Raw genomic sequence first — 115,343 nt, forward strand, 5'->3', positions numbered from 1 at the left:
ACTCCGGCGCGGGCCTCAACATCGTAGCGCACGACATGAACGGCGACCGCAAACCCGATATCGTTATCGCCAATAAGAACGGCGTTTTCCTGTTCGAGAACAAGGTGAAGAAGTAGGGGTACTCACTCCACAACCCACCATCCGTAACTCTCCGGCTCAATCTCCACCGTCAGCTCAACCTCATAATTCCGGTTTAGCTTATGTATTTTTGCCTTGCCTTCGCCCTGCCGAATGGTCGCCGTTTCGCGCAGGCCGGTGTAGTACAAGGGTAGCTTGATGGTGCGGGTGATTTTTGTTTTTAACGGGTTGAACAGCATGACAAGTCCTTTCTCTTTACCCGTGGGGCTCACATGCATGAATCCGTCCCAGTCGCGACCGTCGGCCCGGCGTAGGTGAATCAGGTCGGCGTTGAGGATGGGGCGGTATTTTTTGTACCAGCTAATCACCTCCGTTACGGTCTGTTTGGTGGCGTCAGTATCGTAGAGACGCGGGCCACGGTAGCAGGCCTGCACACCCGCGCCGTAATACTGCATCATCAGCTGTTTGTAGTCGGTCAGGTGTTCGCTGAGGGGTTCCAGCACGGCTTCCGGGCCACCGCCCTGGTATTTGGTGAGGGGCACAAATCCCCAGCCCATCGCGGGCGTTTTCTCCCAGGTTCCGTCGAAGATGTTCTGCCGGTTCAGGATTTTCTGCTGCTCGCGGGAGAGCGAAAAGTTGACCTCCCGATAACCTAGCCCAATTTTGTTGCTGCCGTCCATGAAATACCAGTCGGGGGCGTTGATGTACACCCCTTTCTCGTTCAGGAATCGGTAAAACCCTTTCTGCATCTCCATTTGCACCCACTGCGAATCGTCCAGCCCTTTGTGGCCGGGGTGTTTGGTCGAGGCACACACATCGCCGGGGTAGGGGCCGTCGTGTTCGAGCAGGTCGAAACCAGTTTCGGTGATGAACTTCTTCAGGCTGTTCAGGTAATTGATGCCCCATTTACTCGCCAGACAGGGCGCGTTTCCGAAGAAAGCCCCTTTGTCGGGGAGACCGGTTTTTGGGTCGATCACGTCGTTCTCATCGTCGATCCGCCGACTGCTGAACAGTGAGTAGCCGCCCAGCAAAATGCCCTTCGCGTGGGCATAATCGGCCAGTTCTTTGAATTTTTTGATGTTCGCGTCGCTGGCGTCTTCCATGTTCAGGCCACTGCCGAAACTGAGAATCACCATCTCGTAGCCCGTTTCGACGCACTGATCGATGGCCCGCTTAACAATGACCGGGTCGGTGCTGACGAGGTGCATGAAAATGGGGTTCTGCGTTGTCCAGGGCGTGACAGTCTTGTAGAACTGCCGACGTGCCAGCCCGTTTCTCTCCCGATCGTAACTATCCAGCAGCAGTTCGAACGTGCGGATGGAGGTGTACGTCTGTCCCGGTTCGGCTTCAACGCCAACGCCGAGACCCGGATATACTTCCAGCACGCAGGGCGTTTCGTAGTTGTAATTAACCTGTGAGGTGTACAGCGAATCCGTTTTCCAGTGCGTCGCCTGATCAGAGAGGTCGTACCGCATAGCGTTGTTGAAGGCGAAGTTATTCTCGATGTAGATTCGCTGCGGCTTCTTCATCTGCTCGGGCTTACCCACCACGGCCGATTCTTCTTCCGGAGTTGCCAGAATTTCATTGACGACCTGGTTGATATGAAGCCCTTTCTGCGATTTATTCGAGATGGTTACCCACTTGCTGAGGGCAGGCAGTCCATCGTAAAGCGCGTAGTGAACCGCAACGTCGATGCCCAGCAAACCAGGCTGTTTCGAGGCAAAGTGCAGGGTAAGTTCCTGGCCGGTGGGTTGCTTTCGGTTGAGTGTCCAGGTGCGGGATTGCCAGTTGATATACGGTTGTATCGGAGAAACGGTGAAGGATGTATACTGAAAATCGGCCGGATTGGCGGTGAAGCCATCGAGCCATTCTTCACGCAGGTAAGCCCGCTCTCTCTGGCCATACAGCCCGCCAACGGCATAGGTTTTCCCGTTCAGCGTCACCCGCGCTTCGGGGCCTACTGCCCGGATGAACTGTTCATTGGTGGATAAATTCTGAAAATCGACTGTTGCCAGATTGGGGCTGATCCGAAACCGACGGCTAATAAGGCCATTGGCTAACACTAAATCTCTGCCGCCGTTGGTCTGAAAAACCCCAGCCTTCTGCGTAACGGGTGTAATGAGCCAGTCCGTTTTGACAGGCGTGGGCTTGTAGATGGGTAAGGTGTTGATTTGGGCAAAGCCACTTTGGGCCATAAGCCAGCAGCCTACGAGCCAAATTTTGCTATTCATTCTCTTCTGGTTTAGGATGTTAAGCGCGAAGCCGCTAATGAAAGCCCTAAATAAGAAGAATAAATTGGAAGAATGTTAGTAGAGTAGATTTTGTCTGGGCCAAGCTATAGCTTGGCCTTGAACTTAAGTATCAAATGTATAAGACCAAGCTGGAACTTGGCCCAGACAACGCATCAAAATATGCAAGCCTCTAACAGGACATCAGTTAACGCAATCGGTAACAAAAAAGGCCGACCCATTTAGATCGGCCTCGCTGGCTAAGCATGTTGGCCTTTATGCTTACCCTCTCGTATTTCCTCGATCATTTTGCGGTTGAAAGCCGGAATGTCGTCGGGTTTGCGGCTCGTGACCAGGCCCTGATCGGTTACTACCTCTTCGTCGACCCAGTTAGCACCGGCGTTGATAAGATCCGTTTTAATCGATGGATAAGAAGTTAGTTTACGTCCGTTCACCACACCCGCTTCAATGAGCATGATTGGCGCGTGACAGATAGCGGCTACCGGCTTCTGCGATTCAAAGAAATGCTTAACAAACTGCACCGCTTTGGGTTCTGTGCGGAGTTTATCCGGGTTCAATACGCCACCGGGCAATAACAGTGCGTCATACTGGTTTGGGTCGGCAGCGGCCAGCGGTAGGTCGACCGGGAAGCTGTCGCCCCATTCGGTTTCGTCCCAGCCTTTTACCTCGCCCCCGTTCGGCGCAATCAGGTGCGTGGTAGCCCCAGCCTCCTGTAAGGCTTTGCGGGGTTCGGTCATTTCGACCTGTTCAAAGCCATCGGTTAGCAGAATCGCCACCTTCTTTCCCTGCAATCGTTGCTGCGTTTCCATAATACGTTGAGAATTTAGTTCTGCTTTTATCAACTCATGAACTAAGAAGAAGGTTATCCAATTATTTCCTGAAAAGGATTACCAAATGAGTAATTTATGTCGATGTAGTTATTTGTTAATAGTCAAACCACAAATTCCGCTATCGGCTGGCATAACTCACTAAACACACCTTAACAACCTGTTTTTGGTTACGTTTGTATTATGGATTCTAAATCATGCGAGAAGGCAACCGGTGCAATTGCCGATAAATACCGGCTCTCGATTTTACTGGAACTGGCGCAGCGCGAAAGCATGACGCCTTCTGATATTCAGGAATTGACCGGCCTCTCCCAACCCTGCGTTTCACACCACGTTAGACTGTTGACGGAGAGCGAGTTAGTGATCGCTGCCAAAGAAGGAAGAAACGTTTATCTACGCCTGAACAAAAATACGACACGGCAATTGTCGGACTTCCTGTCTAAACTGACATAAAATTTTCTTAAAAACATTTAAACTTTTAAATATTTGGTTTGGTTTTCTGTCCGTATATGAAAATCAAACCCGTAGATATACGGACCCTACCAATGGCACAAAAACTTTTTTCGGCGGCTACGCTGGGTAACCTGACGCTTCAGAATCAGATTGTTATGGCTCCCATGACCCGGAACCGCGCCACAACTGATCATGCTGTAACCGACATCATGACCACTTATTATGAACAACGGGCATCGGCCGGTCTAATCATAACGGAGGGTATTGCGCCCTCACCTAATGGCAATGGCTACGCCCGTGTTCCGGGGCTTTACACAAAAGAGCAGATAGCAGGCTGGAAAAACGTTACCGATGCGGTTCATGCCAAAGGAGGTAAAATCTTCGCCCAATTGATGCACAGCGGGCGTATTGGCCACCCCGTCAACATGCACGAGAATGGCGAAGTTATCGCACCGTCGGCCATTGCTGCGGCCGGGCAGATCTACACCGATACAGACGGTATGCTCGACCACCCAACGCCACGCGCATTGACTACGGAAGAAGTGAAACAGACGGTTCAGGAGTTTGTACAGGCCGCCAAAAACGCCATTGAAGCCGGTTTCGACGGGGTGGAAATTCACGGCGCAAACGGCTATCTGGTCGAGCAGTTTTTGCGGTCAACATCGAACCAGCGTACCGACGAATACGGCGGCTCTGCGGAAAATAATGCCCGCTTTGCGCTGGAAATTGCCGAGCAGATTTCGGCCGCTATCGGGAAAGAGAAGACGGGGATTCGCCTGTCGCCTTATGGTGTATTCAACGATATGCCCTACTCACCGGATGATGACAAGATTTACCATTACGTAGCCCAAAAGCTGTCGGATTACGTCGTGTACGTTCATTTGGTCGATCACGAGTCGATGGGCGCACCGGCGGTCGATCCGGCCATTGTAGAGGCTATCCGGAAAAATTATACGGGTGCGCTGATTCTGAGCGGAGGCTATGATGCCGAGCGGGCAGAAGCGGCTCTGACGAGCGGAAAAGCGGATTTGATCGCTATCGGTCGGCCGTTTATTGCCAATCCCGATCTGGTGGAGCGTCTGAAAACGGGTGCGGAATTAAACCAACCCGACTTCTCGACCTTCTACACCCCCGGCGAAAAAGGCTACACCGATTACCCAGTGCTGGAAGAAGCAAGGGCGTAAGTGATATGAGGAGTTAGGAGTTAGAAGCGAGGAGTTAGGAGGGCTTACGCATGTTGTCCTGCCGGATGGCTCCTCACTCCTCGCTACTAACTCCTCGCTCCTCATACCAAAACTGCCTTCAATATCTGCTCTAAAATAATCCGTCCGTCGGTATTGCCGAGAACGGGGTCGGCGGCTCGTTCGGGGTGGGGCATCATGCCGAAAACGTTCTTGTTCTTGTTGGCTACGCCCGCAATATTTTCAAGGCTTCCATTGGCATTAGACGCTTCGGTAACGATACCGTTTTCGTCGCAATACCGGAATAGCACCTGGTTGTTATCGTTCAACGACTTCAAGGTATCGGCGTCGGCAAAATACCGGCCATCACCGTGCGCAATGGGTATTTTATACGCAGGCTTTTCCAGACCCGCCGTCAGCAGAGCGTCGATCGACTCGGGTTTCAGATAAATGTTCTTGCAAACGTATTTCTGACTGCTGTTCTGCAGCAGAACGCCCGGTACCAGTCGGGCTTCGGCCAGAATCTGGAAACCGTTGCAGATACCCATCAGGTAGCCGCCCCGGTTGGCGTGGGCAATCACCTCGTTCATGATCGGCGAAAAACGCGCTATGGCACCCGTCCGGAGATAGTCGCCATAGGAGAAACCGCCCGGCAGAATAATGAAATCGCAGCCTTGCAGATCATGATCTTTATGCCAGAGTTTTACGACTTCCTGGTCCATCAGTTCCAGTGCATCGACTGCGTCCTGATCGCAGTTGGAACCGGGAAAAACAACAACGCCAAATTTCATAGCGGGAGAATTGCTAAATCGAAGTAATACACAAAGATAGCAGTTCAGCCGCTACTTCGGGCAATCAATTTTTGGGAAATGGAGCATAGGGAGAGCACTTACTACACCTATTTCACTCACTTTACTTACTACACCCACCCCTCCTCCCTTTACGCCCTTTCCCCTATCTTTACAGGATGCAATTGCTCTTTCATCGGGTCGATCTTCGCCTGAACCATACCTTTACCATTGCGCACGACAGCCGCGACGTACAGCCAACCCTTCTAGTCGAGTTACGGGACGGTGTGTACAGCGGCTTTGGCGAAGCTACCGCAACCCGTTATTACGGCATCACGATTGATGGTATGGTGGCCGCTCTCGAATCCCTTCGGCACACCATCGAAAGCTACACGCTGACTAATCCCGAAACGTTCTGGGCCGATATGCAGCCGCATCTGGCGCAAAATCCGTTTGCCCTTTGTGCGCTCGATCAGGCCGCGTGGGACTTGTGGGGCAAGCAGCAGCAACAACCGCTCTATAAGCTCTGGAACCTGGACCCGGCCAACGCACCCCTGACCGATTATACCATTGGCCTCGACACACCCGAGCGGATGGTCGAAAAAATGCAGGAACGCCCGTGGCCATTGTATAAAATCAAGTTAGGTCGGCCAGACAAAGATATAACCCTCGTTACGACCCTCCGTGAGCATACCGATGCTGTGTTTCGGGTAGATGCCAATTGCGGATGGACGGCGGCTGATGCGATAAAAAAATCGCGGGTATTGAAGGAACTGGGCGTCGAATTTATCGAACAGCCGCTACCCGCCGATGACTGGGCCGGTGCAAAGCTTGTTTATGAGCAAAGTGCCTTACCCATCATTGCCGATGAAAGCTGCATAGTCGAAAGTGATGTTGACCATTGCGCGGGGTATTTCCACGGCGTCAATATCAAGCTGACCAAGTGCGGTGGCCTAACCCCCGCCCGGCGCATGATCAGCCGCGCCCGCGAACTGGGCCTGCGCGTCATGGTTGGCTGCATGACCGAATCGAGCGTGGGGATTTCGGCCATTGCGCAACTGCTTCCGTTACTCGATTATGCCGATCTGGATGGGGCCATGCTCATCGGAAATGACCCTGCTACGGGTGTTACGTTCGACAATGGTCACGTTGTCTATGCCACCGAAAATGGAACCGGGGTGAACCTGCTGGTGAGCGAATGAACGAGCGAATCCACATCGACCACCTGCCGAACCGGACCATCGCCCATAACGGTACGGATTACCTTTTCTTTAGCGGCACCGCCTACCTGGGGATGCCCCAGCACCCCGGCTTTCAACAACTGGTGGCCCAAAGCATGAGCCGCTACGGGACGGTTTTCGGTAGTTCCCGAAATGGGAATCTGCGGCTCGGCGTTTACGAAGAGGCCGAAGCCAAACTGGCGACGCGAACTGGTGCCGGGGCAGCGTTGACGCTCTCGTCGGGTATGATGGCCGGGCAGGTTATTGTTAACTGGCTTCGCAAAGAGCAGACTACGTTCATATATGCGCCCGGTGCGCACCCGGCCCTTTGGGACTCGCCGGTGGTTTCATTGCCGCAGCTCTCGTTTGCCAACTGGACGGCCCAACTTACCACCCAGCTACAGGCGCTCGACGCCGGACCGGTGGCTATTCTGATGAACTCGCTCGACGCGGTCTGCTCGGATTATTACGATTTTGCCTGGCTAAACGACCTCCCCGATGATAGACACATTACCTTGGTCGTCGACGATTCGCACGGGATCGGGGTGCTCAACAACGGGCGGGGTATCTGGCCGCAACTCTCTTTGTCGGAGAACCGCCGAAACGGACCGATTCGGGTACTGGTTACGGCATCGCTGGCGAAAGCAATGGGCTTACCCGGCGGGGCTGTTTTCTCGGATTCGGACACGATAGCCAGTTTGCGCGAAACGGCCTTTTTCGGTGCCTGTTCGCCCATGGCTCCGGCTTGTCTGGATGCTTATCTGCGTGCCGATGCGCTGTACGCCGAACGGCAGGAGCAACTTCAACGGAACATTCGTCTGGCCGAAGAGCACTTACTCCCTTCCGGCCTGTTCCGCCACGCTACGGGCTACCCGGTGTTCTATACCGAACACGACGAACTATACGCCCGGTTACTCGCCCATAACATACTTATTTACTCCTTTGCGTACCCGACCGCTGCCGACCGGGCCAACACGCGCATCGTGATCAGTGCGTTTCATGAACCGGCAGATATTGAGCAGGTTGCCCGGCGGTTGATATAGCTATTTCAGGCTGGACAGGAAGTTCAGACTGGGCACCATCTGCTCCATCGAACGCGATGACTCGTCTTCGATGAAAAAGTGCTTCACGCCCGATTTTTTGGCCTGTTTCATGATCGCGGCAATACCGACGTCGCCTTGCCCGAGGGTCACGTTCGATTCCACATCCGAGTGGCCGGTGTTGCTGTCCGGGGTGCCGGGTTTGCGGTCTTTCAGGTGCATGAGCACAAACCGCTTCGGGTATTTTTGCAGGAGCGCTACAGGATCATAGCCGGGGGCTTTTACCCAGAATACATCCATTTCAAAAGAAACAGATTTTGGATCAAGGTTTTCGGCCAGGTAGTCGAAGAACGTACCGTCCTTGTAGGTTTGAAATTCGTAGCCGTGGTTGTGGTAACAGAACGTAATCCCGTTTTCGGCCAGCAGCTTTCCCGCGGTGTTGAACACGTCGATGGCCCGGTCGGCTTCGTAAAGCGTCAGAACATCGGTAGCATGGGGAATCCAGGTGCAGACTACGTATTTAGCCCCCAGTGCTTTGGCTTCGGCCAGCACCTTCGGTACGTTATTATCCAGGTCCTCGAAGCTCGCTCCGGTACTAATGGCTTTTATACCGTTCTGATCCAGCAATTTGCGGAAATCCGGTAAACTCAGCCCATAGGTCCCGGCAATTTCGGCTTCCCGAAAGCCCATTTCTTTCACTTTAGCCATCGTTCCCGGCACATCTTTCGCAAACTGAGTCCGGAAACTGTACAACTGTAGACCTACTGGAGCTGGTTTCTGCGCCAGTGAAAGCAGATTGCAAAGCAGCAGACCGGCAAGTAGCAATGTAGATTTTGTGTTCATGGAGTGAAGGTTTGTTAAGGGCGTAAACATCGAACAATAAACTATTTACCCGTTTGGGTGGTAAACGTACTTTCAAAAATCTTGTCGGCGTTGCCCGTTTCGAAGCCTTCGCGCCTGTGCTGTCGGGTAATCTGATCGGCGGGGAGGTGCTGAAACTCGGGCAAAATACGCCGTTCGGCAAATTCAACGTACGAACCCGCAATGCGGAACGTATCGGCAGGCGAACCAGCGACCCCGGCAAACTCAGCGTCGATCATCTGCGCCACGGTAGACGCCTGCCGTAAGCCGCCATCCGGACTTACTTTTATGGTGCCGCCCGCCGAGTTGAGCCGTAAGCCGTTGCTCTCCAGAAAGGCTACAAACTCGTCGATGGTGTTGTAGCCCGGCTTCAGGTTATGGACGCTGATGGTAAAATGATTCAGGTAATAGCGGTTGTAGATCACCCAGGCGGCATATTCGCTTTCGGCCAGCAGGGTCTGGTAGTCGGCCAGGGTGGGCGTTTGCCAGAGGGGCTGGTGCAGAAAGCGGTCAACGGCTTCGGCATCGTCCAGATCCAGCGAATCGACGGGGTCGCTCGTGACCGTATCTGTGTAGTTGTGAATGATGCGCTGCGCTTTGTCCGATAGCTCGTGCACGCGCAGTTCACTCACGAAAATGCGGGGGTAATGAGGGGCCGGAGGGCTATACCAGTAAGCCGTTAGTTTCTTACCGATAAAATTGAACTCGTCCCGGCGTTCGTAGCCGTAATGCGCGAAAATCTTCCCGAACGAAGCCAGCCCCATATTCGGCACGCCCATCGTCCGAAAGGCAATATGGTCGTTCTCGATCTCTTCTGCCGACTGGATAATGCCCGTAGCGATCATGGCGTCAATAACTTTATGCACATCGGGAACGCGCTCGCTGTATCGGCTCATGAGGCCGTCCAGCACGGCGTCGAGGGTTTGGGTAGTTGGTGAAGTAGTCATGGTTGTTGGCGCAAACAGGCTCCGGCTGTTTGATTGATAGACAAATTTAACTTCTGTCATAACAAACAGCCGGAGCCTGTTTGGGCCTTAATTGTCAATTTTCACGCCACTGGCTTCGTGCCAGAATCACCTCTTTACCCGATTCGGTTTGAACGATTCGGTGTAATAGCATGTCGGCCGTTTCGGTAGCGGTTTGAACGTCCAGCCAATCGTGCCAATGGCTTTCGGTCCTGTAAACTAAATCAATTTCGGCAATTTCCCGCGTTTGCAGGGTATCGGTGTTTATGGATTCGATCAGCCACTGCACATACGCCACATTGTTGACATGTTGATTCTGGTCGATGCTCAGCCACCCCACCTCAACCGGCCTGGTTTCTGACGGAATAAACGGTACTATCTGGAAGTCAGGCTTGAGCGGGAGCGTGGGTAATGGGTCAACATTGGTGGGCGGACTCAGTTGGCGTATGAAGTCGGGGAGGGGCACCATACTTCGTTTTTCTATGCTGAACACCAGCCAGATGCTGCCTGCATCGGCCAGCAACGTACCGTCTTCGGCCAGCACCCGAAAGTCGCGGTGAATGAAGTATTTCTCTACCGTAGTGGGGTAGGTCATCAACTGAATCGTATCGCCGTAGCGCGGGTATTGGTGCATACGCAGGCAAAAGCGCATTAGCATCCAGCCAAAGCCCTTTTGGCCCAAATCGGCAATGCCAATGCCGTAGTCAATCGCGTTGCGGTTGGCCGATTCCTGCATCAGGTTCATCAGAGCCGGTAGGCTCATCCGCCCGGAGGCATCGCACTCGTAGCCCCGTAGTGTAAAGGTATCTGTTTGAATAAACGCCATGCTGCAAAGAACGACAGAACGCGGATTGGTAGGATTAAACGGAGGCAAATATTAGCATGTAATTGGCTCGGCTGTAGGAACAATACCGGGCCTTTCGTTTAGACTTAGTTTTTTTTGTATTGTACCGGACCGCATCCTGCTGTCCAGCCGTCAGGCTAATTCTTTCAACAATATTGCATGCCATTTTAGCCTGACGGCTGGACAGCAGGATGCGGTCCGGTACATTAATCAATAAACCTAGTTTACAGGGTCTTCAGGAAAAATAAAAATACCGGCTTTTCTGCTTTCTTTTGCCGGTAGTCGGCCAACTTAATCAATCAAATTGCTGATAACGAACACATTTCTTCTATGACGATCTGGTATATCATGGATTTGGTTGGCACGGGTGTCTTTGCGATTTCGGGGGCTTTATCGGCACTCAGCAAAAAGATGTACCACGACCTGTTTGGCCTCTTTTTTATCGGGTTCGTTACGGCCGTGGGCGGTGGTACCCTGCGCGATATCATCATCGGAGCCCATCCGCTGGCCTGGATACGCGATCCCAATTACCTGATCGTCATCCTGAGCAGCGTTCTGTTGGCTATCCTCTGCCGGAAGTGGTGGCTGGGGGCTTTGCAGCGGCCCCTGCTTGTTTTTGATACCCTGGGCATAGGGATTTACACCATACTGGGTATGCAGAAAGCGCTGGCCCTGGGCGTTAACGATTGGGCTTCTATTTTGCTGGGTATTATTTCGGCCTTGTTTGGGGGCGTCATTCGGGATACGCTGGTCAACGATCTCCCCCTTATTTTCAGTAAGCAACTGTACGCTACACCCTGTCTGGCGGGTGCCCTTCTCTATCTGTTTGGCCGGTCGCTCCCAATCGACCCAAACGTAACCTTTATTGCATCAGTCACCCTGATCACGCTGTTTCGGCTCGTGGCCATCCGTAAAAACTGGGCGTTGCCACAGATTCGATAGCGATAAAGCAACGTATTGTTGTCTTTTCTTTTCCCTTTTACAGGCTGATAAATAGCCCAAATGCTTGTTTTTGACTACTAGATGATCAACTTTTTGGTTGATTTCGTCCGGCGAAATGGTGATTTCAGACAGGAAAAGCTTGAAAAGATTGTTTTTGTGTGGACTTGAATTTTAATTCGTATTTATGGTAGATATGGTTACATATTGCTTTGCCAAAAATAGTGCCTATCCCTATAGCTAACATCCACACTCGCTTATGACACTGTCAGTTGAAAGTTTCAGTCAAGGTCTGGTTGATCTAACTCCCGGCGAATGGAAAGTACTCTTTTGGGTAGCCGATGACTTAACGACGACTGAGATTGCCGAAAAACTAACCCTAACGCCAAAAAGTGTTGAGAACTACCGCACACGTATTGGGCGTAAACTGAATATACAAGGGCATCACAAACTGGCCCAGTTTGCGCGGAAGTACGCTGGCGACCTGCGTGAATGGCATGATGAGTTGTTACGGGCGTTACCCCCCCCCTAAAAACAAAATAAAGTTACATAGAGGTAACGATTGATTTGACGTGAAACTATTAATCAACTGATTGTGAGAAATTTTCTCCAAAATTGAGGGGTTTTCCCTCTTTCGCCGTGTATACCAGCCGAATACCTTTGACACAGAAAAAGCCCCACGACAGTTTGGCGACCGGACGCGGGGCTTTGAAGAAGTTCAATGTTTCACCACTAAACGCAGTAAAGTTAATGAAAAATCTACGCTTGTACTTTTTATCGAAAAGAAAGCCTTTTAGTATTGTCGAAAGAGTAAGCGCCTTCCTCTTTGTATTGATAGCTTTATCCTGTGGAAGAACTAATACTGGCGATATAGCTCCAGATTCTCTTCTTACTGCAAAGCAGTATTCTTTAGTAATGTCTAAGGCACTATATAGTTCAATGCAATTGAGCAACTATAACCTTAAATCTACAAAAGCAGATTTCATATCTACTGTTAGTAAAGATGAAAACGATGTTATCCGTAATACGGCAAGTTCTCTTTCAAATAATGAACGATTTAACAACCTTTTTAATAGCCAGCCATTAGCAAACGCTAGAAGTTCAGCTAGCGATATTGGTAGTCTTAACCTAGATAATATTAAAACGGAACTCAACTCTCCTATTATTTCTGATAATGTTCGTAAAAAGATTATTCAGTTTGGGGGAAACTTAACAAGTCTTAAGACCAAACTAAACCAGAATAGCAGTACAGATCCAAACACGGTCAAATTCGAAGTTGGTCAACTAGTGTCTAATTTTGAAGACGATATAACAAAGGACGCTTCTTTATCATTAGATGAAAAAACAAAGATTTTCTCATTTACTATTCCACTTCATGATAATTTGGAAAATGTTAAACAGCTACTCACAGGCGTAAATAGTGGTGGACGTTTGGCGGCAAGCGCCCGTAGATGCTGGCTTTGTAATATAGTAAATGTCTTTGTTACAGTGGTTGTAGCCGTTGTAGTAGTCGCCGTAGCAGTTATAGTCATCGTTGCTGCTGCTGAGATACTAATTTCAGGTGATATAACGACATCTACATCTATTGCAGCAGGTGCTTTCGGTGCTGCAGTTGGTGCAATCCTAGGTGTTGTTTATGTGTTTACTCAAGATACTTGCTTACATATAGTCGATTACGGACAGACTGTTTATCCTGGTACATTGGTTGGATTCTCCGTTGCCCAGTGCTGACTAGCAGATTTTGAAGAGTGGCGTAATCGGGTTTATCACGCTACTCTTCACATCTGATATTATTAATCAAATCTATCTTTTATGAAAACTGGGCTTCTATTAACCTTAATAATTCTCTTTTTGTCTGATTTAGTGTATAGTCAGGAAAAAGATATCCCGAAAGACATGATCAAATCAAAAGTGGTTGTCAAAATGACGTTCGTACCATTTTTATTTGAAACTGTAGTCAGCGGATATTTTGACATAAACCAGCAAAAATTATCATTTACCCCATCGCCCTGTAGCGAAATCGATAAGAAATATTCATCCGTTTTCCCTTGTAATAATCACTTAATAAACAAAATAGATTTGAATTTTAGTGACATTGCTAAAATTAGCCGCCGTAGCTATTTATTTATTGTACCCAATAGAATTTTTATTAAAAAAGTAACAGGGGAGACATACTTATTCATAACTTCTAAAAGGAGGCATATTATTAATGCATATAAAAAATATAGACTGGAAAATTCGTCTATTGATCCGAAATAGCTAAGGTTTCTGAATATTGTGCCGACGTTATTCTCAAAATTATGCGAACGGCAGCTTTGTTTTTGCTCTTGGGGGCCTGTTTAATTGGATGTTGTGATCCTCAGAAAATGTCTGCTCCTTTTGCCTTTACTATACTGCATAAGAGCCAGACGGGAGTGAGTTGCCAAAAAGATAAAATGAGTGTTGTGTTTGCTGGTGATGTAAATCACAAACAGCTTTCCTGAAAATACAGCTTGAACAGGGAGGGCGTATCCAAAAAAATATTCATAAAGACTCTCTACGTTTCTTTATAACTTCATCGCTAAGTGAGCCTTTGTGGTCTTTTAACACATCACGCGGTTTTCGGAATGAGAAATTATTCATCGTTAGCCGTTTGGATTCTGGCTTTTTGGTCGGGTCTTCCAGGAAGGTGACAATGACCTTCGTCTCATTCTCAAACGGAACTTTGTCGTGCAGGTAAACTTGGCCATTTTGATAGATACCCTCAACCGCGACTAGCATAGGCTTTAGTTTTTATCAACTATACAACAAAACTCCCCCGTCGCGTTTGACCGCAGCGGGGGAGCTTTTGTTGGTGATGATTAACGACTACTGGGCCGTCGAGGTCGGCGTTGCGTTGTCTTTGGTACCGTAGCGCTTGCGGAACTTGTCCACACGACCGGCGGTATCGAGCAGTACGTTCTTGCCCGTGTAGAACGGGTGCGACTGCGAGCTAACTTCAATTTTAACGAGCGGATAGGTCTGTCCTTCGTACTCGATTGTATCTCTTGTTTGAACCGTAGAGCGGGTCAGAAATTTGTAGTCGCTCGACAGGTCGTGGAATACCACTTCGCGGTAGTCCGGGTGAATGCCCTTTTTCATGATTAATCTCAGTTTCTTGTCATCTTCTCGGTTTCCGACCGAAAAGGATTGCAAAGGTACGGGGTTTGCGCCGAATAGCCAAGTCTTTTTTGGCTTCTTTTACGCGTTGATTATGAACGTTCTAAATCAGTACCGTTGCATAATATTGACTTGATGAAGGCTTGCCGGGACAGGATTTTTATTTTTAACTTTAGAAAATTGATTTGCCTTTCTCTACGGTTCGTCTGGTCTCTTGAGCCCGGTTGCACCGATCAATAAATTCGATCTTTTTTATTTTTAGACTAGCGCTTCGGTGGGTTATTGGTAAGTCCTTAACACTGACGACTTAACAAATCCTTAATGTATTGGGTGGAATTGCACCTTTCAACGATTCGTAAAAATCGCCGAACCTTACCGGTTGCTTTTCCGTCTATTTCGAAAGAACTTTAATGCTTCGTCCTGGGAACAGATTTAGGTTAAGCAATATTTCTGCCAATTAAGTTACCTGGCAAATTCAGTACCTTTGGAGAGCTTGAAAACAGGCCGTCTGAGACTTTAATTTTATCATTTTTTCATACATTAACACTAACCCAAACGCTCATGTTTGTAGTCAAACGCGATGGACGCCGGGAGTCGGTTAAATTCGACAAAATCACGGCCCGGATCGAAAAACTGTGCTATGGTCTCGATCCCGCTTATGTACAACCGGTAGAGGTGGCTGTGAAAGTCGTTAGTGGTCTTTACGATGGCGTTAAAACCACCGAACTCGACAATCTGGCTGCCGAAACAGCCGCGTCGATGACCACCAAACACCCGGACTATGCTATTCTGGCGGCTCGGATCGCCATTTCGAACCTGCATAAGGAAACGAACAAGTCGTTCTCCGGCACCATCAAGAAACTGTATCAGTACGAAGACCCGAAAACCGGCGAAAATGCATCCCTGATCTCTAAAGAGGTGTATGACGTGGTTCGCCAGCATGCCGCCCTGCTGGATTCGACCATCATTTACGATCGGGATTATGGCTACGATTACTTTGGCTACAAAACACTTGAAAAATCGTACCTGCTGAAACTCGACGGCCGCATTGCCGAACGGCCACAGCACATGCTGATGCGGGTAGCGGTTGGGATTCACCAGGAAGATATCGACTCGGCCATCGAGACGTACAACCTGCTTTCTGAGAAGTGGTTTACTCACGCCACACCCACGCTGTTCAACGCCGGTACGCCGAAACCACAAATGTCGAGCTGCTTCCTGCTGACGATGAAGGATGACTCCATCGATGGTATTTATGACACGCTGAAACAAACCGCCAAAATCTCCCAATCGGCGGGTGGTATTGGCTTGAGCATTCATAATGTTCGGGCTACGGGTACCTACATTAAAGGCACCAACGGAACCTCCAACGGGATTGTACCCATGCTGCGCGTGTTTAATGACACTGCCCGCTACGTCGATCAGGGCGGTGGCAAGCGCAAAGGCTCGTTCGCGATTTATCTGGAGCCCTGGCACGCCGATATTTTCGACTTCCTGGACTTGAAAAAGAACTCGGGTAAAGAAGAAGGCCGCGCCCGCGACCTGTTCTACGCCCTCTGGACGCCCGATCTGTTCATGAAACGCGTAGAAGATGACGACGTCTGGTCGTTGTTCTGCCCGCACGAGTGCCCTGGCATGGCTGATTGCTACGGCGATGAGTTCGAAGAACTGTACACGCGTTACGAGCGCGAAGGTCGTGCGCGGAAAACGATCAAGGCGCAGGAATTGTGGTTCAAAATTCTGGAATCGCAAACCGAAACCGGCACGCCGTACATGCTGTACAAAGATGCCGCCAACAAAAAATCGAACCAGAAAAACCTGGGCACCATCAAGTCGAGTAACCTCTGTACCGAAATCATTGAGTACACGGCCCCCGACGAAATTGCCGTTTGTAATCTGGCGTCCATTGCCCTGCCGAAGTTCATCACACGCGGTACGGATGGCATTATGCGCTTCGATCACCAGAAGTTGTATGAAGTGACCAAAACGGCCACCCGCAACCTCAACAAAATCATCGACATTAATTATTACCCGGTTGAAGAAGCCCGTCGGAGCAACATGCGCCACCGGCCAATTGGTATCGGGGTGCAGGGGCTAGCCGATGCGTTCATTATGCTGCGGATGCCGTTTGAGTCGGATGAAGCGCGTCGCCTGAACGAAGATATCTTCGAAACGATCTATTTTGGTGCCATGACTTCGTCGATGGAGCAGGCCAAAGAATCCGGTCCGTATGAAACCTGGAAAGGTTCGCCCATCTCGCAGGGTATCTTCCAGTTCGATATGTGGGGGGTGAAGCCGAAGTCGAATCGCTGGGATTGGGAAAGCCTGCGCAAAGACGTCGTTGAACACGGTGTTCGTAACTCGCTGCTACTGGCACCGATGCCAACGGCCTCGACCTCGCAGATTCTGGGCAACAACGAATGTTTTGAGCCGTACACGAGCAACATCTACACCCGCCGGGTACTGTCGGGCGAGTTTGTGGTGGTGAACAAGCATCTGCTCAAAGACCTCGTGAAACTGGGCCTTTGGAACGATGCCATGAAGAACAACTTGATTTTGGCCAACGGCTCGATCCAGGCGATTCCGAACATTCCGCAGAACATCAAAGACCTCTACAAAACGGTTTGGGAGATCAAGCAGAAGCACATCATCGACATGGCTGCCGACCGCGGTGCCTACATTTGCCAGTCGCAGTCGCTGAACATTCACATTCAGGACTCGAACTTCGGGAAGCTGACATCCATGCACTTCTACGCCTGGAAAGCGGGTCTGAAAACGGGTATGTACTACCTGCGTACGAAAGCCGCTTCCGACGCCGTGAAGTTCACCGTCGTTCAGCCACAGGCCGAGCCCCAACTGGAGCCCGTCATGGCCGAATCTGTAACGACCGTCGAGCGTCCGTTAGATTACGTACAATACGCCAAAGACCACGCGCAGAACGCGACGCCACAACCCGTACCAATGGTAACGGACCTCGAACAGCAGTATGCCGCCATGACCTGCTCGCTGGATGATCCGGAAGGTTGTGAAATGTGCGGAAGCTAGTGGTTTCCAGATTTAAGATTCAAATTTTACGCTCCCGGCTGTGGTAACAGGGCCGGGAGTTGTGTTTTACTGGCGTTTACGGAAGTATGTCAGTGTGGGCCTTATCCTGCTTTTCGCGGATATAAGTAAAACCAAGCTACGGCCACTCAGCCGACCGGGACGGTCGGTGTACAGTTAAGACCAGAATAAAATACGGGCTATCATTACTTCGCAATTGTTGTCACCATGCCATCCGCCGATAATTTGCGGATGCAGTCATTTCCTCCGTCGATGATATAGATGTTCTGCTTACTGTCCATGGCGATGTCGCAGCCCAGCGGGAAATTGAATAAGGCCGTCAGCGCTTTTCCATCTTTGTAGCCTTCTTGTGCCCGGCCACCCATGTTTACGTTATTCGGCTGAATGATGCTGTTCCCCGCTATAGTCGCCACCTTGTTCTCAGCAATTTTAATGATCCGGTGCAAGCGTCCGTCGGCGAAAATCACATCGCCCTTACTGTTGATGAGAATATCCTGCGGGGCCATCAATTCAGCCTTGCTGACATCGCCCTGTACATAAACGGGGTGAAATTCACGCTTTCCGCACAGTCCGGCGAGTGTCGTTACCGTTCCGTTAACAGCCAGCTTTTTGATGCACCGCCCCGCGCCATCACTCAAATAGAGATTTCCCGCAGGATCTATACCCATACCGGCAATCCATTTGGTTTTCAGGGTTGTACTTTCCCGCGTGTTTACCAGGGTGGTCACCATGCCATTAGCGTCTATTTTTCGAATCAGGTAAAAGTCGCCGAGGTTGTCTTTGTTGGTGTTATCACGCTCGGCTACGTAGATGTTGCCTGCCTGATCAATCTCAATGAATTCGATGCTCCTGAACTGAGCCGTTTGTAACGGACCGTCTTTGACCCGGCTAACAAACGGCACACCGGCAAAGAGCGTCACCTTACCATCGAGGGTTAGTTTCCAGATCAGGCCTTCATCGGCCATATAAATGTTATCCTGGGCGTCAATCGCCATGGCGTTACAACGGGGGTAAGGTGCCCGCTTAATATCCTTCCGAATATCTTCGGTGATGTAAGACAATTTTCCATCGGGGGTCAGCTTCATCACACGCCCCTGATAGACATGCATAATCACGTTGTCTTTGCTGTCGATTACGATAGCGTTCGGCGACGAGGGAAGTTTAGGAATAGGCGATTGCGCCCGTGCCATCAATGATAGACCGGCGAAGAAAAACAAAATATAGCGCATTGTTTAGGTGGGGTTTATTAGTCGTCTATTGGCCGGGTTGACTCCTTTATAATCAGTTCGCCTTCCAGGTTGGCCTGTGTAGTGGTGTTGTTCTTTTTAATGCTCTCCAATAGAATTTTAGTTGCCAGTTGACCCATTTCCAGCAGGGGTTGCTTTATGTAAGTGATCGGTGTGTGGAACAGGTTGTAAGATTCGGCCTGGTCTATGCTCACGACGGCTACCTGTTCGGGAACACGCAGGTGTAGCCTATTTATTTGCTGTAAGCCGTAGAGGGCTAGTCTGTTGGAGGCAAACAGGATGGCGTCAACAGGTTTCGTTCCTGTCAGCAGTTCGTCAACCGCTTTGGTTATTTCGTTGCTGGATACATCGAGTTTTAACTCCTTCAGCCAGGTTTTTCGAAAAGGTATCTTGTTCCCTTTCAGGGCTTCCAGATAGCCGCGTTTACGCTCGTTAAGGTTGAATAACGATGTATCGAAGGTAACCATGCCGATACGCTGGTAGCCGGAGTCGATCAGGTGCTGCATGGCTTTATGAATCGCTCCGAAATTGTCCAGGGCCACATAATTAGTCTTCAGTTCCGGGAAGTACCGGTCAATCAGGACAAAGGGGATGCCCTGTTTCTGTAGTTCGGCGAGTTGGACTTCGGACCCTTCGGATGGAAAAATCAGCAGTCCATCGACCTGGCGGTTGAGCAACGTGGAGATTAGCTTTTGGGCCTTTCCCGGCTTTTCGTCTGAGCTGCCAAAAAGAACCGTGTAGTTGTGTTTATCTGCTTCGTCTTCGATAATTCGGGCCAGCGAGGAGGAGAAGGGGTTCGATATATCGGCTACGACCAGCCCAATGGTGTAGGTCTTGTTTGTCTTGAGACTTCTGGCAATCTGGTTGGGCCGATAGTTCAGTTCGTTGGCCACCTCCCTGATCTTTTTAGCCACCAGCTTATTGATTCGGTTTTCCTTTTGGTTATTAAGCACATACGAAACGAGGGCTGTTGAAACACCTACTGTTTGGGCAATGTCCTTCAATGATGTCTTTTTGGTCATAGGTGACAAACATAAGAAAAAGCCAATTAATAATTTAATCGTTTAAACAACAGGTTCGTTTAGTTGATCAATGTGAGGACCGGATAATCACGAAAAATCAATATAAATACGAGTTTATTTGTATTATTCTTATGTATTTAAGGGGAGATATAAAGAACTTTGGCCATTTTGGGCTCTCCACGTTTAAACGTTTAAACCAATCTAACAGCCCAGGGGTTTTATAGCTGATATACCTGTTGGATGAACAGGCTTAGTACGAGTAAGTTATATCATTGACCAATGAAAAAAGCAATGAAAACGACTCGGAAAAGTGAACAACTGAATCAGTCAACATAAGGTGAAATTGGTCTACCGATGAGAGAAGATAGCGTATAACGGCTTCTCAGGCGTAGAACCTAAACAAGCGAACGTAAATGGAACCCATATATAACAATACCGAAAAAACAAACGCAATGAGCTTTCGCGCGTCGTTGCAAAAATCCGTATTGACATTCATTACCCAACATGCGGATGTGTTTGAAGCGCTGACCCGTAACCAGACACCATTTGGTGGTTCATTCCTGGCTAATAACCGGTAATTCAGCAAAAAGAGTAAAGGCAAAAGGCGGCTTTTAATCCCGGCCAGTGTGGATCGTGGAAAGAAAACCTGCCCAACAAACATTAATGACTACAACCATGAATCGTTTTTCAGTTTTATATATGCTTAAAGGACAGTATCATCACATTGGGGTCTCTACCCATGCAGAAGCGATGTCCCTATTGCAAAACTTATCAACAAACACAAAGCGGGTACCTGTCGGTATCTACGATGACAAAACAGAACTCTTCGAATGGGAGCCCGGCCGCCAGCAGATTTACACGACAGGAAGCTTTGAAGAACAGGGTAAACTGGCCGATCAGATCATTACGATTGCTCAGTCACTACGCCGTCGGGATGCCAGCTGGCAACCAGCGGGTGTGTTCAGACGCCCTAGTTTCTTCGCCTAATAAGCAAAGGCTACACGGCCCATTACTGGCCATAATCACTGCTTTTCATGTTTGACTGGTTGGCCGGTCTTACCTGCCAACCAGGCATTAGTTACCGGCTTTGGTCCGGTACTGATCGGTCAATTGCCGTCTTTGGATAGAGATAGGATAGGGCTCTCATGCCTGCTCCACACGCGTGGAAAGTCTAGGTTAGCTTTCTGCCCATTCTTTCCGGCGGTGTTTCCGTGTCGCAATCTCCTGATTTGACTCAATAAACTTTAATCATCTAATCCGTATGTTCACAACCACTCAGGAAGTATCGACGGAGTCGCTCAGCTTCCCCAATCTCAAAGCTGCCCACAGCGTATTGGCTTATCCGGCATTTCTGGCCGGGTACCGAACCGTACACGAGGCCATAGAAGACAACTTTGTTAGTGCCTATGTGCGCGCTTTTCTAACAATAGTAGCTAAATCCAAAGTCCCTGTTTCTCCTAATCCGGAAGATGATATCAACTCGTCTATGGTCCATTTGGCCAATTCGGGCGAAAGTATTCCGCTGGATCAGTTGTGCCAGGATGGCGCGTCTAAACTATCGTCGTTGGTTATTCCTATTTTACTCGACCGGCTCGAACAGGGCAAGGACGTGTCGTCGTTGACGTTTCTGCTGGCGGCCTACGGGCATTACCTGCAAGCGGGTGTCGACGACAAAGGACAGGAATATACCGTCGTGGAACCCCAACTCAACCAGCGCGACTGGTCAATTTTGACCCAGGGCGATGCGTTGTCACTGCTGGATGTTTCGGCATTTGCTTCGGCTCAGTTGCGGTCTTTTCCACAGGTGGTGGCGCACTATAAGTCATACCGGCATCAACTGGCGTGCTACGGTCTGCTTTTTTCGCTGAAGCAAACGCTCTGTGCCTTTTGGGAAGAAGAACCCGAATCGCATAGATAGCCAATGAGCCTGGATCGTATCCACTGGTAAGATTATGATATTATTTTATTATATATAATACAACTATAGTAGTCAGGTGTTAATTTTGGGCTGTTGACAGATGCTGAACAGAACAACCTCCTTATTGCTATGGCTACCAGAAAGAAACAGTTGATCCGGGTCGTTTTCGATGTACTGGATGAGATGAAGCAAAATATTCGTTTGGATGAAGATCTGTCCGTTGCCGCTAATGATCCCGACGAAGCTATTGACTGGGTATTTACCGAGATGCAGCGTCAGTTAAATCGGTCCGATATTCGTCTGTCGCGGGTACGTATTTGTGCGTAACCTGCTCCCGTATGAATCGGCTCGAAAGAATTGCCAATTAGTAAGGTATAGAAGCGGTACGTAGCCGACCAACTCGGGAGCAGGGCCGGCAGTTTTCGCTGAGTTCAGTACGTTTTCAACTGTATCTTTGATGCGTATCACCCGTCATCGGTCGGGCCGCACATTGTTAACGGATTGTCTATGCGTTTCCTGTTCATTCTTCTGAGTTCATTGCTGACTACAGTTTCTATAGCTCAGACGCCTTTTGCCGGGCAACTGGCCAAACACCGCGAAACGTACAAAAAAGACTTGCTGGCGTCGGCAGGTGGCCCGATAAAGGCTGAGGAAGATCTGGCCTACGTGCAGTTTTATGCGCCCGACTCCTCCTATCGGGTGACGGCTGCGGCTGAGCGCATACCCAATGCCGAACCCTTCGAAATGCCGACGTATAACGGGAAAACAAGGCCGCACGTGGCCTATGCGTTGCTTTCTTTCGTACTGAATGGTAAAAAGCAGCAGTTGACACTCTACCGGAATCTGAACGTAATTCGGATGCCCGAATATCGCGATTATCTGTTCCTGCCGTTTAAAGATGCCACCTCGGGCAAAGAAACCTACGGGGGCGGTCGTTACATCGACCTGCGTACGGGCGACATTAAAGATGGCCGCGTAACCATAGATTTTAACAAAGCCTATAATCCGTACTGCGCTTTTCAGGAAGGGTATCCCTGCCCGATCCCACCCAAAAACAATACGTTATCCGTCTCCATCGAAGCAGGTGAAAAAGCGTACGGGAAAGCGCATTGACGCGTTGGTTCTCTAGAATCTATTCAGTGCTTCAAGTGATTTCTCCGTTAAGTTGCCGGTTGTCAAAGATTACACACTACGCCTGAAAGATGCCGCCAAACACGAATACGTCACCGACGAAGGGGACGGGGTGGTACTGGCTGATTACCTGTTCGGGAACAAGTTGTACAGCGTCTTCGAAACACAGGGTATTGTTCTGACGTCAACCTACGAACTGATCGGCGACAAGCTGATTTTTGAAGTTACATCGGGCAGGAAACAAGCCGAGCCAAGTCAGGGCGTTATAAATTATTCGGTGGATAATCTGCAGCGGGTCGTGTTCAAAAAGGGTAAGTAGATGCTCTTGGCTTACAGCTTCACATGCACGTCTTTTGCGTACCATTCGTGGGTTTTGGTTTTAAGCCTGAGATGTTCAGAGCCAAGACCGCACGCTCATCCTTTACGGCTCTCCCATTAAGATTTATTAATATCTCCTCCTCTACCAAACACCAGTCGTATGCCGGTGGTTGAAAACGTACAGGCTTCGCGGTTCGGCTGGTCGTCGGTTGTGGTTGAAAGCCTGGATTTACTCGTTTTCTTTTCATCAAGCATCATGGCAAAAACAGGAGCCGACCTGCTGGTCGAACGACTTTTGGAATGGGGTGTCGATACCATTTTTAGCCTCCCCGGCGATGGCATTAACGGCATCTATGAATCGCTGCGCAACCGGCAGGATAAGATCAAGCTCATTCAGGTGCGGCACGAGGAAGCAGCCGCTTTTATGGCTTGCGGCTATGCGAAATTTACGGGCAAGCTTGGCGTTTGTCTGGCTACATCGGGCTGTGGAGGTATTCACCTGCTCAACGGACTTTACGATGCCAAGTACGATTCGCAGCCCGTATTGGCCATTACGGGGCATACCGCCCACGACGTAAGCGGTACATTTTATCAGCAGGATGTCGATTTGGTGAAGGTGTTCGCCGATGTGGCCGCATACAACGAGCGGGTAATGGGGCCGGATCACGTCGTGAATGTGCTCGATCAGGCCATTCGTACGTCGCTGGGGCAGAATACGGTAACGCATATTTCGTTTCCAAAAGATTACCAGGAATGGACTGCCAATGACGATATCCGGTCGCAACCTAACATACCTAATCATAGTAGCGCGACTCGGGTGAGCCACAACGTTGTGCCTGATATTCACCAGCTGCACCGTGCCGCCGAGTTGATCAATGCCGGGGAGAAAGTGGTCATTTTTGCGGGTCGGGGTTGTCTGGATGCCCGCGACGAAGTGCTGGCCCTGTCCGATGCCGTTGGCGGACCAATTATCAAAGCCCTGCTGGGCAAAGGCGTTGTGCCCGATACGGACCCGCACACAACGGGTGGCCTGGGTTTGCTGGGGACCGCCCCATCGCAGGATGCCATGCAGGAGTGCGATACGCTCATTATGATTGGTACCCGTTTTCCGTATCTCGAATATTTTCCGAAACCGGGTCAGGCGCGCACCGTCCAAATTGACATCGATCCGTCCAATATCGGGCTGCGAACGCCGGTAGAGATCGGGTTAATGGGGAATAGTAAGGCTGTTTTGCAGGCTCTGCTGCCACTTATCAAGCGCAAGGACGACCAGAGCTTTCTGGAGAAATCACAGCAACGCATGACACACTGGAACGAGCTGCTCACCGAGCGGGCAACTCAGGACGTGATACCCATGAAGCCGCAGGTGGTTCCGCACCTCGTGAGTCCGCTACTCAACGACGACGCCATCATTACCTGCGACTGTGGCAACAATACAACCTGGGCTGCGCGGCATATTCAAATGCGGGGAACCATGCAGTTCTCGACCTCGGGTTTGTTGGCTACCATGGCTTCCGGACTGCCCTACGCCATTGCGGCTTCTGTCGCACATCCGGGAAAGCAGGTGGTGGCGCTGGTGGGCGATGGCGGCTTCACCATGCTGATGGGCGAGCTGGCAACGGCGGTCAAATACAAGCTGCCCATCAAGGTGTTTATCTTCCATAACAACTCCTACGGGCAGATAAAATGGGAGCAGATTGTCATGGAGGGTAACCCCGAATTTGCCGTCGATCTGCACTCCATCGACTTCGCGGCCTACGCCCGCGCCTGTGGTGCAACCGGCTTTACCATCGACGATCCGAAAAACGCCGAAGCAATTATTCGTCAGGCCATGGCGCACGAGGGGCCGGTTATTGTCGATGCCATTGTCGACGCAAATGAGCCGCCCATGCCCGGCAAAATCACGACCGATCAGGCTATCGAGTTCGCCAAAGCTCTCGTGCGCGGGGAGAAGGACCGCAGTGAGATCATAAAAAATGTGATTACCGATCAGTTCAACGAAGCCGTAGCTACCAAAGGCCGTAGCCTGCTAAATGTGATTCCCGGATTGGGTTAATTAACGGATACCGGGTTTACGCGCCCAGATCATGCTGTAATCCAGTTGGGTCGGAATGGTTGTCGGGGTTGGTTCCAGACCAGCCCCGGTAAACCAGGCCCGGTACTCGGCCCGGCTGTAGCACCGGCCTTTGGTTACCCAGAACAACTGCGCCGAATAGTCCGTGACCGCCAGCGGTCCATCCAGGGTATCGTTCAGAAACGCGTCATGGACCCAGAGTTCGCCACCGGGGCGCAGGGCGGTCGCAAAGCGGTTGGCCAGTAGCTGGCAGGTGGATGTTGGCCAGTCGTGAAAAAGGCTGGCCGCCAGTAGAATATCCGTTTGCGGCAGCTCATCCGTGAGCATATCGCCCGGCAGGAACGTAACCCGCTCCTTCACCTGTGCCGCCCCCGGCCGCCCGCTCTGGGCGAATTCGTCCAGCAGTTCGGCCGCTACCGCCAGTACGGCTGGCCGGTCGAAGAGGGTAGCGGTGGAGGTGGGGTTTGCCAACAACCATTCGTAGGTATAAAAGCCGGTGCCCCCGGCCACGTCGAGCAAGTGGCCTTCACGCTTCGATACATGTGCCGCAACAATAGGTGACAGATGCCGGGCGCGACCAGCCAGACCCAGCGTAAATTTTCGGGATAGCTCCGGGTCGTCCATGGGCGATGGCCCTTCTCCTTCTTTCACGAACGAAATACCTTCATCGATCTGGAGCGGACCGTCATTTTTGAGTCGGACTGCCATTTCGAGTGCTCCCGGATCATCTTTTTCCAGACCCGTGTAGCCCGTCAGGTTCGGTACGTGATCAACTGTCAGAAAACGGCCCAGTTCCGTGAGGGCAAGCCGTCCGGTTTCGTCCCATTGAAGCAGTCCCATGGCACAGAGGGCCGGAAACAGCGTTAAGGCTGGCCGTTCGTTTAACCCAAGCTGACGGCTCAGATCGGCGAGGGCGAGTGGACCTGCGCTGAGTGTTTCGAAGACGTTCAGGTAATGGACGGCGGCCAGTAATAAACGTGAGCCGAACATGGCTCGTAAATGGCGGGTAATGGGTGCGGGGTCGGGTTGAGGGGCGTTGAACATAGTTGGAACCGGCCTGGCTGAAAACGGCCAGGTGCCAAAGATACACGCTGGCCTCTGTTAATGTTTAGTCATTAGCCCCGGAAAAACCTTTGTTGGAGGCTGTTTTTGGGTCGTACTGAACCATTGAATTATAACGGCCTATCAATAACAGACGGCCAGCCAGCACCCGATCATTGATGTTGTGGGTTAGAATATACTGGCGTAGTTCCTGGTGGTAAGTCGTCATCAGGGGTTCGTAAATTTCAGCGTGGAACTTGTTCAGCGTTAATAATCGCCCCGCATCGAAAACGAAATACTCGAACTGGTCTGTATCTTGTGCGAGGGTAGGCTGGTCGGATGAGTTAGCCGGATGACTAAATAAACGTTTAAACGGCCCGTGGGGCTTTCTGAACCGCCGAACAACCGTTAATGGGCCATCCATGCAGACCTCAAAAAAGCACTGGCTGGTGCGCTCATTATCCAGCGGCTTTGTGAGTGAAACAAAATTTCGGCGTTTATGCTGCTCATGGTCGAACCAGCCAAATTCAGCAACCTGGTTGGCCGAAAACGTCCGCACTCGGCCATCCAACTCCCGAAGGGAAACCATCTCCGCCGACCAATTATAAGCTATATCACCTTCCAGAACCACCTTGTTCCAAAAGTGAATCTGTCCCGAGCGCCACAACGGATTTATTTGTTTGGCGTTGCCGATAACATAAAAAAGTACAAATAATAAGGCGAATGTAAATGTAGATGCCGGTTTCATGCTTGTCAATTTTCAGGTTGTATATTCGTAGTCGAAGTAGCGTGTCAGGTCCTGATAGAGCCAGTTGAGCCGTTGCTTCTACAACAACATACCACATAGTTAAATAACTTGTTTTCAGTGCCTAACTAGTCCTATTTCTAAAATTTTAACTATTGCCAGATAGAGTAGAACCGTCTGTAGAAATAAAATGAAGAGTTGTATTTTTCTTTTTTAAGATTAAACTCAGGACTAATTCAATATTTATTAAGTGGACTTATGTTTTCTTTGGCCTGTCTTGCTATCTCAATATAATGCAATAAAAAAGCACCCTGATGTCAGGGTGCTTGGTTACAATTTGGCTGCGTTATCGACTCGTAACTACTTAAACTCCATAAATAGTCGTGTTCAGGAAGTCGTTGCGAAACTTGCCTTTTGGGTCGTACTGAGTAACCAGTTGCTTGAAGGCCGGTAGCTTTTCGTAGCGCGACTGGAGTTGCACGGGCGTCATGGTAAAGAGCTTGCCCCAGTGCGGCCGGGCATGAAAAGGAGCCAATTCTTTCTCGATCATGGGCAATACTTTCTTGACCGATGCCCAGTCCTGTTTCCACGTAAAGTGAATAGCCAGACTCGGTTGTTTGTAACAGGGGCTCATCCATAAAGTATCGGCGTCGATGGTGCGTAACTCCGAAATCATCAGGTGAGGACTTACATGCGCTTTAAGCCGTTCCACTGCCAGAATCGCTTCGACGGCGTTTTTGCGGGGAACAAAATATTCGGATTGCAGTTCTTTGCCGCTGCTGGGGGTAAAGCCCATCCGGAAGTGAGGCATTCGTTCGTACCAGGGACCCGGCACCCCCATTTGCTCGGTGCAGTTCACGGCCGAGAGTTCGGCAATGGGGTGCAGGTTCTTTTTGGCAAGCGTTGCACCGTAATACTCCGGCTTTGCGTCCAGCGTCACCCCCTTGTCGATTCGGCGTTTGATCCAGACTTCGTTGACGCGGCTCTTTTGCCAGTCGGTGAACAGGCTCACGCTGTATCCACCCGAAACGATGGCCTCGAAATGCTCTTTGAGCTGGGACATTGGCAGATTTTCGTACACATCCTGCCGCATTTGAAAGGTGGGCTGTATATCGAGCGTAACTTTCGTTACCACACCGAGCGCGCCTAAGTGCACAACGGCAGCGTTGAAGGTATCGCCATCCTTTGCACGGGAAAGCGTACGCACATCGCCAGCGGCTGTGACGATTTCCATGCCCGATACGGCCGTCGACAGGTTACCATTCTTCACGCCCGAACCATGCGTTGCGGTGGCGCAGGCTCCCGCAATAGAAATATGGGGTAATGATGCCAGATTGTGCAAAGCAAAGCCTTTTTTATCGAGATAAGGGGCTAGTTGACCATATTTCATACTGGCGTCGACGGTAACGGTGTGCGCTTTGGTATCCAGCGAAATAACGTCGTCCATTGCTTTTAATGAAAGCAGATTGTCTTTGCTGTCGGCAATGCTGTTGAAACAATGGCGCGTACCCAGCACCTTCAGTTTGTCGTATTTTTTGACCAGTTCCTGCACCTGCCCAATGGATTTGCCTTCGTAAAGTCGGTCGGTGCTGTATTGTAAATTTCCGGCCCAGTTTTTCAGTTTCTCGGGGGCTGTCAGATCAATAAGTGGGGAGAGTACAGGGGCGGCCATGAGGGTCGAGGATAATTTAAGGAAGGTTCTTTTTTTCATGGTTAACGGGTTTTATACGAAACTAACTGGATAAATTGACAAATGAGATGAAACTACTGCGTAGGCGAACAAATGAGGGAAGTGAGTAGCCCGCGCCTTGAAACCAGCTTTATAGTTGCAAGCTTAACTTCGAGTCTGTTCATGACCTCTTCCGAAATCAGTGCGCTCTTCCAGCGATTCTCAACCATCCGAGTCGGTGTGATTGGCGATTTTGCCCTCGATTTATACTTTACCCTACAAACTCAAACCGGCGAACGATCGCTCGAAACCGGCCGGGATGTATTCTGGGGCAGCCAGCCACGGGCATCTCTCGGCGCTGCGGGCAACGTGGTTCAGAACCTGGTGGCACTGGGCGTATCGACCTGCCATGTAGCAGGCTGCGTGGGCAACGACCTGTTTGGGCGGGAGATGCAAAATATTTTCGGCACATTGGGCGTAAATACCCGGCAGTTGCACGTGCCCGATTCCGACTGGGATACCTGCCTCTACACCAAACCGAACCTGAACGGACAGGAAGCCAACCGGATTGATTTCGGGATTGCTAATACGCTCTCCGATGCCTTGTTTATGGATCTTATGGCCGGCCTGGAGCAGTTACTTGCCGAACTCGACGTGCTGATCATCAATCAGCAGTTTGCCAACCCTTTGCTCAATAAAGACCGGATTGCGGCTCTTAATGACTTGATCGTCCGTTTCCCGGCGGTTCGATTCCTGGCCGACATGCGCGATGTGGGGACGCTGGTTCGGGGGGCAACGCTCAAGGTAAACACCAAAGAACTTGCTAACTTTTTAGGGATTGAAGCGCCTGAATCTGATGACCTCGATTGGTGCATCCAACATGGAAACGCCTTTCGGGCGCAGAGCAAAGGTCCCCTGCTGATCACACGCGGGCCAGCGGGTATCCTTTATCTGGATGATGACCAACAGCAGCTTGTTGATGGCCTGGCTCTTCAGGGCGAACTCGATACCGTTGGCGCGGGCGATACCGTGGTGGCCGCCTGGGCCGCCTGTCTGGGAGCTGGCGCTGCACCCGCCCAGGCGCTGCACATTGCCAATATGGCGGCTGCTGTAACCGTTCAGAAACTGAATCAGACCGGTACGGCCAGCCTATCCGAAATTCTTGCCTTGCATCATACCTACCATTCCAATGACTAACGAAACCTTACGTCAATGCCGTCAGGAATTATACCATCACCTGACTACCGAGCTGCTGCCCTTCTGGACGGCCCGCACCGCCGATCATGTGCACGGTGGTTTCATTACCCACTTCGACGAGCATGGCCACGATTCGGGCGAGGATGAGAAATCACTCATTGCCCAGACGAGGTCTATTTATACTTACGCATCCGCCCACCGGGCGGGCTACGGGTCCGGTGAACTGGCCGATCTGGCCCGGCATGGCGTCGATTATTTGCTGAACCGGATGTGGGACCACGAACACGGCGGATTTTACTGGATGACCAACCGTAAAGGCGAAGTAACGAACGATCAGAAAATAGTGTACGGCCAAAGCTTTGCGATCTACTGCCTGAGCGAGTACACCCTCGCCACCGGTGATGAGCGCGGTATCGAGTATGCCCAGAAGGTTTTCGATCTGTTACAAAAATACGGAGCTGATACCTGCTATGGCGGGTACTTTGAAATGTTTGACCGCAACTGGACGCTAAAAGGGCCGGGCGCTGCCGGTGGAAATCGTAAAACGCTCGATGCCCACATGCACCTTATGGAAGCCTTTACCACCCTGTATGAGTGTACGCGTCAGCCTATTCACCGCCGGAAACTCCTGGAAGTCATCAGCCTGCTGGTTGGGAAAGTGATGCACCCCGTATACGGTACGGGCGTGCCGCAGTTCTGGGCCGACTGGCGGGTAGCTCCCCAAATCAAGTTCGACGTGATTTGGGGCTGGGATCGCTTTACGGAAGATGGTGCCAAAGAAGCCGCCGAAGATAACACCAGCTACGGCCACAATGCCGAGTTTGCCTGGCTGCTACTCCATGCACTTGCCGTACTGGAAATTCCGCACGAAACCTATTTCAGTCAGTTGCAAAAGTCGTTTTCACACGCCGTCGATCATGGTGTCGACTGGGAATTCGGGGGTGTTTTTGTGGAAGGCTCGCACAGTGGTAAGGTTTATGACCGGGAGAAGGAATTCTGGCAGCAGGCCGAGGTACTGATTGGCTTTCTGGACGCTTACCGCATCTTCGGGGAGGAAAAATACTGGCGGGCGTATGAGAACGTTCACCGGTTTGTGATGGACAAGATGGTGAACCATCCGGTAGGAGAGTGGTGGCCGCTCATGACCCGGAAAGGGGTGCCCATCTGGACACATATGAGCCATTCCTGGAAGATAAATTACCATACTGTCCGGTCAATGGTGCAGTCGATCCGGCGGTTGGATATGTTATTAAGTTCCGAAACATCCGGTAACGGAACTGCTGTTACCAGTTCTTTACAGACACCAACATAAGGTGTTTGTTTGAATGATAAAAGTGTAAAATAATACTTGTTTATTGCTATTTAGTTCGCTACCTTGATCAGTCACTAAACACTTTCTGGTCATGAAAACGCCACTTTTGGTAGCCGCTTTATTGCTGAGTACCGTTACGTGTGGGTTGGCCCAGGCCGACAACGATGCCATTAAACGTGTGTTGCGCAGTGAAACAGAAGGCTTTTTTAAGCGAGACAAAGCAGAGTGGTCGAATGCATGGGCCCATACACCCTACATTCATTTTGCGGCCAACTTGTACGGGGGCGATTTTATGCTGATAAAAGGCTGGAACAACCTGGAAAAACAGTTTGCCAGTCAGTTTAAAAGCTCAAAAGTATCGGATAAGGTTACGGTGCAGAATTCGAACTATACCATTCACCAGAATGGGAACATGGCGTTCGTGGCATACGATCAGACGCTCCTGGACAGCCACGGCAAAACGACCTCCAAAGAGTCAAGAACGCTCGAAAAGATCAACGGGCAGTGGAAGATCATTAACGTCACGGCGCTAACGAACCTGAAAGGCTTCGGGCTGGCGCAGAAATAAACGACTGTAATGCCGACCGTCCCGGTCGGGCGAGTCACGCTTTATTGTTGGATATAGTTTGGGATTATACTCAACGAACTAAGTGAATCGCCCGACCGGGACGGTCGGCATTACTAACTAAACTGCTTCACCAATCCTTCCAGCGTACTTAAGTTTTGAACGCCCGATTGCCGCCAGACGATCTTGCCGTCTTTAAACATGATCATGGTCGGGATGCTCCGTATCTGGTATTGCTGAGCAGCTGCCTGGGCTTTGTCGACATCGATCTTAACGACGCGTACTTTGTCGCCGTTGCGCTCGGTCAATTGCTTCAAAATAGGAGCCTGCTGTTTACAGGGTCCACACCAGTCGGCGTAAAAGTCGACCAGGACAGGCTTATCGCCGTTTATGAGGTCTTTAAACGATTGCTTGTTCATGTTCTTTGTGGTTGAGTGGTAAGAAGTAAGTTGCCGCCTTATTCCTGTTCTTCATTCACCGGCTCATTCATAATGGTATGACCCATTTTGTCCCGTTTTGTTCGCAGGTAGCGCTCATTATGTGGGTTGGATTTAATTTCGAGGGGGACGGTATCGACAATCTCCAGCCCGTAGCCCATTAAACCGGCCCGTTTTTTCGGATTATTGGAAATAAGCCGAAGCTTGCGAATGCCAAGGTCCCGCAGAATCTGAGCCCCTACGCCATAATCGCGGGCGTCCATGGGTAAGCCTAAATCCAGATTGGCTTCAACCGTATCGCGGCCCATTTCCTGAAGTTTGTAGGCCTTGAGCTTGTTGATCAGGCCAATGCCGCGCCCTTCCTGAAACATGTAGACTACCACGCCTTTGCCTTCTTTTTCGACAAGCTCCATGGCAGCATGAAGCTGCGGTCCACAATCGCAGCGGCAGGAGCCAAAAATGTCGCCCGTTACGCAGGAGGAGTGAACACGCACCATTACCGGCTCGTTGGGCTCCCAGGTGCCTTTTATAAGGGCAAGGTGGGTATCGCCGGTGTTGCTCTGCTTGTAAGCGATCAGATCGAAGTGCCCCCACTGGGTGGGCATATCGACACCAATCTCACGACGGATCAGCGTTTCGGTCCGAAGCCGGTATTCAATCAAATCCTGAATACTCACCAATCTCATCCCGAAGCGGTCGGCCAGCACGCGCAACTCGGGCAAACGGGCCATGGTGCCATCTTCGTTCAACACTTCGATCAGTACACCCACCGGCGACAAACCCGCCATTTTAGCTAAATCGACAGCCGCTTCGGTATGGCCTGCCCGGCGGATAACGCCACCCTCAACCGCCCGCAGGGGGAAAATATGGCCGGGTCGGCCTAGATCGTCGGGTGTGGTATTGGGATCGACCAGCGCCTGAATGGTTTTGGAGCGGTCGGATGCCGAGATGCCCGTTGTGCAGCCATTCCCCAGCAAATCGACCGATACTGTAAAGGGGGTTGTATGCACCGAGGTATTGCTGGTTACCATCATATCCAGTCCCAACTCGTCGCAACGTTCCTGCGTGAGGGGCGCGCACATAAGCCCACGAGCCTCGCGCACCATGAAATTGACCATTTCGGGCGTAATCATTTCGGCCGCGCAGATCATATCCCCTTCGTTTTCCCGATCTTCGTCGTCAACGACCAGCACAATCTTGCCTGCCTTTATATCAGCAATGGCGTCTTCAATCCGATCCAGCCGGATAGGATTCGGCTCGACAGGATTTCCCTCGTTCGCAGTATTTATCTCGGAGTTGGTACTATTATTGCTCATCATTTTCGTTGATGCGTGTTTGCGCAAATATCTTTGGCAGGCAGTTTCCTGGTTTTGTTTAAACTCAAAACTGATTTTAAGAAAGATACGTTTCGACAGACGCGAAAATGTCCGCTAAAGCCGTTTCAGAGAGTAGAAACGACTAAATTTATACAAACGATAAAAAAGATACTCTTCGTGCGAAGTTTACGACTGTGGCCAGCTGAAGTTAGAATGAGTATTGGTTGGCTGACCAGCTTACTACTATTGACTAGTGCGTTAGTCAATCCAGCAATTGGTCAGAAAGATCTCTGTGATCCTGCCAATAGAACGTCAAATACTGTTGAAGGTGGATTCACTGTAGTAAAACGGACCTGTGTAGGGCAAACGATAGTTGTTACAAACACAAAAACTGCAGCTACAGGAGTTAAGTATATTTATGGTTATACAAAAGACTCAAGTTTAGCAACGGCAGGGACTGCAAGAACCACGTACACTTTTCTTAAAAGTGGCCGGTATAAAATTTTGCAGACAGGAAGTTTAAGTTCAGGGATGATCCATTGCGAGGAGATTGAGGTCCTCCCTTTAGAGCCTGTTAAATTCACCGCTCAGGCCTGTCTGGGTCGCCGGGCTACGATAACCGTCGAGCCTTCTACGCTGGGTCAGTACGATTCCTATCTCATTCGCTGGGGCGATGGTATGCCTCCTGAGGAGAAAAGCCGTGCGGAGATACAGGCGAATCCAGCCCATACCTACAATGCTGGCTCGCCCAATTCGCCCACGATCACGGTGGAGGGTGTTTATGGTACAGTCGCTTCTCCACTATGCAGTAGTCCGCCAACCACCCAGTCAATTACCTTGCTGGCCACCGCCACCCAACCGACAATCAATACATTAACTACCCTTAACGACAACTCTATTGAGATTAAGTACCAGACCAGTACGGGTGTGTCGGTAGAGCTTTATCAAAAAATAGGCGGGACATACACGGCAACGGGCCAGAAGGGCGCGGGGGGCGGTACATTTACGGTTCAGACAGATGCCAAACAGGTACAATGTTTTCAACTGGTGCCGCAGGATGCCTGCAATAGCCAAACAGTAAAATCGGACGAGGTTTGTAGTCTGGTGTTAACGGCTCAGGCGGGCAACAAGCAAAACAGCCTGAGCTGGCAGGCTTATGCCGGTACTGCGCCGAGATTCAAATATTACCGAATCTATCGAAACGGCGCGCCGACTGGCCCTTTGATAACGAGAGCAAATCAGAATACGTACAGTGACGCCAACAACATTGTTTGTGGTTCGCAGTACTGCTATAGTCTGGAGGCTACGGTTGAGGGAACAGCCCAAACTGTGATAAAGTCGGCGAATGCCTGTGTTATCGGCGTTAACGGGGATCCGCCGGGGGAGGTTGGTAATATGATTGTGTCCATTGAAGATGGACGTCCCCGCCTGAATGTTACGCCACCTGTGGGTATTGGCGCAACGGACAGTTACACCATGGTCGTCAGCCGGGCGTCGGGGCCTTCGGGGAGTTTTCAGCCCATTGCCACCCTCGAACGAAAAAGTACATATACCGACGACAGCGCGAACCCATCGGCTGGTTCCTACTGCTATCAGGTCGTTTACCAGACCAGCTGCGGATTGCAAACGCCCCCATCCAAGACCGTTTGCACCGTCTATCTGGAGGCAAAATCGGCCAACGGAATCGACTGGAACGCCGATTCGCCCTTTGCACCAGAACCCGTCGATAGTTATATTGTAGAAGTAATCGACTCCCTGAACGGGACAAGGCAGGAGATCCAGATGGGGGCCAATACGCATTACGAACCAGACCCGAATGATCCGAACCTGCAGTCGCAGAAGTACCGGATTATTGCCCTAACGGCCGGGGGAACCGTTAGCGTTTCCAACTTTTACACATTCCGTCGGGAAGCCAAAATCCTGATGCCGGATGCGTTTACGCCCAATGGGGATGGAATGAATGATGTGTTAAAGGCATTTGGTACTTACATAGATAAGTTCATGATGACCGTCTATAACCGCTGGGGAGAAGTTGTATACAGCACAACGAGCAGGAGCGAGGGATGGGATGGGAATAATAATGGGCAGCAGGCACCCCCCGGACAATATATGTATCGCATTGAAGTCATTGACCTGACCGGCCTGAAAACTGTTCGTACTGGAGCGGTGTTGTTGATACGGTAATAAGCTGGTAAGCCACTTATCAACTTACCCCAACTCACTAACTAATTACAGCTATGAATATGATGGATATGTTCGGGAAGATGAAGGAGGTTCAATCCCGAATGAAAGATGCGCAGGAAAACCTTAGTGCCGTAACCGAAACGGGCGAGTCGGGCGCGGGGCTGGTTAAAGTAACGGTGAACGGCCTCAAGAACGTCCTCAAAATTGAAATCGACCCCGATCTGATCAAGCCAGACGACCGCGAAATGCTGCAGGACCTCATTGTGGCCGCCACCAACAAAGCGATGAGTAACGTGGAAACCAAAGCCCGCGAACAGCTCCGTCAGGCAACGGAAGGCCTGCTGCCAAACATACCCGGTCTGAATCTGGATGGGCTAATGTAGGAAAGTGTTCGTAAGTTTACGGCTTATAGTTTACGGTTTTTAGTTTGCTCAGGAACAATTAGGTCTGATAGTAAACCAGAAACCGTAAGCTGTAAATCATAAACCGTAAACGCGTACTGTGGATACCCTTGCCATTGTTATTCTTAATTACAACGGTCAGCCGTTTTTAGCTAAATTTCTTCCCACGGTTCTGGCCAATGCCGATGGCCATCCGGTTTATGTAGCGGATAGTGCCTCATCGGATTCCTCGGTGTCGTTTCTGAAGGCCAATTTTCCAGCCGTCCGCATTATTGAGCTTCCCCGCAACGATGGCTATGCCGGTGGGTACAACCTGGCTCTTGAACACATCCGAACGCATTTTGGCGGAGCTACCTACTACGTCCTGCCCAATTCCGACATTGAAGTAACGCCCGGCTGGCTGTCGCCGGTGCTTGATTTACTGAAAGCGAATCCCAACATTGCAGCCTGCCAACCTAAAATCCGGTCGTATAACCAGCGCGATTTATTTGAACATGCGGGTGCCGCCGGTGGCTATGTCGACTGGCTCGGGTACGTATTTTGCCGGGGACGCATCTTTGCCACCTTCGAAACCGATCTTGGGCAGTACGACGACAATCGGCAGGTGTTCTGGGCAACGGGTGCCTGTCTGTTCATGCGGGCCGACGTGTTTCACCAGACGGGGGGCTTCGACGGTTCATTTTTCGCGCATATGGAGGAGATCGACTGGTGCTGGCGTATTCAGCGACTGGGGTATGAAGTCTGGGCGTGCGGGCAATCGACGGTTTATCACGTGGGTGGGGGGACCCTGCATAAATCCAATCCGCACAAAACGTTTTTGAACTACCGGAACAGCCTGTTTATGCTGTATAAAAACTGGCCCGCCGATGGCCGGTTATGGCCGAAGATTATGCTTCGGCTGGTCCTCGACGGAGCCTCGTCGATACTCTTTCTGAAGGTAGGGCAATGGCGCGACGTTTGGGCTATTATACGGGCGCATTTTGCCTTCTACGGCAGTTTACCGCGACTGCACAGCCAGCGCAACACGCTGAAAGCACAACAAACGAAGGAGGTGAGCTTATTCCCACACAGCATTGTCTGGAAATACTTTGCAGAAGGCAAAAAGACGTTTAAAGAGATGTGAAAAGATGTATGAAGTAGGATATATGATGTAGCTAGTCATATGCATAGCAACTATACATCCTATATCCTATATCCTACATAAAATTACAGTTCCCAGATGGTTGGGTGGGCATGACGGCGCAGGTGCTTGTTCATTTCCATCCAGAAAGCCATAATCAGATACAGAATAACGGGCGATCCGAGCGTCAGGAAGGACGTGTATATAAAATAGAGCCGAATACTACTAGCTGAGATATTCATTTTCTCACCTAGCCGGGAACAGACGCCAAACGCCTGACTTTCAACGAAGTATCTTATCTTGTTCATGTCTTTAGTTTGCGAAGTGTTTCGACTAAATAGGTATCTCAACGGAAAAAAGCTAACGTTCGAATCAGATAGATTGTTTGCCGTTTACACATAAATCCCATATAAACTTAGTGAAAGTAGGTAAAAAAAGTAGGTAATCTAGTTGAAGTCGCAACATTTTTCTTTTCTTTGTATTGTAACGACGTTAGCAGCCTTCAGCTACCAGGCTCGTCGTTACACTCAACAAATTTCGCTGATTCTCAACTAGGTATCAACTCTGTTGCTTACGCTGCTGTCTGATTTGCGTTTTTGTTATTAACTGACCCTTTAGTGTTTAATTGTTAAATTGTTTAAGTTTTATGCAAACAGGTGTAGTAAAATTCTTTAACGAAAGTAAGGGTTACGGATTCATTGTTGAAGACGATACCAACCGGGACATCTTCGTCCACATCACCGGCCTGAACGGAATTACCATTCGGGAAAAAGACCGGGTTCAGTTTGAAGTGGTTGACGGCAAGAAAGGACTCAATGCTGTAAAGGTGAAAAAGATCGACTCCGATTACTAAGCCTTCAGTTCGTCTACATATGAATGTGTAACCCCCGCCCGATGAATTCTGGCGGGGGTTTTTGATTTCTATCCAATCCATGCCTTCACTTCATCCAGAGTGGGCATTTTGGCTTCCAGTTTTAACTTTTTGCGAACGCCCCCTAAATCGTTGAATAATTTGTTGGGATTGGCTCCCTGAAGTTGCTCAACGCTCATGAAGCCCAGCTTCTGAACGGCGGGTACCCATTCTGCCGGAACACCGGCGGTAATAAAATCACTTTCGTCTGATTGCTCCTGTTTCTTTTCGGGACGCATCTGTGGGAAAAACAGCACATCCTGAATAGACGATTGATTGGTCATGATCATCGAGAGCCGGTCAATACCCAGGCCCACACCCGCCGTTGGCGGCATGCCATATTCGAGTGCCCGCAGGAAGTCTTCGTCCAGCGCCATCGCTTCTTCATCACCCCGCTCGGCCAGGCGCAACTGCTCTTCGAACCGCTCGCGCTGGTCGATGGGGTCGTTTAGCTCGGAGTAGGCGTTGGCAATTTCTTTTCCGTTGCAGATGGCTTCGAATCGTTCTACCAGGCCCGGTTTGCTCCGGTGCTTCTTGGTCAGGGGCGACATTTCAACCGGATAGTCGGTAATGAATGTTGGCTGAATCAGGTTCGGTTCGCAGGCATCACCGAATAGTTCGTCGATCAGTTTCGACTTACCCATGGTGCTGTCTACCTTGATACCCCGTTGTTCGGCTACCTGCCGAAGTTCGTCTTCTTCCATGGCCGATACATCGACGCCGGTGTACTCCTGAATGGCCTCGAACATGGTCAGGCGTTTCCAGGGGCGTTTGAAGTCGATAATGTTTTCGCCAACGGTAACTTTCGTCGTGCCCGCTACATCCAGCGCTACTTTTTCTACCATCTCCTCAATGGTATCCATCATCCAGAGATAATCTTTGTAGGCAACGTAGAACTCAACCTGCGTAAACTCGGGGTTGTGTGTACGGTCCATCCCTTCGTTCCGGAAATCTTTGGCAAACTCGAATACGCCATCGTATCCGCCAACGATCAGGCGTTTGAGGTACAACTCATTGGCAATCCGCATATATAGCTTCATGTCGAGTGAGTTGTGGTGTGTGCTGAAAGGCCGAGCCGCAGCACCCCCGTGAATGGGCTGTAAAATGGGTGTTTCTACTTCCAGGTACCCTTTTTCGCTCAGGAACTGCCGGATCGAATTGACCAGTTTGGTACGTTTTATGAAAACATCGCGCACCTGGGGGTTTACAATCAGGTCCACATACCGCTGGCGGTAGCGTTGTTCGGGATCGGTAAAGGCATCGTAGGTTTCTTTTTCTCCTTTCTCGTTCACCACTTCTTTTACTACCGGCAAAGGGCGCAGGGCTTTATTGAGGATCTTGAATTCCTTAACATAGACCGACAGCTCACCGGTTTTTGTGGTAAATACATGGCCTTTCACGCCGATGATATCGCCAATATCGAGCAGCTTTTTAAAGACAGTGTTGTAAAGCGTTTTGTCTTCGCCGGGGCAGAGGTCGTCCCGCCGGAAGTAAAACTGCATCCGACCGGTAGAATCCTGTATTTCGGCGAACGACGCGCTGCCGCTAATCCGGAAGACCATTAACCGGCCCGCTAACTGAACATTGCCCCAACGTTCGTCGCCGGAATAATCCTGTTCGGGAGTAACCTCTGTACCGGGGCCATCCGTCTGGAAAGCCGCCCGAATGTCGGCAATAGTCGTATTTACGTCAAACAACTCGGCGGGGTAGGGGTCAATGCCCATCCGCATTAATTCTTCGCGCTTTTGTCGGCGATTTATTTCCTGTTCACTCAGCAGCATGGTCGTCAATGTGTCGGTCGACCAGAAAGGCGACCCGTTTTAAGGGTGCAAAAATAGTGAAAAGGATTGGCGTTTACAGTGATATGCCGAAAGAAGCCGTTGATGGAGTTGGAAAGCCGTTCCCATAAATCGTACCATTCATATTAATTTCTTATATATCATTGTGCTATCAAAATGATATTACTTTATTGAACTAGCCTTTACGAAAATGCAGGAAAAACCGCTTACATCAATCTCTGGTTATGTGTTGTTGCTTGTTGCCGTAGGCTGCCTGGTAGCGGCTGCCGGTTTAGGTATTGCCCTGAAGACTGTGGTGATTCCGGTCTTGTTAGTGATACTGGCTATTATTCTGTTCATGGGAATAACCGTGATTAATCCAAACGAGGCAGCGGTGTGTACCTTCTTCGGCGATTATGTCGGGACGATGAGACAGGGCGGACTGCGGTGGGTTAACCCCCTGTATAGCAAGACTAAAATAAGTTTGCGTGCCCGTAACCTGAACGGACAAACGCTGAAGGTCAACGATAAAATGGGCAACCCCGTCGAGATTGCCGCTGTTGTTGTCTGGCAGGTAAAAGACACCGCCAGAGCCCTCTTCGACGTAGATAATTACGTAAATTTCGTACAGATACAGTCCGAAGCCGCCGTTCGGAAGTTAGCGAACTCGTATGCATATGACCACATGGAGGATGAAACGTCATCGGTAACGCTACGGGATAGTACCGGCCAGATCAACCTGTTTCTGGAACAGGAACTGAACGAACGGCTCGAACGAGCGGGTGTCGACATTATCGAAGCTCGCGTTAGCCACCTGGCCTATTCGTCTGAAATTGCCGGTGCTATGTTACAGCGGCAGCAGGCATCGGCCATGATTGCCGCTCGTCGCCTTATTGTGGAAGGGGCCGTGGGTATGGTGGAGATGGCATTGGAGCGACTGGAAAAAAATGGCGTGATCTCTCTTGATGAAGAACGCAAAGCGGCTATGGTAAGCAACCTGCTGGTTGTACTCTGTGGCGAAAAGTCAGTTAGCCCGGTCGTTAACGCGGGGACTCTTTATAATTAAAGTAGTCTTCTTTGAGGAGTTAGGAGCGAGAAGTGAGGAGGGCTGACGCAGGTTATGCCGCCGGATGGCTCCTAACTCCTCGCTCCTAACTCCTAACTTCTAAAAAAACATGGCTACTGAAAAGAAAGCATTTATCTTACGCATTCAACCCGAAACGTTGAAGGAGATGGAGCGGTGGGCACAGGAGGAGTTTCGGAGTGTGAATGGGCAAATTGAATTTTTGCTCAACGATGCCCTGCGCAAGCGAAAAAAACGAACCCCCAAACCGGAGGAAGGGGAAGAGGGTAGTATTAGGAGCGAGTAGCGAGGAGTTAGGAGCCATCCGGCGGCATAACCTGCCGGTCCGGTCAGACCCCTCGAGTCAGCCCTCCTCACTTCTCGCTCCTAACTCCTAATACTGCCTCCCCTACTTAATACTGCCTCACCAATCAGCCGGATGCCGTTTAGGGTTAGGGAGGGGACTATATCGCTGAATACATCGTTCAGGGATGTGATTTGCCCGGATAATCCGCCGGTGGCTACGGCAATGCAATCTCCGTTCAGTTCGCTCTGGATACGGCTGACCAATGAGCGAACCAGTCCTTCGTAGCCCAACACTACGCCCGCCTGAATGGCGTGAGTTGTACTGGTGCCAAGTGCCGAAGCAGGCACCTCAATGGGCACTTCGGGCAGTTGTGCCGTGTTGGCGAACAACGACCGAATGGCGGTTTTTAAACCTGGGGCAATTGCCACTCCCAGCAGTTTGCCGGTTCCGGATACCGTAGTGAATGTTAAGGCCGTTCCGAAATCGACCACAACACAGGTGCGCTGGTAGCGGGTATACGCAGCCAGCGCATTGGCAACTAAATCGGAGCCGATCTCGTGGGGGCGTAGCACCTCAATGGGCAAATGTGGGTAAATATCGGGCCCTACAACTACGGGAGCAAACCCAAATAACTCTGTCAGCATAGCCCGCATGGTAGGCGTGAGGGCCGGTACAACACTGCTCAAAACAGTCGTTTCAACACTACTCAAGGGTAGTCCCGCTTCCAGTAACCAGAGCCGCAACCGACGTTCGTAGGATTCAGCCGACTCATCATGCCGGGCGGGTGTCCGCCAGATGTGCTGCCAGCTGGTTGCATTATAAAATCCGAAAACGGCGTCGGTATTGCCAATATCAACGATAATCTGCACGAGCGAAGGGAATAAATACCGGGGCGAAATAAGGAGAAAAACGGCACATTCTTATCGTATTAGCAGCTCACTACGGGAATAAGGTATAGCGAGTAGGCTAAAACAGCGCCTTTCTGGGCTTTATGGCCATAAAATCTTTCAGGTAGAAGGGCTCAAACGTAGCTACGTCTTCAAATTCACTGCGGGCATAAGAAACTACGGCCAGGTGCCCGACTGTTCGGGCCGAAGGCGCTATGGTTGCGTTAGGAAAGTGCGCATTGGCATGACTACCCAGCATGGTTTCGCATTTTGCGGCTCCATCGCCAAAAAAAACAACGGAATTCTCCGTCAGCCATTCGCTAAACGATTGTTCATCAATGATCTGGGCTGTGGTTTGTTGTAGTTCATGGCCATCCGTACTGTATAAAGCGCAGTAAACTTCCATCCGCCGGGCATCGATCATCGGACAAAGAATATAGCCGCCGGGATAATAGCCACGAACCTGCTCGGCCATGGCCCTTAGTGTATTTACCGCGATCAAAGGTTTGTCGAGCGCAAAACAAAGCCCTTTTGCTGTCGAAACCCCAATGCGTAACCCCGTATAAGAGCCTGGCCCCTTTGCCACAGCGATCGCATCCAATTGGGCTAACTCATAACCTGCCTGGTGTACAATATCGCTGATTAGTGTTGTCAGCATAGCCGAAGAAGTACGCTCTGTGAAGAGTTCATACGATCCCAGCAACGAACTGCTGAGCAAGCCGTCTGTATTGTGCAACGCTACGGAGCAGATGGCAGTCGATGTATCGAGAGAAAGAATAAGTGGCATAGGCTAAATAGGAAACAGAGGCAAAGTAAAGCGTACCTTACCGATTTTCAAGCACCCATTTTTGTTGTGTTCAAATTGACCGTTTCGTTGACAAGATAGCTGATTTATGTTACTCAATAGGTTAGGTTGGACTTGGTTGTAGTTCACTCTCTACCAGATGCCGTAATTCATACATTGGAACAGGATGAATATATATTAAAAGGAGTAAGTACTTGTATATAAATGATTTAAAATTAAAGAGATACAGTAAATTTGATGTTTTTACATCATATAAACTTAAATAGTATAGTAAATTACAAGAGCATACGATAAAAAAAGAAGGCAATATGCTAATTATTAGTATAAAAAGATGCTATTTGCTCCATCGAATTACCGGATAGTTAATATATACTTTTAGGGTATACCGTTAATTTCAAAGAAGTTCGAAAAATAAAAAGTTGTTTTTTAGTGACTTTTTGTAAACTGTAAATTCTACATTAGCAGTATATATCTAAGCTGGCTCAGATTATAGATGGAAAAAATTAGAAGAAATCGCGCGGACACCACACAGCGTATTGTTAACGCCCTCGAAGATGTACTGGCCGAGCAAGGTCTTGAAGGTGCCAGAATTAACCAAATCGCTGAAAAGGCTGGAATTAGCAAAGTGCTTATCTATCGCTATTTTGGCGGCCTTGATGGGTTGATGGAATACTACGTCCGAATGGGCCGAATGTTTCCACACTTTACACCAGCCATGCTGGACCAGATCCGTCCAATACATCAGGATGATTTGGCCAAGGTTTGGTATCGGCAGGCAATTCAGATGTTTCGTTACATGCGGACATCGAAAGCAGCTCGCGAAGTACTGAAGGCGAACGTTGTTGAAAATGACCCAACAGCTGATGTCATTAGCAAAGCACAGGATGATGAATTGATGCGCTTAGTTAACCAGCTTTCATTCATCGAAGGACCCGACAATCAGGCAATTTCGGCAGTAATGCTAGGTGCTTTATCTTATCTGACTATTCAGGCCCAAAATAACCATACTATGGTTGGCATTGATCTGCGTAGTGAGCAGGGCTGGCAACGTATTGAGGGAGCAGTTAAACTGATTTATTTGGCACTTAACAAAATGGCGATTGACACTCAATCTGTTAAGTTAAGCGCTCAAACTAAAGCCCAGCCTGCTAGCCAATGGTAGATTATCATGTATTGTGTAATAAAAAAGCTTCCATTCAACAGAATAGAAGCTTTTTTTATGTCCAGTACCTAAGCTAAAGTAGTGAAAAGTTGATCATCTCACGCCCAAGCTGCTGAATTAGCATTTCTATCTTTTGAGCCTCCTTCGTTGAGGGGTGTTGCTTATTGGTCAGGAACTGACTGAGTAACTCCTGCGGGATATTGGTCTGATCAGCCAGGTGATTTATTTTGAACCGTTGAAAGAGTTCCCGAACACAGGTTAAGTCATGGTGAAAGTTGAACACAAAATCGTTGGGTAGTATTTCCCTGTCGATATCATGAGCGCTCAGATAATTAGTTAACTCATTGAGTTGAGTCTGTAGCTTACTGATGGTTGTTTCATGAGTAGCTCCGGAGGTAATTATCAATATACCTTGTAATTCGACACGTCCCCAAAGCTGGCCTCCTTTTTTCTCAAGCACCACCGGAACGACAGGTACCGCTATTTTCTTCGTATGCTGGCCTTTAAACGAAGTCTTGTGGGGAGTATAGGCTGCTCGAAAGAGGGTATCCAATGTTCCGTTCGGTATGCTGCCTAAGCTTTTCAGGGGGGTGACGAGGTATTGAGCAACGGAGTTATATATACAGCAAGTACTGCTTTGATAGACCAGCTGCCAGTCTCTATTTTGTAAAATATTCACTGATGTCTGTAAATTCATAGTATATACTTACTGGATTTTACAAATATGCAACTTTTTGAAACGAGTGGTAAAGTAACTTTACCTTATATCTAATATTTACTATTATAACTATTATAAATACAAACTAACAATTAAGGCAATTATTTTACGACTTAGGATACATTATAGGGTATAATTATTCTTACCCTACAGAAGTTAATGGGCAACAGAGACCAATGAGTAAGATTGAATCCTATAAGGGACTGATTATGAGGTCAATATGTGTATTTTAAAAAGCAGGTTTATATTTTTATTCGTCTCTATGTTTACAATTATTTTAGATAGTAAATAAAATATATACGGTAATTACTTGTTACTATAGAGAACATACAATATATTTGAAATGTGATAACAAAATTAATAGGTAACAACTTGTTATTTTGTTACTACCTGTTAATCATATAATGTAGTGCATTATCCTGATGAATTACACTATATGGTTAATCGATATAGTAGTTTAGACTAGTAAGCATTTATATCTCTTTCTTTTTAACATAGTTAATTTACTAATTTATGACATTGACATATCATGCCAAGACGCTACCATTACTTATTGCGTTAGCCTTAATTAGCTTCGTATCAGGCTGTACTTCATCGAAGAAGCTGGTTTACTTTCAGAGCCTGCCTACGGCTTCTGACTCAATAAAATTAACAAGCCGATTTGTTCCGACTATTCAACCGGGAGATATCTTGTCCGTCCGAGTGAGCAGCCTAAGTCCGGAAGCTACTACATTTTTTAACCCACCTTCTGCTACACTACCCGTTGACCGTCTGACGACCCCAGCGACGGCTTCAGCCCTTCCAGAACTAACAGGCTATCTGGTTGACACAGATGGTACACTCGAACTACCGCTGATAGGCAAAATACCCGTAAGTGGGCTCAGTACTAGTAAGGCCTCTGACAAAATCCGTGAGCAACTCAAAACGTATTTGAAAGAGCCAACAGTAAACATTCGTAATCAGAACTTCCGGGTGTCAGTTATGGGCGAAGTAGCCCGGCCCTCTCTCTTTACAATTCCTAACGAACGGATAACAATGCTCGAAGCATTGAGCCTGGCTGGCGACATTACCATTTTTGGTCGGCGGGACAACGTATTACTCATCCGTGAGGTAAATGGTGTGCGAAAATTTACCCGTATTGATCTTACTAATCGCGATCTATTTAGCTCCCCTTATTACTACCTGCAGCCAAACGATATAGTGTATGTTGAACCTGGCAAAGCACGGCAAGCTAATGCAGATCAGACGTATCGACTGCTGCCCATTGCGCTCAGTGCACTTTCTTTTCTGGCAATCATATTCCGTTATTTTTAATTAATAATATCATGTCTGAAAATATTTATTCGTATACGCCCTATCAACAATATGGAGTTGAACAGCCTACTATCAGGGTCATATTGTTTCGATATCTGAAACACTGGAAATGGTTTGCTTTATCACTGGTACTAGCTGGTGCAGCTGCTTATGTATTTTTGATTTATCAAACGCCTATCTATAAAATACAGGCAAGTCTTTTGATAAAAGACGAAAAGAAGGGGCTGGATGGGGAGAATATTCTAAAAGAAATGGATATTCTGATGCCTAAAAAAACGGTTGAGAATGAAATAGAAATTATTCGATCGTACACGCTTATGGACAAGGTCGTCAAACACCTTGGGCTTGATGTACAGTACTTTAGAGCCACCCCAACCATTGATGAAGAAATCTACAACGAATCTCCTGTTCGTCTGGTTGTAGAGCGTCCCACATCGGCTCTATACGAGGGTAAACTGACCATTAGTTTTGTCGATAAAAATCATGTCAAAATTAATGATCAGACATACTTAGTAAACCAATCTGTTGCAACACCGTATGGTCGGTTACGGATTTTTGCCCGTCGGCCGCTTAATGATACCTTAGAGTCAATATCGGTTTTAGTTACGCCACAATCGCAGATCGTAAATGATTACCTCAAACGGTTAACGGTTGAACCCACGAGTAAAGCATCGACTGTATTGGAGATGGCACTCGAAGAGGCTGTACCGGCTAAAGGCGAGGCTATGTTGAGCCAGCTTATCGATGAATACAACCGGGCAGCTGTTGTTGACAAGAATCTGGTTGCCGCCAGCACACTTGATTTCATTGAAGAGCGTCTTCGATTAATTTCGGGTGAACTAACTTCTGTTGAGAAAGATGTAGAGCAGTTTAAAACAAGCCAGGGAATTACGGATCTAGGCCTACAGGCGCAAACATTCCTGCAAACAGTACAGGATAATGACGCTAAATTGAACCAGGTTACTATTCAATTGAGCTCGTTAAACGATATTGAAAATTACATCAATAGTAAGTCAGGTAGTCGGGGAGTGACTCCCGCAACACTTAGCTTAAGCGACCCGATTTTGTTGGGTCTGGTAACGAAGGTATCAGAGCTAGAGCTTCAACGCGATGTTTTGGCTCGTACAACTTCAGACCGAAACCCGTTGCTGCAGTCATTGGATAGCCAAATAAAAGCTACTAAGGAGAGTATTACAGAGAACGTACAAACGATTAAAGCTCAGTTGACAGGTACACGCGCCCAACTGGCCATAACGAATCAACGGCTCGAAGGTATGGTGCGTACGGTGCCACATAAAGAAAGAGCTCTATTAAACATTACGCGTCAACAGGCCATAAAAAACAACCTGTATACGTACCTTCTGCAAAAACGCGAAGAAACCGCCTTGTCGTATGCCTCGACGTTGCCAGACAGTCGTGTTGTAGATATGCCACGGCATGAAATGGATCCAATAAAGCCTGTTCGAAAAGTTATTTTCGGTTTGTTTGGTTTTCTTGGCCTACTTGTGCCAGTGGGGCTAATAGCAGCACGTGATGCCCTTAACAATCGTGTTCGGCGCCGGTCTGATGTAGAAGAAGCTTCGCAGGTACCAATTTTAGGAGAGGTAGTCGAATCAGATAGTTCAAAGGCACTGGTTGTGGTATCCCGCAGTCGCTCGGTTATTGCCGAACAGATACGCGCCCTGCGAACAAACCTTCAATTTTTGCGTAGCAACCCATCGGGTAGTCAGGTAATTCTGTTTACGTCAAGTATTAGTGGCGAGGGCAAATCGTTTATGTCGCTTAATTTAGGAGCAAGTTTAGCGCTGGTTGATCGCCCCACGGTCATTCTGGAAATGGACCTTCGCAAGCCTAAGCTGCACGTATCGCTGGGTATGCGCAATCCAGTTGGCATCAGTAACTACCTGATTGGTGAAGCAACGCTGGATGATGTATTACAGCCTATTGAAGGCTTCCCCAACTATTTCCTGATTAGCAGCGGTCCACTGCCTCCAAATCCGTCCGAACTACTAAACGGTCCTAATCTGTCTCGCTTATTTGATGAGTTACGTCAGCGTTTTGAGTATGTAATCGTTGATTCACCACCAATCGGCCTGGTGACGGATGCGCAGGTGATTGCTCCCTTTGCTGATGCAACTCTTTACATGGTTCGCCATGACATTACGCCGAAAACGTACCTTAAGATGGTTGATACGTTGTACAGAGAACATCGTTTTCAAAACCTGAACGTGATCCTGAATGCTGTTGATGATGGTGAGTCCTACTACTACAGTTACAGCTATGGTGGGTATTATGAAGAAGATAAGCCCAAACGCGCCCTTCAAAAAAACTAATAGAAATTATTGTTGTCCATCAATACTAATCATGAAAAGCAAATCAAAATAAATATATGCTTAGTAATGCCTCACTTTCCAACACCAGACCTTATACAGAGACACAGCACGAAGTTTATACTTCGTCTGTGTCCGAAAAAGGTTTGCTCAGCAAACGTATATTCGATATCGTTTTCTCATTATCCATCAGTTTGTTTGTGCTATTCTGGCTAATACCGTTGCTTGGTCTGGCCATACGAATTAACTCGCCTGGTCCCATGCTATTCGTTCAGTTAAGAACAGGGCGAAATGGTCGGCAATTTCGGTGCTTCAAATTGCGTACGATGATAACCCGGCAGGATAATACATTCCAGCAGGCAACAAAAAATGATCCTCGTGTAACAAGACTGGGACAGATACTACGAAAAACAAACTTGGATGAGCTTCCTCAATTCCTGAACGTTCTGCAGGGTGATATGAGTATCGTAGGGCCACGTCCGCATCCCATTCCATTAGATGCCCAACACTGGTACTCGATGCCAAATTATCCTGAACGGTATAATGTAAAGCCAGGGATAACAGGCCTGGCACAAGTAAGGGGATGTAGAGGTGAAACAGATACGCTGATTAAGATGGAACATCGAGTGCGTTTGGACCGATGGTACATAAACAACCGATCGTTTATCCTTGACGTAAAAATCTGCTGGTGGACAGTTTATAATATGATAAAAGGAGATAAAAAAGCCTGGTAGATGATACATACAAGTACTTTATACTGGTAGCTGGATCATAATTAATCCAATTAAAAGATCAACTAAATGGAAGCAGTTAGTACAAAGCCCTCTAACCATTATGGCTGGCAACCGTATCTATTTGAAAATAATCTGTTAAGTAAAATAGGTACGTTCGAATACGTAGCAAACATAATTATTCTATTCTTCTTAAGTGGTGCGTTGCTATACCTTCTGGGAGGTGATGGTGAAAGTGGCGAATCGACTTCCAATATCGCTAATTATATATGGGTAACCTTTTATCTGGTTATGATCTATTATATCCAGAAGGAGTACAACGCAATAAAGTTGTGTATTAAGAATAATAAATATCTCTTATTACTTTCATTAATGGTTCCGCTGTCCGTTTTCTGGTCACAGGCACCTGATATCTCACTTCGCCGAAGTGTATCTTATTTTATATGTTTACTTTATGCATTTTATGTCAGTGAGCGATTCAAAGGTGAACACATTTTAAATCTATTTTTCTATACATCCTGCTTTATTGCTATTGCAAGTATGGTATTTATTTTGCTTCTGCCGAAATATGGATTAGCAAGTGGTATACATACAGGTGCATGGCAAGGTGTATATTTTCATAAAAATGGTTTAGGCAGAATTGCAGGACTATGTCTTATTACAACTGTATTATTTTATCTCGAAAATAAGCGATTAAAGCTACTGTCTTTTTCTGTGTCTGTGATTTGTTTTGGCCTATTAATAATGTCGAAGTCAAGTACAGCACTGCTGTCTTTTGTTTTCATGATTCCCATATACGTTATTTTAAAGTGGAATTATAAACATTATAATCTATACAAGTCCATCTTCAATACTCTGCTATTACTATTTCTGATATATGTTTTTATAATTTTATTTAATACTTATAGTGATCAACTGTTTGGAGGTATAGGGAAGGACGATTCGTTTAGCGGAAGGTTGCCTTTGTGGGTCATGTTAATGGGTTATATAGATAAGTCAATGCTGTTAGGATATGGATACAGTGCTTTTTGGGTCCCAAAAATACTAGCGAATGATATATGGATAGATGCTACCTGGGCTCCCCAACAAGGACATAACGGGTTTATCGATATCACTTTACAATTAGGGGTAACTGGTCTGGCTGGTCTTATTATTGTTCTTTTCAAAGGATTTAGTCGCTCTGTAAGCCTGATTAAAAATAACCCTGACAATAGAAATTACTGGTATATTCTGATCTTAATAAATTTGACTATTGTAAGCTTTACAGAAACTTTCATTTTAAAATATAATAATATTTATTGGCTAATGTTTTTGGTTTGCTGTATGGGCATTCGAAAGGATTTAATGGTTCGCTCTCAAAAGTGATCGTTGAAGTGCGGAAATTTTACAAATTGAATTGATGTCAATAGCTATTATGAATATACTAAACAAAAATACTTTATTTTATGCGGCATCGAAATTTATACCATCAGGTTTGAATTTTCTGTCTTTATCATTCTTGAGCTATTTGTTAGTGCCGGAGTACCTGGGTAAATACAGCGTTACCTTAGCGGAGGTCATGATGGCAAATGCATTACTGTTCCAGTGGATACGGGTATCGTTACTGCGCTATTTCAACCGCTATAAGGAAACGGATAAAGCAGCCTTTATTAATGCAGTGCTTGTTTTAACTATCAGTGTTCTTTTGGTGTCATTTGTTGGATCCACTATTCTATTTTTTAGTAAAGGAGCTAAAGAAAGCCAGTTTGTTATATATGGCTGTCTCTGGCTAATGACCTACTCTGTATATGACATAAACCTGGAACTTCATAGATCTTCATTAAAGGCAAAGCAGTACGCTAAGATAGAAATGTACCGCGCTTGTTTTTTCTTTCTGTTTGCAACAGTAAGTGGGTATTTATTCAAAAGTTCAGAAGCTGTAATCATATCTTATATTATTTCACTACTTATCCCGTTGATTCTATTTAAAAGCGAATACATACATTTTAAAATTAACCATCCGGACAAGGAAATAGTAAAAAGTATTTTAAAGTTCGGTTTGCCATTAGCGCTGATGTTAGCATCAAGCTACATAAATAACGTAGTTGACCGATTGCTTATTGAGAAGTATCTGGGATCAAATAAAGTTGCTTTATACGCGATAGGATACGATATTTTCAAACAAATAATCTGGCTTCCATTTTTGATTATTAACCTGTCGAATTATCCACTGCTTATTAAGCTGCATGAAAATAAAGAAGAAGAAAAGCTACGCCAAAGCCTAAAAGAAAACGTTGATATATTGTGTTTTACATCTTTATTGATAGCACTTATTTTATTTATTAATGCAAAAGAGTTTATTTCTGTTTTTCTAGGTGTTCCATACCGAGAAACAGCTTTGTTAATAATGCCTTATGTTATTTTAGGTACAATAATGTACGGGCTTACAGTATATCATTTTAATAATGCGTTTCAGTTTAAAGAGAAGACGAAACAAATAGCGGTAATTTACATTATTGGCGCATGTATTAATATTTGCTCAAATATATTTTTTCTTCCTGCTTTCGGTTTGCTGGGTGCCGCATACGCAACTGTACTATCTTATGCAAGCATTTTTCTGATGAGTATAGTATGGGGGAGGGTGTATTATAAAATGCCTTTTCCTGATTTAACGAAGCTGGCACCTGTACTACTTATTCTGCTTGTATTTACTGAAGGAATTTCGTTTCTTAAAATGGAAAATATTTTTGCTTCCATGCTCGTTAAAACGGCCTGTTTACTAATTATTTTCACAGGTATAGTTGTGAAATTTAATTTAATTGATTACAGAGCTATTTTGAAAGTTGGGAGATAGTTCTTTTCTAATTAAACCAGATTACTGTAAAAGATATAGTCTATAAACAATTAAATAAATTTAATAAACATGAAAATTGTCCTACTCTATTTAAACCTTAATCAAGGAGGTGTTCAACGGATGATGGTGAATGTTGCTAACTATCTGTCCGGCAAAGGGTTTGATGTAACAATTATATTGTGCAGAAAAGAAGGCCATTACTTAGCTTTCGTAAATGAAGCAATAAAAATAATAAGTTTAGAGTCGGATAATAGATTCGATTTGATAAAATACTTGTCACACTATTTGAAAAATAACAAGGTTGATGTTTTGTTCACGGCGGTACCCCATTTAAATCTTATTGCCATTATTTCCAAACTTATCTCTCGTGTAAATACCAGAATAGTAATATCAGAAAGGAGCAATACAATAGAAGAGTTCAGGAAGTCTCCTTTAGGCATCTATAAAATGAGCTTTTCACTGATACCATTTTTATATCGATTTGCCGATGAAATAATTGCTGTTTCGAAGGGGGTTGCCACAGATTTAGCTAAAGTAGCGTGCATTCCAGCTGAAAAAATAACAGTTGTGTACAATCCTGCATATAATGAGAAGATGATTCAGGAGGCTGTACTACCCGTTCATAATGAATGGTTAAGTGACCCTACTATACCAGTTATCATTGGTGTTGGTCGCTTAACAGAGCAAAAGGATTTTCCATTACTTATTGATGCTACGCGTGAAGTGTTAAAAAAGCGCCCGGTTCGCTTAATAATAATTGGAGAAGGAACGCTTCACAAAGTTCTTCAGCAGAAGATTGATGCCTACGGCTTACACAATAATATTATGCTTGCTGGTTTTCAGGCTACTCCAATTTCATGGATAAGTAAAGCATCACTGTTCGTTTTGTCTTCTAAATGGGAGGGTTTCGGGAATATTCTTGTAGAAGCACTGGCTGCCGGTACAACGATCGTATCGACCGATTGTAAAAGCGGTCCATCCGAAATTTTACAAGATGGTAAGTTTGGCTATTTAGCCAAAGTAGGTGATGTAAAAGATCTGGCTGATAAGATTGACTATGCCCTTGATAACGCCATGTCTGCCACTGTTCTTAAAAGAAGAGCTGAAGATTTTGATGTGAATAAAGTGATGAAAAATTACGAGCGAATTCTTCTAAATAAGAAGGAGCCATCAATGATTATTAAGTCGTCTCTCAATACTGAACCTATTAACTATTAGTAGATATGAATCACGTAGTATCTAATCCGGATAATGTTGATGTACTGGGTATAAAGTTAAACCCGATACGGTACCAGGCTCTCTTTAGTAAAATTGATGATTCGATCCAAAACGGAGCACCGAAGTCTATTATAGCATATACAAATCTTCATGGGCTTTACATGTACTTGAAGAGTAAAGTAGTCAAGGATTTTTACAAAGCGTCTACCGTTAATTATTTCGACGGTATGACTGTCGTATTATTTGCTAAGGCATTGGGCTATCCTATACCCACTAATTATAGAATGACGCTGCTTGACTTTATTGATGAATTTTTTATTCACTGCAAAGACAACAAGTACAAAGTACTATGGATTGGGGGAGAGGAGGATTACCTGAAGATTGGCATTGATCGATTAAAGACAAAAATTCCTGGTCTGGAACTTGATAGCATCAATGGTTTTCAGAAAACAGAGGTATACCTTGATAAGATAAATAATGTTAAACCGGATATTATTTTATTGGGACTTGGCCAGCCCAGGCAGGAAGAGTGGGTTTTAGCCAACAAGGATAAATTTGACTGTAAAGTAATATGGTGTATCGGGGCAACAATTGACTATATATCAGGCAAAGTATATATGCCCCCTCGCTGGGCGGGAAGAATAGGTATGGAATGGTTCTTTCGACTCGTTAGTGAGCCCAAACGAATGTGGTTCCGATATTTTATTGAGCCACTAGTCGTATTAACGTATTTTTTACGTGTCAAGTTGTCATTAATAAATCCGAATACATAATTACGCTGTATTTATTAATTATTAGTCATGAATAAACGATTTCATGTTTTAGACGGATTTAGGGGTATTTTTGCTCTAATCGTAGCCATTTACCATTTTAAGCCTGGACCAGGGTATTTAGGCCATCTTAGACTTATTGAGAACGGTTGGTTCTTTGTCGATTTCTTTTTTGTATTAAGTGGCTTTGTGATTCTGTATAATTATCCGGCTATAAAGACTTACGCTCAACAAAAGGATTTTGTTATTAAACGTTTGCTAAGGCTATATCCACTGCATATAGCCATGCTCTTCGTTTTCCTTTTCTTTGAAGGGTTAAAGTATTTATTATATAGCTCAGGGCATTTTAATAACCCACCCTTTAAGGATGAGAATTTAGCCTCTTTTATTGCCAATGTATTTATGGTTCAGTCGTATGGATTACCCATCGAAAGCCTTAAACACCTCTCCTGGAATACACCCAGTTGGTCTATTAGTGCTGAATTTTTTAGCTATATCATTTTTTGTGCGGTTATCCCTCTCATTATTAATTCTAATAAAGTTCAGCGTATTTTAGTCTTTGTAAGTTTAACTTTAGTTTCACTTGCACTACTGTATATAGTAAATAATGGAAGTTTGAGTTTAAAAATTGGTGCTCATTTCGGAATATTCAGATGTAGCTATAGCTTCTTTCTGGGATGTGTTGTTTGTGAGCTATATACGCATATTTACCAGAGATACGAAAGAGTTTTATCACAGCGTGTAGTTGGTGTATATTTTAGCGTTCTTGAAATTTTAATTGTTTCCATAACGTTATTCGCAGTTTCCTATTTACCTCACGAACAAAGCTATATTGCTCCCCTTCTATTCTTTGTCTGTATTTTTGTCTTTTCCTTTGAATTGGGCTATCTCTCCAAATTATTGACAAATAATTTAATTCAGCAGCTCGGAAAGTTGTCCTATTCTATTTATATGGTCAATGCCTTTGTTACGATATTATTTGAAATAGTATTGCTTAGGATAGTAAAGATTAATAATCCTATAGTGTATGATCTGATGATCTTTCCCTATCTGATTTCAATTATTTTTTGTGCTTCATTGTCCTATAAATATTTTGAGATTAAGGGAAAAGCTGTGATGCAACGCCTATTGGCTAAAAGCGTAAAAGTATTTACTTTGGTATCTGTATATCGCTAAGCAGTTGACTAGACTTTGTATCATTCTCAGGCTACTGTTTTGGCTGGTTAACTTGTCAACCGATTCGATTGGTCCCTGTTTCAGTTAATTAGTTTGTTAATCCTTGTATAAATCCGTAGTAAGCGGGTTTCCGGGAGTAGTTGTCACTAAATAAAAGTGGATAATCCTCGCAGGGACTTGTTTTACGAAGCCAGCTATCGGCGTCACCTACATTCCAGTTTGTTATCCCAAATTGCTGAGATTTTGGGACAACACTTCGGTATAGTTTAGCAACATTTTTATATTTCAGAGCGTGTCTGGTCTGGAGGGCGTTTGTTAACGTGAAATTCGTTGAATAGGTAGGGTTCATCCGGATATCCAACTCCGAAATATGAACGAGAAGGCCTGTGTTGACAAATTGACGTACATCCGTAGTAAGAGCTTCTTCGGAGGTATTGATGTTAATGTGCATTTGAACTCCAATGCCATGTATAGCTATGCCACGCTTCTTTAGATTGTTCACCAGTGCAAGGACAGCCGTCAATTTCTTAGGTTTGCCAACCACGTTTTCATTATAGAAAAGGAGAGCCCGCGGGTCGGCCTGGTGGGCATATTGAAAGCAGCGGGCAATGTAATCAGCACCTAATTTCTCATACCAGACCGATCGGCGCAACGTACCGTCGTCTTCAAACGCTTCATTCACCACATCCCAGGAAGTAACTACGCCTTTGTAACGTCCAACTACCGTTTGAATGTGGGTCTTCATTAAGTTTTCCCAGGCTAATGAGTCGCCTTGAAAGCTGGTGACCCACTCAGGTAATGATTTGTAATAAATCAGCGTGTGGCCGTGAACTCTCATATTCGACTCTTTGGCAAAATTTACAAGAGCATCTGTGTCCTTCCAGTAAAATCCCCCAGCTTTAGGCTGGATTTGATTCATTTTAAAACAGTTTTCGGAGCTTACACTGTTGTACTCCCTTTGAAGTGTCTCTTTGTAGAGCGGGATCGATGACAATAGTCTAGGGTTAATAGCTGCTCCAATTGGAAAAGGAGCGACTGACTTTAGTGTACTGTTGCTATCAATACCAGCGGTTATCCGTGTACCTGAGATCGTATAAACTTCTATTGTATCTTCTGGCTGAACGCTGTCAGCACGCGGACTGCAACTGATTAAATTAAGCGCAATTGAAAAGAAGGTGGTGATCATAACAGCAACGCGACTAGAGCGGACGGTTAATGAAAAATACGAATTTCCGTTGCTCTTATTGTTTACACGTGCTGATGTAGAAGTTGTCATAGCTTTGATCATTGGGCGATGTGCCTTAATCAAAGTTGTCTTCCGGTGAAGGGGCTAGTAGAGACTATTCGATGAGTTGTTCATTCTACTGGTTATTCAGCAATTTATGCCGGATAATGCGTCTTTAAAGGGTGAAGAAGTTGTACTTTACCAAGTTTGAAAAATTTTAACAAGAAATTTTTTCGGTTGAGTATTCTAAAATTATATATATGTAATCTATTGTCTTTTAGTCTGTTGTGGTTGTATGTATTCAAATTTTGTCAAATTATTATTACGAGCAATTATATTTTGAAACAAGAAAGTTTACAATATAAATTGATTTATATTAAGATTTGCCTTATTGTCACTTTGTATTAATAAAAGGTATATGAAGTAGTTATTTTGGCAATAATCAGTATATTTTGATGGCCATGTAACATAGCGCAAATGCATACGTAATGGATCGGGCCAGACCCCAATTTATGGCGAAAATCGGATACCTAACTGCTGTGCGCAGGTTGACATAAAGAGAAAAAATAATCGAACTTTAACAACAGCCGGTAGCTGTCGGGCAGATTAGTAAACTGGAAAAAGTCTACACCTGTGCTTGCTTCAGACTGTTTTGAAGAAGAATGGGATTGATTGAAAGGTTAAGGTCATTCATGCAGCGATAATGGCCGAGGGGGCATTGGTCATGACCTATTTTAGAACAGGGGCGGCAGTTGAGAGTAGTATTTTCTATGATGAGGTGCCGGGTCTTATACGGGTACATTCCTAACTGAGGTGTAGTACTTCCCCAAATGGACACAATGGGCTTTTTGAAGGCAGCGGCTATGTGCATGAGCCCCGTGTCGTGGCTGTACACCATCTCGGCTTTTTGTAGTAACAAGGCCGACTGATTAAGGGTGAGCAATCCGCAGGTGTTATAAATTAGCGAATCGCCAAGCTCCTGACGAATTAGTTCGGCGGCTTCCCGGTCATGTTCATCGCCGAGTAAGACAATGGGCTTGTCTATTTTTCGACAGAGTTCAATCATGCGGTTGATGGGCAGACGCTTGGTGGCATGTTGGCCACCAAGTGCATACGCTATGTACGATGATTGGTGCGTATAGGGTAATTGAGTTGTTGGCTGCTGGTCTTCGGCGGGGATGAAATAATCCAGCCCTCGCCCGTCGTTGACTACGCCAAGCGGCAAAACCGTATTCAGATAGCGGTCCACAACGTGAACGGATGGCATTACCTGTAGCTTAAACCGCACATAAAGCCATTTCAGGATATTGATCTTGTTAAACGTAAGGGACCGCACACCCAGCAGGTCTTTGATAAGCCTGGTTCTAAGGTTTGTGTGCAAATCAACGATCAGGTCGTAACGCTCCTGACGAAGCTGACGGATTAGCGTAGGCAGACTATCGTCCAGATAATGGCATTTGTCAATGTAGGGATTATGGGCAACAAGTGATTGATACCGGCGCTTGGTGCAGTAGTGAATATCAACTCCATCAAGTTGCTGCTTTAAACACCGGATCACCGGTGTTGTAAGGACGATGTCGCCAATGGATGAAAAACGTAGAATCAGTATCTTCATTTGCAATACACGTCTGCCTTGATTTTAAGTGTCCACTCCGATTTGTCGATCAGATAATTACTCTGGCGTAATGGCCAGCTTGCTCCGCCATCGGTGCTTGCTCGGAAGTCGTAGTAACGGCCCACCTTTAATTTATAGGAAACAACTTTCCGATTGGTTCGGGTGACCGAGATCAGATCATTCCAGTCATTCTGCCCTACTTCACTATACTGGGTTTTCATAATAGCTGGCAGCAAGGATTCATCCAGCTTTGTGCCTGAAGGGCAGGAGAATTTAATCTCCAGCGTTACGGGCGGTGGCTCCGGTAAGGCACCCAGGTTAATGGTAATGGGGGTTTGGTCGCAGGTGAGCCCTGGCGCCGACTCGCCAATCAGTCCACCTTTTGTCCCTTTACCCCAGGCATCTGTTTCATCAAAAACCTGAAGTTTAAGCCGCCGGTTTTTCGATTGGTTGGATGCTCGTATAATGGCTCCATTATTTGCGTTGGCGTAGAAGGAAGATACTTCGTTGCCGGTAGCGACATCGATCAGTTTACAGAGGTAGTTTACATCGACATTGGACAGCCTGCTGCTTACTTTAAAGACAGGCCCCGACGCGCAGATGACCTCGGCCCAGCCCACTACATAAGCTGCTGCTTTGGCTGCATCTACGGTATACTCCAGTCGTCCTGTCTGCTGGTTTTTTCTGACAATCCCCGGCTTTTCTTCCTGCCATTGGTTGGTGAATTCGTCGTAACTGAACAGTGGGATGGAATCGCCTGTCTGGATTACTCGGTTTTTTGACGAGTTGTAGGCCTGTTGATAGAGTTCCATCGTTAAAGGGACTGCCGGTAGTGCTGTAGTGGCCAACTGGAACTGGGCATCATAGATCTGTAGGGTTATTGACCCAACAAGTGATAAGAACCGCATCGTGCCCTGCGAAGCCCCGCCATTCCGAGCGGCCACAGAAGACATAATGCCACCGCCAGGCACGTAGCGGGTAGCCTGCCCATTTCGGGCATTTGTGTGGATAAGAACCATTGTCAGGTTGCCGTCGAGGGCGTGGCCGTCCCGATCGCCGAGTTTTGTACCCGCCAGAAGGGTTGCTGTTGCCCGGTCGGCGTCCGTACCCTGGGGCGTTGTGCCAAGGCTTACCGTTGCCGTGACCACGCCATTAACCGTAGTGTTAGCGGTTGTACGAGCGGCATTAAGTGTTGTAGGTGGTTTATTTATATTGATCCGGCGAACCGAGCGGGACTGTTGCTTCACGTCGGAAATTATAACCGGCTGAATAACCGTAAGGTAGTCTTTGGCCTCCACAACGATGGAGAAGCGAAGTGGCTTTTGTGCAGAATATACGGTTGCAGGTGAAGGGGCCACCATTAGTACCCCATCACTATTAAGTTTATAGCGCGTAGAGTTTAGGGTGGTTACGATCTGTCTGGCATCGGGTCCGGCTATGGTTACCTGATTGACAGACGGCATCGGATTACCGGCCGGGTCATTAAAACGATACGTTACGACTCCGTCCTGAAGGGGGTCTTTCAACCCTAGTTTTACCCCGTCGAGTGGGTTTTTGCAGGCGTTAAGTCCGGCAATAAATACCAGGAATACGTAAATAAAATAACGGAGTTGCATAGCGAAAGCGTTAATGAACGATAAGGCGCGTGGCAGAGTGATAGACCTGTTGAGGTCGCCATGCGGTTTCCTATATTATTTACTCCCTGTTAATCTGTATGATACGGTCAGGTTTATGGAGGGCAGGTAGCGGTAATTCGATAAGTTACGCTCAACAGCCGGTACCTGTTCGTCAATTGTTGTGGTTTCCAGAAACCCTTCATAATCTAGACTGACGCTCGGTTTACCCAGATAAAACAGGCCCATCTCAACCCCGGCACCAAACCGGCTTTTGGGTATAGTGCGGCCAAAACCCCAGCCCAGGTAGCCCACTAGCGGATGCCAGTGGAAAGCCAGATTCACTGTTCCAACATCCTGCGGCAATAGTTCCAGCCCGTCAAGCGTCAATTTATCTTCGGTTGTCAGCGTTAGGCGCAGGTCTGGATGCCAGGTATAGGCTATACCTCCCGTCACATAAAATGAGCTGCGCCGAAAGGGATGCCAGATTAAATTAGCCTCCGCAACCCCAATGGTAAAATCTGGCTTGATCTGTACGTAAGAATCTGTTGCTGCCTCGACCCGTATTTGTTTCTGATAAGAGATATAATGTCCCCCTAAGCGCACTGTGAGCCGCCTGGCACTACTCAACTGCCGACTATAAAACACACCCGGTCCCGTTGTGCCAAGATGAATGCTGACAGCCTGCCTGTGTAACGAATCGACCTGTAGAACTGAGGCCCGACATACGGCCCCAAGGCTTAACCAACTCAATAAGAAATAGGTATAAATACGAGTCATAGCAAGAACTAGTTATCACATTATATTATACTACTTATACTATATAGATTTATTATATGGTAAATTTATATATTTATTTTGTTGTTTTATTCAATATGGTTAACTAATATGATAGATAATTTACAAAAGTAGAAACAACTTATTAGTAATTGCTAGCGTAATAACTGTGGCTAAAGGAATATGTATAGTAGTAAACGTCTGTCAATCAATAATATAGGTTTCATTAAATGTTGCTTAGCTGTATGGTTAGCCGGCTGCTGCTGTGTGGCGGCAGTGGGCCAGGCACGTGAACCGGAAGAGCGGGAAATAGGCGTAGTTGCGCTGGCCGGTTTAGCGAAAGCGAGTCACATAACACCTGTTTCGACACAAACCCCTGTTGGTGTCGAATTGCGCTATAGCGTGTTGCATACGCGTCGCCAGTCGTGGGAGCAGTGTCAGTGTTTTTTCCGGTCCGGTGTTTTTATCAATGCCTACTCATTCCGTAATCCAGTAGTACTTGGACAGTCGATAGGTGGAGGACTATTTTATGAGCCTGTTCTTGTACACCATCCTCGCTGGGGTCTTTCAATTCGCGCTCTGGCAGGTATTACATATGTTTCGCGGAGCTACGGAGCCCTCACCAATCCGGGTAATGTGGCGTTTGGAACACCCGTTAACGGGTTGATTGGCGCTGGTTTATACGGCCGCCTTACCCTGGTACCTGGCTGGCGTATACTCGCTGGATTGGATTATAAACATATTTCCAACGCGGGTGTCCGACTACCCAACCAAGGGCTCAATATTCCTGCTATTTCCATTGGTATTCAGCGATATACGAGTGGTGGCCGTTTACCCGATACGCACACCTGGCAACCAACTCCAATGAATAAACGCTGGATGTTCCGTGCGCTGGTTATAGGGTCGGCTAAAGTACTGGAAGCTACCGATCAAAGTCCGGAGCGGGCTTACCCCATTTTCGGCCTGAACCTGATAACGGGTTACCACCTTACCCGGTCTCATGTGGTATCGGGGGGCATTGAAGTTCTCGACGACCACTACTTCAAGGAGCAGATCATGCATTGGACAGGTCGTTATCAGGCGTACCGGCAGGGGACACTACTGGCGGGTTATGAGTTCTGGCAAGGGCATTTTTCATTCACGGCTCACATGGGTTGGAATGCCGTGCGCCCACGCTGGTATAGGCCCGCTACGTATCAGAAATACGGACTGCTCTATCGGTTTGGGAGTGGGTTTACGACGGGCGTTGTTGTGAAGGCGTATGGCGATAACACCAAGAATTTTCAGGCGGTGATTGGAAGGACTTTTTGACTGAATAGATCTGAAACTACTTTAGAAGATAGTTAAGTAATTCAGCAATTTATATCTAATCAATAAAATTATTTGTTATATTGTATACTATTTGTTGCTTTTATGTATTTATTGTCAATAATATGGGTATTTTTTACTAAGATTGTAGGACGTTAGCCTATAGATAATACATATATATAATAAGTCTTGTATTTACCCCTTACGCGTTCGCCAGACGCTAAATGATATCTACTTTATGACCAATTCATTACGGTTCGTTCTTTTTCTTGCCGGTATTGTTGCTGTACCTCGCTTATTCGCTCAGGCCATTCCCGATACGGTAACCGCTCGCCAGAGCTTTATGGTCGAAGCTGGCGGACTTGGGTCTTCGTCCCGGCAAACTCCGTTTTGGTTCCGGTCACGGCAGTATGGAACGGTCCCCTTAACCGGACCGGCCGGGATTGTACGGCTAGGTCTGACAAGGCAGTTCGGCGATCTTCAGCGAATCCATTCAAAAGTAGCGGTCGAAGGGGTAGCCAATGTAGGTAGTAGTTCGCAGCTAATCCTGCCGGTAGCCTATGCCAGCCTGTTGTCCAGGAATTTTGAGCTGTATCTGGGGCGTAAGCGCGAAGTATTTGGCCTGGTCGATACGCTGTTATCAATGGGCTCGTATGCGTGGTCGGGGAATGCTCTGCCTGTCTACAAACTTCAATTGGGCACCCGAGGATACGTGCCTTTAGGCTTTACTAAAGGGGTAGTGGCTCTTAACGGAATGTATGCCCACGGCTGGTTTAGCAACACCGATTCTATTCAGAACTCGTTTCTGCACCAAAAGGCGTTATTTTTTCGGTTTAACCTTTTTCATAATCGGGTCCGGTTGTATGGCGGTGTAACGCACTTTGCTCAATGGGGCGGGCGCTCCAATATATACAAAGACGGTATTACAGTAAAAGGTAGAATTCCCAGTTCACTGGCAACCTATAAGGATATTATTCTGGTTAGGCAACCGCCCAGCGATACCACCCAGTACAGCCGTTTTGACCTGGAAAACCAGGCGGGCAATCACCTGGGTTCTATTGATGTGGCAATGGAAATCGATAATCCGCAGGCCAACTGGTACCTGTACTACCAGCATCCGTTTGAGGATAAATCCGGCGTCGCTTTTCAAAATATGCCCGATGGTCTGTATGGTATCCGCTGGAAAAATAAGTGGATTGATGGACACCGCGGCTTCATAATTCGGCAGCTGACCGTCGAATTTCTAACCACCTTGAACCAGACGGGCTTCAACTTTAATATTGGCAATCGCCTGTATAACGGAGCCGATGATTACTTCAATAATTACCAGTACGTTGACGGCTGGACACACCAGCAACGAGTTATTGGGACACCGTTTTTTACCCGATTAATGGATTCCCGTGACGATCTGCACAACCTTAAGGGCGGGCATAAAAACAAAGGTCCCCTGATGATCAGCAATAACCGCGTGCAGGTGGGGCATTTGGGTATACTGGGCGAGTGGCCATCCGGAGTGCAGCTTCGGGCACTCCTGTCCTATAGTCGTAACCTGGGCCGGCCCATCAGCAGTGACCCGCGTACGCCACTGACCCAGTTTTCTGGTATGGCCCAGCTCATGCTGCCTGTATCATGGCTGGGTGGAGCGCAGCTAAATCTGGCAGTGGCACTTGATCAGGGCCAGTGGCTGACGAATAGCCTCGGAGGGTGGCTAAGCTTACGTAAAATTATTCAGAAACGATAAAACGAACTGGCTGGTATCCTATGGAAAGTCTGACAACTGCCAATCGGCTCGCTATCCGGTCAAAAACCGATTGGTGGCCATTGATCCTGTGTTCAGGACTGGTGTTCACGCTGGTCTCTCACCTGGGGTTTATGCCGCTCGATACGGGTGATGAGGCTCGTCGGGCATTGGTGTCGCTGGAGATGATGCTATCCGGCGATTACATAACGCCTACGCTGCATGGCGAACGTTACTTCAACAAACCCCCTCTGTTCAACTGGCTCATTATTGCTTCTTACCAACTGTTTGGCAACTATTCGTCTTTCGCTTTGCGGTTTCCTATGCTGGTTTCGCTGCTGTTGCTGGGGCTGGTGTTGTTCCGGTTTGTACGGAAAGCAATAAACCCGGTGGTAGGTGGGGCAACCGCCCTGATGATGCTGACGAACGGGCGGGTATTACTGTACGATTCAATGCTGGGGCTGATCGAAATCACGTTCGCGCTGGTCACGTATACGGCCATTATGCTGGTTTATCGCTACGATCAAAAACGGTCGTACTGGTGGCTTTACCTCACAACCTACGCCCTCACCGCCGTTGCCTTTTTGCTGAAAGGCCTACCTCCGCTGGCCTTTCAGGGGTTAACCCTACTGGGCTGGTTCCTGTACACCCGTCGCATCCGTTTGCTTTTCCATCCGGCCCATTTCGCTGGTATTGGGGTATTTGTTCTCATCACGGGTGCGTACTACTGGACATATTTCAGCCGGAACGCCATCCCGCTTCAGGACGTAGCAGGGGTTTTGTTCACCGAAAGTGCCAAACGCACCGGGCTTTACTTTGGCTGGGGCGCAACCCTGCTGCACCTGATTACCTTTCCCTTTGAGCTTATTTACCATTTTGCCCCGTTCACACTGTTGGTGGTGTTGCTGCTACGTCGCGGAATCGGAAAGATCCTGGCCGGTAATTCTTTTGTTGCCTTTAATGCGGTGTCGTTCAGTTCCACGGTGATTATTTACTGGCTTTCGCCCCAGGTATATGGTCGTTACCTGATCGGGTTAATGCCTATGCTGTTTACTGTACTGGCCTACCTCTATTATGAACACAGCAGTCCGGCCAGCCGCGGGCGGTGGTGGGTTGAGCGCATCTGGCTGGTAACTACGGTTATATTGGCTGTAGGTTGCTGGGCCGTCATGGTTTACCCAACGACTCGTGTGCTGCCCGGTGCATTGGCCAAAACGGCGGTTCTCTCTGTCGCGTTAGCAGGCCTTACCTGGCTTATGATTCGGGATACCCACAATCGGCTCCGTCTGATGATTGCGGTGCTGATCGTTGTTCGGATGGGGTTCAACTGGTTTGCCCTGCCGGGTAGGGCTACCAAACGTGAGTTCTATAAAGATACAGCCGTTAAAGCGGCCCGTCTGACGCTGGGACATCCCTTGTATGGCTATAAAACGACTGTAGGTGATGGTCCGGCTACGGATGTCAGCTCATTTCATATCACCCTCGTACGGGGCGATATCTTACGAAGAACCAGCAAAAAGATACCCGGTGCCTTTTACATCGCCGACTCCGTCAGCCTGGCGCACGAACCAGTCAGGACCATTGGGCAGCTTGTCCTGTTTGATCGACACCCGGCGTCTATTGTAGAGTTTAAGTAGCGGTTAATGGTAGTGTTAGTAGTTAATGGTTATTGATTATTGTGGTATGTATAACGAGTAACTAATGACCATTAACCAATACGAGATAGAGATAAATTAGGTAAAACGTTTACATAAGATGACGATTCTGATAACGGGTGGAGCAGGCTTTATCGGTCATACATTAACCCGTCATTTATTGACGATGGGGCATAAGGTGTTGCTGCTTGATAATTTCAACTCCAGCTACGACCCTGCCATCAAATGGCAGCATATTCAGTCTATTCGGCATTTGCCAGACTGGTCGTTGTATCAGGGCGACATTCGCGATGCGGGGCTACTGCACCAGATTTTTAATACTCATCGAGTCGATGGTGTTATTCATCTGGCGGGTTTGGCGGGTGTTCGGCCATCGTTACAGAATCCGTCGGCTTATATGGAGCATAACGTGAATGGAACGGCTATTTTGCTGGAGGCCATGCGTTTGTTCAATATTAAGCGGTTTGTGTTTGCGTCATCATCGTCCGTATATGGCAGCCGGTCGGGGGGCGTATTTCTGGAAACGGATTCGGCCGAAAACTCGGTGTCGCCTTACGCATTATCGAAACGGGCGGCCGAACGACTGTGCCTACACCACCACCAATTACATGGTCTCCAGGTATTTTGCCTACGTCTGTTTACCGTATATGGTCCGCAGCAACGACCCGATATGGGTATCTCCCGATTCATTCATCAATTAATTAACCACCAGCCGATTACGCTTTTTGGCGATGGACTAAGCCGCCGTGATTATACCTACGTCGATGACATCGTTGCGGGAATAAGCCGGTCCATTGAACGGGTGAAGGGCTGCGAGATCATCAATCTGGGCAGTGCGCATCCTGTTACGCTGCTGGAATTGATTGCCCTGCTCGAACAGCTTACCAAAAGACGCGTGCCAATCAACTGGCTGACCGACCAGCCCGGCGATGTGCCGTATACCCACGCATCCATCGAAAAAGCCCGTCGGTTATTAGATTATCAACCAGCTACCGACCTGAAGGACGGCTTACGCAATATGGTGAGTAGGTATCAGCGAACACAGGTTTACGCCCAGCCAATCAACTAATTTCAGGCTCATGAAAAATCGACCGTATGTATCTGTTGTGGTTTGTGTGTACAACGAATCCGGCAACAATCAGCCCTTACTCCAGCAACTTGATCGGGCATTGCAATCGCTGGATTATGAGCTGATTTACGTTAACGATGGCTCAACAGACGCGACGCTCGCCGAGTTATTGGCCGTTCGGAATGAGCGGCTTACGATCCTGGATTTACAAAAGAATTATGGGCAGAGTGCGGCTCTGTCGGCGGGTATCGATGCGGCAAAGGGTACGTTTATTGTTACGATGGACGGCGATCAGCAAAACGATCCGCTGGATATTATTCCCATGCTTCGGATAGCCGAAGAACAGGACGTGGATCTGGTAATGGGGCGTCGGCATAATCGCCAGGACAATAGTTGGTTGCGGGTGTGGCCCAGCCGACTGGCCAATGGCCTTATCCGGCGTGTGCTCGATCTTCCCATTGATGATAATGGTTGTGCCCTTAAAGTATTCCGGGCCGATTTTGTGAAGCGAATTGGCTTATATGGTGAATTGCACCGGTTCATTGCGGCACTTGCTCATCTGGATGGTGCCCGAATCGTACAGGTACCCGTTCGTCATCATCCTCGCCGAATAGGTCAGTCAAAATATGGGCTGGGACGAACGGGGCGGGTTTTAAGCGATTTGTTTTTGCTGCTCTTTTTTAAACGATACCTGAACAAGCCGATGCACCTGTTTGGTGGGTTGGGGATGCTGCTACTGGTGGGCGGCCTTTTTCTGTCCATACGATTTTTGTGGACTGCGGATACCGACATAACCAGTCTCGACCGCCTGGCCATAGGGGGCATCTGGTTGCTGGCCGGACTCCAGTTTCTGACATTTGGGATTAGCCTGGATTTGCAAATGCGCACCTATTACGAGTCTCAGGGCAAAAAAAACTACATTGTCCGGCGTACTTATACCTACCATACGGTGCTACCCGAACCGGTAAGGCGGTTGGCGTATGACCAAACGCAATTTGTTGGGTGAGTGTACTCACATCAAAAGTAATGATTCGTTTCGCAGAGGCTGGGCGCGGAGTAGTTCATACTCTGGCAGGGAAAATAACGAGCCAAGAGCCTGCAGGTCTTCCGGCCGATGGAGGTCACTGCCAATAAAATCGACCCAGTTGTTCTTCAGTATGCGCTGGGCCTGCGTACGGACCTTTCGGCCATACCGGCCGGTCAGGGAAAGCCAGTTAAGTTGAAACAGGCAACCTGTTTCATGGAGCCGGGCCAGGCTGGCCTCGTCGGTGTGGTAATAGGTATACCGTTCGGGATGAGCAAGTATAGGCGTGTAGCCTCGCGTTTGAAGGCGAAACAAAATGTCATCCAGTTGTTGGGGAGCGGATACCCAGCCCGTTTCGATTAGCAGATAACGTTCCTTTCCAAATGTCAGGAGGTCATTTTTATCGAGTAGGTCTGGAAAAAACTCGTCGAGCATGTATTCTGCAGCAACCTCAATTTTCATTGTAAGGCCGTTTTCGTCGGCTAATCGCTGCAATTCCAGTTGGCCCGCCCGTAGCGTATCGGATGAGTTGGGGTACCAGTCCCGGCTGACGTGCGGTGTGGTTATAACCCGTTGAATTCCCCAGGCGGCCATTTGCTGTAGGCAAGCCAGGGTTTCTTCGGAGTTATTCACGCCATCGTCAACATCGGGGAGTAAATGCGAATGCATATCAACCCGCCAGAAACAAGCGTCCTCCACGACTTTAGAGTCGCCTGCCGGATTCTGTATGAATCGCGTTTTTAATTGTTTCCAAAGATTCATAATGTTCTAATCTTGTCAAATCTACAACATCAGTTGGCTAACAAAAAATGGGGTTATGGCAACTAGCTGTAAGTGAGTTGATTAAGAAAATAGCTAATGCGGCTGATCGATATGCTAAGCCCTATTCTCTCATCAAAAGAAACCGACCTCACAGGCTGGCTCACTTACCGGGTAGATCTGAATAAGAAGTAAAGCAATATATGATTCGCTACAAAGATAAAATATAGGTTAAGAAAGTAACCTATATGTTTACATAAATCTTCTGTTTGTAAAAACAATGTTTATTCATTCGATTAGCCTGCTGCATGGTTCAAGTCAACTGGATTGAGAAGACTCTCCAGATGAATGGTTACGGTCGTTCCTTTGCCTAGCTCACTGTCAATAAGTAGCTGGCCCTGGTTGAGCCGGATAAACTCCCGGCATAGCTCCAGCCCCAGCCCCGTCCCTTTCTCGCCCGCTGTGCCCCGGCCGGGTACCACCTGACCCAGCAGAGAGGCTGGCCGTGTAAAGCTCATGCCTACTCCCGAGTCCTTGATGCTCAACCAGCAGGAGTTGGCCTGCCGACCGGTGCTGATGTGGATGGAGCCGCCCTGGGGGGTGAACTTGATGGCGTTGTGAAGCAGATTACGCAACACAATCTGGAGCTGCAGCTCATCGGCCACTGTAGGTGCGTTTTGGAAGTAGGTGCTTAACGAGAGGTTTTTATCCTTTAGTTCCGCTGTGTACAAGTGCAGGACCGACTCCATGAGTTCGGTCAGGTTCAGTTGGGTGGGTCTGGCCAGGAGGTGATCCCGCTGGAGCATGGACCAGTGGAGCAGGTTGTCCAAAGCCAGGTAGACCCCATCAACCATCTGCATGAGCTGGCCGGTGCGCTGCTGAAAGTCCTGAGGGGCGATGTAGCCATCCTGAACGCCCATGAGCTGGGTCTTCAGGCTGGCGACGGGGCTGCGCAGGTCGTGCCCAATGATGCCAAACAGCTTGTCTTTAATGTTATTAGTTTCGGTAAGCTGTTCATTTTTTCGGATGAGTTCGTCCTGAGCCGATTTAATCAGCTTTTGAGTGAAATAATTGAAGTAGATGATACAGCTGAACACCGAGAACCCATTGAGGAGTTGACCTACTTCAAAAGGCAGGTGTAAGTACTGCATAAGAATGATTCTGTACGCTTGGAAGGTAAGGCCTAACACGATCAGAATAACTATTGAATGCTTTATCTCAAATAGGATGATTGTGCCGATACCTATTAATATCAGCATAAGTTCTGGGTGGATGTCTTTTTGATAGTAAAATATATCTAGCCCAAAATACAACACCGAACTTGCATAACTTGTCAGAATCAGGTACCAAGAAGCTAATTGTAGTTTGAGTCGATAGGTTAACCAAAGTACGGGTAACAGGCAGAACGTAAGAACCGCTAGATTAATGATAGCAGTTTGATGATCCTGCACATATGCATTGACACAAAAAGAGAAGATAGTTAAAAGGATTATAAACCATGTAATGATAAGCAATGATCTGAATCGGAATTGATCGAGCTCCGATAGATGGTGATCTACTAGAAATGCTCTGGAAAATAAGGTGTTAGCGTAGAGTTTCATCAATTTATGTAAGTCAGGTAAGTAAGCATTCTTGTCATGAGGCAAAAACGCATGACTAAACTAGGTCTATTTTTACACGGCTGTGTTGCCAAACCGAATGGTTATAGTGGTTCTTTTACCTAACTCACTGTCAATAAGTAACTGGCCTTGATTGAGCCGCATAAACTCCCGGCTCAGCCCATTCCTGCTGAAAGTCCCGAGGTCTATGTAGTCTTCCTGAACGCCTATGAGTTGTGCGAGATGTTAGGTTAAGTTCACGTCATTTGTAGTAAACAGCGCGCTCAATACAACAATAGATAACCTGTACATGAGTGGTCAGCTTGTCTTTGCGCTGATACCAAGCTTTTGCAGGTGCTCATGTACTGTAGGTTGATAGGTAATGCCAATAGGAATTTTGGTAGTTTTAATCCAAACCGCTTTTGATTCCAGTCGTTTCAGATGGCTAACGTTAACTATATACGATTTGTGAATGCGAATGAAACGGTCGTTCGGAAGGTCTTCGGATAAAACAGATATACGTTTATTAATTGCAAAGACACCGTCTAGGGTGTGGACTTTAATGTAAAGCCCATATGCTTCAATATATAAAATGTCGTTGTAAGCAAACCGCTCCAAACGCCGGCCGGATTTTAAGTAAATTTCTTCCTTATCTGGCGCAGGTGCTGGTTTGACCTCATTAGCCCTTGTTGTCTGGATGCGCTCAAGTACACGCCCCACACCTCGCAGAAACCGGTTGAAATCGTAAGGTTTAGGTAAAAAATCAATGATATCGAAATCGTAGCAGTCGATGGCCAGTTCGCTATAGGCAGATGTGACAATAACTGCCGATGTATTACGGGAAGCCCTCAATAAGTCCAGCCCACTCATATCGGGCAAAGTAAGGTCTAAAAACAGAATATCGATATGAGGAGTTGCCATAACCTTCAACGCGTCCACACCCGTATGGCAAATAATAGGATGGGAAAGAAAGTTTACCTGCGAAATGTATTGGCTCAGTTGTTCAATAAAAGCAGGATCGTCTTCAACCAATAAGGTACTGTATAGTACCGGTGATTTAACATCATTCATGTGTAGACTTTTGTTACGGTTACGGAATGGATACAAAAACTATGTCGCCGATATGCATATTTATGCTGATTATTAGATCACTTGATAGCATAAAAGCTCTATATGTATAGAGGAAATAGAAACTTGAGTAAAAATAACACAATCAAGGAGGATATTATGATTAGTGATTAATTTTTTGCTATTAGTTTACTTAATTGACTTATTTAGGTGAGAAATCTGAAATTTAGTATCCTATATGGCTTGAAATATATAAGATAGAGTTTAGAATTTGTGGTAATAAACATATAAAATAGTATTATATACTTGAAAATTAATTTTATTATACTTATATAAGTTTTAAATATACATTGTGCTGTATTAATCTTTATCGCGAAGTATTCGGTAAAATAGTGTTTCAACGTGGGTATCTGCCTGTGGGGTGGATAATTGCATGATGGTCGAAATAGAGATGATTAGTTACTTATTGCCCCACATAGGCAGACAGTAGACAAGTATTAAATCTGTCTCTATGTATCAACTTAGTATAAACTATATGAAAATTAAAACCCTCCTGTTCGTATTGTCTTTCCTGCCTGCCTGCTTAAGCTGCAACTCTCCACAAACTCCGCCCTCTCTGGTAGGTACCTGGGAGCTGGTATCGGCAACAGCTACCGAAAAAGATTCGACATTTTCGACCTTCGACCCGTCGCACAAGATGATTAAGCTTATCAACGCTACCCACTTCGCTTTCTTAAATCATGCGGTATCGAAAAACGATTCATCGGCAACTAGGTTCAGTGCCGGGGGCGGAAAATATACGCTGGTTGATAGTGTATACACCGAGAATCTGGAGTACTTCACCGACAAAGCGTGGGAGAATAATAAATTTCAGTTTGTAGTGAAATTCGCTGGTGATACGCTAATTCAGAAAGGCGTTGAAAAAGTAGAAAAGCTTGGTATTGACCACATCATTATCGAAAAGTACAAACGCGTGAACGAGTAGGATTCTGTAATACCGACTGTTCTGGTCAGGATACAAAGAGCACATGAAGCAGCAATTAACGTTACGTATACGTTTGGAAAGTCCAACTGTGGGCGTCGATTTTGGCCTCCAGAACGGAAGTGGTCATAACTACGATATCCTTCAAAAACAAAAGTCCGCTGCGCAGGATTTATGCTTCGAGTGCACGGTTGTTGCTAAATTGGGCGCCGACAATCAGCCTGATTTTACCGGGCCTCTGGTTCAGGGACCACCGGCAAATCGATTCGTTTATATCAACATCGGGAAAAGTGCCGGCCAGTTTGACTCTATCTGGAGCCGACGGTTGAAGGTTCCGCTAAGAGGGATTACGGCTGAAATAGTTTACCAGACAACGGCCAATTCTGCTATGCTTTTGGAAACAAATGTTCCGGGAACAGGTAAGGACGGAGGGCCAACTTGTGGAACCGTGAAGCCTTTTAACGGGTGGCATATCGCTATGAAATAGAAGTCATAAATGCAGGAAATAATCAGGGCGTATATTCAGGCATATAATGACAACGACATACCGGCCATGCTGGTTTTGTTGGATGATCATATCATCTTCGAGAATGTGTCTAACACTACAGGCGTCACAACGACAACATCGAAGCAGGCATTTGAGCAACTAGCCATTCAGTCGGTCAGCTATTTTGCGGAGCGAAAGCAAATCATTCGGTTCATGGTGATGGGTACCGATTCGGCCGCTGTTGAGATTGACTATCAAGCTGTGCTGGCGCAAGATTTACCCAATGAATTAAAAGCGGGTGATCAACTGAACCTGCGAGGAGTAAGCTTTTTTGAAATACAAAACCGAAAGATTATCCGCATTAGTGATTATAGTTAAGTGCTGATAAAAACAAAAACTGGGTGTACTACTTTCCGTTAGCACACCCAGTTTCGTACGTTTCGCACTCTTACAGGCCAATGGGAACGGCCACGACTGTTGTATCCCAACCCATGTACATAATGGCGTTTTTAGCGTCTTTCTTTGCAAACTGAATGGAGAAGTTCTCCAGTGGACTCTCGGCTTTCTGCACCGGCACATTTACCCGAACCACGTCCAGCTTTTCATTATAACTGTAAGCACCCCACTGGTCAACATCGGAACTGAGGATAACTGTCCATTCGTTTTCGTTGGGAATGGTTAACAAAGCGTAGTTTCCTGCTGGTATTTTTTTGCCGCCAATCGAAACATCCTGGTAAAATTTGATTTCCGGGGCTTCATTGGCACCGGCCCGCCATACTTTGCCGTAGGGCACTAACTTACCGAAAACTTCGCGGCCGTTCTTGAAGGGGCGATTGTAGGTGATTCGAACCATGGCTTTGTCGGTGCCAATTTTGGCGGGAGCAAACTTGCGGTCATGCGCGTAGTCGTCCGGGTAATACGCCATATCCATCGGCGTTTTGTCGAGACCTCTAAACGTCTGAGCATTGGTCGCCCCAACGGCTACGAGAATTAATCCAAGAAGTAAAGCTGTTTTCTTCATGCTGTTTGGAATGAAAGTAGATGAGGTAGTCGGGAGTAATTTGATCTGTGGAATCGAAAGTTGTGAACAAAACCTATTTATCGCAAATAAAGTAGACTCATTACAGAAAAAGGCCCCGCATTGGGGCCTTTTTCTGTAATGAGTTATAAGCTTACTCCACTGTAACGGACTTGGCCAGGTTTCGGGGCTGGTCCACGTTGCGGCCCCGCATCACGGCGATGTAGTACGACAGCAATTGCAAAGGCACCACCGACACCAAAGGCATCAGGATGTCATGTACCCGTGGAATCTCGATGGTGAAGTCAACCATGCCCGGCAGGTGCGTATCACCCTCCGTTACAACAGCGATTACCCGGCCTTTCCGCGCTTTCACCTCCTGAATGTTGGACACCACCTTCTCGTACGAACTGTCCTGTGTGGCAATGACCACAACAGGCATGTCTTCGTCGATCAGCGCAATCGGACCGTGCTTCATCTCAGCCGCCGGGTAACCCTCAGCGTGTATGTAGCTGATCTCTTTCAGCTTCAGTGCTCCTTCCAGGGCCACCGGGAAGTTCAGCCCCCGACCCAAGTAGATGAAGTTGCGGGCATACGTGAAGATGTAGGCAATCTCCTTAATCTTGTCGGCTGCCTGCAACACCTGCTCCACCTTGGCCGGGATGCTTTCCAGCTCTGTCAGCAACTGCCGGAACAGCGACTCCGAGAGTGTTCCTTTTCGATGAGCGGCTGCCAGGGCCATCAGCGTTAGCACCGTCACCTGGGCCGTGAAGGCCTTCGTGCTGGCCACCCCAATCTCGGGACCCGCGTGGGTAAAGGCCCCCGCATGGGTAGCCCGCGCAATGGACGAACCCACCACGTTACAGACCCCGAAGATAATGGCCCCCTTCGACTTGGCCAGTTCAATGGCGGCCAGCGTATCGGCTGTCTCGCCCGACTGCGAAATGGCAATTACAATGTCGCCCTCCTTGATAATGGGGTTGCGGTAGCGGAACTCCGACGCGTACTCGACCTCCACCGGAATGCGGGCCAGCTCTTCGAAGATGTACTCGGCCACCAGCCCCGCGTGCCAGGAAGTGCCGCAGCCGATGATGACGATGCGCTTGGACTTGGCCAGCTTATCGAGGTAGTCCCGCAGGCCGCCCAGTTGGAGGGTACCTTCTTCGGCTTTGACCCGCCCCCGCATTGAATCGGCAATTGAGCGGGGCTGCTCGAAGATCTCCTTGAGCATGAAGTGGTCGAAGCCGCCTTTCTCGATGGCTTCCAGTTCCAGTTCCACCTTGTGGACATAGGGGGTAGTGGTGGTGTTATCCAGGGTAACGACCGAGAGCTGGCCGTCTTTGATGACGGCCACTTCGTAGTCGTTGAGGTAAATGACGTCCTTGGTGTATTCGACAATAGGGGTGGCATCGGAAGCCAGGAAGAACTCATTGTCTCCCACGCCAATGACCAGAGGTGAGCCTTTGCGGGCGGCAATTAGCTGGGTGGGGTCGGTCTGGCTCATGATAACGATGGCATAGGCACCCACTACTTCCTGGAGAGCCAGCCGGACGGCCTCTTCCAGGGAGCCTCCATTGTTTTCCCAAATGTCTTCGATAAACTGGCCCAGAACCTCGGTATCTGTCTCGCTGGTGAAGGTGTGCCCTTTTTTGAGCAGAGCCTGTTTAATGGCGGCATAGTTCTCGATAATGCCGTTGTGGATGATGGCCAGTTTACGGTGGAAGGAATAGTGAGGGTGAGCGTTGGCGTCATTGGGTTCGCCGTGGGTAGCCCATCGTGTATGACCCATCCCGATGGTTGCCTGAATATCTTTTCCGATCAGTTCGTGCTCCAGGGCAACCACCTTACCTTTTTTCTTAAAAACGGATAATCCGTGCTGGTTGATGAGGGCAACACCGGCGCTGTCGTAGCCCCGGTACTCCAGGCGTTTTAATCCTTTTATCACTAATGGGCAGGCTTCCCGATGCCCCACGTAAGCTACAATGCCACACATAATCAGTCTTTGCCGGAACGCCGGCACGTTTAGATTTTACACCGGATTTCCGGTTTGGTTTTGGTTGAACTAGTTAAGGATGGTACTTTTTCAGAAGTAAATAAACAATAAAAAGCCGGGAATTCCCGGCTTTTAAAGGATCATTTTAAAACTATTTGTTAAGTACTTGTTAACTATTTTATAAAAATATTTAACAAGTAGAAGGCTAGCCCGCCAGCTGTGTGTAAAGGTTGTAGTAACGGTCTGTTACGTCCTCATCGTCAACAGCGTCAAATTTATGCTCAGGGAAGTCAGTCATGATGGCATTGAGGCTTTCGCTCGATTCTTCTTCAGCCCGAACCACGGCATCGGCATAAGTAGAGCCAATTCGTATAAAGCCTTCAAAATCAGCTGTTTTTAACTCGGCCAGCATTTCGTCGTCGATGTCCATCATGCGCGCTTTCTCAATGATGTCGCCCTCAAAACGGTGCTCAAAGGAGTTGTTATAGACTGTAAAAACCGACTTGGTGTCCTTAAACATTGGGTCGTTTTTATAGGTTGTTTTGAGATAAAGGGGAATTAGAGCGGTCATCCAGTCGTTGCAGTGAACGATATCGGGCGCCCAGCCTAGTTTCTTAACTGTTTCCAGAACACCTTTGCAAAAGAAGATTGCCCGTTCGTCGTTGTCGTCGTAGAACCGGTTTTCTTTATCATGAAAGACGTATTTACGCTGGAAGTAGTCTTCGTTGTCAATAAAATATACCTGTAGTTTAGCCGTTGGAATCGAAGCTACTTTGATAATTAGTGGTTTTTCATCATCTCCTACGGCAATATTTATCCCCGACAACCGTACTACTTCGTGCAACCGGTTTTTGCGCTCGTTGATAAGGCCAAAACGAGGCACCAGAATTCTGATTTCCATCCCGCGCTCCTGCATGGCTTGAGGCAATTTGCGGACGAAGTCAGCGACGTCAGACGTTTTCAGGAAAGGATTGATTTCGCTGGCAACATAAAGGATGCGAAGTTTGCTCATAAGTAGGGAAGCGTGTGTTGTCTGAGTGAACCAAAAAACTTGCAAAATTATACAAATTTTTCCCGTATTTCAATACGGTTTGTCCAAAAAAGATGCGGTTAATGTATTATTGCAGCCCCAAAAAAAGATTTGCCTGTTATGCTTCGTTTTGATACTATTACCGCGCTGCGTCACCATCTGAGTTCTATACGGTCTGAACAACAAACGATTGGCCTTGTGCCAACCATGGGCGCGTTGCACGAGGGGCACCTAACCCTTATTGACGCGGCCCATCGTCAAAACGGTGTAGTGGTAAGCAGCATCTTCGTTAACCCTGTTCAATTTAATAATCCGGACGACCTTGCCCGGTACCCCCGCACCCTGGAAGAAGACTGTCAGAAACTGGAAGCGGCCGGTTGCGATGTGGTGTTCGTGCCGTCGGTTGGGGAAATGTACCCTGAGTCGCCAACCATGAGGATGAACTTTGGCGAGTTGGAGACCGTAATGGAAGGGGCTTTTCGGCCGGGCCACTTCAATGGAGTGGGAATTGTTGTTGCCAAACTATTCAACATTATACAGCCCGATAAAGCCTATTTTGGTCAGAAAGACCTGCAACAGGTGGCCGTAATCCGACAACTTATTCGTGACTTGAGTATCCCGGTTGAACTGGTCCGGTGCCCGACCGTTCGGGAGGCAGATGGGCTGGCTATGTCGTCGCGTAACCGGAATCTTTCCCCCGACGAGCGGGAACAGGCTACGGCGCTGTTTAAGGCCCTTACGCTGGCCCGCGAGCTGCTGGCCGACGGTCATAGTACTTCGCAGGCGAAAGCGGCTGTAACGGGCTATTTTGTGGGCAATCCGCACTTTCGGCTGGAGTATGTTGAAGTCGTTAACGCCGACACCCTTCAACTGGCAAATGAAGTGCTGGCGCCGGGGCAAACGGCCATCTGTCTGGCGGCTCATTTAGGAAACGTCAGACTGATTGATAATCTGGTGTTTTGAGCCGTGAATCTTCTTTTAAGAAATAAATTTAGGGGGCCGGGCTTGCGGCCAGCCAGGCTGTCTGGAAGAGAAGTGTTGCCCGTTTTTGCAACACCTCATAATTGATCTTGTCTGCCGTATCGGAAGGTTGATGGTAATCGTTGTGGCTACCGTTTGTGAAAAACAGGGCGGGGATACCTATTCTGGCGAAGTTGTAATGATCTGACCTGTAGAAATATCGTTCGGGATCGTTTTTCGTATCGTATCCATCTTGGTTTAATGTCAGGTTTACGGATTGTTGATTCGCAACCTCAGCGATTTTCTGTAATTCGTTGACCTGATCTCCTCTCAGTAAGTAACAGTAATCGGGATTCTTCCGGTGAGCATTATCGACTCGACCTACCATGTCTACATTGAGGTCACACACGAATTGGCTTAACGGAATAGGGCTGTTTCTGACGAAGTATTCCGACCCCAGTAACCCACCTTCCTCGCCTGAAAATAAAACAAACATGATCGTTCTGCGGGGTTTAATACCCCGTTGGGACAGACTATCAAATACGGCGGCCACGCTCAGAACGGTAGCCGTACCCGACGCATTATCATCCGCACCATGAAAAATTCGACTGCCATTTCTACCCAGGTGATCGTAATGAGCGGATACAATGACCACTTCCTGTTTTAAGTCGGTTCCGATGAGTGCCCCTGCCACATTATCGCCAAAAAGCACATGGCTACTGTCTTTGGCTGTAAGGGGTAGTGGTGCTAATTCATAACGTTTATAGGCTGGTGACGTAACACGATAAGCACCGGCTGAACCAAAATTGGCTACCTCTGTGATCGTAAAAGGATACGTTTGTCGAAAAGAACGCCGAGTGGAATCAATCGGGAAAACAGTAGCTAAATGATTTCTTCGAAACGTAGCTGAGCAGTAAAAAGCGGCCTGAAGCTGGCCTTTGGTGCCGGTTGCGCGGCCCTGCAAACTATCGGAAGCTAATAGGTAAACGTGCTTTTTAAGCAGAGAATAAGAAACGGAAACCGGCGAAACATTCTGCTGACCCCAGCAATGAATAATACTGAAAAACGTGTAAAGTATTGCTCTCAGGAGGGTTAGTCTCATCACATAATGACCGCATAAATGTTTGTTCGCAAGCTTGTTACGGGTTGAATATCATTAAGTCACTCCTTACAGGTCAATCTACAATTCTAAACATCATCTTTGCCTTCTCTCTCGACAGCGAATTGAAATGCCACCATTCATACTCAATCGGCGTAAAGCCGCCCTGCCGCATAGCCGTACGCAGAATCTGACGGTTGTCGATTTGCTGCCGGGTTAATTTTCCGGATTGAAGGAGTTGTTTTTCGCGGGATGGGTACGCCAGTTCACCGAAGAAATCGTATTTAGTGCCCATGTCCAGTGCTTTTCCATCGGCCGTGGCTACAGTTAAGTCGACCGCGCAGCCGTAGTTGTGAATAGAACCTATGCGCGGGTCGGCTACGTATTTCCGGCGCTCATTTTCGGATAACTCGGGCAGGGCGTTCCAGAGTTTCCATTGGGCCGAGCGGGGGCGGGCGGCATCATACACCAGCAGGCGAAGGTTAGGGTGATGCGCCTGTAGATACTTGCTGGCCTTTGTGAGTTTTTCGGCGGCCATGGGCTGCATATACGCCCGTGTGAGGTCGCCATACACGTCTTTCCCGACGAAGTTGTCGGTGGTTGAATACTTGAGTTCGACCAGAATGGTGGGGTCTGCTTTTTGTACATCAACAAGGCCCTGTTTGGCCATAGCGGCTTCGAAATCCTGTGCTTTAAGCGTTAAGCCACAGAGATACGCAGAGAAAACACAGAGATACACAAAGAATCTCTGTGCAACTCCGTGCGTCTCTGTGAATCTTTGTGGCTTAACTTTTTTACCGTTCATCATAACGCAAATAACGCCAAAACGCACTACTTTGCTTGCTAAACCGCCCGTAACATGGCCTTAAATTACATCTGGGTTGCCTTTTTTATCGTTGCGTTTATCGTTGCGCTGGCCAAACTGATCTTCCTGGGCGACACCGAGATCTTCAAAATTCTGGTTGAAGGGCTGTTCGATTCGTCCAAAGTGGCCGTTATGGACATTGCCCTGCCACTAGCCGGGGTGATGACGTTTTTTCTGGGATTGCTCAACATCGGCGAAAAAGCGGGAGCCATCAATTTCCTGGCCCGCATCATCGGCCCGTTCTTTCACAAGCTCTTCCCCGAAGTGCCCCGAGACCATCCGGCAAACGGGCAAATGATCATGAATTTCTCCGCCAATATGCTTGGGCTGGACAATGCCGCCACGCCGTTCGGCTTACGGGCCATGGCGAGTTTACAGGAACTGAACCCGACGAAAGAAACGGCCTCCAATGCACAGATCATGTTTCTGGTATTGCACACATCGGGCTTAACCATTATTCCCCTGAGCATCATGGCGCAGCGGGCAATTCTGGGGGCCAAAGACCCGTCGGATATTTTCATTCCCTGCCTGATTGCTACGTACGTTGCCACGGTCGTGAGTATGATTGCGGTAGCCATCAAACAACGCATCAACTTGATTAATACTACCGTATTGGGCTGGTTAGGCGGTATCACCAGCCTGATTGGCCTGGCGTTGTGGTTCCTGTCGACCAAAACGAAAGACGAGATCGAGGTCATTTCGAAGGTGACGGGCAACCTTGTGCTGATGCTCATTGTGGTGTCGTTTCTGCTGGGCGCAATGCGCAAAAAAGTAGATATTTTCGACGCGTTCATCGAAGGGGCAAAAGGTGGTTTCGAAACCTCCGTCCGCATTATCCCGTATCTGGTTGGCATGCTCGTGGCCATTGGGGCCTTCCGCAACTCGGGAGCTATGGATTATGTAATCGACGGGCTGAAATATGTGTTCAGTCTGACGGGTATCAACACCGAGTTTACCGATGCCCTGCCGGTGGCCCTCATGCGGCCATTGAGCGGTTCAGGATCGCGGGCACTGATGATCGATGCGATGAAGCAGTTTGGTCCTGACTCCTTTGTCGGGCGGCTGGCCTGTATGTTTCAGGGGGCGGCCGATACAACGTTTTACATTGTGGCCCTGTACTTTGGCTCAGTGGGTATTCGCAACTCACGGTATGCCATTCCATTTGGCCTATTCGCCGATTTAATGGGTGTCATCGCTGGTATTGCCCTCGGATATTTCTTCTTTCACTGAGCAAAAAACATCAGAAATGTGTTAGCTAGTTAGCTAACCAACAAACTAACCGCTTCGGCGGAATTACCTAATGAACATTACCCAGGTACGTGAACAACTCCACTTACTAATCGACGAGGTCGATGATATCTATGTGCTCAATGGCCTCTATCGCAACCTCCTCTCCGACAAACGTCAGCGGGAAGAGTACGAAAGGGAGCAGTTAGAGAAAGCGAAAAAACAAGGTCGAACTGGTAAGCATGCTTAAGCTAGTTAGCTAACCCGCCAACCGTCAGGGCAATGATAATGGCGTTGAACCCGAAGGATAGTACCCCGTGAACCAGCGCCGTTCGGCGCATGGGTTTCGAACTGATCGCTACATCGGAAACCTGACTGGTCATGCCGATCACAAATGAGAAATAGGCAAAATCCAGGTAGTCGGGTTCATTCTCATTCGGGAAGTCCAGACCGCCCGGATGCGTTTTCTGCTGCTTGTCATTACCGTAATACATGTGTGCATAGCGGAGGGTGAACACCGTATGCACGAGCGTCCAGGCACTGGCAATGGCCGAGATAGCCAGCAGCCTGTTGCGACTCCACTCAGGAGCATTTTTGTTGGTTGAGTCGAGTAGTTCGATAACGGCAAAGAGGCTGGCAACGGCGGCAACAATCACGAAAAGCAGAATCAGCGTTCGGCTCGAATCCTCAAGGCTCGATAGTTTGGGCAGGTCGCGGGGGTGAGTAATGCCGATACTCGTCCACATGAGCGTTAGGATTGTCACGGCAAACGTTATCCAGACAATGGTTAGGTGGGCGGCTACACTGAACTTTCCCGGAACGGCAAAATACGCAACGACTGCCGTGAACAGCCCAATCGCTAACCGATGTTGAGAGTCCAGACGGGCAACGGAGTGCAGTGGGTGGGTCGACATTTTCTAAATGAGTGAACGAGTAGGTTACGAAGAACGTCCTTCAGGTAGTGTTCCCCAAATTTTTAGCGGCTCTCGTTCTATCTTTTAATGTATTCAGTAAATAGACACCATGTCTCAACCCACTCAGCATCAACTTGTCCGAATTGGCACCGGCAGCGATTCACTATCGAAGTCGCAGAAGGAATTTAATCGGCTCACGCAGAAAATAGAAGAAACAACGGCTGAACTAAAGCAACTTCGGGAGGCTTCGGATTACATCTACCAACGATTGCAGGCCAATTACCAACCATTCGTTGATCAGTACATTCAGTTGCGGGTTAACCTGGTCCGGTTGTTCGACCGGGCGTATGAGCATGACGACATCACGAGAGCGGAACAGAAAAAACTGGCTGACCTGATTCGAACCATCGCGTCCGATCTGATTTTTCAATACGACGTCGATAGCCTGGAGCCCATTTATGCCAAATACAAAACGTCCGACTCCGATGAGCCAGACCAGCAACTGGCCACATGGACAGGGGAGAGGAGCGATGATTCCGGGTACGACTCGGATAGTGTAGTTGCGGAGGAAGCCGCCGAAGACGAACGCCAGCGACAACGTGCCAGTAAGCCTAAATCGGAGAAGCGGTTGGCGCGAGAGGCCAAAAAGAAAGCCGATGAGCAGAACACGACCAAAGCTGTTCGAACCCTCTACATGGATCTGGTAAAAGCATTTCACCCCGACCGCGAACCGGATGAGGCCGAAAAGGTGCGCAAAACCGAGATCATGCACCGCGTCATTGCCGCCTATGAGAAAAGCGATTTGTTAGCGTTGTTTCGGTTGCAGCTCGAATTCGAACGCATCGACCAGGCGCATCTCGAGTCACTGGCCGAAAGTCAGCTTAATTATTACAACAAAATCCTTCGGCAGCAGGCGCAGGAACTGGACGACGAACTGGCCGGGTTGCAGAAACAACTGGCGCGGATGACGGGAAAATCCAAGTTTACGGCGGGTTCGCTGGTTGGCTTCGACATCAGTCTCAACAGCGATATAGGGCAGCTCAAACGGGATACTAAACAGTTGAAAAACGACCTGAAAGCACTGGCTGACCTGGGTGTGCTGAAGCAATGGCTGAAGAGCTACCGGTGAGGTGAGCTACAGGAAGGATAAATAGACCTTTACTGGATAAGACACCGCTTCATTAGTTTCTGCAATATTCCCCGAAAAAACTATCTTCTCCAAGGATTATAGAGGGGAGGGTAGTTATTTCAAAATTTTCAACAATCTTGCTATGTTATTTGGCACTTGTATAGCCTGAAGCCGCTTTTGTTGAGAATCATGAAAGAGTACATCCGACCCATTAAACGTTTGCTCGTCGCCAACCGGGGCGAAATCGCTATCCGTATCATGCGGGCAGCTACTGAGCTAGGCATCACAACCGTTGCCGTTTACACCTACGAAGACCGGTATTCGCTTCACCGCTATAAGGCCGACGAAGCCTATCAGATTGGTCGTGATGAAGATCCGTTGAAACCGTATCTGGACGTTGAAGGGATTGTTCTCCTCGCCAAACGGCACAAGATCGATGCCATTCATCCCGGTTACGGATTCCTGTCGGAGAACGTAAAACTGGCCCGGCGGTGCCGCGAGGAGGGTATTATTTTCGTGGGGCCATCGCCGGAAGCCATGGATGCGCTCGGCGATAAAGTACGCGCTAAAAACCTCGCGACCAGTGCCGGTGTTCCACTCATCCCGGATTCGCGGGAGGAGAATATGTCGCCGGAGTTTGCGCTTACCGAAGCACAGCGGATTGGTTTTCCCATCATGGTGAAGGCCGCTGCCGGGGGCGGTGGACGCGGTATGCGGGTGGTACGACAGGCCGAAGAGTTTTCGAAAGCCTTTGCCGAAGCCAAAAACGAAGCTCGCAACGCCTTTGGCGACGATACCATCTTCCTCGAAAAATTTATTGAAGAACCCAAGCACATTGAGGTTCAGTTGCTCGGCGATCAGCACGGCAACATCGTTCACCTTTACGAGCGCGACTGTTCCGTACAGCGACGATTCCAGAAGGTGGTCGAAGTCGCTCCATCCTTCGGGCTGAAACAGGAAACAAAAGATAAACTCTACGCCTACGCCCTGCAACTGGGTCGGGCGGTGAATTACTCCAATGCCGGTACCGTCGAGTTTCTGGTCGACAAGGCCGAAAATATCTACTTTATTGAGGTTAACCCCCGTATTCAGGTTGAGCACACGATTACCGAAGAGGTAACGGGTATTGACATTGTCAGAACACAGATTCTGATTGCAATGGGCTACCAGCTTTCCGATAACGGCATTTATATCAATCACCAGGACGACGTTCCGCTCAACGGGTACGCCATCCAGTGCCGCATTACGACCGAAGATCCCGTCAACGGTTTCAAGCCCGATTTTGGTACGATAACCGCCTATCGGAACGCGGCTGGTTTCGGTATCCGGCTCGATGAGGGGAGCAGCTACGCGGGCATGAAAATATCGCCCTACTTCGACTCCATGATTGTGAAGGTCTCGGCGCGGGGACGGACGCTCAAGGGCGCTACCCAGCGACTCACGCGGGCACTGGTCGAGTTCCGGATTCGGGGTGTGAAGACCAACATCGGCTTCCTGCTGAACGTGATCAGCCACCCGGTTTTTCAACGGGGCGAAGCACGGGTATCGTTTATTGAAACCCATCCCGAACTGTTCAACTTCCGCAAGCCGCAGGACCGCTCAACGCGGGTACTTAATTACCTGGCCGAGGTAATTGTAAATGGTAATCCGGAAGTTAAAAAGAAGGACGACAGCAAGATATTCCGTACCCCCGTTGTTCCCAATTTCGATACCTACAGTGCCTACCCGGCCGGTAATCGCGATCGGCTGAAGGAGTTGGGTCGGGAGAAGTTCGGCCAGTGGGTTCTCGATCAGAGAGGCATATTGTATACCGATACTACGTTCCGCGATGGGCACCAGTCCCTGCTGGCAACCCGCGTTCGAACGCAGGACCTACAAAAAGTAGCCGAAGGATTCGCCAAAAATCACCCGGAGCTATTTTCAATGGAAGTCTGGGGTGGCGCTACCTTCGATGTGTCGATGCGCTTCCTGTACGAAAGCCCGTGGAAACGGCTGGCTGCCCTGCGCGAAGCCATGCCGAACATGCTTCTGCAAATGCTGTTCCGAGGTTCCAACGCCGTTGGGTATTCAGCTTACCCCGACAATCTGATCGAAAAGTTCGTGGAGAAATCGTGGGAAACGGGCATCGACGTTTTCCGTATTTTCGACTCGCTCAACTGGGTCGAAGCCATGAAGGTGAGTATGCGGGCCGTCCGCGAACGGACCGACGCCCTGTGCGAAGCCGCCATCTGCTATACCGGCGATTTGCTGGACCCCAATCAGAAAAAATACACGCTCCAGTATTATCTGGACATGGCGCGTCAACTGGAAGATGAAGGCGCTCACCTGCTGGCTATTAAAGATATGGCTGGTTTGCTGAAGCCATTGGCTGCCGACGTACTCGTTCGGGAACTGAAGAAGGCCGTAAGTATTCCGGTCCACCTGCACACGCACGATACCCCCGGTATTCAGGCCGCTACGTACCTCAAAGCCATTGACGCTGGTGTCGATATTGTCGATTGTGCCCTTGGTGCGCTGTCGGGTCTGACCTCACAACCCAATTTCAACTCTGTTGTGGCTATGATGCAGGGCCACGAGCGTGAATGCCAAACGGATCTGTCGTCGCTCAATGCCTACTCGAATTACTGGGAAGATGTTCGGGAATACTACTACCCGTTTGAGTCGGGTATGAAAGCGGGTAGTGCCGAGGTGTACGAGAACGAAATTCCGGGCGGACAGTATTCCAACCTGAAACCACAGGCCATTGCTACTGGCCTGGGCGACAAGTTTGAAACACTAAAAAAGAACTATGCCGTAGCCAACAAACTCTTCGGCGACATTGTGAAAGTGACACCCTCCTCGAAAGTGGTAGGTGATATGGCTATTTTCATGACCGCCAATAACCTCACCGCTGATGACGTTCTGACGCGTGGTGATTCGCTGTCGTTCCCGGAGTCGGTAAAAGAGCTAATGAAGGGAATTCTGGGTCAGCCCGTTGGCGGTTTCCCGGAGGATATTCAGCAGGCTGTGTTGAAAGGGGAGGAGCCGATAAAAGGCCGCCCGAACGAGCACCTGAAGCCAATTGATTTCGATGCCGATTTCAAAACCTTCCAGGAGAAATACCCCCAGTGCGATGGGTTCGTCGATTACCTGTCGTACCAGATGTACCCCAAGGTGTACGACGAATACTACAAGGCAAATGTGCAGTACGGTAACGTCAGCATCATTCCAACGCCCGCGTTCTTCTACGGATTGAAGGAGAATGAAGAGATTCTGATCAACATCGAAGAAGGAAAGAATATTCTGGTTCGGTTGCTGTTTAAATCGGAGCCCGACGAGTTTGGAATGCGGACCATCACGTTTGAACTCAACGGCCAGAGCCGTCAGGTTCAGGTGCGCGACCGGGCTTCGAAAGTAGAGAAAGCGATGAACGCCAAAGCGAGTAAGGCGGGCGATGTTGGTTCTCCGCTACAAGGTCGCCTAACCCGCATTCTGGTGAAAGAGGGCGATGTGGTCAAGAAAAATCAGCCGCTGTTCGTGATCGAAGCCATGAAAATGGAGAGTATCGTGGCGGCCCAGAAAGAAGGCAAAGTGGCGAAAGTCGTATTGAAAGAAGCCACCACGGTTGAGCAGGATGATTGCGTTATTGAACTGGCGTAAGCTGCTGATTAACTAGCATCTATGATAAATAGACGGTATTAGTGGGAAGCTGAAAAATAAGAAAGTGCTTAAAAAAGGTCGTTTCTCCGCGAAATGACCTTTTTTTATTATTTACACACCTAACGAAGCAGTTGGTCTTTCATAACATTGTATGAATCAAAGTTTTGTCGGAACTTGTTTGTTCATCTAAACCGCTGTTTCTCATGGAAAATCAACCGCCTACTCCCCCTTTTCCGCCTGTTCCTGCACCCATGAGTGAGTCAGATGTTCGCATGTGGGCTATGCTGACTCATCTGAGCACGCTGACCGGCTTATTTACGGGTGTTGGGTTCATTATCGCACCAATTATTATCTGGCAGATTCAAAAGGATAAATCAGCTTATATAGATTACCACGGAAAAGAAGCCGTTAATTTTCAGATTACAATAGCGCTGGCAACGGCCGTATCGTTCTTATTAATGTTTGTCCTGATCGGTTTTGTTCTAATCTGGATTGTCGGTATTGTATGGCTCGTTTTCACTATTATTGCGGCCATAAAAGCCAATAACGGCGAATATTACCGTTATCCTTTAACCATACGATTTATCAAGTAACGATCCTGTTAATCGTTGGCCTGTATCAGCTATTAAAAAATCAGAGCATGACTCCTCCCCAACAAAACCCTGAAGGCGCTATTGACGTCGAATTAAGCGAAGAGATCGCCGAAGGTGTGTATGCCAATCTGGCTATGATCGCCCATTCGAACAGTGAGTTTATTTTAGATTTTATTCGGTTAATGCCGGGCGTTCCCAAAGCAAAAGTCAAAGCACGGATTATCCTGACCCCCGAACATGCCAAGCGTCTTTTGGAAGCTCTGCGTGAAAATATCAGCCGTTTTGAGGAAGCCTATGGTGGCATTAACGAGCCTAATGAATTTCGTTTTCCGGCTGGTGGCTTTGGCGGCCCGGTGGGTCAAGCGTAAATCTATAATTCCTTTGGCTTTCAAACAGTTTTCCGTATCTTTGCACCTCAAAATTCGGGAAGACTGATTTTCGTAAACATAACTAAGAATGCCTACTATACAACAACTCGTGCGTAAGGGCCGCGAAAAGCTGATCGACAAGTCAAAGTCGCCTGCTTTGGACTCTTGCCCACAACGTCGGGGCGTGTGTACGCGTGTGTACACAACGACGCCGAAGAAGCCGAACTCGGCCCTTCGGAAAGTTGCCCGGGTTCGCCTGACGAACCAAAAAGAAGTTAACGCCTACATTCCAGGCGAAGGTCACAACCTCCAGGAGCACTCAATCGTACTGATTCGTGGTGGCCGGGTTAAAGATCTTCCAGGTGTACGTTACCACATTGTTCGGGGTGCTCTGGATACGGCTGGCGTAAGCGGTCGTCTGCAAAGCCGCTCGAAATACGGTGCTAAACGGCCAAAACCAGGTCAGGCTCCCGTTAAAGGTGGCAAAGGTGCACCGCCAGCAAAAAAGAAAAAATAAGAATGATATATGATATAGGAAGTATGATGTATTCGCAACGACATATATCATATATCTGACATCATACATCACAACTGACTGGGCGTTGGAAAGACTGCGTCCAGAGTAAGATCAAAAATCTGAAGAAATCATGAGAAAGGCGAAACCGCCCAAGCGTTACGTATTACCCGACCCGAAGTATAAAGAGGTCCTCGTAACCAAATTTGTTAACAACTTGATGTATGCCGGCAAGAAAAGTCTGGCGTACTCCATTTTCTACGACGCTCTCGATGTGGTTGCCAAGCGCACCAGCGAAAGTGGTCTGGATACCTGGAAAAAGGCATTGAACAATGTCATGCCATCAGTTGAAGTAAAAAGCCGTCGTGTCGGTGGAGCTACCTTCCAGGTGCCAACCGAAGTACGGGCAGACCGAAAAGTCGCGGTAGGCATGAAATGGCTTATTAAGTATGCTCGTTCACGTGGTGAAAAAACCATGGTAGACCGGTTAGCAGCCGAAATCGTCGCAGCCGCAAAAGGCGAAGGTGCAGCTGTGAAAAAGAAGGATGATACGCACCGTATGGCTGAAGCCAACAAGGCGTTCTCTCACTTCCGGTTCTAAACCAATAAAACTGGCCAAAATCCCGATGGCCGTTACCTTTGCAAAAGCTATCCAACATTGGGTAGCTTTTGTTGTTTTTCAGCTATATGACAACTTTAGAAAACGACGATCTCCGGGTTACTATTCGGCCTAAAGGTGCCGAACTAACCTCTATCTTTCATAAGTCAAGTGGCATCGAGCATCTGTGGCAGGCCGACCCAACCGTATGGGGCTGGCACGCGCCAAACCTGTTTCCGGTAGTTGGCGGGTGCCTGAACAATCAATTACTGATTGATGGAAAAACCTACCCGATCGAGCGCCATGGATTTACCCGGCAATCAACTTTTGAGACGACCGAGTCAACTCAAACCCATGCTATCTTCTCATTGCGATCGAGCGAGGCTACCCGCGAACATTTCCCGTACGAGTTCGAATTTCAGATTATCTATGAAATCGAGGGACCGAAACTGACGGTTACGTATCGCGTGGTGAACGAGGATGAACAGACTATTTACTTTTCAGTAGGCGCACACCCGGCCTTTGCGGTGCCGTTTAAAGCGGGTGAAGCCTATGAGGAGTATTTTATCGAGTTCGAGGAAGCCGAGCCGCTGGAAACGCATATGCTCTCGTCAGGAGGGTATTTCACCGGCGAAACCAAAGCTGTTCCGACGGTTGATGGCAATAGGTTACCCTTAACAAAACATTTGTTTGATGCCGATGCGCTGGTATTTAAGAATCTGGCGTCTCGCCGGGTAACCATTCAGAGCGAAAAGCATGACCATTCATTATCGGTCGAGTACTCTGCCTTTCCGTATTTAGGAATCTGGGCTAAACCAGGTGCTTCTTTTGTTTGCATTGAGCCATGGCTGGGCTGCGCGGATAGCGAAGGAGAACCCAAGCCTATTCAGGAGAAAGAAGCTATTCAACAATTGGCTGTGGGAAAGGTGTTTGACGCAGCATTCACCATTACCATCCGGTAAACAGGCATCGCCGTTAGTTAGCTGTTCGTGTTCTGTGCTGGTATCGGCCATATAAGAGCACGAACAGCCAATCAAATAGGGCATAACGGCTATTGCACCTCTTCTAATGGTGTAAAGTCTTTGAACCGACGTTTGAGCGCCTTGTCGTTCGCTTCCTTCTTTGTTTGCCAGTTGGCATCCAGCTCCAGGGCAACCAAACCGCTCAAACTCATTGAATTGCGGAAGTCGTCCAGTTTCTTGATAAACTCCCCACTGCGACGAGCGGACTTCAGCGCAAACTCACGGGCAAATACATCGCCTTTGTTTTGCAGTTCACTTCGCTTTCCCAATACATAATTGTATCGGTCGAGCAAATCCTTCATCGACTTACCAATCACTTCGGTTGCTTCCAGCGTACCCATAGTCAAAACCGCCGTACCCCCAATGGCCGAGATAAGGCGACCATTTTTCTGTGCTTCCGCACTGGTACTTGAGCCCGTTACGGCGGGTGTTACGCCCGTAACGGCACCCAGCGATGCATTGGCTACCGAGCGGTTTCGCTTGCCGCCCTTCGCTTTTTTGTAGTCGTGCTTAAGTTGCTCTTCTTTATCACTTAACTGTTCAACGAGCCCCCACGCCTGTACCAGCAACTGACGGTACTGATTATAATAGTAACGGTCTTTTTCGGCTTCATTGATGGTGTTCAGCACCGTAAAGTTGATCCGGCGCTCCTCCCGGTTCTGGGCTTTATCCAGCACGTAGAAGGTTATTTTTACGTCCAGCGATTCGTAGGGGTCTTTAACGAAATCATAACTGGGTTGCCAGATGAACTCGTACTGATTGTCAGTGTTTTTGACTAAGGCCGTTTTCGGAATTTGCTGGTTGTCAGATAGAAAGCCAAAGGCCGCAATATCATCATCTCCGTTTGGGTCAGACAGGTAAAATTTAAGATTTACGGTTGCATTTTCTTTTAACTTGTAACTGGTGTCTTTGGGAATAACCGCAATATCGGGCGGTAAATCCATGGCGGTTACCTCCACTTTCAGCCGACCTTTGGTGCGTGTTTTAGCGGGTTGGTCTTCTACCCAGAATTCAATGTACTGGGGGGCCTGTTTCAGCTTGTTGAACTGATTTAACGACAGTGTCCAGGTAAGTTCACCCTGCGACGTTAGTTTGCTGCCTTCAGGCATCTGGTCGGCGATAGGGATGAAAACAATAGGGTCACCATCATCATCGCGAACTACCTGCGAATCCATTTTATAGGTATTCTGCGTTCGGTAACTTACATAGAAGGGCCGCAACTCACCAATTACCGGCGGACGGTTTACGTGAATTAGTTTAAAATCGACACTTTGTGTGGCCGTTTGCCCATGCTGGTTCCGAACCTCAAAACTAACCGGGTAGCTTTTTGTCGTTTGAATACGGTCTGCTAAATCAAAGCCGGGTGTCCAGCTAAAATGACCCAGTGAGTCCAGTTGCATTCCTTCCTGTTTGTCATTTCCGAAAGAAAACCGAAGGGTATCTGTAGAAGAGCCAATGGCTTTGAGATCAAACCGAACGGTGCTGCCTTCATGCACCACATTCCAGTTGGTTTGGGTAGGTAGGAGTAGTTGGAGTGATTTGGAATCCTGCGCATGGATGCTACCAATTGTGATTGCGGATAACAGGCATGCTACTATACCGGCAGTTCGGTTCATAACGACGTTCAATGGTGGTCTGTTTTGAGAAACGTAAAAATAAGCCGAAGATTTCGTCTGGTTTACTTTATACGTCAGTTTTAAGACTTTTCTTAGCGATAGCCACTTTTTAGAGCCTAATAATTACACTTCTACGGGAAATAGTAATAGGCTAAACGGGTGCGAAACTGAATTCAGCGTTGAGAAATATAGCTGAGGGTCTTAACGAAAAATCGCTCCTCCATTTCTGAAGAAGCGATTTTTCGTTAAGACCCTCAGCAAAAAATCTTAGTTTTTCTTTGGCGCGGCTGTAGAACCGGCAGGCTTTGCAGCGGCTGGGGCACTACCACCGGTTGTCGCTGGTTTAGCAGCGGCAGCGGCTTTGGCAGGATCGATACCCAGCTTTTTCAGTACTAACTCTGTGATGTTGTTCTCTTCCGGAGCAACCAGCAGAATGGGGATCGTGTTGGCACCCGCATCCAGGTTGAAAACGTACTGATACCCGTTTTCTTTAGCAACGGCATCAATGCCTTTCTGGATTTTCTGCACAACCGGATTTACCAACTGCTGATATTTCGTTTGCAGCGATTGCTCTGCCGTACGGCCGAACTCCTGAATCCGGGTTTGAAGACTCTGCAATTCGGTTTCGCGGTCTTTTCGGATTACATCCGACATCTGAGCGCCCCCTTTTTGATAAGCTTCGTATTTGTCTTCCAATTCTTTGTTCATACGCTTCATTTCGTTTTCTGACTGCGTACGCTGAATGGTCAACTGGTTCTGGATATCTTTTGCTTCGGGTGTTTGCGAAAGAATGTAGTCGATGTTGGTATAGCCTAACTTCAATGGACCAGCAGAAGCTGTGGTAGCCGGTGTTGCCGTTGGGGCTTGAGCCTGTGCGTTTAAACCACCCAATAGCAGGGCTGCCGCAAACGCAATGACGAGGTTTTTCTTCATCTCAAATTATTGTTTGTATTACTTAGGTTTTGTGGTTGTGTTATTGGTTGGATTACTATTGGTGGCCGTTGGTTTAATATCTAACCCCAACTCTTCCATCACATAATCCGAATAATCGTGCCTTGGGTTGGTGTAGAGCATAACAAAGTCAGACGCTTTATCGAACATAAAGTCCAGCTTTTTCTGCAAACACACTTTTTCAACGGCCCGGTTCACTAACTCCATTGGGGCTTTCATTAACTCCTTTTTTTTCTCGAAAAGAAGTCCCTGGTACCCGAACACTTTGTTGTTGTACTCCCGTGCCTCCCGCTCCTTATCGCTAATGGCACGTAGCCGGTCGCGTTTCATGTCTTCGGTCAGCAGAATTTCCTCGGCCTGATACGCTTTCTGCAATTTGTCAATCTCGACGTACTTATCCTGAATATCTTTCGACCATTTATCGGCAAACTTGTCGATTTCACTCAGTGCTTTTTGATATTCGGGCATTTTACCGAAAATGAACTCAGTATCTACGTACCCAAACTTCTGCGCATGAACGGGTGTAGATACCCAAACGGCGCACAAAAGTACGAAAAATAGGGCTTTTTTCATTGATTGTGCCTCAAATATTTGCAGGAAGTGATTGATTGTCAAATGGATTTGTGAAGTATAAATGACGATTTACGATTTAGTGCAACTCGACGGATCGTAAATCGTCATTTATACTTTGTAAATCTACTAAACGTTTAATTTACCTGAATCTTATCTGATCTGTTGCCCAATCGTGAAGTGGAACTGACCGGAAGCTTTGTCTTTCACGCCCGGAATCTTGTCGAAACCGTAGCCATAGTCAATACCAATCAAACCAAATGCGGGCATAAAGATACGCGCACCGAAACCAACCGACCGTTTCAGGTCAAATGGGTTGTACTGCTTGTAGCTCCCCCAGTTGTTACCAGCCTCCAGGAAGGTCAGCACGAAAATGGTGGCCGATGGATTCAGCGAAACCGGGTAACGCAATTCAGCAACGAACTTGTTGTACACAACGCCCCCCTGGCTACGAGCCTGGGCATCAACGGCGCGGTCGTAGTCAGCGGTGTATACACTCCGGTCATCATAACCACGAAGACCAATAATGTCCTGCGCCAGCGCAAACTGTCCCTGACCGGCTAGTCCCGAACCACCCAATACAAACCGCTCGAATGGGCCGATTGATGTGCGGTTGTTGTAACTGCCCAGGAAGCCAAGGTGAGCGCGGGTACTCAACACCAGTTTGCCAAAGACGGTCTGGAACCAGCTGGCATCGAACATCCATTTGTGGTATTCAACGAACTTGTATTTGTCCTCCGGCTTCTCCGATAGGGTTGTCTTGCGCCAGGCTGAGTAAGGGGGCGTAAACGAACCGCTCAGGGTAAACGACGAACCGGCACGGGGGAACTGCGGGTTATCGATGCTGTTCCGGGAAAGAGTCGTGTTGAAGGTAATATTGTTCGAAATACCGTCTTTGTACCCAATGTAGAACAAATCGAGGTTGTTAAGATTGTACCGTTGGAATGAGAGCGAATTACTTAAGCTGAAGTAATCATCCGGCACTTTTAACTGACGGCCCAACCCAATGGTAACCGCTGTATTGGTATACGAACCAGTTGGTTGACGACCCTTCAGGCTTTGGTAAATACTGGCTGGATTGGTAGGGTCATAGAACGTTTTGTATACCGTATGGCTGGCACTTACCGACAGGGCATTGGGTTTGCGGCCACCTAACCAGGGCTCCGTAAAGGACAACGAGTACACCTGATATTGGGAACCGTTCGCCTGGAAGCGCAATTGTACCCGCTGACCGTCTCCGGCCGGCAGAGGACGCCAGGCTTTCATGTTTGTAATGTTGCGGGCCGAGAAGTTATTGAACGTTAAGCCAAGTGTACCCACAAAGCCTACATAACCGCCCCAGCCGCCCGATAGCTCGATCTGGTCGGATGGTTTTTCTTCAACGGTGTATTCGATATCAACGGTTCCGTCGTTCTGCGGAACTGGGTTGATGCCAATTTTCTCCGGGTCAAAGTAGCCAAGCGTTGATAATTCCCGCTGGGTACGAATCAGGTTCGTTTTCGAGAACTTCTGACCAGGCAGTGTACGAATGGTACGCATCACCACGTGATCACTTGTCTTGGTGTTTCCGTTCAGAATGACTTTGTTGATCGTTGCTTGCTTGCCCTCGAAAATACGGATTTCGAGGTCGATTGAGTCACCTTCAATGGCCCGTTCGATGGGCTGGGCATTGTAATACAAATACCCCAGGTCCATGTATTGCGAACTCAAATCCTGTCCTGGATTACCATTCAGGCGTTTATCCAGGTCTTCCGGATTATACACGTCTCCTTTGGTTACACCCAATACGGAACGAAGCTGGTCGGACGTGTAGAGGTAGTTTCCCGAGAAGTCGATCTTACGGTAGTAATACTGATGCCCCTCGTTTACCTTCATGTTGATGGTAATCGTGTTGCTATTACCGCCGTTGTTAATGACACTGTCGCTCTCGATCGTTGCATCACGGTAACCGAGTTTGTTGTAATACTCAATCAACTTCTGCTTGTCCTCTTCGTATTTTTTTGGGACGAATTTCGATGGCGTAAACACCCGGCCAAAGCGTTGTTCTTTAGTGCCTTTCATTTTCATGCGCACCGCCGACTCGTCTACTTCCTCAATCCCTTCGAGGTTGATTTTGGCAATCTTTACTTTTTGGCCCTTATCAACCAGTACGCGCATGGTTGCGTTGTTCCGGGTGCTGTCTGGGATGGTTGTGATTTTTACTTTGGTATTCAGATAGCCCTTGTCGATAAAGTATTTCCGGGTAGCCATCTGGGTGTTTTTGATAATCGTGTTGGTTACGATCTTACCCAGATTCAGCTTCACTTTGTCTTTAAGATTGTCCTGTTCTCCTTTCTTTATGCCCATGAAGCTAACCCGGTAAAGACGGGGCCGCTCCAGTACTTTAAACATCAGAGTTACTTTGTTGTCGGCTACGTTGGTGGAAAATAACTCCACATTGTCCAACAGTCCGGATTCCATAAGTTTTCGAACCGATGAGCCGATGGCTTCGCCCGGAATGCGGATTTTGTCGCCCACCTTCAAGCCCCCCAGCGAAACCAGCGAGTTTGGGTCCAGATACCGGGTTCCCGTTACGCTCAGCCCGGCAATTTCGTACTCTTTGGGGTTGGCGTAGTTGAGCAGATCGTTTGTTTCTGTCAGGGCGGGGGTGTCGCGTCCAACGCCAACACGCACCTGTGCCCAGACCTTAGCAGGCAACAGACCAACAAGCAGGCAAACGGCTCCTACTAGGTATTTTATACGGTGTTCCAAGTTATAATAGCTAATATGTTGTTGATTGTCAGGAGTCCCTGTTAGGTAAAAGGGTTGGATTGTACCTGCTCTTTTCACCAGTTTTTATGCAAAGACTACCCTCCCTGTTTTACTTGACTAATTGTTCGCTGGTTTTGCCAAACCGACGTTCACGTTGCTGATAACTTACAATGGCTTTATGCAAATGTTCCTTACGGAAATCGGGCCAGAGCACATCGGGCATGTATAACTCAGAGTAAGCCAATTGCCAGAGCATAAAATTACTGATGCGCATTTCGCCACTGGTGCGGATCATCAGCTCAGGATCGGGTATACCCTTTGTCGACAAACGCTGGCTAAACAGGGTTTCGTCGATCTGATCCGGCGTCAGTTTGCCATCGCGTACATCGGCGGCTAGCTGCCTGGCCGCTTCCAGAATCTCCCAGCGTCCACTATAACTCAACGCCAGTATGAGCGTTAAGCCGGTGTTCTGGCTTGTCTCACGCATGGCTTCGGCCAGCTCACGCTGACAGTCGCCGGGCAGACTTTCCGTATGGCCAATGGTTGCCAGCTTTACGTTATTATCCATCAGCGTTTTGATTTCCCCCCGTATGGTATGAACCAGCAACGTCATCAACGCGTCTACTTCATATTTGGGGCGATTCCAGTTCTCGGTCGAGAAAGCGTAAAGTGTCAGGTATTTTACACCCAATTCAGCGCACCCTTCCGTGACTTCCCGTACGGCCTTAATGGCGCTGTTGTGGCCAAATACTCTGGCAAGGCCCTGCCGTTTTGCCCAACGCCCGTTTCCGTCCATGATAACGGCTATGTGCTGGGGCAGATTGCTCGGGTCAATGTGTTCCTTCATCCCAATGGGGGAGTTTTAACAAAAGTTAACAAGACCGCGAAGATACGGAATTTTAGTGAGCGCATAAGCCAATAAGTTAGTAAGTCAATAAGTTAATAAGTCGATAAGTTAGTACTTACCTGACTTACCACTTACCCACTCACATCCCGTATCTTTGTCGAAAAGACTATACATGGAGCGTCGTCGTTTTTAGAAACAGACACTCATTAACTCGATTTACTTTCGTATGAACCCTGTTTTTTTAAAAGGTACCCGCTCCATTTCTGTACTTTTTCTGGTACTGATGGTTTTAACAGGCTGCACAAAAAGTGACGACACCGTTGCCACGCCACAGACAATTACAGACCGTATTCTGGAGGACACTCAATTTAGTATACTGCGGGCTGCCGTGACGTACGCAGAAATGGGCGACTTGCTCAAGGGAGGTAACCTGACGCTTTTCGCGCCGAACGATGCCGCTTTTCAGGCTGCCGGGTATAGTTCACCAACCGCCATTGCCTCCTTATCGAAAGAGCAGGTGCGAGCCCTTTTATTGTATCATGTGCTGCAGGGACCCGTATCGGCATCGGAGATTCCGGGAGGACTCAATCCGGTAGCAACGGCTGATAAAGGCGTTGCCTACATCAACAAAGTGTCGGATGGCAGAGTATTTATCAACAATGCCCAGGTGATTCAGTCCGACATCAAGGTAGCGAACGGATATATTCACAGTATTGACCGGGTATTGACGCCTTCGGCTGGCAGCTTACTGACGGCCATTCGCAGCAATCCGAATCTGACCCTGCTGACGGCTGCCGTGAACCGGGTTGCTGGCAGCAACCCAACGTTATTGGCGACCTTGAGCAACGATGCGTCGACTAATCTGGTAACTGTATTCGCGCCGAACGACGCGGCTTTCAGGTCGGCGGGGTATACCGATTTGGCGGCTATAAATGCGGCCAATCTGCAAACGCTGACGAATGTGCTGCTGTACCATGTGGTATCCGGGGCTACATTTTCCAATCAGCTTCAAACGGGTACGCTGAATACGTTACTCAGCGGAAACCGGCTCACCATCATGTCAACGGCAAATCTGCTGACAATCAAGGGAAATAAGAACGCAACAGCGGCTACGATAAAGCAAGGGAATATACCGGCTAATAGTGGCGTAATTCACATTATCGATCAGCTGCTGCTTCCGTAATCGACAAAAAGCAGAGGATGTACAACCTTTTGCCACGTTTGGGGGTCAATGGGCGTAGTATTTATGTTTCCTTAGTCAATTTCTTCTTCATGCGTACATTTCATTTTGCTATTTTGGGTGCATTGCTGATTGGCGGGCTGGCGGCTTGCCAGCCACAAAGTATCGACTCCAATGCCGATGCAGCTACTGTTTTTGCAGCTAATCAGACCGACATTAACAACTATGTGATTAGCAAGGGTCTTTCGGGAACGACATCGGCTTCCGGTCTTTTTTTTCAAACAACCGTACCCAGTTCATCCACAGTCATACCGACTTTTGGCCAGGAAATTGAGTTCAATTACAAGTTATATGTGCTGAATGGGCAGAGTAATACGGGGGTTACCAGCACGACGGCCGTTACCGATAAAGTAGTGGATTCGGCCTACGTGACCACATCCGCCTACTTCCCATTCTTTGCCGGTTCGTTGAAGTCGGGTCTGGAAGAGGGTATCAGGAAAATGCACGAGGGCGAATCGGCCATCCTGATTATGCCGTCGCTGCTTGCCTTTGGCAATGTGGCCTCCTCGGATAAAGCCATTCCTGCCAATTCGCCCGTTCGGTTCGACGTTACCGTACGCCGGGCGCGGACCGAAGATCAGCAGATTGATGACTACATAGCCACTAACAAGCTGGTGGTTACGGAGAAAACGCCGACGGGTTTGCGCTTCATTAAAACGAAAGACAACCCAACTGGTGCAACCCCAACGGCGAATCAAACGATAACGATAAACTTTGCCGGCAAACTTTTGCGGGCTACAACCGGATTTGCGGGTGGTACCGGAACAGATACCAAAACCGTTGGTGTATTGAAATATGTACCCGGTTTTGAAGAGGGGTTGGCTAAACTCCGAGTGGGTGACAAAGCAACCGTTATTTTTCCGTCGTCGCTTGGTTATGGAGCCACGGGAGCGGCCCAGAATCAAACGTACGTGATTCCGCCTTATTCGCCCCTTAGTTTCGATCTCGAAGTCGTATCCGTGAAATAATGTCTTCACGTTCTGAAAGATAAATGGTTTGTGTTTGCCAGCACAAACCATTTTTTGTTGGTCATGGACACTGTCAGGCATTTGTTCCACGAAACACCAGCACTTTACTACCTTTGCAGGATAATATACCCGGCTATACTTCTTTATCTTTTATTTCCATGCGTAACTCTCCTGTATTGATTTTTGGTTTATTGCTGGCGGGCGGGCTGATTTCCTGTCAAAAAGAAAATGTTGATGCCAGCGGAGGTGATGTTTTTGAAGTTGATAAGGCAATTATTCAGGATTATGCGGCCAGTAAAGGGCTTAATGGTGCAATGACCCCTAATGGCGTGTATTATGCGCTGACCAAAGCCGGTGCCTCTACAGTAACCCCCGCCAATGGGCAGGAAGCTGAATTCAGTTATACCCTATACACACTGGCTCGGGGCAGCGGCACCGCCGTGACCGACAAATTTGTTGATTCGACCTACGCTACAAAGTCCAGTTATGTGTATCTGGTGGCCACCAATCCGGGAGTGACCGAAGGGTTGCTGCGGATGCGGGAGGGTGATCAGGGCGCGATCCTGTTACCGTCCGATTATGCCTTTGGCTCATCAGGAAGCTCAGACGGCGTTATTCCCCCTAATACGCCCGTTCGCCTGAATGTTACGATGAAGCGGATACGTACCGAAGATCAGCAGATAAACGAATACATGACGGCCAATAAACTGACGCCTACCGAAGTAACCGTAAGCGGCCTGCGTTTTATTAAAACGGTGACCAACAGCTCCGGTGCTGCGCCACTGCCCAATCAAACCCTCAATGTACGGTACCGGGGATCGTTGCTGCGGTCTTCGTCGGCTTTCGACAGCACAGGCGTTGGTACGGTTGGGTTTACGCTGGGCCAGTCTGTTGCGGGATTTGATGAAGGGCTGGCTAAACTTAAAGTTGGTGAGAAAGCAACGCTCATTATGCCGTCTAAAATTGGGTACGGCGCGAGCGGTCGGTCGGTTATTCCGCCCTACGCACCCATGCGCTTCGACATCGAACTGGTATCGGCCCAGTAACTACGGTCAATTTGTTTTAGAGGAGTCGGGTAGTCCATAGCGTCTGTCCGACTCTTTTTGTTTGTGTAATGGAGTATATCGGCCTGTTATTCTAAAAATACCATTCCTGTTTACAACCTTCTCTTGCTTAAGCGAGTCTTCATCAAAAACCTGAATATACTTAACCTGAAGGTATTTCAGTTAGTTAAAGACAACTCAACGCACATGAAGCCGCTGCATACAATTAAATTGGTCGCGAGTCGCTATGCCCTGTTAGGGCTGTTGGCAGCTACAGCTACCGCCTGTTTCAATGAGCCCAACTACTCGAATGTCCCGCAAATCGACTTCAAGGGGTTTAGCAAATACACCCTGGAAGCTGGAACCGGGGTAGGTCAGCAACGGCGCGATTCGCTGGTTATAACCATCGGCTTTAAAGACGGCGATGGTGACCTTGGTAATAACATGCCGCTCAGCAACGCAGAGGAGGAACAGTATATGCAAGCCGGTGGATGGGGCAATTATAAGATTCGGACGTTTCGGCTGGAAAACAATCAGTTCAGAGAGCTGAACAACACAGAAGAAAGATTCCTGATATTCCCCCGACTGGCTCGTGAGGGAAAAACAGGTGCCATAGAAGGCAGCCTTGACCTGCGTCAAATTTACCCTTATGGCACACGAACTACGAACTACCGAGTCAAATACCGGATTCAGATTCGCGACCGGGCGCTGAATGTCAGCAACGAAATCGAGACCGATACCATTACCGTTCCCTACGCTAACTAAAGCAATACAATAGTCGTTAACGTACGAACTGGTAGCTATAGGGTGTGTAAATCGTGTCTATACTACTCCGTTATCCAGTCATCTTCTGACTTTATGAGAAAATCTCTTTTCGTTATTACGATACTAAGCACTCTATGTTTTTTTCAATGTACGCCCGACCAACCAGCAACGTCCGTTATCAATAAAGAACAGGCTGCCCGGACTCTGCTTGATAACGAAGTGAATCAACTCGTGGGCAAGTGGCGTATACAGGAATCGATTGTTGAACCGCGCCAATTCAATCCTTATCAGGTAGAATTAGCCATTGTAAAAGATACTGTATTGCGCGATCTGGCCACGCTGACAATCCGACCAGCCGCAACGACCAATCGGTTAACACAGGGCTGGCCGTCATCGCATTATACAGGGTTGGATGGCACGCTCGACTATGGCAGTAAATCATACCCGATTTATATTAATCTGGTTATCCCAGACGAGGTGACCAGTACCGGCAGAGGAATAGTCAAACTTTTTAATTTCCTGCCGGGTACGTTTGAGCCAGAAGCCGAAGCCATTTTATTTAAGAAGCTGGGCTTTTTTCATACCGACTTTACGCTGACAACACCATCCGATTCATCCGTAATGCATTGGCGAGACACAGGTCAAGTTTCGTCGATAGGGTTGACCCAGGTTAAGTTAATCAAACAGCCATAGCTCTCCCGGTTACCCCATTCCCGCTTATAACTTCTCCGCAATTCGGAGTTTGGCGCTGCGGGCGCGGGGGTTACGGGCTATTTCTTCGGGCGTGGCTTCAATGGGCTTGCGCGTGATGGATTGCAGGGGTTTGATATCGTTGCCAAACAGATCTTTCTCCACTTCTCCCTGAAATTTTCCTTTGTTGATGAAGTTCTTCACGAGCCGGTCTTCGAGGGAGTGATAGGACATTACAACCAGTCGACCGCCGGGCCGGAGAATGTCCGGCACCTGTTCCAGAAACTCCTCCAGTGCCTGCAACTCTTCGTTTACCTCAATGCGTAGCGCCTGGAAAACCTGCGCAAAATATTTATTCTCTTTCCCGCGCGGAGCATAGCGTTGCAGAGCGGCTTTAAGGTCATTGACCGTTTTGAGTGGCTTATTTGAGCGGGCCGATACCAGTGCTGCGGCTGCCGTTCGGGCGTTGGTGATTTCGCCGTACATACCCAAAATCCGGTGCAGGTCGGCTTCCGAGTACTCATTAATGACCTGTCGGGCTGTTTTATCGGCGTTCTGGTTCATCCGCATGTCGAGGTCAGCGTCGAAACGGGTCGAGAAACCGCGTTCGGGCGTGTCGATCTGGTGCGACGAGATGCCGAGGTCGGCCAGAATGCCATCTACCTGTTCCGCTTTATAGAGCCGTAGGTATCGCTTGACATTACGGAAGTTAGACGCCACGAAAGTAAGTCGGGGATCACCAATGGCCTGAGCGTTGGCGCGGGCATCGGCATCCTGGTCGAACCCAAAAAGTTTACCCCCTTCCAACTGGTTCAGGATTTCCCGGCTGTGTCCTCCACCACCAAAGGTGATGTCGACGTAGGTGCCGCCGGGTTGTAGATCAAGCCCGTCAATACAGGCCTGTAATAAAACGGGTTCGTGGTAAGTAGCCATTCAGAAACTAACCGTAGTTAGCAGTCGTTATTTTGGATGTTGACACTCAGCCAGTAGACCCTATTTGTACCGTTTAGTACGTATACTTGCCTATCAGCTACAGCCTGCATCCTGAATTAAGTAAACACTATGAAACATCTTCTCTCCATGGCAACCGCCACGTTGCTGCTTTTGCCATCGGCCTGCTCCAGCCAGTCGACCCCCGCCACCGTTAAACCCGGTATGTATCGGGCCGTCCTGAAAACCAAAGGGGGTGACTTACCGTTTGGCCTGGATATTCAGCCAACGGCCGCCGACGCCAAATCCTACACGGTCTTTGCCATTAACGGCAAAGAACGGCTAAAAATGGACCCCGCTACCGTTCAGGATGATTCCATCCGCATCCCGATGGCCATGTTTGAATCGGAATTAGTTGCAAAGATAGACGGTAATCAGCTACGGGGTGTATGGCGTCGGCGTCGAACCGCTCAACAGGTGCAAACGATGCCCTTTAACGCCCAACATGGCCAGACGTATCGGTTTGTGCCCGACGATAAATCTGCCGCTACCAACTTAACGGGAAAATGGGCCACAGACTTCGGCAGTAAAAGTGGTAAAGTGGATACCGTGAACGCCGTGGGCGTATTTGACCAGAAAGGCAATCATCTGTCGGGTACGTTCCTGACTCCCACCGGCGATTATCGCTATCTCGACGGCAACGTAGTGGGCGACAGTCTGTTTTTATCCTGTTTCGATGGTTCGCATATTTATCTGTTCAAAGCCAAACACGACCCCGCTACCAAAACGCTTACCGGCGGGCATTGGGCGGGCGTAGCGGGTTACGAAGCCTGGGTGGCCCGGTTCGATCCCAAGGCCGACCTTCCCGACCCGGCTAAATTGACTTATCTGAAGCCGGGTGCTAAAACCCTCAACTTTTCATTTCCTGAGCCGGGCGGCAAAACCGTATCGACGACCGACCCACGCTTTAAAGATAAAGTGACGATTGTGCAGATCATGGGTTCCTGGTGCCCGAACTGCATGGATGAAACCAACTTCCTGAGTCCCTGGTACAAGCGTAATAAACAACGTGGTGTCGAAGTGGTCGGGTTGTCGTTTGAGCGGTCGCCGGAAATGAGCGAGTCCGGGCCGAAGATCGAGCGGATGAAGCAGCGATTCCAGATCGACTACCCCGTGGTGCTGGCTGGTACGAACGACAAAGCGCAGGCCTCCAAAGCCTTACCGGACCTGAACGCTGTTGTCGCCTTCCCAACCACCATTTTTATCGATAAAAAAGGCCAGGTTCGGCATATACATACCGGTTTCTCCGGCCCCGGTACCGGCAAATATTACGATCAATACGTTGAAGAGTTTAATCGACTGGTCGATAAATTGCTGGCGGAGTAGTCTGAACCTGGATTTATTTGATTTTTCTGATTCCTATGATTAATCCTAGCGGTGTAATAAAATTATAAGAATCAGAAAAATCAAATAAATCCAGGTTCAGACATTTAGTATGCATGCATACTAGTTTCGAAAAAAATAGTAGATTTACATCCGGAAGTTGGACTGAGGACGAGACCGATCATGAAAAAGGAAAAGACAGTAGATTTTCACATAAAGTGGGGTTGGCATGCTATTTCGCGAATGTACAATGCGTACGCTTCCCGGTTCGGCATTACTATGGCGATTGGTTATGTGTTGCTGAATGTCGATCTGGAAGAAGGTACGCCAGCTACTAAAATTGGGCCGTTGCTGGGTATGGAACCCCGCTCACTGGTTCGAATGCTCAAAAGCCTGGAAGAACGGGGACTGATTCGGCGGGAAGTGGACGGGAATGACAAGCGATTTGTCCGGATTTACCTCACCGACGAAGGAAAAGCAAAACGGGAGATGGCCCGCGATGGCGTTATCCAATTCAACAACATGATTCGCGAGAAAATCCCGCTCGATAAACTAGTGGTCTTTTTCGATGTGATGAAAGAAATTAACAAGATGGTCGAAGAAGAAAATACGAAAATCAAAGCGGGCGAACCGGAAGAATTGCCTTTGGAGTAATCCGCTGATGTTGATAGTTAACTGAATCCAAAAAAGATAGGAACGCGGCCGGGCCGCGTTCCTATCCCATTCGAGTAAAACAAAACCCATGGAAGCTACCTTAGAAAAACCCAAAGCCCAAATGAAGAATAGAACCATCCGGCGCGTTGCTGTGCTGGGCTCCGGCATTATGGGTTCGCGCATTGCGGCTCATTTCGCCAATATTGGAGCAGATGTTTTACTGCTGGACATTGTCCCCAAAGAAATCAATGCGGCTGAGCAGGCAAAAGGATTGACAACCGATAGCCCGGCGGTACGTAATCGGATTGTCAACGAGGCTTTCCAAACGATGCTGAAAGCTAGTCCGGCATCTTTGTACAGTCCGAAATTTGCGGAACGGGTCAAGCTGGGCAACTTCGATGATAACCTTAAAGAAATTGCTACCTACGACTGGGTGATTGAGGTCGTGGTAGAGCGCCTGGATGTCAAGCGGTCGGTTTACGAACGCGTTGAACAGTTTCGTAAGCCGGGAACGCTCATCACGTCCAATACATCGGGTATTCCCATGCACCTGCTGGCCGAAGGACGGAGTGAAGATTTTCGCCGTAACTTCTGCGGAACGCACTTTTTTAACCCACCGCGCTACCTCCGATTACTTGAAATCATACCCGGCCCCGATACCGATCCGGCCGTTATTGATTTCCTGATGAATTACGGTGATCTGTACCTCGGCAAAACGACCGTATTGTGTAAAGATACGCCCGGCTTCATCGCCAACCGGCTCGGTATTCAGTCGCTCATCCAGACCATTCGCGTAGCCGAAGAACTGGGGCTCACGGTTGAGGAAGTCGATAAACTGACCGGTCCGGTTGTTGGACGCCCCAAATCGGGAACGTTCCGCTTGTCGGATGTGGTGGGACTGGATACAACCGTCAATGTAGCCGGTAATCTGGTTAAAATGGAGCACGACGAATCACGGGCGAGTTTTGAGTTGCCTGCTTCGGTGCAGAAATTAATGGAGAACAAATGGCTGGGCGACAAAACCGGTCAGGGCTATTACAAAAAGACAAAGGACGAGAAAGGCCAAACCCAGATTCTGGCACTCGACCTGAAAACGTTTGAATACAAGCCGTCGCAGAAGGTAAAATTCTCGACGCTGGAAAGTACCAAGGCAATTGACAACCTTAAGAAGCGTTTTCCGGTGCTGGTTGCCGGAAAAGATAATGCCGGTGAATTCTATCGCAAAACTTTTGCCGATGGGTTCCAATATGCCACGCACCGTATCCCGGAAATCTCCGATGAACTCTACCGCATCGATGCGGCCATTACGGCTGGTTTCGGCTGGCAGTTAGGCTTATTCGAGACCTGGGACGCTATTGGTGTGAAAAAAGGCCTTGAGATGATCGAAGCCCAGGGCCAGAAACCTGCTCAATGGGTGTACGACATGCTTGAGGCTGGCGTCGATCGGAATGCCGAACCAAGCTTCTATAAAGTGGAAGGGGGCAAGCGTAAGTATTACGACATTCCAACCAAAAGCTACAAGGTTATTCCAGGTGCCGAAGCCTTCACAATTCTGGAAAACCTCCGTGGCGACGGACCGAGCAACAAGGTCGTCTGGCAAAATGCGGATGCGTCGATCTATGATATTGGCGATGGTATTCTGAACGTCGAATTCCGGAGCAAGATGAATACGTTTGGTCAGGGTGTTTCCGAAGCGCTGAACAAAGGTATTTCACTGGCCGAAAAAGATTTCCGGGGACTGGTTGTCGGGAATGATTCGGCCGAAGCTTTCTCGGCGGGGGCGAATCTGGCAACGCTGTTCATGTTTGCCGTTGAGCAGGAGTTCGACGAGGTGAACCTGATGATTGCCCAGTTCCAGAAACTCATTACCCGGCTGCGTTACTCGTCCATTCCGGTGGTGGTTGCTCCGCATACGCTTACCCTCGGTGGCGGTTGCGAAGCCGTACTGCACGCCGACCGCGCCGTGGCTCATGCCGAAAGTTATATTGGTCTGGTGGAAGTAGGCGTTGGCCTGATTCCGGCGGGTGGCGGTACCAAAGAGATGGCCGCGCGCGCGTCGGACCTTTACCAATCCGGTGATCCTGAGCTGAACATTCTGCAAAATGTGTTCATGAACATCGCCACGGCCAAAGTGTCGACCTCGGCGCAGGAAGCCCGCGAGATGAACTACCTCCGCTCAACCGACCAGATTGTGCTCAACCGCAGCCGACTGCTGGCCGAAGCCAAACAGGCTGCTATTGAACTGGCCGACAACGGTTATACTCAGCCCAAACCCCGTACTGATATTAAGGTGCAGGGTAAAACAGGAATTGCTTTGTTCAAAGCTGGTTTAACGGCCATGCGGATGGGACGTTACATTTCGGACCATGATATGAAAATTGCCGACAAACTGGCTTACGTCATTTGTGGGGGCGACCTGAGCGCACCGCAGGTTGTTTCGGAGCAGTATTTACTTGATCTGGAGCGTGAAGCATTCCTGTCGCTCACGGGTGAGAAGAAAACGCTGGAGCGGATTCAGAGCCTGCTAACCGGTGGTAAACCGCTGCGTAACTAACGTATTTTTTCATCTACTGACTAAGCCACAACGGGCAAAGGGTTTACCTCTTTGCCCGTTGTGGCTTAGTCGTTAATGGGTTAATTCAAGTTTCAGACGTGTGCCATTGGATATGTTTCTGCCGGCACATAGCAACTCTATATAGGAGTCTTTACTTATCTTGTAGACGGAAGCGCGTAAACCTAAACAGGAACACTAACCTTTATACACGATCAATGAGTACTCGTTTGAGTGATGAAGAGATGATTCGACAGTATCTGCCGAGTCAGCCTGCGCACTGTTTTGAGGCTCTTTACAAACGGTACGTGAACAAAGTCTACAGACGATGTTTGTCCATGACTAAAGACCCTTTGAAAGCGGAAGACTTTACCCACGATATATTTTTAAAGGTATTTAATAAGCTCGACGCCTTTCAGGAGCGGTCGAGTTTTTCTACCTGGCTTTATTCGATCTCGTATAACTACTGCTCTGACCAGATTCGCCTGGCAAGACGGCTTCAAATGACGGATATCGAGGATCGTTCCAATTATAATATTCCTGAAGTAAAAGAAGAACTCCTGCATGAGGAGACACTTCATCTGGTGAATCGGGCTATGGAGTCGCTGTCTGCAAGCGAACAGGCCCTATTACGGCTCAAATACGAAGATGGTATGAGCATTACCGCCATCAGCGAACTGTTCGATCTGAAAGAGAGTACCGTGAAAATGCGACTTAAGCGGAGCCGCGACAAGATCTACAAACTATATGGCAAACTGTATGCAGCTTAAACGTTGTTTGCTGTTGAACAAGACAGGTGAGTAGTTGAAAAGGCTCTTATTTTGTGAAGTTGATAAAATGAGCCAATGCGGCCGGATTTCGGAGAGTATCTTTACTCGTTGCCAGCGAAACATCCACGCCGGACAGAATTTTCTTGATCGGTGTTTCGAGTTTCTTGCCGCTAATTGTGTACGGAATGTCGGCTATGGCATAAACGGCATCCGGCACGTGACGAGGGCTAAACTGACGGCGTAATGTGTCTTTGATCCGCGTTATAAGCTCACTCGTTAGCGTAACGCCCTCGCGCAGTACGACAAACAGCGGCATGAAATACTGCCCGCCGGGTTGTTCCAGACCAACCACCAGGCTATCCATAATTTCAGGAATACTTTCTACGGCACTATAAATCTCGCTGGTGCCAATTCGAACCCCATCCCGATTGAGGGTTGCATCCGAGCGACCATAGATGATGATCCCATTCCGTTCGGTGATCCGAATGTAGTCACCATGCCGCCAGATGCCGGGGTACTCCTCAAAGTAACTTTTGCGGTAACGATCGTTGCTGGGGTCGTTCCAGAAATAGACCGGCATAGAGGGCATGGGCTCCAAAATGACCATTTCCCCCAACTCACCCCGAACAGGCCTGGCGTTCTCATCGAACGCTTCTACTTTAGAGCCTAACAGTCGGCATTGAATTTCGCCTTCGTAAACGGGTAAGAGTGGATTTCCACCTACAAAACCACTGCACACATCTGTGCCGCCACTGAGCGAAATCAACCACACTTTAGGTTTCACGGACTCATAGATCCACCGGAAACCCTCCGGCGGTAGGGGAGAACCTGTGGAGCCGATGGTTCGCAAATGTGTTAATTTGGCGGTATCCGCCGGTTTGAGTCCCGCCCGTAAACAGGCGAGGTAATAAGCCGCACCACCGCCAAAATGAGTAACTTTAGCTTCATCGGCCAGTTTCCAGAGGACATTCAGGGTCGGGTAACCAGCCGCTCCATCGTACAGCACCAGCGTTGCCCCCACCAGCATGGAACCAAGTGCATAATTCCACATCATCCAGCCGGTAGTCGAATACCAGAAATACCGCTCCCCCGGTCTAACGTCCTGATGCAGTCCGAGGGCTTTAAGGTGTTCGAGAAGACATCCGCCTACGCTGTGGGTGATGGCTTTGGGCTTACCCGTTGTTCCCGATGAATACAACACCCAAATAGGCTGTTCGAAAGGCACGGGCTCAAACGTCAGTCCGTCGGGAGCGGGGGTGTCCAGCACATCAGGCCAGGAAACAGAGCCCTCAAGCTGGCTGTGCTCGTTCAGATAAGGCACCCAAATGACTCGTTGAAGGGTTGGCAGTTCATCACGAAGTTCACGCGCTACGTCTGTCTTGTCAATCCGCCGACCATTGTACGAATAACCATCGGCCACGATCAGAATTTTTGGCTCGATCTGCTGAAACCGGTCGACAATACTGGACGTACCAAAATCGGGTGAGCAACTCGACCATACGGCACCAATGGCATTGGTGGCCAGAAAGGCAACAATGGCTTCGGGGCCGTTTGGCAGAACGGCAACCACCCGGTCGCCAACGCCAATCTGCTGATTACGGAGGTAAGCAGCCACAGCGGCTACCTGCCGTTCCAGGGTATCCCACGATAGAGTCCGTACGCCAGGCTGCTGTTCAGACGAATAAAGAATTGCTGGTTGCTGGGGCGTACGGTGCCGGAAAATGTGCTCGGCATAATTGAGCGTTGATTCCGAAAACCAGCTCACCCCAATCATGTCCTGCTGACTGGGCCTGAAAACCACCTGATGGTAGGGCGTGTGGCTCTGTACATCGAAAAACTGCCAGATACTTCCCCAAAAATCTTCCAGATCCGTGACGGACCAATCCCACAAATCGTCATAGTCCCGAAAATACAAGCCTTTCTTTACGAAAAGCCAGTTCATGTATCGCTTCAACAGGCTTTGCTCAATCGTATTGCGGTCGGGCGTATAAAGTGGGGTTACGGTTGATCGGGACATACGGGTAATGATCGGGTAGTAGTTTAGGGTAGAAAAGGAGGGGGCGGTGCGCCATTATAGGTATCCGCCGGCAACTGTACCGATGGCTCGGTATTGACTAACGTGGAATGGGTTCTGCGGATTGTTTTTCATATAAAAAGCGTTGCAACAAAAAGGACATAGTCAGGTTATCCTGAAAAGCCCTAACTTTGCACCCCATTTTGTATTTTATTAAAACAGGTGTGCTGATTATCAGCTAGATTAATTATAAAAATATCAGATTTACTGTATTTTTCCATGAGTCAAGATTCAGAACAGAACGACCGAAACACCGGCCCAGGCCGTGATGGTGATTCGAACCGGCAGAGCGGTCGTTCCTTCGGCCGTCGGGATGACGTCCGCAACGGTGGCACAAGCTCGCCACGCCCCAGTCGGGATTCAGATCGCCCCCGTTTTAGTCGGGACAGCGACCGCAATGACCGGCCCAAATTTAACCGGCCTGCCGATGGCGACCGGCCCCGATTCAACCGCGATGACCGTACTGACGGACCACGTAACGTCGGACCGCGTACGGATGGACCACGTAACGATAGACCCCGTACTGACGGACCACGCAGCACAGGCCCCCGTACCGACGGACCGCGTACCAATGACCGAAACAGCGATCAATCCGGGAAACCCCGTTTTGACCGTAATTCAAACGACCGACCTTCTTTCAACCGGAATTCGGAGCGTCCACGCTTCAGCCGGGATAATGACCGTTCTTCATCCAATCGGGATTCGGAACGTCCACGCCGGGATAATGACCGGGATGATCGCCCAAAATTCAACCGGCCTGCCGATGGCGACCGCCCCCGCTTTAACCGGGATGACCGCACATACCGACCCGCTGGAGCCGGACCACGTCCGGATTCACCGGCTCGGCCCAACCGGGACGACCGTCCGGAGCGTCCTCGTCGCGATACCGATTCTCCGCGTTTCCCCAGCGACAGAAGCCGCAGCAATGACCGTTCGGACAGTGACCGGCCCAAACGCGATGAGCGCCCTTCTTTCAGCCGGGATTCGGAGCGCCCCCGCTTCAATCGTACGGATGCCCCGCGTGACGCTAACCGGGAGTCGAAAACTGATGGCCCGGCACGTTTTCCGCGTGAGCGTAAAAGCACGGGTGGATTTCCCCGCCCTGAAAAACCAGCGTTCAAACGGGTAGGTGGTTTCAGCCGGGAGGCCGACGAACGTAATAATTTTGGCGGTGAAGACCGTCCCGGTAATAATCGCCGGAACGACCGTACCGAAGAAACGGGTTTCACGGGTCGGCAGCGTAAAGAGTCGGGTGATCGACGCACGGGGAGTTTTACCAAAGCGCCGGACTATAACCTGGAGCAGATACGGGCCAACCAATCTGATAAACGGGGACGTCCGGATGATCGGCGTCGCAGCCAGGATGCCGATCCGGAAAAAGGAAAGCGTGCACCCGCCAATGATGGAACGACCCGACTGAATCGATTCATTGCCAACTCGGGTGTTTGTTCCCGCCGGGAGGCCGACGAACTCATTGCCCACGGCGATATCTCGGTGAATGGCAAAGTCGTGACCGAAATGGGATACAAGGTAAAAGAAGGGGATACCGTTAAGTACGGTACCAAAGTCCTGAACCCGGAACGCTTCGTATATGTGCTGCTCAATAAGCCTAAAGATTATATCACCACGACCGAAGATCCTGAAGAGCGAAAAACGGTAATGGAACTGGTAGCTGATGCGGGCAAATTCCGGATGTATCCGGTTGGACGCCTTGACCGGAACACCACCGGGCTGCTGTTGATTACAAACGACGGCGAACTGGCCGACAAGCTAACGCACCCATCGAACAACATCCGTAAGATTTACCAGGTTGAACTGGATAAACCCATCACCGAAGAACATTTCGAGGCTATCAAAAAAGGCATTGAACTCGAAGATGGTCCGGTCAAACCCGACGCTGTAAGCATCGTTACGCCGGATGGGTACGTGATTGGTATCGAAATCCACTCGGGACGTAACCGCATTGTGCGCCGTATTTTTGAAAGCTTCGGGTATGAAGTAACAAAACTCGACCGCACAACCTACGCTGGTTTGACCAAGAAAGAGCTGCCCCGTGGCAAATGGCGCTTCCTCGACCCGAAAGAGGTTGTTAAGTTGAAGTATCTGAACTCCTAAATGTTAATGAGTGAATGAAGGAATGAGTGATTGAGTGAATGGACGAGGCAAACCCTATTCACTCAATCACTCATTCCTTCATTCACTCATTGTACTTATGAACCATCTTTTCCCCTACATAGAGCGAACGCTGCTGCATCCCGGCGTTACGATCAACGAGCAATACCAGGCGCTCGATGAGGTGACCCAGTTGGGTATGGCCGGACTGACTGTAGCACCCTTCTGGGTAAAGAAGTTCCGGCGAGAGATGGGCGATACGCACCCGGCTGTGCTGTCGACTGTAATCGGGTTTCCGTTCGGCTATCAGCGTACCGAGGCCAAACAAACCGAAATTGAGTGGGCTTTGCGCGATGGTGCTACCGAGATAGAAGTTGTCCTGAATACATCGGCTTTGTTTTCGTCTACCTCCGTCTGGCTCAAGATCGAGTTAGCCAAACTCGTTGCGCTGGTTCATGCGCAGGAAAAGCTGTTTACGGTTATTCTTGAAAGCTCATTGCTCGATCCCGAGCAACTGGAGAAGATGATCAGGACGGCAACGGACACCGGAGCTGATTTTGTCAAAAATGCTACAGGTGCCCTATCTACAGGCTTTTCTCTCGAAGCCGCCTTGCAGTTTCGTCAACTCGTTCCAAAATCGGTTGGCGTTAAAATCGTGGCCGATGGGGCAACGGAGACCCAACTGGAAGCTTTAGTAGCGGCAGGCGTAGAGCGGCTATCGGCCCGGCGTCTGGATTTGTAATTGCTTCCCCGATTTTGGGCGCTTTACGACCTTTTTATATATTACGGACGATTCATCTTTTCGTTCTGTTATGAAATTCCGCGTTACCCTTTTCTTTCTCCTTTATACCTTTTCGTCGTTCGCTCAAACTGCCATTTATCAGGCATTTGAAGCGGATAGTGCCGCCGAGCCCCGTGGCGGAATGCCGTATCTGACCACATTTCTTCAGTCAAACCTCCGCAAACCAATCGCTGCGGAAGCCCAGGGCATTGGTGGACGTGTTGTTGTAACGGGTATCGTTGAACCTGATGGCCGAATCTCCGACGTGAAGGTTGTCAATGCATTTCGACCCGATTATGACCGGGAAGCGGTGCGCGTGTTCGCCCTTTTCAACGCCTGGAAACCCGGCTACAAAGGCGGAAAGCCCGTTCGGCAGTACGTGAACATTCCGGTTACATTCAAGCCAAATCCACCCTTTATCTATGAAAACGGCGCACGTGTAAGCTACTTCGACGGAGCGGATAAGCTCATTGCCGATAGCAGCAAGGCGCAATTCAAACAAACTGTACCCATCGACTCACTGGGTATACCCAGCGGGGATATTGTGCTGTACAAAGCCAGGGGGAAAGCCTGGAAAGAGGAAACCCGGATGCCCCTGATCCGGAAAGAAAATGGTGTTCGGGGAGCGTCGGGTAAAAGTGGGTACCTGATTGGTTATCAGAACGGGATCATTCAATGGAATGGCTTGCTGGTTACTGTCGATGACAAGGGGGCCATCCTTCGGCAAACCTATTTTCAGGATGGCAAACGGTCGGGTACCGAACTGGTCTACCATCCGACCGGGCTGGTTGCCGAAAAAACCGAGGAGTTTGACGATAGATACGTGACAACCTCCTGGTACACAAATGGGCAAATCCGGCAAATTCAATCCAGTGCCAAACAAAAAATCAATGTGCCCACTCCGCCCGATCATGTACTGACTTATTGGGAAGATACGGGTCGGCAGATGGTGAAGGACGGTGCTGGACGGGCGGTTTACCAAACGCGGACACCCTTACCCACCGACACCACGAAGTTTGTTGCTTTTGTTGAGGAAGGCCAGTACGAAAACGGATTTAAGGAAGGTGTCTGGAAAGGCCGCTATGCCGATGATTCTTACTCGTACGAAGAACAATATGACAAAGGTATCTGTCAAACGGGGAAGGCACGGCAGGCCGATGGCACGGTGCTGGCCTATAAGGAGGTTCAAAAGCAGCCCGAATTCAAGGGCGGTATGCCCGCACTGGGGCAGTTTCTGGCTTCAAACCTGCGTTACCCAGCCGATGCCCAGCGCGCCAGAGTACAGGGAAGGGTTTTTATAACTTTTGTGATCAACACCGATGGCAGTATTGTCGACGCGATGGTGTTGAAAGGGGTAGGATACGGCGCGGACGAAGAAGCACTTCGGGTGGTAAAGTCCATGAGTGGGCGCTGGCACCCCGGCTATCTGCGTGGAAAGCCCGTTCGGGTGAAGTATAATCTGCCTATTAATTTTACGCTTCAGTAAGGCTTCTGGCATCGCTACAGGTTGAAAGCCGTGGATACATTTGTAAATTTGCGGGATAACCCCCGCGCAAATGTCGCTTAAGCAAGTTCCCCTTCATCATATCCATCAGCAGTTAGGTGCGAAGATCGTACCGTTTGCGGGTTTCGAGATGCCCGTTCGCTACTCCTCCGATCTCGATGAACACAATACCGTTCGGAACGCCGTTGGTATGTTCGATGTCTCGCACATGGGCGAATTCATCCTTAAAGGTGAAGGTGCGCTCGACCTCATTCAGCGGGTATCGGCCAACGATGCCAGTATTCTGTTCGATGGTAAAGTGCAGTACAGCTACCTGCCCAACGGACGGGGCGGTATTGTCGACGATCTGCTGGTGTATCGAATCAGCCCGACGGAATACATGCTTGTCGTGAACGCATCGAACATCGAAAAAGACTGGAACTGGATCAGCCAGTACGCATCCGACTACGATCTCACGATGGTGAACATATCCGACGATATGTGTCTGTTTGCCGTTCAGGGGCCATTAGCTGCTAAAGCCTTACAGTCGCTGACCCCGGCCGATCTGGAGTCGATGGATTACTATACATTTGAAAAAACGGACTTTGCCGGGTATGCCAACGTCATCGTGTCGGCAACGGGTTATACCGGGGCGGGTGGTTTTGAAATTTACGTGTCGAATCACCAGGCCGAGGGTGTCTGGAACGCCATCATGGAAGCCGCCGGTCCATTCGGTATCAAACCCATTGGTCTGGGTGCCCGCGACACACTCCGCCTTGAAATGGGCTACAACCTCTACGGCAACGACATCACCGACGAAACCTCGCCCATTGAAGCAGGTTTAGGCTGGGTAACGAAATTTACCCATGACTTCATCGACGCCGATGTGCTGAAAGCGCAGAAACAGCAGGGGGTATCCCGCAAGCTGATTGGCTTTGAACTTCTTGATCGGGGCGTTCCGCGCGGCCACTACGAACTTACCGATGCCGAAGGTAACAAAATTGGCGAAGTAACGTCCGGCACGCAGTCGCCCACGCTTGGCAAGGGCGTTGGTCTGGGCTACGTTCAGACGGCATTCAGCAAACCGGGAACGGAAATCTTCGTTAAAGTGCGCGACCGGCTGCTGAAAGCCCAAATCGTTAAACCTCCTTTCGTGAAAAAATAATCCGAACCGGGATTCATATGATTTTTATGACTGACTATGATTTTTAATGAGCAGCTTTCTCTGAAAGCGAAATCGTGGTTAATCCGAAAAATCATATAAATCCCGGTTCAGACGACGGTATATGAAACAAATTGACGTTTGCTTAACCCCTGAGTTGTTACACCTCCACACCGTTGAAAACACAATTGTTGTGGTGGCGGATGTTTTCCGGGCTACATCGTGCATGGTGACGGCCTTCGCCTATGGCGTAAATAGCATTATTCCGGTGGCTACCATCGACGAATGCCGGGACTGGCAGGAGCGTGGGTACCTGGCCGCTGCGGAACGCAATGCCCAGAAAGTGGATGGCTTCGAACTGGACAACTCGCCTTTCACGTACATGAATGAACAGATTCGGGGAGCTAATGTAGCCATGACGACTACCAATGGAACCTTGGCCATCACCAAATCGCGGTCGGCGGTGAAGGTACTCGTGGGTTCGTTTCTGAATCTGGACGCTATCGCCCGTTTTCTACAAAGCGAGCGCTACGATGTAATGGTACTTTGCGCGGGCTGGAAAGGACGCGTCAACATGGAAGATACGCTCTTTGCCGGGGCACTGGTGGATCGGCTGAAAGATAGCTACGCCATGGCCGAAGACAGCGCCATCATGTCGTGGCGACTTTATTGCCAGGGGAAAGACAACCTGCCGAGCTATCTGGCCAATTCGTCGCACATCCGGCGGTTGCAACGGCTGGGAATCCAGAAAGATATTACCTATTGCTTAC

General features: G+C 48.5%; 107 protein-coding genes (2 of these 107 cut by a window edge). 67 read left to right on the forward strand and 40 right to left on the reverse strand.

Going from position 1 to position 115,343, the window contains the following annotated elements; translation table 11 throughout:
* A protein-coding gene (locus CRO74_RS16500; RefSeq protein WP_097127175.1) for an FG-GAP repeat domain-containing protein crosses the window boundary here: on the forward strand, positions 1–116 show its 3' end. It extends 1,153 nt beyond the left edge of the window; only the last 116 of its 1,269 coding nucleotides appear in the window; its start codon lies off the left edge, out of view; its stop codon occupies positions 114–116.
* Between the two features lie 6 nt (positions 117–122).
* On the opposite strand, the gene CRO74_RS16505 is transcribed toward CRO74_RS16500, so the two are convergent.
* The gene (locus CRO74_RS16505) at positions 123–2,309 is read right to left on the reverse strand and encodes an alpha-galactosidase (RefSeq protein WP_097127176.1); all 2,187 of its coding nucleotides are present in this window, start codon (positions 2,307–2,309) and stop codon (positions 123–125) included.
* Positions 2,310–2,566: 257 nt separating this feature from the next.
* Positions 2,567–3,136 (reverse strand): type 1 glutamine amidotransferase domain-containing protein, encoded by a 570-nt coding sequence (locus CRO74_RS16510; protein ID WP_097127177.1) that lies wholly within the window; start codon positions 3,134–3,136, stop codon positions 2,567–2,569.
* Between the two features lie 201 nt (positions 3,137–3,337).
* Between CRO74_RS16510 and CRO74_RS16515 the strand changes: the two genes are divergently transcribed.
* Together CRO74_RS16515 and CRO74_RS16520 are read left to right on the forward strand one after the other, a co-directional pair.
* Positions 3,338–3,607: an ArsR/SmtB family transcription factor gene (locus CRO74_RS16515; protein WP_012930789.1), complete on the forward strand. Its 270-nt coding sequence runs from the start codon at positions 3,338–3,340 to the stop codon at positions 3,605–3,607.
* A gap of 92 nt (positions 3,608–3,699) precedes the next feature.
* On the forward strand, positions 3,700–4,791 hold the full coding sequence (locus CRO74_RS16520) for an alkene reductase (protein ID WP_097128635.1): 1,092 nt from the start codon (positions 3,700–3,702) through the stop codon (positions 4,789–4,791).
* A 101-nt stretch (positions 4,792–4,892) separates the two neighbouring features.
* On the opposite strand, the gene purQ is transcribed toward CRO74_RS16520, so the two are convergent.
* On the reverse strand, positions 4,893–5,579 hold the full coding sequence (gene purQ, locus CRO74_RS16525; RefSeq protein ID WP_097127178.1) for a phosphoribosylformylglycinamidine synthase subunit PurQ: 687 nt from the start codon (positions 5,577–5,579) through the stop codon (positions 4,893–4,895).
* A gap of 176 nt (positions 5,580–5,755) precedes the next feature.
* Here purQ and CRO74_RS16530 point away from each other — a divergent pair, with 176 nt between their 5' ends.
* The gene (locus CRO74_RS16530; protein WP_097127179.1) at positions 5,756–6,778 is read left to right on the forward strand and encodes a dipeptide epimerase; all 1,023 of its coding nucleotides are present in this window, start codon (positions 5,756–5,758) and stop codon (positions 6,776–6,778) included.
* A complete protein-coding gene (locus CRO74_RS16535) occupies positions 6,775–7,839 on the forward strand; it encodes an aminotransferase class I/II-fold pyridoxal phosphate-dependent enzyme (protein ID WP_097127180.1) in 1,065 nt (354 codons plus the stop codon). Before CRO74_RS16530 ends, CRO74_RS16535 begins: the two co-directional genes overlap by 4 nt.
* Here the strand turns inward: CRO74_RS16535 and CRO74_RS16540 are convergent, their stop codons facing one another.
* The 3 genes from CRO74_RS16540 to CRO74_RS16550 all read right to left on the reverse strand — a co-directional run bounded on the left by CRO74_RS16540 (position 7,840) and on the right by CRO74_RS16550 (position 10,488).
* Positions 7,840–8,679 carry a sugar phosphate isomerase/epimerase family protein gene (locus CRO74_RS16540; protein WP_097127181.1) on the reverse strand — a complete coding sequence of 280 codons (840 nt, stop codon included), beginning with the start codon at positions 8,677–8,679 and terminating at the stop codon, positions 7,840–7,842. It lies immediately after the preceding gene.
* A 41-nt stretch (positions 8,680–8,720) separates the two neighbouring features.
* On the reverse strand, positions 8,721–9,644 hold the full coding sequence (locus CRO74_RS16545; protein ID WP_097128636.1) for a DUF1338 domain-containing protein: 924 nt from the start codon (positions 9,642–9,644) through the stop codon (positions 8,721–8,723).
* 94 nt (positions 9,645–9,738) lie between these two features.
* Positions 9,739–10,488, reverse strand: coding sequence for an acyl-[acyl-carrier-protein] thioesterase (locus CRO74_RS16550; RefSeq protein ID WP_097127182.1), 750 nt, complete (start codon positions 10,486–10,488; stop codon positions 9,739–9,741).
* Between the two features lie 348 nt (positions 10,489–10,836).
* Here CRO74_RS16550 and CRO74_RS16560 point away from each other — a divergent pair, with 348 nt between their 5' ends.
* The 4 genes from CRO74_RS16560 to CRO74_RS16575 all read left to right on the forward strand — a co-directional run bounded on the left by CRO74_RS16560 (position 10,837) and on the right by CRO74_RS16575 (position 13,704).
* Entirely contained in the window at positions 10,837–11,448 is a 612-nt protein-coding gene (locus tag CRO74_RS16560) for a trimeric intracellular cation channel family protein (RefSeq protein ID WP_097127184.1), read from the forward strand.
* Positions 11,449–11,704: 256 nt separating this feature from the next.
* A complete protein-coding gene (locus tag CRO74_RS16565) occupies positions 11,705–11,977 on the forward strand; it encodes a helix-turn-helix domain-containing protein (RefSeq protein WP_097127185.1) in 273 nt (90 codons plus the stop codon).
* A 218-nt stretch (positions 11,978–12,195) separates the two neighbouring features.
* Positions 12,196–13,176, forward strand: coding sequence for a hypothetical protein (locus CRO74_RS16570; protein ID WP_097127186.1), 981 nt, complete (start codon positions 12,196–12,198; stop codon positions 13,174–13,176).
* 81 nt (positions 13,177–13,257) lie between these two features.
* Positions 13,258–13,704, forward strand: a complete 447-nt coding sequence (locus CRO74_RS16575; protein WP_097127187.1) for a hypothetical protein — start codon at positions 13,258–13,260, stop codon at positions 13,702–13,704.
* Positions 13,705–13,968: 264 nt separating this feature from the next.
* On the opposite strand, the gene CRO74_RS16580 is transcribed toward CRO74_RS16575, so the two are convergent.
* Together CRO74_RS16580 and CRO74_RS16585 are read right to left on the reverse strand one after the other, a co-directional pair.
* A complete protein-coding gene (locus CRO74_RS16580; protein WP_097127188.1) occupies positions 13,969–14,205 on the reverse strand; it encodes a hypothetical protein in 237 nt (78 codons plus the stop codon).
* An 87-nt stretch (positions 14,206–14,292) separates the two neighbouring features.
* The gene (locus CRO74_RS16585) at positions 14,293–14,565 is read right to left on the reverse strand and encodes a type B 50S ribosomal protein L31 (protein WP_097127189.1); all 273 of its coding nucleotides are present in this window, start codon (positions 14,563–14,565) and stop codon (positions 14,293–14,295) included.
* A 579-nt stretch (positions 14,566–15,144) separates the two neighbouring features.
* Here CRO74_RS16585 and CRO74_RS16590 point away from each other — a divergent pair.
* Entirely contained in the window at positions 15,145–17,628 is a 2,484-nt protein-coding gene (locus CRO74_RS16590) for a ribonucleoside-diphosphate reductase subunit alpha (RefSeq protein WP_097127190.1), read from the forward strand.
* A 203-nt stretch (positions 17,629–17,831) separates the two neighbouring features.
* Here CRO74_RS16590 and CRO74_RS16595 read toward each other — a convergent pair whose 3' ends face one another.
* Complete coding sequence (locus CRO74_RS16595; RefSeq protein ID WP_097127191.1) at positions 17,832–18,875, reverse strand: NHL repeat-containing protein; 1,044 nt, start codon at positions 18,873–18,875, stop codon at positions 17,832–17,834.
* Positions 18,876–18,892: 17 nt separating this feature from the next.
* A complete protein-coding gene (locus CRO74_RS16600) occupies positions 18,893–19,915 on the reverse strand; it encodes a LacI family DNA-binding transcriptional regulator (protein WP_097127192.1) in 1,023 nt (340 codons plus the stop codon).
* Between the two features lie 452 nt (positions 19,916–20,367).
* Here CRO74_RS16600 and CRO74_RS32230 point away from each other — a divergent pair, with 452 nt between their 5' ends.
* The 7 genes from CRO74_RS32230 (at position 20,368) to CRO74_RS16630 (ending at position 25,338) form a co-directional block, all read left to right on the forward strand.
* A complete protein-coding gene (locus CRO74_RS32230; protein ID WP_262508229.1) occupies positions 20,368–20,493 on the forward strand; it encodes a hypothetical protein in 126 nt (41 codons plus the stop codon).
* 97 nt (positions 20,494–20,590) lie between these two features.
* Complete coding sequence (locus CRO74_RS16605) at positions 20,591–20,902, forward strand: hypothetical protein (protein ID WP_179830223.1); 312 nt, start codon at positions 20,591–20,593, stop codon at positions 20,900–20,902.
* Positions 20,903–21,176: 274 nt separating this feature from the next.
* The gene (locus tag CRO74_RS16610; RefSeq protein ID WP_097127194.1) at positions 21,177–21,833 is read left to right on the forward strand and encodes a mannitol dehydrogenase family protein; all 657 of its coding nucleotides are present in this window, start codon (positions 21,177–21,179) and stop codon (positions 21,831–21,833) included.
* A gap of 129 nt (positions 21,834–21,962) precedes the next feature.
* A complete protein-coding gene (locus CRO74_RS16615; RefSeq protein ID WP_097127195.1) occupies positions 21,963–22,160 on the forward strand; it encodes a hypothetical protein in 198 nt (65 codons plus the stop codon).
* A 180-nt stretch (positions 22,161–22,340) separates the two neighbouring features.
* Complete coding sequence (locus CRO74_RS16620; protein WP_097127196.1) at positions 22,341–22,946, forward strand: DUF1684 domain-containing protein; 606 nt, start codon at positions 22,341–22,343, stop codon at positions 22,944–22,946.
* A gap of 52 nt (positions 22,947–22,998) precedes the next feature.
* Positions 22,999–23,283 carry a hypothetical protein gene (locus CRO74_RS16625; RefSeq protein ID WP_097127197.1) on the forward strand — a complete coding sequence of 95 codons (285 nt, stop codon included), beginning with the start codon at positions 22,999–23,001 and terminating at the stop codon, positions 23,281–23,283.
* Between the two features lie 159 nt (positions 23,284–23,442).
* A complete protein-coding gene (locus tag CRO74_RS16630) occupies positions 23,443–25,338 on the forward strand; it encodes a thiamine pyrophosphate-dependent enzyme (protein WP_245877883.1) in 1,896 nt (631 codons plus the stop codon).
* Here the strand turns inward: CRO74_RS16630 and CRO74_RS16635 are convergent, their stop codons facing one another.
* From CRO74_RS16635 to CRO74_RS16645, 3 genes are all read right to left on the reverse strand, one after another.
* On the reverse strand, positions 25,339–26,400 hold the full coding sequence (locus CRO74_RS16635; protein WP_097127198.1) for a methyltransferase: 1,062 nt from the start codon (positions 26,398–26,400) through the stop codon (positions 25,339–25,341).
* Between the two features lie 64 nt (positions 26,401–26,464).
* Positions 26,465–27,145, reverse strand: coding sequence for a hypothetical protein (locus CRO74_RS16640; RefSeq protein ID WP_097127199.1), 681 nt, complete (start codon positions 27,143–27,145; stop codon positions 26,465–26,467).
* A 361-nt stretch (positions 27,146–27,506) separates the two neighbouring features.
* The gene (locus CRO74_RS16645) at positions 27,507–28,853 is read right to left on the reverse strand and encodes a D-arabinono-1,4-lactone oxidase (protein ID WP_097127200.1); all 1,347 of its coding nucleotides are present in this window, start codon (positions 28,851–28,853) and stop codon (positions 27,507–27,509) included.
* Between the two features lie 141 nt (positions 28,854–28,994).
* On the opposite strand from CRO74_RS16645, the gene CRO74_RS16650 reads away from it, so the two are divergent.
* The 3 genes from CRO74_RS16650 to CRO74_RS16660 all read left to right on the forward strand — a co-directional run bounded on the left by CRO74_RS16650 (position 28,995) and on the right by CRO74_RS16660 (position 31,888).
* Positions 28,995–30,008 carry a bifunctional heptose 7-phosphate kinase/heptose 1-phosphate adenyltransferase gene (locus tag CRO74_RS16650; protein WP_097127201.1) on the forward strand — a complete coding sequence of 338 codons (1,014 nt, stop codon included), beginning with the start codon at positions 28,995–28,997 and terminating at the stop codon, positions 30,006–30,008.
* Positions 30,001–31,320 (forward strand): beta-1,2-mannosidase, encoded by a 1,320-nt coding sequence (locus CRO74_RS16655; protein ID WP_097127202.1) that lies wholly within the window; start codon positions 30,001–30,003, stop codon positions 31,318–31,320. The genes CRO74_RS16650 and CRO74_RS16655 overlap by 8 nt, the downstream gene beginning before the upstream one ends.
* Positions 31,321–31,411: 91 nt before the next feature.
* Positions 31,412–31,888 (forward strand): nuclear transport factor 2 family protein, encoded by a 477-nt coding sequence (locus CRO74_RS16660; RefSeq protein WP_097127203.1) that lies wholly within the window; start codon positions 31,412–31,414, stop codon positions 31,886–31,888.
* Positions 31,889–32,001: 113 nt separating this feature from the next.
* Here the strand turns inward: CRO74_RS16660 and trxA are convergent, their stop codons facing one another.
* The gene (trxA, locus tag CRO74_RS16665; RefSeq protein WP_262508237.1) at positions 32,002–32,346 is read right to left on the reverse strand and encodes a thioredoxin; all 345 of its coding nucleotides are present in this window, start codon (positions 32,344–32,346) and stop codon (positions 32,002–32,004) included.
* Complete coding sequence (locus CRO74_RS16670) at positions 32,343–33,638, reverse strand: bifunctional 3,4-dihydroxy-2-butanone-4-phosphate synthase/GTP cyclohydrolase II (RefSeq protein ID WP_097128639.1); 1,296 nt, start codon at positions 33,636–33,638, stop codon at positions 32,343–32,345. The genes trxA and CRO74_RS16670 overlap by 4 nt, the downstream gene beginning before the upstream one ends.
* Before the next feature lie 213 nt (positions 33,639–33,851).
* On the opposite strand from CRO74_RS16670, the gene CRO74_RS16675 reads away from it, so the two are divergent.
* The 3 genes from CRO74_RS16675 (at position 33,852) to CRO74_RS16685 (ending at position 37,346) form a co-directional block, all read left to right on the forward strand.
* Positions 33,852–35,822, forward strand: coding sequence for a T9SS type B sorting domain-containing protein (locus CRO74_RS16675; RefSeq protein ID WP_394341892.1), 1,971 nt, complete (start codon positions 33,852–33,854; stop codon positions 35,820–35,822).
* A 53-nt stretch (positions 35,823–35,875) separates the two neighbouring features.
* Positions 35,876–36,205 (forward strand): YbaB/EbfC family nucleoid-associated protein, encoded by a 330-nt coding sequence (locus tag CRO74_RS16680; protein ID WP_097127205.1) that lies wholly within the window; start codon positions 35,876–35,878, stop codon positions 36,203–36,205.
* A 118-nt stretch (positions 36,206–36,323) separates the two neighbouring features.
* Complete coding sequence (locus CRO74_RS16685) at positions 36,324–37,346, forward strand: glycosyltransferase family 2 protein (protein ID WP_097127206.1); 1,023 nt, start codon at positions 36,324–36,326, stop codon at positions 37,344–37,346.
* Positions 37,347–37,429: 83 nt separating this feature from the next.
* Here the strand turns inward: CRO74_RS16685 and CRO74_RS16690 are convergent, their stop codons facing one another.
* Complete coding sequence (locus CRO74_RS16690) at positions 37,430–37,651, reverse strand: PspC domain-containing protein (protein ID WP_097127207.1); 222 nt, start codon at positions 37,649–37,651, stop codon at positions 37,430–37,432.
* A 338-nt stretch (positions 37,652–37,989) separates the two neighbouring features.
* Between CRO74_RS16690 and CRO74_RS16695 the strand changes: the two genes are divergently transcribed.
* Positions 37,990–38,196, forward strand: coding sequence for a cold-shock protein (locus CRO74_RS16695; RefSeq protein WP_012930831.1), 207 nt, complete (start codon positions 37,990–37,992; stop codon positions 38,194–38,196).
* A 68-nt stretch (positions 38,197–38,264) separates the two neighbouring features.
* On the opposite strand, the gene lysS is transcribed toward CRO74_RS16695, so the two are convergent.
* Positions 38,265–40,034 carry a lysine--tRNA ligase gene (lysS, locus tag CRO74_RS16700; protein ID WP_097127208.1) on the reverse strand — a complete coding sequence of 590 codons (1,770 nt, stop codon included), beginning with the start codon at positions 40,032–40,034 and terminating at the stop codon, positions 38,265–38,267.
* 208 nt (positions 40,035–40,242) lie between these two features.
* Here lysS and CRO74_RS16705 point away from each other — a divergent pair, with 208 nt between their 5' ends.
* Both CRO74_RS16705 and CRO74_RS16710 read left to right on the forward strand, forming a co-directional pair.
* Positions 40,243–41,097, forward strand: a complete 855-nt coding sequence (locus CRO74_RS16705; protein ID WP_097127209.1) for an SPFH domain-containing protein — start codon at positions 40,243–40,245, stop codon at positions 41,095–41,097.
* A 109-nt stretch (positions 41,098–41,206) separates the two neighbouring features.
* Entirely contained in the window at positions 41,207–41,401 is a 195-nt protein-coding gene (locus CRO74_RS16710; RefSeq protein WP_097127210.1) for a type II toxin-antitoxin system antitoxin, read from the forward strand.
* Positions 41,402–41,481: 80 nt separating this feature from the next.
* Here the strand turns inward: CRO74_RS16710 and CRO74_RS16715 are convergent, their stop codons facing one another.
* Both CRO74_RS16715 and tsaB read right to left on the reverse strand, forming a co-directional pair.
* On the reverse strand, positions 41,482–42,270 hold the full coding sequence (locus tag CRO74_RS16715; RefSeq protein WP_097127211.1) for a type III pantothenate kinase: 789 nt from the start codon (positions 42,268–42,270) through the stop codon (positions 41,482–41,484).
* Positions 42,271–42,367: 97 nt separating this feature from the next.
* A complete protein-coding gene (gene tsaB, locus CRO74_RS16720) occupies positions 42,368–43,075 on the reverse strand; it encodes a tRNA (adenosine(37)-N6)-threonylcarbamoyltransferase complex dimerization subunit type 1 TsaB (protein ID WP_097127212.1) in 708 nt (235 codons plus the stop codon).
* 511 nt (positions 43,076–43,586) lie between these two features.
* Here tsaB and CRO74_RS16725 point away from each other — a divergent pair.
* Positions 43,587–44,255 (forward strand): TetR/AcrR family transcriptional regulator, encoded by a 669-nt coding sequence (locus tag CRO74_RS16725; RefSeq protein WP_097127213.1) that lies wholly within the window; start codon positions 43,587–43,589, stop codon positions 44,253–44,255.
* Positions 44,256–44,328: 73 nt separating this feature from the next.
* Here the strand turns inward: CRO74_RS16725 and CRO74_RS16730 are convergent, their stop codons facing one another.
* Complete coding sequence (locus tag CRO74_RS16730; RefSeq protein WP_097127214.1) at positions 44,329–44,952, reverse strand: hypothetical protein; 624 nt, start codon at positions 44,950–44,952, stop codon at positions 44,329–44,331.
* Between the two features lie 663 nt (positions 44,953–45,615).
* Here CRO74_RS16730 and CRO74_RS16735 point away from each other — a divergent pair.
* From CRO74_RS16735 to CRO74_RS16770, 8 genes are all read left to right on the forward strand, one after another.
* The gene (locus CRO74_RS16735; RefSeq protein WP_262508238.1) at positions 45,616–46,287 is read left to right on the forward strand and encodes a polysaccharide biosynthesis/export family protein; all 672 of its coding nucleotides are present in this window, start codon (positions 45,616–45,618) and stop codon (positions 46,285–46,287) included.
* 11 nt (positions 46,288–46,298) lie between these two features.
* A complete protein-coding gene (locus CRO74_RS16740; RefSeq protein ID WP_097127216.1) occupies positions 46,299–48,620 on the forward strand; it encodes a GumC family protein in 2,322 nt (773 codons plus the stop codon).
* A gap of 56 nt (positions 48,621–48,676) precedes the next feature.
* Positions 48,677–49,351 (forward strand): sugar transferase, encoded by a 675-nt coding sequence (locus CRO74_RS16745; protein WP_097127217.1) that lies wholly within the window; start codon positions 48,677–48,679, stop codon positions 49,349–49,351.
* 66 nt (positions 49,352–49,417) lie between these two features.
* The gene (locus tag CRO74_RS16750) at positions 49,418–50,713 is read left to right on the forward strand and encodes an O-antigen ligase family protein (RefSeq protein ID WP_097127218.1); all 1,296 of its coding nucleotides are present in this window, start codon (positions 49,418–49,420) and stop codon (positions 50,711–50,713) included.
* 49 nt (positions 50,714–50,762) lie between these two features.
* Entirely contained in the window at positions 50,763–52,181 is a 1,419-nt protein-coding gene (locus CRO74_RS16755) for a lipopolysaccharide biosynthesis protein (RefSeq protein ID WP_179830225.1), read from the forward strand.
* Positions 52,182–52,250: 69 nt separating this feature from the next.
* The gene (locus CRO74_RS16760) at positions 52,251–53,399 is read left to right on the forward strand and encodes a glycosyltransferase (RefSeq protein ID WP_097127220.1); all 1,149 of its coding nucleotides are present in this window, start codon (positions 52,251–52,253) and stop codon (positions 53,397–53,399) included.
* 5 nt (positions 53,400–53,404) lie between these two features.
* On the forward strand, positions 53,405–54,172 hold the full coding sequence (locus CRO74_RS16765) for a WecB/TagA/CpsF family glycosyltransferase (RefSeq protein WP_097127221.1): 768 nt from the start codon (positions 53,405–53,407) through the stop codon (positions 54,170–54,172).
* Positions 54,173–54,199: 27 nt separating this feature from the next.
* A complete protein-coding gene (locus tag CRO74_RS16770; RefSeq protein ID WP_097127222.1) occupies positions 54,200–55,345 on the forward strand; it encodes an acyltransferase family protein in 1,146 nt (381 codons plus the stop codon).
* Positions 55,346–55,433: 88 nt separating this feature from the next.
* Here CRO74_RS16770 and CRO74_RS16775 read toward each other — a convergent pair whose 3' ends face one another.
* The 4 genes from CRO74_RS16775 to CRO74_RS16790 all read right to left on the reverse strand — a co-directional run bounded on the left by CRO74_RS16775 (position 55,434) and on the right by CRO74_RS16790 (position 60,578).
* Positions 55,434–56,621 (reverse strand): endo-1,4-beta-xylanase, encoded by a 1,188-nt coding sequence (locus tag CRO74_RS16775; RefSeq protein ID WP_179830226.1) that lies wholly within the window; start codon positions 56,619–56,621, stop codon positions 55,434–55,436.
* A 574-nt stretch (positions 56,622–57,195) separates the two neighbouring features.
* The gene (locus CRO74_RS16780) at positions 57,196–58,185 is read right to left on the reverse strand and encodes a glycosyltransferase family 9 protein (protein ID WP_097127224.1); all 990 of its coding nucleotides are present in this window, start codon (positions 58,183–58,185) and stop codon (positions 57,196–57,198) included.
* A complete protein-coding gene (locus tag CRO74_RS16785) occupies positions 58,182–59,801 on the reverse strand; it encodes a hypothetical protein (RefSeq protein WP_097127225.1) in 1,620 nt (539 codons plus the stop codon). The genes CRO74_RS16780 and CRO74_RS16785 overlap by 4 nt, the downstream gene beginning before the upstream one ends.
* 75 nt (positions 59,802–59,876) lie before the next feature.
* Positions 59,877–60,578 (reverse strand): hypothetical protein, encoded by a 702-nt coding sequence (locus CRO74_RS16790; protein WP_097127226.1) that lies wholly within the window; start codon positions 60,576–60,578, stop codon positions 59,877–59,879.
* Positions 60,579–60,842: 264 nt separating this feature from the next.
* Here CRO74_RS16790 and CRO74_RS16795 point away from each other — a divergent pair, with 264 nt between their 5' ends.
* The 5 genes from CRO74_RS16795 (at position 60,843) to CRO74_RS16815 (ending at position 67,351) form a co-directional block, all read left to right on the forward strand.
* Entirely contained in the window at positions 60,843–61,886 is a 1,044-nt protein-coding gene (locus tag CRO74_RS16795; protein ID WP_245877886.1) for an acyloxyacyl hydrolase, read from the forward strand.
* A gap of 235 nt (positions 61,887–62,121) precedes the next feature.
* On the forward strand, positions 62,122–63,624 hold the full coding sequence (locus tag CRO74_RS16800; RefSeq protein WP_097127228.1) for a capsule assembly Wzi family protein: 1,503 nt from the start codon (positions 62,122–62,124) through the stop codon (positions 63,622–63,624).
* Positions 63,625–63,644: 20 nt separating this feature from the next.
* A complete protein-coding gene (locus CRO74_RS16805) occupies positions 63,645–65,258 on the forward strand; it encodes an ArnT family glycosyltransferase (RefSeq protein WP_097127229.1) in 1,614 nt (537 codons plus the stop codon).
* A 118-nt stretch (positions 65,259–65,376) separates the two neighbouring features.
* Positions 65,377–66,345, forward strand: a complete 969-nt coding sequence (locus CRO74_RS16810; protein ID WP_097127230.1) for an NAD-dependent epimerase/dehydratase family protein — start codon at positions 65,377–65,379, stop codon at positions 66,343–66,345.
* 10 nt (positions 66,346–66,355) lie between these two features.
* Complete coding sequence (locus tag CRO74_RS16815) at positions 66,356–67,351, forward strand: glycosyltransferase family 2 protein (RefSeq protein ID WP_097127231.1); 996 nt, start codon at positions 66,356–66,358, stop codon at positions 67,349–67,351.
* A 6-nt stretch (positions 67,352–67,357) separates the two neighbouring features.
* On the opposite strand, the gene CRO74_RS16820 is transcribed toward CRO74_RS16815, so the two are convergent.
* From CRO74_RS16820 to CRO74_RS16830, 3 genes are all read right to left on the reverse strand, one after another.
* Positions 67,358–68,131, reverse strand: coding sequence for a tyrosine-protein phosphatase (locus CRO74_RS16820; protein WP_097127232.1), 774 nt, complete (start codon positions 68,129–68,131; stop codon positions 67,358–67,360).
* 293 nt (positions 68,132–68,424) lie between these two features.
* A complete protein-coding gene (locus tag CRO74_RS16825) occupies positions 68,425–69,279 on the reverse strand; it encodes a sensor histidine kinase (protein WP_179830227.1) in 855 nt (284 codons plus the stop codon).
* A gap of 765 nt (positions 69,280–70,044) precedes the next feature.
* Positions 70,045–70,797 (reverse strand): LytR/AlgR family response regulator transcription factor, encoded by a 753-nt coding sequence (locus CRO74_RS16830; RefSeq protein ID WP_097127236.1) that lies wholly within the window; start codon positions 70,795–70,797, stop codon positions 70,045–70,047.
* Positions 70,798–71,329: 532 nt separating this feature from the next.
* Here CRO74_RS16830 and CRO74_RS16835 point away from each other — a divergent pair.
* From CRO74_RS16835 to CRO74_RS16845, 3 genes are read left to right on the forward strand one after another with little or no spacing between them, the layout of a single operon-like run.
* Positions 71,330–71,779: a DUF4488 domain-containing protein gene (locus tag CRO74_RS16835; protein WP_097127238.1), complete on the forward strand. Its 450-nt coding sequence runs from the start codon at positions 71,330–71,332 to the stop codon at positions 71,777–71,779.
* Between the two features lie 43 nt (positions 71,780–71,822).
* Positions 71,823–72,263, forward strand: coding sequence for a DUF5990 family protein (locus tag CRO74_RS16840; RefSeq protein ID WP_097127240.1), 441 nt, complete (start codon positions 71,823–71,825; stop codon positions 72,261–72,263).
* 9 nt (positions 72,264–72,272) lie between these two features.
* Positions 72,273–72,641: a nuclear transport factor 2 family protein gene (locus tag CRO74_RS16845; RefSeq protein WP_097127242.1), complete on the forward strand. Its 369-nt coding sequence runs from the start codon at positions 72,273–72,275 to the stop codon at positions 72,639–72,641.
* Positions 72,642–72,711: 70 nt separating this feature from the next.
* Here the strand turns inward: CRO74_RS16845 and CRO74_RS16850 are convergent, their stop codons facing one another.
* The 3 genes from CRO74_RS16850 to CRO74_RS16860 form a co-directional block, all read right to left on the reverse strand.
* On the reverse strand, positions 72,712–73,284 hold the full coding sequence (locus tag CRO74_RS16850; protein ID WP_097127244.1) for a DUF2911 domain-containing protein: 573 nt from the start codon (positions 73,282–73,284) through the stop codon (positions 72,712–72,714).
* A gap of 151 nt (positions 73,285–73,435) precedes the next feature.
* The gene (glmS, locus tag CRO74_RS16855; protein ID WP_097127246.1) at positions 73,436–75,274 is read right to left on the reverse strand and encodes a glutamine--fructose-6-phosphate transaminase (isomerizing); all 1,839 of its coding nucleotides are present in this window, start codon (positions 75,272–75,274) and stop codon (positions 73,436–73,438) included.
* A gap of 205 nt (positions 75,275–75,479) precedes the next feature.
* On the reverse strand, positions 75,480–76,286 hold the full coding sequence (locus CRO74_RS16860; protein ID WP_097127248.1) for a glycogen/starch synthase: 807 nt from the start codon (positions 76,284–76,286) through the stop codon (positions 75,480–75,482).
* A 138-nt stretch (positions 76,287–76,424) separates the two neighbouring features.
* On the opposite strand from CRO74_RS16860, the gene panC reads away from it, so the two are divergent.
* The gene (panC, locus tag CRO74_RS16865) at positions 76,425–77,267 is read left to right on the forward strand and encodes a pantoate--beta-alanine ligase (protein ID WP_097127250.1); all 843 of its coding nucleotides are present in this window, start codon (positions 76,425–76,427) and stop codon (positions 77,265–77,267) included.
* Between the two features lie 28 nt (positions 77,268–77,295).
* Here panC and CRO74_RS16870 read toward each other — a convergent pair whose 3' ends face one another.
* Together CRO74_RS16870 and CRO74_RS16875 are read right to left on the reverse strand one after the other, a co-directional pair.
* Positions 77,296–78,366 carry a M28 family peptidase gene (locus CRO74_RS16870; protein ID WP_097127252.1) on the reverse strand — a complete coding sequence of 357 codons (1,071 nt, stop codon included), beginning with the start codon at positions 78,364–78,366 and terminating at the stop codon, positions 77,296–77,298.
* Positions 78,367–78,439: 73 nt separating this feature from the next.
* Entirely contained in the window at positions 78,440–79,033 is a 594-nt protein-coding gene (locus CRO74_RS16875) for a M15 family metallopeptidase (protein ID WP_245877933.1), read from the reverse strand.
* A 189-nt stretch (positions 79,034–79,222) separates the two neighbouring features.
* Between CRO74_RS16875 and CRO74_RS16880 the strand changes: the two genes are divergently transcribed.
* Together CRO74_RS16880 and CRO74_RS31630 are read left to right on the forward strand one after the other, a co-directional pair.
* Positions 79,223–80,458: a spore maturation protein gene (locus tag CRO74_RS16880; protein ID WP_097127256.1), complete on the forward strand. Its 1,236-nt coding sequence runs from the start codon at positions 79,223–79,225 to the stop codon at positions 80,456–80,458.
* A 70-nt stretch (positions 80,459–80,528) separates the two neighbouring features.
* Positions 80,529–80,705 carry a hypothetical protein gene (locus CRO74_RS31630; RefSeq protein WP_179830228.1) on the forward strand — a complete coding sequence of 59 codons (177 nt, stop codon included), beginning with the start codon at positions 80,529–80,531 and terminating at the stop codon, positions 80,703–80,705.
* Position 80,706: 1 nt separating this feature from the next.
* Here the strand turns inward: CRO74_RS31630 and CRO74_RS16885 are convergent, their stop codons facing one another.
* Positions 80,707–81,369, reverse strand: coding sequence for a DUF1345 domain-containing protein (locus CRO74_RS16885; RefSeq protein ID WP_097127258.1), 663 nt, complete (start codon positions 81,367–81,369; stop codon positions 80,707–80,709).
* A 109-nt stretch (positions 81,370–81,478) separates the two neighbouring features.
* Here CRO74_RS16885 and CRO74_RS16890 point away from each other — a divergent pair, with 109 nt between their 5' ends.
* From CRO74_RS16890 to CRO74_RS16920, 7 genes are all read left to right on the forward strand, one after another.
* Entirely contained in the window at positions 81,479–82,498 is a 1,020-nt protein-coding gene (locus CRO74_RS16890; protein ID WP_097127260.1) for a hypothetical protein, read from the forward strand.
* Between the two features lie 189 nt (positions 82,499–82,687).
* Entirely contained in the window at positions 82,688–86,137 is a 3,450-nt protein-coding gene (locus tag CRO74_RS16895; protein WP_097127261.1) for a pyruvate carboxylase, read from the forward strand.
* Between the two features lie 203 nt (positions 86,138–86,340).
* Positions 86,341–86,730: a DUF4870 domain-containing protein gene (locus CRO74_RS16900; RefSeq protein WP_245877888.1), complete on the forward strand. Its 390-nt coding sequence runs from the start codon at positions 86,341–86,343 to the stop codon at positions 86,728–86,730.
* 47 nt (positions 86,731–86,777) lie between these two features.
* Positions 86,778–87,098 carry a DUF3467 domain-containing protein gene (locus CRO74_RS16905; RefSeq protein WP_097127263.1) on the forward strand — a complete coding sequence of 107 codons (321 nt, stop codon included), beginning with the start codon at positions 86,778–86,780 and terminating at the stop codon, positions 87,096–87,098.
* 88 nt (positions 87,099–87,186) lie between these two features.
* Positions 87,187–87,615: a 30S ribosomal protein S12 gene (gene rpsL / locus CRO74_RS16910; protein ID WP_046577394.1), complete on the forward strand. Its 429-nt coding sequence runs from the start codon at positions 87,187–87,189 to the stop codon at positions 87,613–87,615.
* A 130-nt stretch (positions 87,616–87,745) separates the two neighbouring features.
* On the forward strand, positions 87,746–88,213 hold the full coding sequence (rpsG, locus tag CRO74_RS16915; protein ID WP_097127266.1) for a 30S ribosomal protein S7: 468 nt from the start codon (positions 87,746–87,748) through the stop codon (positions 88,211–88,213).
* Positions 88,214–88,299: 86 nt separating this feature from the next.
* Positions 88,300–89,172, forward strand: coding sequence for an aldose 1-epimerase family protein (locus CRO74_RS16920; protein ID WP_097127268.1), 873 nt, complete (start codon positions 88,300–88,302; stop codon positions 89,170–89,172).
* Between the two features lie 89 nt (positions 89,173–89,261).
* Here the strand turns inward: CRO74_RS16920 and CRO74_RS16925 are convergent, their stop codons facing one another.
* The 5 genes from CRO74_RS16925 to CRO74_RS16945 all read right to left on the reverse strand — a co-directional run bounded on the left by CRO74_RS16925 (position 89,262) and on the right by CRO74_RS16945 (position 95,967).
* Positions 89,262–90,848 (reverse strand): hypothetical protein, encoded by a 1,587-nt coding sequence (locus CRO74_RS16925; protein WP_097127270.1) that lies wholly within the window; start codon positions 90,846–90,848, stop codon positions 89,262–89,264.
* A gap of 267 nt (positions 90,849–91,115) precedes the next feature.
* Positions 91,116–91,781 carry an OmpH/Skp family outer membrane protein gene (locus CRO74_RS16930; RefSeq protein ID WP_097127272.1) on the reverse strand — a complete coding sequence of 222 codons (666 nt, stop codon included), beginning with the start codon at positions 91,779–91,781 and terminating at the stop codon, positions 91,116–91,118.
* 18 nt (positions 91,782–91,799) lie between these two features.
* Positions 91,800–92,372 (reverse strand): OmpH/Skp family outer membrane protein, encoded by a 573-nt coding sequence (locus CRO74_RS16935; protein ID WP_097127274.1) that lies wholly within the window; start codon positions 92,370–92,372, stop codon positions 91,800–91,802.
* Between the two features lie 150 nt (positions 92,373–92,522).
* Positions 92,523–95,120 carry an outer membrane protein assembly factor BamA gene (gene bamA / locus CRO74_RS16940; protein WP_097127276.1) on the reverse strand — a complete coding sequence of 866 codons (2,598 nt, stop codon included), beginning with the start codon at positions 95,118–95,120 and terminating at the stop codon, positions 92,523–92,525.
* A gap of 109 nt (positions 95,121–95,229) precedes the next feature.
* A complete protein-coding gene (locus tag CRO74_RS16945) occupies positions 95,230–95,967 on the reverse strand; it encodes an undecaprenyl pyrophosphate synthase (protein WP_097127278.1) in 738 nt (245 codons plus the stop codon).
* A 226-nt stretch (positions 95,968–96,193) separates the two neighbouring features.
* Here CRO74_RS16945 and CRO74_RS16950 point away from each other — a divergent pair, with 226 nt between their 5' ends.
* The 5 genes from CRO74_RS16950 to CRO74_RS16970 all read left to right on the forward strand — a co-directional run bounded on the left by CRO74_RS16950 (position 96,194) and on the right by CRO74_RS16970 (position 100,676).
* A complete protein-coding gene (locus tag CRO74_RS16950; protein WP_097127279.1) occupies positions 96,194–97,150 on the forward strand; it encodes a fasciclin domain-containing protein in 957 nt (318 codons plus the stop codon).
* An 89-nt stretch (positions 97,151–97,239) separates the two neighbouring features.
* A complete protein-coding gene (locus tag CRO74_RS16955) occupies positions 97,240–98,175 on the forward strand; it encodes an FKBP-type peptidyl-prolyl cis-trans isomerase (RefSeq protein WP_097128643.1) in 936 nt (311 codons plus the stop codon).
* 158 nt (positions 98,176–98,333) lie between these two features.
* Complete coding sequence (locus tag CRO74_RS16960) at positions 98,334–99,221, forward strand: FKBP-type peptidyl-prolyl cis-trans isomerase (protein ID WP_097127282.1); 888 nt, start codon at positions 98,334–98,336, stop codon at positions 99,219–99,221.
* A 123-nt stretch (positions 99,222–99,344) separates the two neighbouring features.
* Positions 99,345–99,983, forward strand: a complete 639-nt coding sequence (locus CRO74_RS16965; protein ID WP_245877889.1) for a hypothetical protein — start codon at positions 99,345–99,347, stop codon at positions 99,981–99,983.
* A gap of 93 nt (positions 99,984–100,076) precedes the next feature.
* Positions 100,077–100,676, forward strand: coding sequence for a hypothetical protein (locus CRO74_RS16970; protein WP_144035938.1), 600 nt, complete (start codon positions 100,077–100,079; stop codon positions 100,674–100,676).
* A 24-nt stretch (positions 100,677–100,700) separates the two neighbouring features.
* On the opposite strand, the gene rsmH is transcribed toward CRO74_RS16970, so the two are convergent.
* Positions 100,701–101,606, reverse strand: a complete 906-nt coding sequence (gene rsmH / locus CRO74_RS16975; RefSeq protein ID WP_097127286.1) for a 16S rRNA (cytosine(1402)-N(4))-methyltransferase RsmH — start codon at positions 101,604–101,606, stop codon at positions 100,701–100,703.
* A gap of 129 nt (positions 101,607–101,735) precedes the next feature.
* Here rsmH and CRO74_RS16980 point away from each other — a divergent pair, with 129 nt between their 5' ends.
* The 4 genes from CRO74_RS16980 to CRO74_RS16995 all read left to right on the forward strand — a co-directional run bounded on the left by CRO74_RS16980 (position 101,736) and on the right by CRO74_RS16995 (position 106,961).
* The gene (locus CRO74_RS16980; RefSeq protein ID WP_097127287.1) at positions 101,736–102,989 is read left to right on the forward strand and encodes a TlpA family protein disulfide reductase; all 1,254 of its coding nucleotides are present in this window, start codon (positions 101,736–101,738) and stop codon (positions 102,987–102,989) included.
* 180 nt (positions 102,990–103,169) lie between these two features.
* Entirely contained in the window at positions 103,170–103,640 is a 471-nt protein-coding gene (locus CRO74_RS16985) for a MarR family winged helix-turn-helix transcriptional regulator (RefSeq protein WP_097127289.1), read from the forward strand.
* Between the two features lie 88 nt (positions 103,641–103,728).
* The gene (locus CRO74_RS16990; protein WP_097127291.1) at positions 103,729–106,194 is read left to right on the forward strand and encodes a 3-hydroxyacyl-CoA dehydrogenase/enoyl-CoA hydratase family protein; all 2,466 of its coding nucleotides are present in this window, start codon (positions 103,729–103,731) and stop codon (positions 106,192–106,194) included.
* Positions 106,195–106,409: 215 nt separating this feature from the next.
* Entirely contained in the window at positions 106,410–106,961 is a 552-nt protein-coding gene (locus CRO74_RS16995; RefSeq protein WP_097127293.1) for an RNA polymerase sigma factor, read from the forward strand.
* 46 nt (positions 106,962–107,007) lie between these two features.
* Here the strand turns inward: CRO74_RS16995 and CRO74_RS17000 are convergent, their stop codons facing one another.
* Entirely contained in the window at positions 107,008–108,978 is a 1,971-nt protein-coding gene (locus tag CRO74_RS17000; protein WP_097127295.1) for an acetoacetate--CoA ligase, read from the reverse strand.
* A 276-nt stretch (positions 108,979–109,254) separates the two neighbouring features.
* Between CRO74_RS17000 and CRO74_RS17005 the strand changes: the two genes are divergently transcribed.
* From CRO74_RS17005 to CRO74_RS17025, 5 genes are all read left to right on the forward strand, one after another.
* Positions 109,255–111,150 (forward strand): pseudouridine synthase, encoded by a 1,896-nt coding sequence (locus CRO74_RS17005; RefSeq protein ID WP_097127297.1) that lies wholly within the window; start codon positions 109,255–109,257, stop codon positions 111,148–111,150.
* Between the two features lie 97 nt (positions 111,151–111,247).
* Entirely contained in the window at positions 111,248–111,889 is a 642-nt protein-coding gene (locus tag CRO74_RS17010; protein WP_097127299.1) for a deoxyribose-phosphate aldolase, read from the forward strand.
* Between the two features lie 70 nt (positions 111,890–111,959).
* A complete protein-coding gene (locus CRO74_RS17015) occupies positions 111,960–113,414 on the forward strand; it encodes an energy transducer TonB (protein WP_097127301.1) in 1,455 nt (484 codons plus the stop codon).
* A 70-nt stretch (positions 113,415–113,484) separates the two neighbouring features.
* Positions 113,485–114,576 carry a glycine cleavage system aminomethyltransferase GcvT gene (gcvT, locus tag CRO74_RS17020; RefSeq protein WP_097127303.1) on the forward strand — a complete coding sequence of 364 codons (1,092 nt, stop codon included), beginning with the start codon at positions 113,485–113,487 and terminating at the stop codon, positions 114,574–114,576.
* Positions 114,577–114,697: 121 nt separating this feature from the next.
* Positions 114,698–115,343, forward strand: partial view of a 2-phosphosulfolactate phosphatase gene (locus CRO74_RS17025; RefSeq protein ID WP_097127305.1) — the 5' portion only. It continues 65 nt past the right edge of the window; the window shows 646 of its 711 coding nt (coding positions 1–646); its start codon is at positions 114,698–114,700; its stop codon lies off the right edge, out of view.

Origin of the sequence: Spirosoma fluviale (genome assembly GCF_900230225.1) — a bacterium.
GTDB lineage: Bacteria > Bacteroidota > Bacteroidia > Cytophagales > Spirosomataceae > Spirosoma > Spirosoma fluviale.

What these genes read in the sequence shown, in the direction of transcription:
- CRO74_RS16505 (WP_097127176.1), bottom strand. Translation starts at nt 2,309, where the DNA reads ATGAATAGCAAAATTTGGCTCGTAGGCTGCTGGCTTATGGCCCAAAGT.
- CRO74_RS16510 (WP_097127177.1), bottom strand. Translation starts at nt 3,136, where the DNA reads ATGGAAACGCAGCAACGATTGCAGGGAAAGAAGGTGGCGATTCTGCTA.
- CRO74_RS16515 (WP_012930789.1), top strand. Translation starts at nt 3,338, where the DNA reads ATGGATTCTAAATCATGCGAGAAGGCAACCGGTGCAATTGCCGATAAA.
- CRO74_RS16520 (WP_097128635.1), top strand. Translation starts at nt 3,700, where the DNA reads ATGGCACAAAAACTTTTTTCGGCGGCTACGCTGGGTAACCTGACGCTT.
- purQ (WP_097127178.1), bottom strand. Translation starts at nt 5,579, where the DNA reads ATGAAATTTGGCGTTGTTGTTTTTCCCGGTTCCAACTGCGATCAGGAC.
- CRO74_RS16530 (WP_097127179.1), top strand. Translation starts at nt 5,756, where the DNA reads ATGCAATTGCTCTTTCATCGGGTCGATCTTCGCCTGAACCATACCTTT.
- CRO74_RS16535 (WP_097127180.1), top strand. Translation starts at nt 6,775, where the DNA reads ATGAACGAGCGAATCCACATCGACCACCTGCCGAACCGGACCATCGCC.
- CRO74_RS16540 (WP_097127181.1), bottom strand. Translation starts at nt 8,679, where the DNA reads ATGAACACAAAATCTACATTGCTACTTGCCGGTCTGCTGCTTTGCAAT.
- CRO74_RS16545 (WP_097128636.1), bottom strand. Translation starts at nt 9,644, where the DNA reads ATGACTACTTCACCAACTACCCAAACCCTCGACGCCGTGCTGGACGGC.
- CRO74_RS16550 (WP_097127182.1), bottom strand. Translation starts at nt 10,488, where the DNA reads ATGGCGTTTATTCAAACAGATACCTTTACACTACGGGGCTACGAGTGC.
- CRO74_RS16560 (WP_097127184.1), top strand. Translation starts at nt 10,837, where the DNA reads ATGACGATCTGGTATATCATGGATTTGGTTGGCACGGGTGTCTTTGCG.
- CRO74_RS16565 (WP_097127185.1), top strand. Translation starts at nt 11,705, where the DNA reads ATGACACTGTCAGTTGAAAGTTTCAGTCAAGGTCTGGTTGATCTAACT.
- CRO74_RS16570 (WP_097127186.1), top strand. Translation starts at nt 12,196, where the DNA reads ATGAAAAATCTACGCTTGTACTTTTTATCGAAAAGAAAGCCTTTTAGT.
- CRO74_RS16575 (WP_097127187.1), top strand. Translation starts at nt 13,258, where the DNA reads ATGAAAACTGGGCTTCTATTAACCTTAATAATTCTCTTTTTGTCTGAT.
- CRO74_RS16580 (WP_097127188.1), bottom strand. Translation starts at nt 14,205, where the DNA reads ATGCTAGTCGCGGTTGAGGGTATCTATCAAAATGGCCAAGTTTACCTG.
- CRO74_RS16585 (WP_097127189.1), bottom strand. Translation starts at nt 14,565, where the DNA reads ATGAAAAAGGGCATTCACCCGGACTACCGCGAAGTGGTATTCCACGAC.
- CRO74_RS16590 (WP_097127190.1), top strand. Translation starts at nt 15,145, where the DNA reads ATGTTTGTAGTCAAACGCGATGGACGCCGGGAGTCGGTTAAATTCGAC.
- CRO74_RS16595 (WP_097127191.1), bottom strand. Translation starts at nt 18,875, where the DNA reads ATGCGCTATATTTTGTTTTTCTTCGCCGGTCTATCATTGATGGCACGG.
- CRO74_RS16600 (WP_097127192.1), bottom strand. Translation starts at nt 19,915, where the DNA reads ATGACCAAAAAGACATCATTGAAGGACATTGCCCAAACAGTAGGTGTT.
- CRO74_RS32230 (WP_262508229.1), top strand. Translation starts at nt 20,368, where the DNA reads ATGAGCTTTCGCGCGTCGTTGCAAAAATCCGTATTGACATTCATTACC.
- CRO74_RS16605 (WP_179830223.1), top strand. Translation starts at nt 20,591, where the DNA reads ATGAATCGTTTTTCAGTTTTATATATGCTTAAAGGACAGTATCATCAC.
- CRO74_RS16610 (WP_097127194.1), top strand. Translation starts at nt 21,177, where the DNA reads ATGTTCACAACCACTCAGGAAGTATCGACGGAGTCGCTCAGCTTCCCC.
- CRO74_RS16615 (WP_097127195.1), top strand. Translation starts at nt 21,963, where the DNA reads ATGGCTACCAGAAAGAAACAGTTGATCCGGGTCGTTTTCGATGTACTG.
- CRO74_RS16620 (WP_097127196.1), top strand. Translation starts at nt 22,341, where the DNA reads ATGCGTTTCCTGTTCATTCTTCTGAGTTCATTGCTGACTACAGTTTCT.
- CRO74_RS16630 (WP_245877883.1), top strand. Translation starts at nt 23,443, where the DNA reads ATGCCGGTGGTTGAAAACGTACAGGCTTCGCGGTTCGGCTGGTCGTCG.
- CRO74_RS16635 (WP_097127198.1), bottom strand. Translation starts at nt 26,400, where the DNA reads ATGTTCAACGCCCCTCAACCCGACCCCGCACCCATTACCCGCCATTTA.
- CRO74_RS16640 (WP_097127199.1), bottom strand. Translation starts at nt 27,145, where the DNA reads ATGAAACCGGCATCTACATTTACATTCGCCTTATTATTTGTACTTTTT.
- CRO74_RS16645 (WP_097127200.1), bottom strand. Translation starts at nt 28,853, where the DNA reads ATGAAAAAAAGAACCTTCCTTAAATTATCCTCGACCCTCATGGCCGCC.
- CRO74_RS16650 (WP_097127201.1), top strand. Translation starts at nt 28,995, where the DNA reads ATGACCTCTTCCGAAATCAGTGCGCTCTTCCAGCGATTCTCAACCATC.
- CRO74_RS16655 (WP_097127202.1), top strand. Translation starts at nt 30,001, where the DNA reads ATGACTAACGAAACCTTACGTCAATGCCGTCAGGAATTATACCATCAC.
- CRO74_RS16660 (WP_097127203.1), top strand. Translation starts at nt 31,412, where the DNA reads ATGAAAACGCCACTTTTGGTAGCCGCTTTATTGCTGAGTACCGTTACG.
- CRO74_RS16670 (WP_097128639.1), bottom strand. Translation starts at nt 33,638, where the DNA reads ATGAGCAATAATAGTACCAACTCCGAGATAAATACTGCGAACGAGGGA.
- CRO74_RS16675 (WP_394341892.1), top strand. Translation starts at nt 33,852, where the DNA reads ATGAGTATTGGTTGGCTGACCAGCTTACTACTATTGACTAGTGCGTTA.
- CRO74_RS16680 (WP_097127205.1), top strand. Translation starts at nt 35,876, where the DNA reads ATGAATATGATGGATATGTTCGGGAAGATGAAGGAGGTTCAATCCCGA.
- CRO74_RS16690 (WP_097127207.1), bottom strand. Translation starts at nt 37,651, where the DNA reads ATGAACAAGATAAGATACTTCGTTGAAAGTCAGGCGTTTGGCGTCTGT.
- CRO74_RS16695 (WP_012930831.1), top strand. Translation starts at nt 37,990, where the DNA reads ATGCAAACAGGTGTAGTAAAATTCTTTAACGAAAGTAAGGGTTACGGA.
- lysS (WP_097127208.1), bottom strand. Translation starts at nt 40,034, where the DNA reads ATGCTGCTGAGTGAACAGGAAATAAATCGCCGACAAAAGCGCGAAGAA.
- CRO74_RS16705 (WP_097127209.1), top strand. Translation starts at nt 40,243, where the DNA reads ATGCAGGAAAAACCGCTTACATCAATCTCTGGTTATGTGTTGTTGCTT.
- CRO74_RS16710 (WP_097127210.1), top strand. Translation starts at nt 41,207, where the DNA reads ATGGCTACTGAAAAGAAAGCATTTATCTTACGCATTCAACCCGAAACG.
- tsaB (WP_097127212.1), bottom strand. Translation starts at nt 43,075, where the DNA reads ATGCCACTTATTCTTTCTCTCGATACATCGACTGCCATCTGCTCCGTA.
- CRO74_RS16725 (WP_097127213.1), top strand. Translation starts at nt 43,587, where the DNA reads ATGGAAAAAATTAGAAGAAATCGCGCGGACACCACACAGCGTATTGTT.
- CRO74_RS16730 (WP_097127214.1), bottom strand. Translation starts at nt 44,952, where the DNA reads ATGAATTTACAGACATCAGTGAATATTTTACAAAATAGAGACTGGCAG.
- CRO74_RS16740 (WP_097127216.1), top strand. Translation starts at nt 46,299, where the DNA reads ATGTCTGAAAATATTTATTCGTATACGCCCTATCAACAATATGGAGTT.
- CRO74_RS16745 (WP_097127217.1), top strand. Translation starts at nt 48,677, where the DNA reads ATGCTTAGTAATGCCTCACTTTCCAACACCAGACCTTATACAGAGACA.
- CRO74_RS16750 (WP_097127218.1), top strand. Translation starts at nt 49,418, where the DNA reads ATGGAAGCAGTTAGTACAAAGCCCTCTAACCATTATGGCTGGCAACCG.
- CRO74_RS16755 (WP_179830225.1), top strand. Translation starts at nt 50,763, where the DNA reads ATGAATATACTAAACAAAAATACTTTATTTTATGCGGCATCGAAATTT.
- CRO74_RS16760 (WP_097127220.1), top strand. Translation starts at nt 52,251, where the DNA reads ATGAAAATTGTCCTACTCTATTTAAACCTTAATCAAGGAGGTGTTCAA.
- CRO74_RS16765 (WP_097127221.1), top strand. Translation starts at nt 53,405, where the DNA reads ATGAATCACGTAGTATCTAATCCGGATAATGTTGATGTACTGGGTATA.
- CRO74_RS16770 (WP_097127222.1), top strand. Translation starts at nt 54,200, where the DNA reads ATGAATAAACGATTTCATGTTTTAGACGGATTTAGGGGTATTTTTGCT.
- CRO74_RS16775 (WP_179830226.1), bottom strand. Translation starts at nt 56,621, where the DNA reads ATGACAACTTCTACATCAGCACGTGTAAACAATAAGAGCAACGGAAAT.
- CRO74_RS16780 (WP_097127224.1), bottom strand. Translation starts at nt 58,185, where the DNA reads ATGAAGATACTGATTCTACGTTTTTCATCCATTGGCGACATCGTCCTT.
- CRO74_RS16785 (WP_097127225.1), bottom strand. Translation starts at nt 59,801, where the DNA reads ATGCAACTCCGTTATTTTATTTACGTATTCCTGGTATTTATTGCCGGA.
- CRO74_RS16790 (WP_097127226.1), bottom strand. Translation starts at nt 60,578, where the DNA reads ATGACTCGTATTTATACCTATTTCTTATTGAGTTGGTTAAGCCTTGGG.
- CRO74_RS16800 (WP_097127228.1), top strand. Translation starts at nt 62,122, where the DNA reads ATGACCAATTCATTACGGTTCGTTCTTTTTCTTGCCGGTATTGTTGCT.
- CRO74_RS16805 (WP_097127229.1), top strand. Translation starts at nt 63,645, where the DNA reads ATGGAAAGTCTGACAACTGCCAATCGGCTCGCTATCCGGTCAAAAACC.
- CRO74_RS16810 (WP_097127230.1), top strand. Translation starts at nt 65,377, where the DNA reads ATGACGATTCTGATAACGGGTGGAGCAGGCTTTATCGGTCATACATTA.
- CRO74_RS16815 (WP_097127231.1), top strand. Translation starts at nt 66,356, where the DNA reads ATGAAAAATCGACCGTATGTATCTGTTGTGGTTTGTGTGTACAACGAA.
- CRO74_RS16820 (WP_097127232.1), bottom strand. Translation starts at nt 68,131, where the DNA reads ATGAATCTTTGGAAACAATTAAAAACGCGATTCATACAGAATCCGGCA.
- CRO74_RS16825 (WP_179830227.1), bottom strand. Translation starts at nt 69,279, where the DNA reads ATGCAGTACTTACACCTGCCTTTTGAAGTAGGTCAACTCCTCAATGGG.
- CRO74_RS16830 (WP_097127236.1), bottom strand. Translation starts at nt 70,797, where the DNA reads ATGAATGATGTTAAATCACCGGTACTATACAGTACCTTATTGGTTGAA.
- CRO74_RS16835 (WP_097127238.1), top strand. Translation starts at nt 71,330, where the DNA reads ATGAAAATTAAAACCCTCCTGTTCGTATTGTCTTTCCTGCCTGCCTGC.
- CRO74_RS16840 (WP_097127240.1), top strand. Translation starts at nt 71,823, where the DNA reads ATGAAGCAGCAATTAACGTTACGTATACGTTTGGAAAGTCCAACTGTG.
- CRO74_RS16845 (WP_097127242.1), top strand. Translation starts at nt 72,273, where the DNA reads ATGCAGGAAATAATCAGGGCGTATATTCAGGCATATAATGACAACGAC.
- CRO74_RS16850 (WP_097127244.1), bottom strand. Translation starts at nt 73,284, where the DNA reads ATGAAGAAAACAGCTTTACTTCTTGGATTAATTCTCGTAGCCGTTGGG.
- glmS (WP_097127246.1), bottom strand. Translation starts at nt 75,274, where the DNA reads ATGTGTGGCATTGTAGCTTACGTGGGGCATCGGGAAGCCTGCCCATTA.
- CRO74_RS16860 (WP_097127248.1), bottom strand. Translation starts at nt 76,286, where the DNA reads ATGAGCAAACTTCGCATCCTTTATGTTGCCAGCGAAATCAATCCTTTC.
- panC (WP_097127250.1), top strand. Translation starts at nt 76,425, where the DNA reads ATGCTTCGTTTTGATACTATTACCGCGCTGCGTCACCATCTGAGTTCT.
- CRO74_RS16870 (WP_097127252.1), bottom strand. Translation starts at nt 78,366, where the DNA reads ATGAGACTAACCCTCCTGAGAGCAATACTTTACACGTTTTTCAGTATT.
- CRO74_RS16875 (WP_245877933.1), bottom strand. Translation starts at nt 79,033, where the DNA reads ATGGCCAAACAGGGCCTTGTTGATGTACAAAAAGCAGACCCCACCATT.
- CRO74_RS16880 (WP_097127256.1), top strand. Translation starts at nt 79,223, where the DNA reads ATGGCCTTAAATTACATCTGGGTTGCCTTTTTTATCGTTGCGTTTATC.
- CRO74_RS31630 (WP_179830228.1), top strand. Translation starts at nt 80,529, where the DNA reads ATGAACATTACCCAGGTACGTGAACAACTCCACTTACTAATCGACGAG.
- CRO74_RS16885 (WP_097127258.1), bottom strand. Translation starts at nt 81,369, where the DNA reads ATGTCGACCCACCCACTGCACTCCGTTGCCCGTCTGGACTCTCAACAT.
- CRO74_RS16890 (WP_097127260.1), top strand. Translation starts at nt 81,479, where the DNA reads ATGTCTCAACCCACTCAGCATCAACTTGTCCGAATTGGCACCGGCAGC.
- CRO74_RS16895 (WP_097127261.1), top strand. Translation starts at nt 82,688, where the DNA reads ATGAAAGAGTACATCCGACCCATTAAACGTTTGCTCGTCGCCAACCGG.
- CRO74_RS16900 (WP_245877888.1), top strand. Translation starts at nt 86,341, where the DNA reads ATGGAAAATCAACCGCCTACTCCCCCTTTTCCGCCTGTTCCTGCACCC.
- CRO74_RS16905 (WP_097127263.1), top strand. Translation starts at nt 86,778, where the DNA reads ATGACTCCTCCCCAACAAAACCCTGAAGGCGCTATTGACGTCGAATTA.
- rpsL (WP_046577394.1), top strand. Translation starts at nt 87,187, where the DNA reads ATGCCTACTATACAACAACTCGTGCGTAAGGGCCGCGAAAAGCTGATC.
- rpsG (WP_097127266.1), top strand. Translation starts at nt 87,746, where the DNA reads ATGAGAAAGGCGAAACCGCCCAAGCGTTACGTATTACCCGACCCGAAG.
- CRO74_RS16920 (WP_097127268.1), top strand. Translation starts at nt 88,300, where the DNA reads ATGACAACTTTAGAAAACGACGATCTCCGGGTTACTATTCGGCCTAAA.
- CRO74_RS16925 (WP_097127270.1), bottom strand. Translation starts at nt 90,848, where the DNA reads ATGAACCGAACTGCCGGTATAGTAGCATGCCTGTTATCCGCAATCACA.
- CRO74_RS16930 (WP_097127272.1), bottom strand. Translation starts at nt 91,781, where the DNA reads ATGAAGAAAAACCTCGTCATTGCGTTTGCGGCAGCCCTGCTATTGGGT.
- CRO74_RS16935 (WP_097127274.1), bottom strand. Translation starts at nt 92,372, where the DNA reads ATGAAAAAAGCCCTATTTTTCGTACTTTTGTGCGCCGTTTGGGTATCT.
- CRO74_RS16945 (WP_097127278.1), bottom strand. Translation starts at nt 95,967, where the DNA reads ATGAAGGAACACATTGACCCGAGCAATCTGCCCCAGCACATAGCCGTT.
- CRO74_RS16950 (WP_097127279.1), top strand. Translation starts at nt 96,194, where the DNA reads ATGAACCCTGTTTTTTTAAAAGGTACCCGCTCCATTTCTGTACTTTTT.
- CRO74_RS16955 (WP_097128643.1), top strand. Translation starts at nt 97,240, where the DNA reads ATGCGTACATTTCATTTTGCTATTTTGGGTGCATTGCTGATTGGCGGG.
- CRO74_RS16960 (WP_097127282.1), top strand. Translation starts at nt 98,334, where the DNA reads ATGCGTAACTCTCCTGTATTGATTTTTGGTTTATTGCTGGCGGGCGGG.
- CRO74_RS16970 (WP_144035938.1), top strand. Translation starts at nt 100,077, where the DNA reads ATGAGAAAATCTCTTTTCGTTATTACGATACTAAGCACTCTATGTTTT.
- rsmH (WP_097127286.1), bottom strand. Translation starts at nt 101,606, where the DNA reads ATGGCTACTTACCACGAACCCGTTTTATTACAGGCCTGTATTGACGGG.
- CRO74_RS16980 (WP_097127287.1), top strand. Translation starts at nt 101,736, where the DNA reads ATGAAACATCTTCTCTCCATGGCAACCGCCACGTTGCTGCTTTTGCCA.
- CRO74_RS16985 (WP_097127289.1), top strand. Translation starts at nt 103,170, where the DNA reads ATGAAAAAGGAAAAGACAGTAGATTTTCACATAAAGTGGGGTTGGCAT.
- CRO74_RS16990 (WP_097127291.1), top strand. Translation starts at nt 103,729, where the DNA reads ATGGAAGCTACCTTAGAAAAACCCAAAGCCCAAATGAAGAATAGAACC.
- CRO74_RS16995 (WP_097127293.1), top strand. Translation starts at nt 106,410, where the DNA reads ATGAGTACTCGTTTGAGTGATGAAGAGATGATTCGACAGTATCTGCCG.
- CRO74_RS17000 (WP_097127295.1), bottom strand. Translation starts at nt 108,978, where the DNA reads ATGTCCCGATCAACCGTAACCCCACTTTATACGCCCGACCGCAATACG.
- CRO74_RS17005 (WP_097127297.1), top strand. Translation starts at nt 109,255, where the DNA reads ATGAGTCAAGATTCAGAACAGAACGACCGAAACACCGGCCCAGGCCGT.
- CRO74_RS17010 (WP_097127299.1), top strand. Translation starts at nt 111,248, where the DNA reads ATGAACCATCTTTTCCCCTACATAGAGCGAACGCTGCTGCATCCCGGC.
- CRO74_RS17015 (WP_097127301.1), top strand. Translation starts at nt 111,960, where the DNA reads ATGAAATTCCGCGTTACCCTTTTCTTTCTCCTTTATACCTTTTCGTCG.
- gcvT (WP_097127303.1), top strand. Translation starts at nt 113,485, where the DNA reads ATGTCGCTTAAGCAAGTTCCCCTTCATCATATCCATCAGCAGTTAGGT.